We start from the raw sequence: 115,343 nt of genomic DNA, 5'->3' as shown, positions 1-115,343 counted from the left end.
ATGAGTCCCATGGCAATGAAACCGGCTCCGAAGCTGCCGGCGTCTCCGCACATTCCCAGTATGGCCGGAATGATGCCTGTGCCCAGCACTGCGGCCATGGGCATGATCAGGCTCATGGCCGTTGCCTGTTCTGCCGGTGTGAACGCTTCTGCAAGCAGCTTGAATACAGCGGGAAAGACAAACGCTGTGAGTAAGGCCTGCATGATAATGCTGCCCGTCAGCAGCATGCCGGAGGCCAGCCCGACCCCGAACAGCATGACGCCGTGAAATATGAGGTACAGCCTGACGGCCGTTTTTGTGCCCAGCCGGTCAGCCACAATTCCGGCGGCCAGTACCACAAAGGGACAGGCCAGGCGCGAAGCGCTTAAAATGGAGTTGGTGGTGTCAAAGGGGATGCCTTTTTCATTGACAAGATAAAGCGGCAGAACGCTGAAGGGGGCGTACTCGCCGCCTATGCTTAACCCGATAAGCACAACAAAAAGCCACAGTCTGGGGCGGACAAGCAGGCTGCGGCAGGAGACAGGCAGATTGCCTTCGCGCTGTTTTTCGCCGCCCCTGCCGAAAAACAGAAACATAAGACCCAGCACGAAAGACACCGCACCTGTCAAGCACAGAACTTCGCGCCATGACATGAAGGCAAGCGCCAGCGAGGCGATTAGCGGAGCGGCAATGAAGCTGACATTGGGGGCAAGTTCATGCACCGCGATGGCTTTGCCCCAGTCTTTGTGCCGCACCAGACCGGCCAGCGTGGCCATGCCGGAAGGAAAGTAAAGCCCCGCCGAAAGGCCGAAACAGAGTATGGCCGCTCCTGCCTGCACACGTGTTTCCACAAAAGCGAAAGTGCCCAGCGCCAGGCCTCCTGCCACTGCTGAAAGGGCAGCCACAGTGCGGTGCGCGAGCACCCTGCTGAGCACGCTGGAAAGAGCCATGCTGACGGAAAAGCCTGCCGATAACAGCAAGAGCAGGCCGGTGGCCTGCGAATGGCTCATGTTGAGCTCTGCTTCCATGGGTACCAGCAGCGGAGAAACAAGACTGCGCGGCAGGTAGTTGATGAAAAAAATCAGCGTGACGAACAGCACCCAGGGAAACGCTTTTGAAAAAGAGGGGGAGGATGAAGTGTGCAATGGAATTCCCGAAAAACGGCTTGAATATGTTGCGGATGCCACTGGCACCGTTGTGCATGAAAGTTGCTAGCACTCCTGTCAGAAACTGCGGCAGGCAAAAAATGCCTGATGCACAGCCTGACTTCAGGAGGAACCGTGTTCAGAGTAATGACTGCCATGGGCCGGCTGCTTCTGCAGGCGGCGCTGACCTGGGGGTGCGTAAGTGCCGGGCAGAGTTATTCCAACAGGATAGCACAGGTTGCCAAAGGTGAGCCTGTGTATGAAGCCCGAGGACGTGTAAATCTGTATCCTGTGTCGGCAGAAAGATTCTGACTGGCTGCCGGTGCAGCAAAAAAGGGGCCTGACGGCCCCTTTTCCCGTTCAGGCAGACTGTCGCTGCGTCATATGCCCATTACTTCCTTAAGATACGCAAAATCCAGCGAAGAGCTGACAAGCTGGGCGCCCTGTCTGATTTTAATGACATCACGCAGCTTGTGGCGCGAAAGAATGACTTCCATTTTTTTAGCCACGGTGTAGGTGTCATCACGTACCACGACTATCGGAATATTGAGCACTTCCGAGCGGGTAAGAATGATATCGTTAGGATACAGGTTGCCCGTAAGCACCAGACACGGGCAGTTGCCTTCAAGGGCGACAAGCTGCACGTCGGACCTGTCTCCGCCCACAATGACGGCGGAGTTTTTGTTTTTGCGGAAGTGGGTCATGAAGTTTTCCACCTGCATGGTGCCGATAAGAAAATTTTCCACAACTTTGTCCGCTTTATTCTGAGCGGAAATGACTTTACCCCCGAGCCTTTCTGCCAGATCACCCACCTTGATTGCGCCCATAAGGGGGTCTTTGGGAATGACGCCGAGTACCTTGACACCGTTTGATTCAAGAAACGGTTTGATAAGGCCGTCGACTTCATTGATGTAGTTTGCGGGTATGTCGTTCAGAATCACACCGGCAAGACTGTCGCCGAGAGTGTCTTTCAGTACTACAAGGTAGTCGTAATTCAGCTCTTTGTGCAGTCTGTCGATAATCACAGCCTTGAGCCCGAGTTCCTTGACAACACGTATACCGTCCACGTTGCAGTATCTGCCGGAATACATGCTGCCGGATCCGGCCACCAGCATGACATCACGTTTCTGCTGCAGGGTGTCGTATGCCTCAGCGATGGAAGGCATAAGGTTGCCGCACTGACCGCTGAAAGCTCTGACGCGGAAGTCCTGCGTGACAACCACGGGCGTGACAAGCTCGGCGGGCTCTTCCAGCCCGAGTACACTTTGCACGAAAAAAGCGTCTTCATCGCCCATGACTCCGTCCATTTCCTGAGGAACGGCGCCCACCGGTTTCATATAACCTACATTGTAGCCGTCTTTCTGAAGCCGCATGCCGAGCCCCATGACGACCATGTTTTTTCCGGAGTAACCGGATGTGGAACCGATGTATATTCCGGCAGCCATAGCGACCTCCTGTGCGGGTTATAACCGTATGATATTTCGGGGGCGGATGTTTGTTACCCGCATGCGGCGGTCTTCCGGCCGGTCAGACTCCTGCCGGCTGTCCGCCGTGTGCATTTCCCCTTAAGGAACAATATATATTTTGCCGCTATTTATGGCGGAAAATCAAGTGCAAGCTTCAGTGCAGGCAAAGCACCGTTTATTTTGTGCCGGCAGCCGAAGTGCAGATTGCCCGTTCACCTTATCTTCAGGCTGCCGCGGCGACAAGGGCTTTGCTTTTGTTTTCCGCAGGGCTGGCCGGCAGCGTACAGCCTGCTGCAGGGCACCGGAGGTACCTTGAGTACAGCGGTTCGCCATATTTTTGACATAGGAGAAAGACAATACACGGCGTATATCTTGTCTGCCGCAGCTGTTTTGCAGGGTGGTGCTTTTTTGCAATACATCTTATGCTGCAAGGTCTGCCGGAACCGGTGTGTGCCAGTCACTTGACCGGACTTATTTTTCCCGAGTATTCCGTGCGTGGCAGCAACTGCCGTGTACTGCACCGGCATCCGGCTTTTCTGGCGACGGATGTTTTTTCAAGGTTGCGCTATCGCAATGGGCCGGTAAACGAAGACGTTCCGGCTTTTTTATATGGAGAATTCTGAAAATGTTTGAAAAATTGCAGGATGTGCTGTGTTATCGTTTTGCAGATGTACGTCTGCTGGAAACGGCGCTGACGCATAGTTCCTACGCTAACGAGCGCGGTACGGAGATAGAGCATAACGAACGGCTGGAATATCTGGGCGATGCAGTTCTGGAACTGACAGTTTCCGAGCAGCTGTTCACACGCTTTCCCGAAGCCAGAGAAGGGCAGCTGACCCGCATGCGGGCACGGCTGGTGAGCAAGCCTTCGCTGGCCGAACTGGCACGTGAGCTGAAGCTGGATACCTATCTGCTGTTGGGCAAAGGTGAAGAAAGTCAGGGGGGCAGAACCCGCAGCTCTGTACTCAGTGATGCCTTTGAGGCGATCCTCGGAGCGATTTTTCTGGACGGCGGCTATGCCGCGGCCGGCAAGACGGTGCTGCATGTTTTCAGCTCGCGCTGGCCGCAGGGGGCCGAGGCAGCCCGCACCAAAGATGCCAAAAGCACATTGCAGGAGCTTACCCAGCGTCTGTTTAAGGAACGGCCGGTGTATACGCTGCTTGGCAGCAGCGGGCCGGAGCATGAAAAAATTTTTAAGGTCAGGCTGCTGCTGCCGGACGGCAGAGCGCTGGAAACAGAAGGGCAAAGCGTCAAAAGAGCCGAGCAGAAGGCTGCCGGACTTGCTCTTGAACTGCTGGAAGGCGAAAGCGCCTGATTGCGGATGAACATCGGTAAAATGACCGGGGAGGGGGAGCTCCCCGGTCATTCTGTCTTTGGTCACCCGAAAACCGATGTGGGGCGGTGCTAGTGTTGCTAGCCGCCGATAAGCTGCATGGCCATCTGAGGCAGTGAGTTAGCCTGCGTCAGCATGGCGACAGCCGACTGCGTAAGAATCTGGTTACGCGTGAATTCCGTCATTTCAGTGGCCACATCGACGTCCGAAATACGCGATTCGGAAGCCTGAAGGTTTTCGGACTGGATGCTCAGGTTGGTGATGGTGTTTTCCAGCCTGTTTTGCAGCGCGCCCAGAGACGCTCTGATTTTGTCCTTGGAAATAATCGCCTGATCGATGGCGGTCAGTGCACCCTGCGCGGCGGACTGGGTGGAAATGGTGTAACCGCCTGCCACTCTGGGGTCGGCCTGATTGCCTATGCCCAGCATGGATGCTGTGGACCCGGCAATTTTGATGTAATAGTAGTCTTCGCTGGAGTCGTTGCCGGTGCCGAAGTGGATCTTCATGGCGCCGGTCTGCTGCAGGCCGGTACCGTCGTGGGTGCCGGAAAGCGTGCCGTTGAGCAGGTGTATGCCGTTGAAGTCCGTGGCCATGGCAATACGGGTGATTTCAGATGCCATTGCCTGATATTCCGATTCGATCATCAGACGCTGGTCAGAGTTGTAAGTACCCGTTGCGGCCTGTTCGGCAAGCTCTTTCATGCGGATGAGCTTTTCGTCGATGACCTGCAGCGCACCATCAGCTGTCTGGATCATCGAGATGGCATCGTTGGCGTTTCTGATGCCCTGTTGCATGGTGGAAATATCTGCGCGCATCAATTCGCGGATGGCAAGACCTGCAGCGTCATCCGCCGCAGTGCCGACTCTGAGCCCCGAAGAAAGCCTGCGGGTTGAAGTGGCAAGGCGCCCGTAACTTTCAGAGAGGTTACGGGTGGCGTTCATAGCCATCATGTTGTGATTTATGACCAAAGACATTTGGTGACCTCCTTATGGATTGCTGCAGTGTTTTCAGCAAAGGTGGTGCCAAAAGCTTTTTATTTATTAATTACAGCACATTAAAATGTGCGATAAAATAGCCTGCGTCGGTTTTTTGCTAGGAAGGACATTTTTTCCCTTCGGGAAGTGACGAAACTACGGCCTGTTGGAACTGATTGTGGAATTTTTTTCACCCTTGCCTAAAGTGATACGCTGCGCTGTCGATAGGAATAATGAAGGGGAGCAATCGTTCCGACTTTGTCGGGCACAGCCCGGAGGTCCGGTCATGAAAATTGAAGAACTGAGCGCCAGCAAGCTGATGCGTGCGGAGGACCCGTTCTCCCGCGTGGTAAAAGAAATGGCAGCAGAGCCGAAACAGCGGGCGGCGGCGCCTGCAATGAATGAGGCAGCAGCCGGACGTGAAGCGGCAGATACTGCCCCTGATGTGGCTCAGGTACAGCAGGCCGTAAAGCGCATTCAGGAGCGCCTTGCCGAAAAAGGGGCAGGATTTACGTTTACCGTGGATACCACGGGTCATTCGGTCAATGTGACGGTGACAGATAAAGATTCTGACAGGGTGCTTATGCGCATTCCTGCGGAAGGCGTTTTGCGTCTGGCACAGGAAGGGGATTCCCGCATCGGGACGCTCCTTAACAAATCATACTGAAGTATTACCGCGTTCTGCATCGTATACGATACGGCTCCTTTTTACTGCCGATACAGCAAAAGGCTCCGCCCGTTTCCGGGGGAGCCTTTTGCTGTATGCATCTGCAAAAAGTTTCGGGGCTTTTTGCAGCGGGTCTCAGGAGGTTTGCAGCCTTCTGCTAACGCTTCATCTGAATAACAACTTCGAGCATGGTGTCTGTTGTGGTGATCACCTTGCTGTTGGACTGGAAGCCACGCTGCGTGGTAATCATGTTCACGAACTCCTTGGCAAGGTCAACGTTGGACTGCTCAAGCGAGTTGGAGTTGACCGTGCCGTAGCCGTTGGCATTGGCAGGGCCGGGGGCCGCCAGTCCCGATGCATTGCTTTCGCTGAACAGGTTGCCGCCCTCACGCCGGAGGTTGTCCTTGCTCTGGAAGTCGTAGAGCGTGATCTGGTAGAGATCGAGAACTGCACCGTTTGAATAGCGTCCCTGAAGAATGCCGTCGCGTGTGACGGTGACATTCTGCAGAAAGCCGAAGGTATACCCGTCCTGATAGCGCGTCGGAGTCGACGAAGAGCCCGAAAAACTGGTGGTTGCAGACGACTGACGTTCTGCCTGGTTGCCCAGCGACGGCAGGTTGGCGACGTTGGTTCCCACAAGCGAAGCGTTGGACACCCCGGCACTGGCCCATGTGGACGGGTCGGAGTTTTTAAGCCCCAGATTCAGTTCCATGATATACGGCTGCGCGGCCGGATCAGGGTTCGGGGTGACATAGCTTGCATTGGAAATGCCGGAAAAGTTGGCCACAAACATGGGGTAGCCGTTGGTAGAGAACGTGGTGGGGTTCCAGTTGCTCAGATCTTTCATCGAACCTGTGGCGCTGCTGCCCGGCGTAAAGGCGCTCTGGTCGATAAGCTGGCCTGAGCTGTCAAACGTCAGGGTGCCGGCCATAAGCATGCCTGCTGCGGGGGTTCCCTTGAAATCGATACCGTTGATGCTGCGCTGTTCATCTGCGGGATCCATGGTGACGATATATTCCCAGTGCTTCTGGCCGCTGCCTTCACCGGAAATGGTGTCACTTGCCACCTGATCGTAGTAGATGGTCAGGTTGTGGGCGGTGCCGCCTTCATCGTACACCTTGATGGTGGTCTGATAGGCAAAGCTGTTTTCACTGAGCGGAGGCTCGGCAGTGCCGTCCCAGCTGTTGAAAAGGGCAAACATGGGGTTGGCCGCGTTGGTGCTGTTGTCACCGCCGGAGGCATCATCAAGGTTACTGATGATGGTCACATTGGATGTGTGCTTGGGTTCCGCGGTGAAACCGGGCAGCTGGATATCTTTGGGGACACCGGCGCCCTTGATTTTGGATGTCGAGCTGACACTGCCAGCTGTGCTGGTGGCCAGAGAAGGTCTGGGAGTTTCAATCTGCCAGCCCTGCAGCACATAGCCGTGGGGATCTACCAGATACCCTTCCTTGTCGAAGCGGAAGTTGCCGGCGCGGGTGTAGTATGCGGTCTCTTCACCTTTGGGCGATACGGCAAAGAAGCCGCGTCCGCCTATGGCAAGGTCAGTCGCTTCCGTGGTGGTTTCAAACGAACCCTGACTGAAGTCGCCGTAAATGGTGCCTATGCCTACCCCGCGGCCCACCTGACGCGTGCCCGATGCGGTATTGACGTCCTGACTGATGAAGTCCTCAAAGTCCATTCTGGCGCCTTTGAAGCCCACGGTATTCACGTTGGCAATGTTGTTGCCAAGGACGTTCATCCTTTCTCCATGGGCCAGCAAGCCCGAAATCCCTGTCCACATGGAAGCTGTAAGACTCATTTTGACCTCCTGATATATTCGCGTATGGCGAAAAGCCCGGGCCGCTGGCCTGAGCCGCTATCCCTTTCTTTTTTGCATTATCCGTTCTGGGCGTCCGTACCTGCGTCGCCTTCACCGTCGCCGGAACCTGTGTCGGTGCCGTCACCGCCTGTGCCGTCGTCACCGTCATTTGCGTTGCCGTTGTCCACTGTGCTTGTGTTAACAACCTCACGGACTTCGGTGAATTTGACAAAACGGCCGTCATCAAGGCGGAGCCACGAATCGTTGCCGTCGCGCTGTACGCCGGCCACCTTGCCGCTCACTTCGGTGTAGACCATTACCGGTGTGCCGTCGGCCGCGGCAGCTGCCATGGTAATGTAGTAAGGACCGTCGGCCATGCCTTTGCCGCTGTAGTCCTCGCCGTCCCAGACATATTCGTATTCACCGGCCTGCTTTGCACCCAGTGCTTCGGTACGCACAAGGTTCATTTCAGAATCATAAATATTCACATAGCCTTCGACGATGGGCGCATTAAGCGCAAAGTACACAGAGCTGGCCTTGCCGTCTTCCAGCGAAAGACTGTTACCCGCAGCGCGGACTTCCTTGCCTATAAAGCCCACGGCGCTGATCATCTGCCCCTGATTGGAGGCATCGTTCAGATTGTCTATGCCGCCGCTGATGTTTGTCAGCTGTTCAAGGCTGGAGAACTGGGCCAGCTGGGCTACAAATTCCTTGTCGTCCATGGGGTTCAGCGGATCCTGATGCGAAAGCTGGGTCACCAGAAGGGTAAGAAAGTCTTCCTTGCCCAGATCCGCCCCTTTACGCTTGGCGTAAGGATCATTAGTGAAAAATTCCTGTTCGGCGCGACCTATGAGACCACTGCTAGCCATGACTGAACCCTTTATTATGCTATGATATCCACAGACGAGGTGGTAATTCTTGCCTTATGGGCAGGACTTTGCATTTCCTGGGCCAAAGCTGAGCCTTCGCGCCGTATGGCTGCCAGACGCTGTTCGCGCTGCTGCCACTGGTGCTTCTGGCGGGTTTCGTTGTGCTGCTCGGCCCCCTGCCACGAAGGTGAAGAAAACGTATCCTGCATCTGCTGCTGTACTTCCAGCCGTTCCACTTTCAGGCCCTGCCTTTCAAGGCTGGCCCGCAGGTGATGCAGCTGGTCATTAACGGCTTTCACGGCTTCGGGCGATTCCGGCCTGATGACTGCTGTGACCTCTTTGTTAACAACGCTCAGCGTCACGGCTATGCGCCCCAGTTCAGGCGGATCAAGGCGCAGGGTCATTCTGTTCTGGCCGTTGCGCATGGTCTGGATGAGGCCTTTTTCCACCTGCTCAAGTATTTTTTCGGACCGGGCTTTGTCCGCGGCCTGCTGCTGCAGTTCCTGCGGCGTTACCCGCTGCTGCTGCGCGCCGGGCAGCAGAGGTTCGGCTGAACGCACTTCGGCGTGGCGGATAAGCTGTTCGGCGGCGTTTCTGAAGTGCAGCGACTCTTTGTCTCTGCTGCCTTCGTGCCCGTGCTGCTGCTCGCGCCCGTTGTCGGACAAACTGCTGCCTTCCACAGCTTTTGCCGTGCGCTGCAGCCCGTCTCCGGACACAGCATCCGTGCTCGCGGCATCAGCTGTGCCGTTTTCTGCGGTTTTGATGTCGCGTAAACCCTGTCGGTTTTTTTCAGCCGCTGCGGCAGCTTCCGCAGCCCCGCGGGATGGATGGGCTTCTGCCTGCAGTCTTTCGGTTATTTTGCTTTGCGTGGTATCGCGCATTATGATCAGGCTGTTGCCTGTTTCTTTTGTCTGCCGATTGTCGGCCTGCGCGGCTTTTGTCGTGTCCTCCAGAGCCTTGTTCATAGCAGGGCGTATGATGTCTCTGAGCTGGTCGACTTTATTGTCAATGGAATCCTGCACCTGAGAAATTGTTCCGGAGATTTCCGACAGAGCCTGCTTCAGGCCGTCACGGGTGATGGTCATGCTTTCTGCATTGCCCATTGCAGACTGCAGGCGTTTGAGAGCATCGGAGGGGAGCCGCATGGCAATGCCGAGGGCCTGCAGCTCCGAACGGTCCAGAGAAAAGACCGCAGAATCCGGTGCGGCATCGAGCTTGCGGGTAATCGCCTGCCATGAACCGAAAACATTACCAGCCTGCACTTCTTCGGTCAGCTGCCCCACTTCCTTGTCGGTAAAGCCGAGTTTCTGAAGCAGAGACTGAAATGCGTTCCGGGTGGGAGCATCAAATTCCGCTGCGGGGAAAGCCGTTCTGGATGTAATGTCCTGCTGCAGCATCTGCATGAGCTGGTTCCAGCTGATGCCGCCGGATGCAGAGGCCTGCGTCATCATTTTATCGAGGGTCTCTTCGGAAACCCCTAAATCGGCAAGCGCATCGCGCAGGTCTTTCAGTGTATCGGGAGATGCAGGCACGGAAGAGAAAAGATCGTTGGCTCTTGCAGCAGCTTTTTCAGGCACAAAAGGGGTGTCCAGAGAGTCAGGCACCACCGAGTCGCCGTTTATAACAGCACTGAGAGAACGGAAAGCCGAATTAAACCCTCCTTGAGCGGAGGATGCGGGAGCTTCGACGGCAGCATGCAACGCAGCTGCGAAAGCGGTATAGTCACCGCGCGCAGACGCTCCCGTTCCGGACGGGGCTTTGGGGTCTGCGGCAAAAGCGGGAAAAACTTGCATACTGAAACTCCTTTGGCAGCATAGAATACAAAAGGCGTTCCAGATTTTTTTATTTATATAAAACGGCGTATTGCGTTTTATGGCAAGACATCCCGCGGAAGAAGTTTCCTATCGCGGCAATGCCGCGAAGAGGGTTTCCACCAGCTTGAGAGCATGCGCGTAGGCCGGGCGGCTGTAGTCTTCATTACTAAGAGCTTGCTGCAGATAGCCTGTGAGCGGACGCAGAAAAGGAGGAAACTGCAGCCAGAAACTGTCGCCCAAGGCATGATGCCCTTTGCGCAGCCCCAGTGAAAGGATACGGCTGAGTTGCAGGGATGCGGCGGGCAGCCGCTCTGCAATTGCCGGCATGGCGGTTGCCAGTGCGCTGAAGGCGGTATGCAGACTTTCGCTTTTGCCGTCAGCAAGGGTATGAAAAAAATAAGCCTGCCAGAACCGGCGCAGAAAGTCCCTGCCATATGCCGGTTGCAGTTTTTTTCCCGAAATATCAAGAGGAACAAGCCGGAAAAGCCCCGCGGTACTGCGTGAGCTTTGCAGAAGACGCTGGCCCGGCAGATGCAGGGTGGAAAGAGCGGTTGGGGTGCGGCTCAGAATCATGCGTACCAGCGATGCAATGCGTGCCGGACTGAACTGGTCGTGACAGTAGGGGCGGGGGTGTTTACAGCGCCAGCAGCCTACACAGCTGAGAGTGCTTTGCAGAACAAAATGCCCCGGAGGAAAGGGGGCGGTTTCCCAGGCAGAGACAGGTCCCAGAGAAAGGTTGAGCGTGGGTGTGCCTGTCCATGCCGCCACATGCATGGGACCGGTGTCCGGTGTGACAAGAAGCCGCAGCGAGCGCAGAACTTCCACAAATTCAGGCAGCGAAAAACGGCCGGCCATGTTCAGGGCGGGGGCTTTAAGGATGGCTGCCGTGCGTGCCGCCAGCGGCATTTCTGCTTTTCCGCCTAGGAGTACAGGCTTGAATCCTGCTGCGAGCAGTTTTTCCGCAAAGGCCGCCCAGAAAACAGCATCGGGATGTTTATCTTGTTCGCTGGCGCCAAGAAAAAGGCCTATGCGGCCTTCCGAGCCGCTGGCGTACCGCATGGGGGGCCAGGCTGTTTTTTGCAGCATGGATGTCCCGATGCAGTCAAGTGCATTAAGGTCGGCCCAGTGGAATGCATTATGCCTGTTGTTGTGAGTCAGACCGGCACGGTACAGATGCCAGTCCCCCTTTATGCGTGTGGCGCCGTTCGACTGGTACAGGCCGTAAAGCTCTTCAGTCCGTGCCGCGCCGGCCAGTTTTGCCGCTTCGGGCCGGTGGCTCAGGTTGATAACGGCCGTATAAGACTCTTTTGCCAGTGCAGGGGCGGCTTCCGGAGGGAAGTACGTTACTTCCGGAGACAGTGTCATCAGACCTTTGAAAAAAACAGGCTCGGCCACAACCCAGATCGGGGTGTCCGGATAACGCATTTTCAGCCAGCCCAGCAAAGGAAAACTGAGCACAAGATCGCCCAGCCGCTGCATCTGGATAACCAGCACGGGAGGATTTTTCATGGCCTGCCGAATGCTGTCCGCATGTCGTTCATCAGCTGCCGGAGCCTGTGTTCGTATGTGTGGGCGGCAAGTATGCGGCTGCGGGCTGCTGCGACCACTTTTGCTCTGGCGGCGGAGTTTTTCAGGTAAAAACGTATCAGTTCCGGGGCTTCATCCGGTTCGGAATAAAAAATGACTTCCTTGCCGGGCTCAAACAGTTCGTCCATCTGTTTCCGTTTGTCGGTCAGCAAAAAAGCGCCGCATGCCGGAACATCAAAAACTCTCTGGTTGACAGCTCCTTTCATCTGTTTGCTGGTGCAGTTGAAGTTGATGGTGCAAAGCGGATAAAACCAGGGCAGGTCGGTGTAATAGCTCAGTTCACTGTGGGCGCGCCAGGTAGCGGGTTCGTGCCGCAGGGCCGTGCGCCAGCCCTTGTCACCGACAATGAGCGGATGGAACGCCAGCGTCTGCCTGACGCAGCTGTTACGGTACTGTCTTGTTGCTTCCCAGGTAATCATGGTTTCATATGCAAGGCGCTGCTCAGAGGCGGGAAGCTGCAGATATGCGGCAAAAATGTCCGGTCTGGCCTGCTCCAGATAGGTACGCACACAGCGCTCATCACTGTTGGAAAAGCCTGCTGCCACCGTCTTGTAGCTGCGCAGCATGACAGCGGGGAAGCGCCCGGCTTTCATGCGTTGGGCCACCTTGTACACCATGGAGTTGCCGACAAAGGAAACATCGGCACGCAGAGGGTGGGAGGCAACGGGATTCTGCAGCGGGACAAAGCGCGTGACATCGGTACCCAGCGGAAGATGAAACACATGCGCAAAGCCAAGGCGGCGCAATGACTCCAGATTGTCGGCGTCCCATGTAAAAAGTGCCGTCCACGGGGAAACCAACCTTTTGTACATGTACAGGATAAGGTGCGGGTTATCCACAAACCAAGATGCCAGCGGCAGCTGGAGACGGGCCAGCAGGTCGGTCAGCACACCTTCTCTGTCGACCCCCAGATGGTTGATGGTAAGCGCGAAATCAGGTCGGAAGCTGACAACGGCCTTCAACAGGCGCTCGACAAACTCGTTTTGTCCCAGACTGTCATCATCAAGTGCCAGCAACTCATACGGCACCTGCATCCTGTTCAGTGCGGCCACCACTTCGCCCATCAGAAAATATTGACTGGTGATCAGCAGAATGCGAGGTGTGGTGCTCTGGAAACGAGGGTAGGCCACCTTGCCCCAGAAATCAGCTTTCTCACTCGCAGTCACGGCCTCGTGCACTGCCGCATAATATGATCTGTCCAGCCTGAGCCATGCGGGGTTGAGCATGGCCCGCAGCGGAGCCGCGCCGTTCGCCGTCTGCCAGAGTGTCAGCCGGCGCAGTGCATCGTCGGCCGAGTCAGAGTCAATCCACACACTGCCGGCCCGTGCGAGCACATGCTGCCTGATTCCCGTATGGTCTGCAATGTCCGGTTCTTTGTCGACAACAGCAAGCGGACCGTCATAGCTTTCCATGAATTTTCTGATGGCAATTCCGGTCCCGCTGCCGATAAAGACAGGGAGCAGAGCCGCAGCGTCACGGGCAGGTGAAGATACCAGTATGGACAACTCCCGCGGCGCGCCGGCAGCACCCAGCATTTTCCACCGCCGGGTGCCGACGCTTATTTCAATATCACACAGCGTTCCGTCGGCTGAATACAGCGGCGTGGCGGAATAAGAGGTACGTTGCTGCATCGGGCTACCAGCTTTTCACGCTCGGAGCGTGAAAGTAAAACTCCATCCGGCTGTTGATGGCTCTGTTTTCGTCGGTGTTGTTGGGCAAAAGAGGTTGTGAATCGGCATACCCCACGGCTTTCATACGCGACGGGGGTATGTCTCCCTCTTTTATCAGCAGACGCAGTACGGCGGCCGCCCGCGCTGAAGACAGCTCCCAGTTGCTGGGATACAGCGATTCTTCCTCTGCTTTTTCATCGCTTGTGTGACAACGGACAACAAGGTCCAGATTGCGTTCACGCAGTATTCTGACAACTGTGGCGGTTTTTGACGCGGCATCGGGCAGCGGCTTTGCCGATCCGGGAGCAAATAACGCGTAAGAGGGTATTCTGATGACAACGCCGGCGTCTTCAGTGGTTATCTTTGCGGTCTTTTTAAGCTCGGGATCCTGAATGACAAAGTTTTTTACTTCCAGAACCATCCCCAGCAGCTCTTTGTTCTCTTTGTCCAGCTCCACGTCCTTGCGTTCGAACTCGGAAGGTGAGAATGCCGCAAAACTGGCTTCCTTACGCTTTATCTGTACCCCGAAAGCTTCTTTTATCGAACCCATAAGTGTTTTGAATTTATTTGCATCCTGCTGAGCGAACGACAAAAGAAGCACAAAAAAACAGAGCAGCAGCGACATCATGTCGGCAAAGGTGGCCATCCACGGCGGCAGCCCCTCTTCACAGGGGGTATCGTCCTGCCGCTTCGGTGGTGGTGGAGCTTTTTTATCTTCTGCAGCCATCGTTTCCTACTTCTTGGCCGAGCGCTGGCTCGGGGGAAGGAATGATTCCAGCTTTTCCCGCACAATGCTCGGGTGATCGCCGTTCAGTATGGAAAGCACGCCTTCCATGGTCAGCTCCATATTATGTGCTTCTTCATTGGAGCGTTCTTCAAGACGTTTGGCCATGGGTAAAAAAAACACGTTGGCCAGTACCGCACCGTAAAACGTAGTCAGCAGAGCAACGGCCATGGCAGGGCCGATGGATGCGGGGTCGCTGAGGTTTTGCAGCATCTGTACCAGTCCGACAAGCGTACCTATCATGCCGAAGGCCGGTGCGTAGGTTCCGAGCCCTTTAAATACTTCCTGCCCGCGTCTGTGACGCTGTTTCATAATGCTGATGTCTATCTCCATGACAGACCTGACCAGCGATTCTTCCGTTCCGTCGGCCACCAGTTGTACGCCGCGTTTAAGATACGGATCGTCCACAGAAACTTTTTCCAGAGCGACCAGACTTTCTTTGCGGGCTTTTTCGGCCAGACTGATGATCTGCTGAATGGATTCGACAGGATCAGGCGCCTTGGCAAAAAAGCACTTCATGGCCACTTTGATGGAACTGAGCACCGTTTTGATAGGGAACATGACGAATGCAACGGCGATAGTTCCCCCCACAACAACGGCAACCGAAGGTATGTCTATAAATCCGCCGAGGCCGCTGCCCATCACGATGGCACCGATGATGAGCCCGATAGCACCGACAATGCCGATAATTGTTCCTATATCCATAATCTTCGCACTAATTCCGTGTTAAGTTACTTATCCACAGCAGGTGAGTGAATTACAATTTCTTCATTTTCAAGGCAGAAACGAACATCTTCCAGATAGTCATTTACCTTCAGAAATGCTCTGCCGATGCTGATTTCAACGCCGGGGCGCACTTTTCCCGGAACCAGTATTCTGCAGCCGGGTGGCACGTCCTGTGCGTCAAATTTTTCCCAAATTTCCGTGCGGATGCGGTGCATGGCCTGCAATTTTCTGCTGGCTTCATTCTTAAGCGGCGAAAATTCTGTCCGGTGTTCCGGGCTTTTGGCGCACAGCGTTTCCAGTGAATCGACTTTACTTTTCAGGTTCTTGATGCTTGCTTCCACATCTCGCAGTTTGCTGAACAGGAACGGGTCGTAGCCCATAACAAACTGTGTAGGCGTTCCCTGACCGCCGCCCAGCTGCTCCATAACATAGACGAGGCCGGAGGTGTATACGGTGCCGCCCTGAAGACGCTCTTTTACCACAAGACTGCCCGACACATACACATCAGTGTGCAGGCATGATGTATCAATCATGACATTGCCGTGCGTGCGCAGCTGGGCATTTTCACAAAAAGGAAGCCGGATGGCTTTGGCAGCATACAACTGCGCGCTTTTCTGCCCTTTGACGCCGGTTTCGCTGGCAAGAGCGCCGCGGGCATGTATTCTGGCACCTTCGATAACCCCTTTGACCAGTACATTGTTGCCATGCACTTCAAATCCGGTGCGCACGCTGCCATGTACTGCGATATCGTTGACAAAAACGACATTTCCGGTGTGAAAGTCCACATCGCGGCGGACATTAAGCATCTTTTTTACGGTTATCAGCCCTTCGTTATAAAAAACGTATCCGTTGGCGGCGGCGACGATGGCATGGCTGTTGGCAGGGTCAATTGCACAGTTTGGACCGCAGGGCAGTACCGGCTTTTCATAGACATATCTGCTGTCCAGTCCGGCGGTCTCTTCCTGCGAAACCTCTTTCAGTTCTGCCAGCAGCTGTCCATGCACCACATTCTGGGCGTACCCCAGATTGTAGTGGTCCACCTTACCCGACTCCGTTTCCTGGGGTTTCAAATGCATGTGGTCGAAATCAGGATCAAAATGATGCTCTAAGTACCACGGCATGGGCACTCCTTCCGGCCTGAGATGTTCATTGCCGGCCGTCAGTCCGGCGGCATGTCGTCTGTCCTATGAGCCCACCACCGTCAGCAGTTCGTCTTCGGTATGTATGATGGTGAAAAAATCAAGCAGCTGCACAAGATCAAGAGTCTTTACCGCCTGATCGGACGGACGGTACAAAAGCATATGTTTGCCGCCGCCTTTTAGCCGGCTGTTTATGGAAACAAGCAGGCCGATGCCGGAACTGTCAATAAAAGGGACTCCTGACAGATCTACGACAAGGTGCGTGAATACGCCGATTTCAAGCAGCTTGTCACACTGTTTTCTGATGGCTGGCACCACCTGCTGCGTCAGTTCCCCGTCAACACCGAGATGCAGAATATCTCCCTGTTGCTCTACGCTGAGGCCGCCCATGCTTCACTCCCTAAGTTGATTGTTACCCGCAGGGTATTTTTGTTGTCTTTCTGCAGAATAGCAAATTTATCCACCAGATTGGAAATAATATAAAGTCCTCTGCCGCTTTCGGCTTCAGGTGGGCAGAGCGGAATGGGTTTCTGCAGGTCCAGAGGACATTGCCTGAAACCTTCGCCCCAGTCTGATATGGAGCAGACCACAGCCTTGCCCGGCAGCAGTTTGACGGCAATTTCAACGCAGCCGGGGCTGTCCGGCGGATAAGCATGGCGCACAGCATTGGCGCAGGCTTCAGTCAGCAGCAGATCAAGGTCGTCTAGCAGCTGTTGTCTGACTATCCACTGCGAGACAACCTGCACTATGCCTTTTACAAGTGCGCGGCATGCCTGCGCCTCGGCGCGGGTGCAAAAAGTAAATTTAACTGGCTGTTGTTTCATTAAAAATCCACAATGCCGTAAGATCATCTCTGTAAGCCGGCATTCCGCCGCCGGCTTCTTCCAGTGTGGTGGTGATTTTTTTCAGCACATGCTCGTCGCGTCCCAGACAGCCGGTAGCCGCGGCTATGAAATCTTCCAGAGAAAAAAGCGTACCGTCCTGCTTTTTCCAGTCATAGAAACCGTCCGTGAAAAGCAGCAGCCCGCTTCCTTTTGTAAAAGGAATGCTGCGCATTTTTACCGGTGCCTTGAGAAAGCCCAGCAGGGGCATTGATCCTGTGAGCAGCTGAGGCTCTTGCGAAGGCTGGCGGAGGATGCCGGGGCAATGACCGGCGTTGATGTAGTCAAGCCGTTCATCCGTGAAATCCACATCGGCAGTGAATACAGTGACAAAGTCCTCTTCGTCCCCTATGGCATCCATCAGATGATTTTCCAGCAGGGCCACGGTTTCATCAAGCGGCATATAGCGCGACTGTGTGATGCGGAATACCGTGCGTACTATGCTCATGATAAATGCTGCGCGGGCGCCGTGGCCGGACACATCGGCCACCACCGTCCGGATTTTTCTGCCTTCCTGCACCGGAAAAAAGTCATAGTAGTCACCGCTGGCTTCACCGGATGGCTCGTACAGACTTTCAATATGAATTCCCTGCAGGTAGGGCGTTGCAGTGGGCAGGAGTTTACTTTGCAGAGAAGCCACAAGGTCTATCTCATTCTGAATGCGACGGGCGTAATCAACGAGCTGGCGGGTAAGCTTTCGCTGGCGCTCGGCCACGCCCACCCTTGCCCTCAGTTCTGCGATATCGAATGGTTTGGAAAGAAAGTCGTTGGCACCCAGGCTGAGGCCGCGGGTTTTGGTGCCCGAACTGTCGTCGGCAGTGAGAATGAGAATGTATGTTTCATCATCGCCGAAGCCTTCGCGGATGGTGCGCAGCACTTCCAGACCGTTCATGCCGGGCATGTTCAGATCCAGCAGGATGATATCGGGGCGGTTGCGCGCATAGGACGCAAGCGCCTGTTCCCCGTTTTCCGCCTGTTCTATGGCATGGCTCTTTCTGAGCAGCGAAGCCAGCGCATTGCGGACAGAACGCGAATCATCGACGATCAGGATGGAGCTGCTGTCGGGCATGGCTGTTCTGTCCCCCGGGGGCGTTTCCGCAAAGTTCGATGGTTACCGGCCCCCAGTTGGTAAGCTGCACATACATTTCCGCACCAAACCGACCGGTGCTTACTTTTTTTTGCAGCAGGGCCTGCGCATCGCACACCAGCCGGTCAAAAAGTTTTTGTGCCACCTCAGGGGGCGCTGCATCGGTAAAGGACGGCCTTTTGCCTTTGCGGCAATCGGCATATAGCGTGAATTGCGGCACCAGAAGCAACTCGCCGCCATAGTCACGCAGACCGAGGTTCATTTTGCCTTGCCCGTCAGGGAAGATGCGCAAGTCAAGCATCTTACGGATCAGTGCACTCCACATGTCCGTTTCGGGCAGGGCGGGGTGATCCTGTACTCCGAAGCCCGCAAGAACCAGCAGGCCGCACTGGATTTCGCCGATCACCTCGTTATCAACAGTAACACTGGCCTGATTTACACGTTGAAGAAGCAGTTTCATTGATCATCACTTTTTGTGTTTTTCTTTTTCCGAAGCTTTTCTTCTTCCTCGGCGCGCAAAGCGCGTCGCAGCACCTTGCCCACAATCGTCTTGGGCAATTCCTCTCTGAATTCGACCTGCCGCGGCACTTTGTAGTTGGCCAGTTTAGCCCTGCAGTGGCTTATTACTTCGTTCTTTGTCAGGGTTTCTCCTGACTTGGGTACCACGTAGGCTTTGATTATTTCACCGCGGGTGGCGTGGGGCACACCCACACTGACGGCTTCCTTGACCTTGGGATGCTCGTAAAGCACCTCGTCGATCTCTCTGGGATAAACATTGTAGCCTCCCACAATAAACATATCTTTTTTGCGGTCTACAATAAAGAAATAGCCGTCTTCGTCCATGGTGGCAATGTCACCGGTGTACAGCCAGCCGTTGCGGAGCGTACCTGCTGTCTCGTCCGGACGGTTCCAGTAGCCTTGCATGACCTGCGGTCCTTTGATGATCAGCTCCCCGATTTTACCGGGGGGCAGCGGCACTGAACCGACTTCCATATCCACAATGCGGGCTTCGGTATCCGGAAAAGGAACGCCGATGGAGCCCGGCTTATTGAGACCGCGTATGGGGTTGAGATGTGTAATGGGCGATGCCTCTGTAAGTCCGAAGCCTTCGATGATGGCCGCACCGGTAAGTTTTTTAAACCGCTTCATCTGTTCCACAGGCATGGGAGCGGAACCGGCAATGCAGTAATCAATGGAGGTCAGATCATATTTTGCAACATCTTTCTGCTGCATAAGTGAAATGTAGACAGAAGGAGCACCCGGAAAAATGGTGGGTTTGTGCTTGGCTATGCCATCAAGAACATCTTTGGGGACATATCGGGGGAAGGGAATGATAGTGGCCGCCAGAGAAGTGGGAAAAATGAGGCAGGTTGTGAGCCCGTATACATGAAAATACGGCAGCAGCCCCATGAAAGTATGTTTCTGGTGTACCAGCTCCTGCAGCATGGCACAGCACTGCTGCACGTTGACGCTGATATTGTGGTGTGTGAGCATGACCCCTTTGGCGATGCCGGTTGTTCCGCCCGTGTATTGCAGAAGGGCCAGACGTTCGGCAGGGTCATCGATCCGGGTGCAGAAGCGTTCTTTGCCTTTCAGAAGAACTTTCCACGGCAGCAGGGTTTCGTTGTCAAACGGAACCTGTTTTGCTGTGCCCTCGCGACGTGATTTGAAATCGTAAAGAATATTAAGCGGGAAGCGGAGTGCTTCGGAAATTTTAGTGACAAAAATTTTCTCAATGCCCAGTTTGTCGCGAAGCTCACTGATTTTCGGCCAGACCAGATCCAGTGTGATCATGAAACGGGCGCCGGAATCATGTATCTGGTGCACCAGTTCTTTTTCCATATACAACGGATTGGTCATCACCACCACGCCGCCTGCTTTGAGTACAGCCCAGAAGGCAATAACCGTCTGAGGCAGGTTGGGCAGCATTATGGAAACACGGTCTCCGTCTCTCAGACCTTGCGCGCGCAGATTTGCGGCAACAATCTCCACAAGCTCATTGAGTTTTCTGTAGTTAAGCCTGTAATTGCGGAATATGATGGCCGTACGGCGCGGGTGTTCCGCGGCTGCTTCATCCAGAAAAGCGAAGAGAGCGTGTTTTTTATACTCAATGCTCGGCTGCACCCCTTCGTCGTAATGGGTAAGCCACGGGAAGCCGGTGGAATTTTCAGATGTCATCATAGCCGTCTGCTGCTGTTCAGGTTGGTTGGGCATTTCCGTATTTTCTGAGTTGTCTTTGTATGTTATATTGTTGAACCGCAGGGTGCAAGAGGCGGAAAACTAAAAGCCGGTCAGGAAGAGACCCGGCGCAGGGCGGTCACGGCCGCAACTGCCTTTATCCCTTTCTTTTCCCCGGTGAAGCCCAGTTTTTCTTCTGTTGTCGCCTTCAGGTTGACAGAAGATGCGTCCAGGCGGGTGATTCTGCAGATATTTTTATGTATCTGGTCGCGCCATGGTGTGATTCTGGGAATCTGCGTTATTATCGTCAGATCAACGTGCGTAATCAGCAGGCCTGCATTTCTGGCTTTTTCAAGCACCTCGTTCAGCATGACGGCACTATCAGCATTATCGTACGCCGCATCTGTGTCGGGAAACAGCATGCCGATGTCTCCCAGCCCCATGCAGCCGAGCACGGCATCTGTAAGGGCATGCAGCAGCACGTCACCGTCTGAATGCGCTATAACGCCCGGGCCGCCTGCTATGGGCACACCGCCAAGTTTCATGGGACGGCCGTCAGAACCGAACCGGTGCACGTCGTATCCCCATCCGACACAGGGGACTTGCATATTCTTTTTTTCTGAAGAATGCAGCATGGTCAGATCCTCCGGATGCGTCACTTTTATGTTGGATGCCTCACCTTCCACTGTTATGACAGTATGTTGTCCGAGCAGTTCGAGCATGGATGCATCATCGGTGACGGCCAGTGCTTTTTCTGCGCAATGACGGTGCGCACCGAGCAGCGCCTGAAGGCTGAAACCCTGTGGAGTCTGAACGGCCACGAGTTTTGTCCTGTCCGGAGTTGAAAGCACCGCGCCGTCTTCTACCACCTTTATAGTGTCGGTAACGGCCAGTGCCGGCACCACTCCTTCAGCTCCGGCCTCCAACGCATCCAGAATGCTGTTGGTAAGTGACGCGCTGGCAAAAGGTCTTGCTGCATCATGCACAAGCACCGTATCGCACTCTGCCGGAAGCTGCCCGAGACCGCTGGCGACGGAATCCTGCCGACGGGCACCGCCTGATACGGCTTTCCACGGTATGCCCAGTGCCCGGCCTGCATCCAGTTCCCTGACCATGGCGGTTGCCTCTTCCAGCATGTCTTCAGGAAAAACAAAAATTATGCCCCGCATGCGACTGACGCGGGAAAGCATGACTGCGGAATGCCAGAAAAGAGGGGCGTTCTGCCAAAGCAGAAACTGCTTACGGACGCCCGGACACGCTGCCGCTATTCTGGAGCTCTGGCCTGCCGCCAGAAGAAGTGCCCATGTGTGCATGGTTATGTCTCTCTGTGAAAAAAACAGGGGCGCAATGAGCGCCCCTGTGTGTTGGTACAGACGGGAGCCGGACTATAAGCCGGGTTCTGTTCTTCCATAAAGGGAAGCAGCTGCCATTCCTCTAGGGCTGCAGTTACCTGCAGCCTCAAGCAACCTACCCGAAGGCATCGGCCGGGCCGGCCTTGGCGCCTTCCTATTTGGTCTTGCTCCAGACGGGGTTTACCTAGCAGGTGCCGTCACCGTCACCTCTGGTGGGCTCTTACCCCACCGTTTCACCCTTACCTGCATGGCAGGCGGTTTGTTTTCTGTGGCACTGTCCGTGAATCACTTCACCTGGGGGTTACCCAGCGTCTTGCCCTGCGGAGCCCGGACTTTCCTCTCCGTGTACAAATGACACGCAGCGGCAGCTCGTCCTGCTCCCGAATACATTTTATTCTGCTGAAGTATCATCGCAGAAATGTTCGCACCAGTATATCAGCCGCTGGCAGTTGGTGCAGCTGAGAATCTGGGTACCTTTCTGCAAATCGATAAAGCTCTGGGGCGGAATGGCAATATGGCAGCCGGAACATATACCATCCACCACGGGAACAATGACAGGATGGTCGAGGCGTTCACGGATAAATTCATAGCGGGCCAGCACCGGAGCCGGAACTACACTTCCGGCGGCAGCGCGCTTTTTATCAAGCTTGGCCAGCTCTTTTTCAGCCTCTTCAAGCCGCGCCTGCAGAGTTGCCTGCTTGGCTTCAAGGTCTTTTTTTACTTCCGTGTATGTTTCTTCCAGCTGTGTTATGGCTTCATTCTGACGCTGCAGCTCTTCAATCAGTGTAATCTTTTCTTCTTCACGCAGACGGTTTACCTTTTCAAGGTTGTCCATCTCGCGCATCATTGCATGATACTCTTTGGTGTTACCCACAAGCATCAGCTTGCTTTTACTTTTCTTTACCCGCAGAGAGTCATCTTCAATTTCAGTAACGATACGGCGTTCCTGTTCTCGCAGGTGCTCTATCTTGTCCAGCAGATGATTGCGCTGGGTTTCAAGCGCGTTGAAGCGACCCATAAGGGCTTCAACTTCTTTAGGTGCCTGTTCAAGGTCTTTGCGGATGGCCAGAATTTCATTATCGACCTTCTGCAATGCTACAAGCTGTTCAATCTGCTTAAGGTACAGGCTCAATGTCGTGTCCTCCTGATGGCTTCAAAATATCCGGCGGAGCCGGGGCTTTTGCGGCTCAGCCGTGAACCGGATGAAGCCGTATGGGATCCTGCGAAGGCAGGAACGTTATATCCAGATCGGGTGCTCCGGCGGCCAGCAGGGCGGCAAACCGGCGCATCATTTCTTCTTCCAGTGAAAAATGACCTACATCAATGATGCAGCCTGTCGTGTCCAGTGCTGTGTGGTACTTCACGTCACCGGTAATAAAAACATCGGCGCCACGGGCAAAGGCAGTCTCGGCAAGAGAGCTGCCGGACCCCGTGCAGTACGCCACTGTTTCCACAGTTTCAGGAACAGGTCCGCATGTTGTCCAGAATGTTCTTTCTACACTTTTTTCCAGCAGCTGTACAAACTCGTGCCAGCTCAGCCGGCAGGGGAGGGAGCCAGATATGCCCAGCCCCAGTTCGCGTCTGCCAGCGCGTTCCTCTGCTTTCAGAAGAGACGTTCCGGCGGGCAGAACCTGCCTGATATGATCTGCTGCTGTCTCGTAAACGATGTCTTCAGTGTCAAACTCGAATTCGTGCCCGATACCCTGTATGTGCCGGCAACGGATGGAGCCGGCGATCACTGCAGGTATGGAGCCGCTGTCCGCAGAGGGGGCGATGATTCTGTGCTGCATGCTCGCGGCGGTAGGCTCAAGCGTTTTGCAGTTCTGCAATTTCAGGGATTCTGCCAGCCAGCCGACGGGGCCAGCGGGGTTGGCATCCAGCGAGGTATGCGCCGAATACAGACAGATATCATTTGTGATAAGCTGTGAAACCGACCTGAAATAACTGTCATTGCCTGAGAGCGGCTGAGGCTTGAACGCAAGCGGGTGGTGTGTCAGAAAAAAATCGGCACCCTGAGATACTGCTTTTTCGATATTGGCTTCCGAAGGGTCAAGCGCAACTGCAACGCTGTGTATTTCCGTGCACCTCGAAGCCACCTGCACACCGCTGTTATCCCATTCCGCAGCACCGCAAACGGGGGCTATGCGTTCAATCATATGAATAAAGTCAGTCAGGTGCATGTGAACCTTCTCCGTCGAAAAAAAGAAGGCGCTTCGACGTTTGTATACGTGAAAGCACCGCGCAACACGTTGGTATTCCAGCAGCCGGACTCCCAGTGCTTGGCAGGAGTCAATAAAATCTGCCCGGTGGGCGCATCAAAAAAAGCTGTGCGCCGATCCCAAAAATACGACATAAATAGATATACTATCGTGCTCGATAGGTCAAGAATTGCATGAAGCGCAGGTGTCTGAAATAACTCCTGCTCCGAAAAAATCATTTTTTCGCTTGCATGGTGTTTGGAAATAAATTAAATATGCCGCCTCTTGAACGTCACAAGCGTTCTTACGCGGAGAGGTAGCGAAGTCCGGCCGTAACGCGCTCGACTCGAAATCGAGTTACGGGTTAATAGCCCGTACGTGGGTTCGAATCCCACCCTCTCCGCCAAGCATTTGAAAACATTGGACATTCTTCCGAATCAAGCTCGTCAGAGCGGTGGGTACACAAAACGGGTACACACAAGGAGGATTGTCCAATGTCTTTTTTTGCCCCATCCTACCTCACCAGCCATCGAAATGGCCTCTATTTTCGACTTCGAATTCCAAGCGATTTGCGCCCGGTCATGGGTATGCAAGAATTCAAGAAGTCGCTCAAAACCAGATACTTGAGAGAAGCGCGGCCTAAGGTTATAAGACTGGTCACTACCTCGCATGCGATATTTGATGAATTTCGTAAAAGGAGGGATGAGGTCATGTCTGGTAGATTAAGTCGTGAAACAATACGCCGCATCGCTCAGCAATGGCTCGATGAGGCGCTCGAAGAAGAACGTGAATACCGCCTCTCCCGTTCATGGGAGCTAGACGAGTTGGACAAGCGCAATGAACAGCTCACAATCCTTGCCACAGACGCCCAAGAAGCTCTTGAATGCAGCAACCTCAAGAAGGTTGAAGGTAGAGCCTCAGAGCTACTGGATCGTGAAGAAATAGATATTGAAAAGGACTCCAAAGAATACCGTGAGTTCTGCGCTGCCCTGCTTGAAGTCGAAGCAAGATTCCTGAATGCAGCTCGTAAAACAGGCTTTGTAGGAATCCTCCAAGGCCAAGAGCAGTCTCAAGTAGTGCAACCGACTGTTCCAACGCCTCCCCCATCTCCATCAATCCTCGAAGCAATCGATAAGTACATCGAGTTCAAGACGGAAGGTCCTAATCCGTGGGGTGCTGCAAGTCGCAAGGATATACCGCCACAATTGAAGCAATTCGCTGAGCTGGTCAAAATGGGTAATGCCAAATTGACCATGAGTGAATTGTCACGCGACCACATGAAAGGCTACTGGAAAAAGGTCCAGAAACTGCCAGGAGCGAGGACGAAGCGTTACAAGGACAAAACACTTCATCAATTGCTTCGGATGAGTATCCCAGAAAAGGATCTCTACAAGCCGAAGTCTCTCGAAACACGCTTCACTGCCATACGCTCGTTCCTGAACTGGTGTGAGCTTGAAGGATACATCGACAAGGCCAAACCACTGAACAAGGTTCTCGAAGTCCCCGGAGGCAAAGCGGCATCAAAATCACAACGCAGGGCTTTCACTGAGGACGAGCTGAAACGACTTTTCAGCCCCGACACATACAAACGCCGTAACTTGCGCAAGGACTGGCAATACTGGCTTCCGCTTCTGGGCTTATTTACAGGAGCTCGCTTAGAAGAGCTCTGTCAGCTCTCAATAAGAGATATTCGTGAGGAGTCCGGCGTCTGGATATTGGACATAAACGACCAAGGCGGCGACAAGCATGTTAAGACTGAAGCAGGTAAACGCCTGGTTCCGATTCATCCATATCTTGCCAATGAGCTTGGCTTCATAGCTTTTGTCGACTCAAAGCGCAGAAGAACAACCAAGCGTCTTTTCAGTGATCTACCGCCAGATGTGAAAGGCAAGTATTCCCATGCGGCGTCAAAATGGTTCACTCGATTCAGGCGCAAGCAGAATGTAGGCGCTCAGGAAGGCGTAAGCGATGTTACCTTCCACTCATTCCGCCACACCTTTATTACCAGGGCAAAGCTACTGGATCTGGCAAGGTACAAAGTCAAAGAGGTCGTCGGGCATGAGCAAGGCGAGTTTGACGATGTGACGGCAGGATATGAAGGGAACTATCCCGTTGAAACGCTGTTAAATGATGTTGTTGCTAAGATCGATTTCCATGAAATGCTTGATTTGGGTCACCTCGAAGGAAGCTACTAAGCCTCACAGAAGTTCGTGGATCCGCAACTAAAAATTCAAACGTCCACTTTATAACCTGATTTTATTGATAGTATTTAAAAATATCCTAAAATTGATACTTCGAGGATTTACGCCTCAATATGAAAGTGTTACCAACAGAGTGAAAACTCTAAAAACCTTTCACTCAAGTATTTAATAGGATTTTTGTGGAATCATCAGCTTACAATGGGGAAATTGTCGCAGGCTCGCTTCTGATCCCTGAAAGCAGAGTCATAGCTAACCTTCTTAGAGAAGGTGCCAACGATCACCTATTTCACCAGAAAGTAATAATTGAAAACATTCTCCAGAAAAGAAGCCCAGCCAGCGCGAAGCGTCAAGCTAAGTTGATCCGCAATCGGCTGGGTTCTTTTGATGGGGAGCTGTTGCAACTCATACAGAATGGCTCCCACGAGCAGGCTGTACAACTACTCTTGGCTTCGGCCATTATGCACAGTCATTTGCTGGGGGATTTCATCAAACAGGCTATCACAACACAGATCAAGACCTACCAGAAAGAAATCTCATATCGCGACTGGGATTACTTCTTTGAGGAATGTAAGCATCGCGACCCCTCTCTTGAAAAATGGGCTGAATCGACCACCAAGAAAGTGCGTCAGGTCATTTTTCGAATTCTTGCCGAAGCAGGCATCATTGATTCGACTCGAACAATGAATCTACTTCCATTTTCGCTACTCCCCGAAGTCAAGGAATTGCTAGAAAAGCATGGCCATGTATATCCATTAGATTGCCTGGAGATTTTTCGATGAAAGCATCATTGGACCAACGCTTAAACAGAGTCATAGACCGGATCTTGTCTGAAGAACTGCTTTCAAACGCAGGCCTTGGCAACGAGATTGGTTTTTATATTTTTGATTATGATCCAGCCGAAGAAATTAAAGTCCGAGGCTTCCTCGGAATTGTTGAAGATCAACTGCCAAAAAGAAAACCTGGTATTCGATTTGTTCACATAAATTTATTCAGCTTGATTGTTGAGTACCTGCAAGATCGAAAATTGCTTGACCGAGCCTTTGAATTGCAAAAAGCCAAAGGGAGTGAAGAGCTCCTCAAAGCACTGAAAGGGCCACTCCACGAATTAAAAATAGCCAAATATCTCGTTGAAAAGACTAAGCCTGAACAACAGGATGTCATTCTCATGTCTGGCGTTGGGAGTGCTTGGCCTATTTTGAGGAGTCATACTCTACTAAACAGCCTTCATCCCCTTATGGAAGATACTCCCTTGGTGGTCTTTTACCCTGGCAAATATGATGGACAAGGGCTCAGACTTTTCGGAAAGCTGAAAGAAAGCAACTATTACCGAGCATTCCAACTCGTTCCAGACCCGACCGCTGCTTAGGAGATACATGATGCAAATACGAAATATTTTTTCCAAGGATCTATTCCGTCCCATCAATGGCGTTGTCAAAGCTGACCAGCAGGATGATGCTGTCGTTTGGCAAGAGCTTGAAGAATATGTTGTGACTAAGGAACTGGATCAACACTTCCGCAAGTTCTTCGAAACATATCTTTACTCAATTTCAAACAGCCATGATCCCAATGTCGCTAGCCGTATTGGTGTTTGGGTCTCTGGATTTTTTGGATCAGGTAAATCTCATTTCATCAAGATTCTTTCATATCTGCTGAACAACCGTGCAGCCACCTCACCCTTGTCTGAAGACACACGCCGCTCAGTCGAGTTCTTTGACACCAAGATCAAGGATCCGATGCTGCTGGCTGACATCAAAAAATGTACTACCAGCGATACTGATGTCATCCTCTTCAACATCGATAGCAGAGCGGACTCCAGAGACGGCTGGGGAGCCATCCTTTCCGTTTTCTGGCGAGTTTTCAACGAAATGCAGGGATACTCTGGCGACGATCCCCACATCGCTGAAATGGAGCGCTATCTGACGGAAAAGGGAAAATACGAGGAGTTCTGCAGTCAGTACAAAACGCTCACTGGTGATAACTGGGTTGAGGAGCGTGATGCATATTACTTCCGCAAAGACGAACTTGTCGAAGCACTTTCTAACACACTCGGGCAAAGTAAAGAATCAGCTTCAGATTGGTTCGATAACGCCGAAAAGACGCTGAGCGTGACTATTGAGAACTTTGCCAAACGGGTGAAGGAATACCTTGATAGGAAAGGGAAAGACCATCGTATTATTTTTCTCGTCGATGAAGTCGGCCAGTTTATAGGCAACAATGGCAACCTCATGCTCAACCTGCAGACCATCACCGAGGATCTTGGACGTGTTTGCCAAGGTCGGGCCTGGGTTGTGGTTACCTCCCAAGAAGACATTGATGCCGTCCTCGGAGATCTCAAGGCTACAAAAGCTAATGACTTCTCCAAAATTCAAGGCCGCTTCAACACCCGCCTTGCTCTGTCCAGCTCCAACACAGATGAAGTCATCCAGGCTCGTCTGCTTGAAAAAACATCAGATGCCTCCAGTGAGCTGGAAACGCTGTTTGATGCTAAGGGAGACATCATTAAAAGCCAGCTTGACTTTACGCACGACAGCGCGGCTTTGCGCACGTACAAAGACAAGCAAGACTTTGTTGGCAACTACCCCTTCGCACCATACCATTTCCAATTGATCCAGAAGATCTTTGAGTCAATCCGCAAGGCAGGAGCTACCGGGATGCATCTCAGCCGTGGTGAGCGTTCCATGCTCGATGCCTTCCAGTCTGCGGCAAAGAACATCTCAACCAAAGGCATTGGCGCTCTGGTGCCCTTGTATGAGTTTTATCCGGCTATCGAGAGCTTCCTAGATACAGCGGTCAGCAGGACCATCGACCAAGCAGCAGAGAACGACGAGCTTCAAAAGCCGTTTGACGTCCACCTGCTGCAAACGCTCTTCCTTATCCGCTACGTGGACATTATCAAGCCCAACGTAGACAACCTCGTTACTCTATTCATCGACGAAGTGGATGCTGACCGCCTAGCGTTGAAGCGGAAAATTGAAGAGGGACTGCAGCGTCTGGAAAAGCAAACTCTCATCAGTCGTAATGGAGATCTTTATTTCTTCCTCACAAACGAGGAACGGGATGTCAGCAGAGAGATCAAGGGCGTAGACATTACCCCCAGCGATGAAACCAAATTGCTGGCGGAAATCGTTTATACTGACATCATCAAAGGACCAGACAAACACCGATATAAGCCGAACAAGCGAGACTATGCATACAGCCGCCTGCTTGACGGTCACCCATTCAGCTCGAAGCTGGATCAGGAGATTGGCGTCGAGATCATCACGCCTCTGTTCTTTGAGCACGATGCTTTCAATTCCCTCAAATGCACCATGTACACGTCTGAACATTACGGCCGTGTTCTGATCCGACTGCAGGACAGCAAAGAACTTGGACGAGAAATCCGGTCATACCTGCAAACGGATAAATACATCAGACAGAAAAGTGATGCATCTCAGTCCAATAGCTTCAAGAAAATCCTCCGCGATAAGCAGGATGAAAACAGGGAACGCCGTATTCGGATAACCGGACTGCTGGAAAAACTGATGCCCGGTGCCGACGTGTACGCCATGGGACAGACGCTCACGCTCAAGGCCTCGACCCCGCGTGTTCTGGTTGAAGAGGCGCTCAATTATATTGTCGAGAATCTCTACAACAAATTCAGCTACCTCAAGAAGCTGGAAGATGATCCTGTTCGTGAGATCCGGTCTGTTTTGCTGTCGAATGACGTGAGTCAGATGGAACTGGAGAAAGGTCTCACCAACGTCAACGCAGACGCCATTCGCGAAGTACGGGAGTTTATTGACCTACAAGTGGCTCGCAATCACCCCGTGCTCTTGAATGAGCTCGTCGACCGTTTTGGAAGTAAACCTTACGGCTGGCCCGAATTCGAAATCGTACTTCTGGTGGCTCGCTTGCTTATAGCCGGAGAGATCAATCTGCTGTCTGATGGTTCCAGCTTGGAGCCTCGGGATGCCGTGGATCCGATGACCAAAGTGAATAAATGGAAGACCATCAAGATCATGAAACGCAAAGTGCCTTCCAAGGATCAGATCGAGAAGGCTCGCAAGCTTTGTCAGACGCTATTCGGGAAAAATGGTCCTGAAGCGCTGGATGATCTTGAGCGAACTATCCGAAATGAACTCGGTGGTTGGCAGGAAAGCCTGAAACAATACCAGCCTCTTGCTCAGACCGGGAAATTCCCTGGAGACAGCGAGATTGCTGACGGCCTTGCCACAATACGGTCGGTCTTGAATATCCGCGACACCTTCGAGTTCATTAATCGTTTCAACGAGAAAAAGGAAGATCTTCAGGATGCCAGTGACGATCTTCACGACCTGAAGGACTTTTACACGAACCAGCGCCTAACCTGGGAAAAACTACTGAGCGCCCTGGATGAGTTCGAAAAAAACGAAACCGCTCTCAATAAGGACGCTGACGCAAAAACGGCATTGAAGCAGCTTCGAACCATTGCCGAAGCTCCCGCCCCGTATGGCATGCTCAAGGATGTCGACACCCATGTTTCCAAGGTGACCGCCATCAATGATGCTCTGATAGCTGATAAGCGCCGGAAGGCCATGCTGGAGCTAGATGCCAAGATAGGTCTCATCACCAAAGAACTCGAAGCGATGAAAGCGGACGGCGAGTTTCGTAATCAGGTCCTTTACCCGCTGCAGCAGACCAAGCTGGCCATCGAAGAAGATACTTCCATCCCGAACATCTCATATCGACTGGAAGACTTTCAGGAGGCCGTAGACGAGGCTCTGGATGCCATTGAGCGCAAGAAGCAGCCTAAGCCAGATAAGCCAGGTAGAGAGCCTGCTCCGGTCAAACAGACCAAGATCGTCAAAGCGACCTCCGTCGCTTCCAAAGCATACATCGAATCACCCGAGGATGTTGATGCATATGTAAAGGCGCTCAAGGAAGCACTGCTTGCAGAACTGAAAAATGACGTTCGGATTCGACTCCAATAATCTCACATAGAACGAACATACGAGAAATACATGACCATCAATCGAAATATACTCAAATCCTATGCGCCAAAGGCTCGCCGCGAATTCATTCAGGCAGTGACTGACAGGGCCAGCGTCCTCGGCCTATCTGCAAAGAAAATCGAGCCCGTGGAAGTCAAAGGCGACGTCGCAATCATTGCAGGACGTCCATTTCCCAAGGATGTGGCAAAACGCCGCAAGAAACTCGAAGAACGCATCAAGATCAAAGGCTTTCATCAGGTCATGGAAACGGTGGCCTACACATGGTTCAACCGTTTCTGCGCATTACGCTACATGGAACTGCATGACTACCTTGGGCATGGATACCGTGTGCTCAGCAATCCGAGCGGATCTGACATTCCGGAAATCCTTGAAAAAGCCACGAGCGTAGATCTGCCTGGTTTGGACAAGAACAAAGTAGCGGAATTGCGTCTGGCTGGTGACAAGGACGCCGAGTTGTATCGCCTGCTGCTGGTCAAACAATGCAATGCCCTGCATCGCGCTATGCCCATGATGTTCGAGGCTGTTCATGGAGCATCGGAGTTGTTGCTACCTGAGAACCTACTCCAGACCAATTCGCCCATCCGCAAGCTGGTGAACGACATCCCGGAGGAGAATTGGGACGAGATCGAGATCGTGGGTTGGCTGTACCAGTTCTATATCTCGGAGAAGAAGGACCAGGTCATCGGCAAGGTGGTCAAAAGCGAAGACATCCCGGCGGCGACGCAGCTCTTCACGCCCAACTGGATCGTCAAGTACATGGTTCAGAACACAGTCGGTCGCAAATGGCTGATGACCTACCCGGCGTCAGGCATCAAGGGCAAGATGGAGTTCTACATCGAACCCGCCGAGCAGGAGCCCGAGGTCCAGGCGAGGCTTACCGCCATCACCCCCAAGGAACTGAACCCGGAAGAACTGACCTTCATGGATCCCGCTTGCGGCTCCGGGCACATTTTGGCCGAAGCCTATGACCTGTTCAAGGAAATCTATCTGGAGCGCGGCTACCGCACCCGCGACATCCCCCGGCTCATCCTGGAGAAGAACCTCTACGGCTTGGACATTGACGACCGTGCCGCGCAGCTTGCTCGCTTCACCGTGCTGATGAAGGCGCGAGCCGATGATCGGCGTATTCTTGATCCTGAAAATCCAGCCAAGCTGAACGTCATGGCAATTCAAGAAAGCAAGGGGCTGGATGTGGACGAGGTGGCAGGGGTGCTGCTCCGGGAACGAGTAAAAGAGATCGGAGGCAAAGGAGAAGCCAAGCAGCTTTCCTTGATGCAACCGACTACGGTTCAAGCCAGCCTCAGTGAGACTGAAAAACCGGACGTGACCAAGCAGGAACTGTATTCGCTGCTGCACCTGTTCGAGGACGGCAAGACCTTTGGTTCATTGCTCACGGTGCATAACAGGCTCAAGGACGCTCTGCCCAGGCTGGAGAAGCTGGTTGCCAAGGCGTTGACTGCTTCGGACATGGAGTCTCGAAGGTGGGCGGAGGCGCTGCTGCCGTTGGTCACCCAAGCAAAACTCATCGCAAGGCAGTATGGCTATGTAGTTACCAACCCACCATATATGGGCGGTAAGGGGTTGAACCCAAACCTGAAATCATTCCTCAAGGACAACTATGCGGATGTGAAATCCGACCTCTTCTCAGCCTTTGTGGTGCGGAACTTCGAGATGTCGGAGGCTCACGCCCAGCTTGGCTTCATGTCGCCATTCGTGTGGATGTTCATCTCCTCCTACGAAAAACTGCGGGACTACCTGATCGACGAGAAGACCATCACATCCTTGATTCAGCTCGAATACTCGGGCTTTGACGGGGCAACAGTCCCTATCTGTACGTACACCCTCGCCAACAGCCACCTGCCGAACCTCAAGGGCAGCTACATCCGCCTGTCCGACTTCCGTGGAGCCGACAACCAAGCTCCGAAGACACTGGAAGCGATCCGAGACAAGGATTGCGGCTGGTACTACACAGCCTCCGCCTCCGACTTCAAGAAGATTCCTGGGAGTCCGATTGCGTATTGGGTGAGTGATGAGATGCGCGATGTGTTTTCTCGAAGCTTCCCGCTAAAAACTATAGGGGATACTCGCCAAGGAATGGCTACCAGTGATAACAATCGTTTTTTAAGACTTTGGCCCGAAGTTAGCTTCACTAAGGTTTGTTTTGATGCAAAAAGCAGGAATGAGGCAGCAAGAGTTAATAGGAAATGGTTTCCCTATAACAAGGGGGGAGACTTTAGAAAATGGTTTGGAAATTCTTTTTTCGTTGTCAACTGGGAAAATGATGGAGAAGAAATATTAGGTCACGCTGCCTCCCTTTATGGGAGCCCTACGAGGACAATAAAAAGTATTTCAGAGTACTTCAAGCAAAGCATTAGCTGGTCTAAAATATCCAGCTCTCATCTTGCAATGAGATATTACCCAAATGGGTATATATTTGACGTCGCTGGTTGTAGCATTTTTTCGGAAAAATCTGATGATCTGAAGTTCCTTCTAGGGCTATCAAATACGTTAATCACTAGAGCGTTGCTAGCCAGCATATCTCCAACTCTTAATTTCGAGGCAGGAACTATAGCAAGCCTTCCCATAATTGATTTTGAAAAAGAATTCGTTGTGGACACAGTCGATCAGCTCATTGATATTTCAAAAGAAGATTGGGATCGTCATGAATATTCATGGAACTTCAAGACAATTGACTTGCTTAGCACTAAGACAAAGGGAAATCTTGTTAAGGATTCATATAGTAAATGCAAAGAACAATGGAATAACATCACCAATAAATGCTTGCAGTTGGAAGAGAGCCTCAATGGGGTATTTGCTGACAAGTATGGCCTGTCAGAGGAGGTGCAAATTGGTATTCCAAACAATGAGATAACCTTAGCATGTAATCCCTCTTACCAATATGGTTCTGGAAAAGCTGAAGATGAATATGAATCACTTCTTAGAACCGACACGATAAAAGAACTCATCTCCTACGCCATCGGTTGCATGATGGGGCGCTTTTCCCTTGACGAGCCAGGGCTGATCTATGCCCACAGCGGCAATGAAGGCTTTGATTCATCTCGCTACGCCACCTTCCCGGCGGATGAGGACGGCATCGTGCCGGTCATGGACGACGATTGGTTTGAGGATGACGCAACCAATCGTTTCGAGGAGTTTCTCAAGGTCGCCTGGTCGCCAGAGACGCTGGACGAGAACCTGAAGTTCGTCGCCGACAGCCTGGATCCCAAACGCGGCGAAGCGCCCATCGATACCATCCGGCGTTTCATCAGCCAGAAGTTCTTCAAGGACCACCACCTCAAGGTCTACAAAAAGCGCCCCATCTACTGGCTCTTCTCCAGCGGCAAGCACAAGGCCTTCGAGTGCCTCGTCTACCTGCACCGATACAACGAGAACACCCTGGCTCGGATGCGTGCCATGTACGTCACTCCCCTGCAGGGTAAGTACAACGCCCGTATCGACTACCTGGATAAGGAAAAGGACAACGCAGGTTCAGCCACTGCAGCCAGAAAGCTGCAAAAGGAGCTGGATACCATGCGTAAGAAGCAACAGGAACTGCGCGAATTCGACGAACTCCTGCGCCACTACGCAGACCAACGCATCTCCCTCGACCTCGACGACGGCGTGAAGGTCAACTACGGCAAGTTCGGCAAGCTGCTGGCTGAAGTGAAAGCTGTGACCGGAAGCAATCCACAATAGGAGTTAGTCATGGGTTTATACGATAGATTTCATCGGGACTTTGCACTTAGGACAAAGGCAAACCTTGAGCATATCCAAGCAGCATGGGATGCACGAGAAGAGAACGTCTACAACGTAACTCAACTCATCAATTCCTGTTTGGGCATGATAGTTTTCATCAAGGAAGCGGAATACCTTCCTCAAGGCTCAATCGAAGACTTTTGTAAAGACATTCATATTGTCACACTGCTTGATGAAGAAAACTCAAATAATTCATTTAGACAATTTGTTCGTCGTTTTAGGAATGCAATCTCTCATTGCCGCATAGAGGCCTATGGAACTCGTGAGGATATTGAAGGATTTGAGCTGCATGATGGACCTAATAGCCGCAACACAAATTGGCGAATTCAAATGGACACAGCGAGTATAAAGGCTCTCGCGCTTTCCCTCGTCGATTACGTCGTAAACAATGCACCACCAGAACGGAATAGATAAATGGACGCCTCAAAAATCACCGAATCCCTTTCCAAGCTTTTCCACGCTGAAGGCTGTCGCATTGTTTTTTGGAATGATCCAGATCAAGAGTTCCTTGAAACTGTTGCTGAGCTAGATCTCGATGGAGTCACGCTGGTCAATACCGAAAATGAAAGCCTGCTGGAACTGAAAGTAAAGCTTGAGCTGGAAGATGCTACCGGGAAGTACCTGATCTACTCCCCAGCAATGGAACCTGCACCAGAGGATGACTGGCTACTCGACATTCGCTTGTATAGCCGCTCTTTCCATGCGGATCGTGCATCCATACTCTTGGGAGAACTTGGACTTACCAGCCAGAGCATGCGAGCTCATTTAAGTGATCGGAAGAAATTCCTTAACAGCAAAGAACGAGTTAACCGTCTGAAAAAGCTTATAGCATCTGAGGATCGGGAGCGAGACATCGATATGAAGATCCTCGCTGTGCTCAGCCGTGCAGAGCAGGCAGGCATTTTTGATATCCTCATGAAACTGTTTGGTGAGATGTGCTCCGATGATACTTGCGACTTCAAGTCTCCGACTAAGGCATGGCAAGACATTGAGAAGTTCGATCTCGCACCATTCTTCTGGGATCAAATGGCCAAGACCTTCGGCTATGATGTCGAAAACCCTAGTCTATCCGACCTGCTGATACGGCTGTTGGTGAACGACTTTGCAAACACATTGCACGGAGATGTCCCTGGATCTCTGGCTCATTTCATCCTCACTCAGAAAGCACTGGCAACCAATGCCTCTGTTTTCGTCTCGCAATGGCGCAGCAATCTGAGCCACTATCGCCAATACGTGACCATTGCTCGTGAAATAGCAAAAGAGCTACGTCTCGACGAACATATCGTTGGGTACGACGAACAGGCTCTCATCGACGTCATGACCTTTGAGGAAGCCGAACGGCAGATCATCCGTTCATTGCGCACCAGAATCACACAAGGACGCCTTGAAAAGCCTGAGGAACTCGGACCTGTTATCCTGCGCAGAAAAGATGGTCATTGGGCCACCATCAAGCTTGATGAGTATGGCGATAATGGAAACATCTACGCCACAACCTACGACGCTCTGGATGCCGTTCTGGAGCTACTCACGTTGCGCAAACAGTACGACCTTGGTCTGAGCTATGCCACGGCTCAAGCCATGTATCAGGCGTACACGTCCGAATTGTATCGCTTCGACCAGCTTTACCGCTTGTTCCACGAGAAAGCGGATACAGTCGAGCTTGCAGGATGGGACGTTCTCAAGGACGTTCAGAAGGTTGTGGAAAGCTGCTATGGCGGCTGGTATCTCGACCAACTGTCTGTCACATGGGGCGGCTTCATTGAAAACGCATCTGGCCAGGAAGACGGATTGCTGCAACGTTGGGCGATTTCCGACGTGCGCAATCAGCAGGACTTTTTCACAACGCAGGTCAAACCCATTCTACAATCGCATCCTCGAAGCAAGGTTTTTGTCATTATCAGCGACGCACTGCGATACGAGGTGGCCGAAGAGCTGACTCGGGATGTCAACTCCAAGTTCCGTTTCAAGGCTCAGCTTTCATCCCAGCTTGGGGTTCTTCCCAGTTATACAGCTCTCGGCATGGCCTCCCTTTTGCCGCGCCGTGAGTACGGTTACAAAGAAGGAACTGACCAGATTCAAATAGATGGTCAGTCCTGCGCTTCTCTGGAGCAACGAGGAGCGATTCTCGCTGATGTGGATGGCATCGCTATTAAAGCTGATGCTCTACTTGCCATGAACAAAGAGGAAGGCCGAGAATTGGTCCGTCCCTGGCGAGTGATATACCTTTATCATGATGAGATTGATGACACAGGTGATACAAGAAGCTCGGAAGGACGAGCTTTCCTCGCAGCCCGAAACACAATCAACAAAATCAGTAGATTGATAAGTTTTATCGTAAACAGCCTGAACGGCTCCAATGTCTTCGTAACTGCGGATCACGGTTTCATTTATCAAGACACGCCTCCCACATCTCTGGAACGAAGCGATCTGGGCATCAAACCCGAGGGCGTCATCAAAGCCAAAAAACGGTATGTCATTGGCAAGGATCTGGGAGTCTCTGAAAAGGTATGGCATGGTTCCACACGAACCACGGCTGGCACTTCTGATGACATGGAGTTCTGGATCCCCAAAGGCATCAATCGCTTTCACTTTGCCGGAGGAGCCCGTTTTATCCATGGAGGAGCGCTTCCTCAAGAAATCGTTGTGCCCATAGTTCAGGTTAAAGAGCTGGAAGGTAAAGCGGCAGAGAAAGAAGCTGCAAAACAGGTTGAAGTTTCCCTGCTTGGATCAACCCGCAAGATCGTCAACTACATCCAAAAGTTCGAGCTGATCCAAACGGAAAAAGTTGCTGGGAAAACTATACCGAGAACTCTCGTCATTTCCCTTCGTGACGGGGATACTCCAATCAGTAATGAAGAAACAGTCACCTTCGACAGCGCTTCTGATTCCATGGAAGAACGCAAGCGTACAGTAAAGCTCATGCTCAAAAAAGGTGATTACAATAACCGCAAAGAGTATTCTCTGGTGCTCCGAGATCCCGCAACACAGATTGAATATGAACGAGTGCCTATGACCATCGACTTGGCATTCATCAATGATTTCTAAGGATATTGAAATGGAAAATGAAGCCATCAGTCTCGATACACTTCTCAATGAACACTTCCAGGGCAAGGTAGTCCGCAAGGATCTCACCAAGCTTCTCAAAGAAGGAGCAAATGTCCCTGTTTACGTTCTGGAATATCTTCTGGGTATTTATTGCGCTTCGGACGATGAAGAGGTCATCCAAGACGGCATCAAGAGCGTTAAGGACATCCTCTCACAAAACTACGTGCGTCCAGATGAAGCGGAAAAGGTCAAGTCGACAATCCGTGAACGTGGAAGCTTCAAGGTCATTGATAAGGTTACGGTCAAACTAAACGAGAGGCGCGATTGCTATGAGGCCTTCCTTTCGAATTTAGGAACCAAGGGGGTTGAAGTATCGAGCAACACGGTTAAACAGTTCGAAAAGCTGTTGGTCGGAGGCATATGGTGCATCATTTCCATCAACTACTTCTTCGAGGAAGGGCAGAAAGGATCGCCGTTCTCGATTAGCGAACTCAAGCCTATCCAGATGCCCAACATGGATATGCAGACTGTGTATGAAGGCCGTAGAAAGCTGACCGAAGAACAGTGGCTTGATGTGCTGATGCGTTCAACAGGCATTGAACCTACCGCTATTGAAGAGCGCGTGAAGTGGCATCTTTTATCCAGGCTTATTCCTCTGGTCGAGAACAATTACAACATCTGCGAGCTTGGTCCTCGTGGAACGGGCAAGAGCCACGTTTATAAAGAGATCAGTCCGAGCAGCATCCTTGTGTCCGGTGGCCAAACAACCGTTGCCAACTTGTTCTACAACATGAGCAGTCACAAGGTCGGCTTGGTAGGCGTATGGGATGTTGTCGCTTTCGACGAGGTTGCCGGGATCAGCTTCAAGGACAAGGACGGCGTGCAGATCATGAAGGACTACATGGCATCAGGCTCCTTCTCCCGAGGCCGTGACGCCATCAGTGCTAATGCCTCTATGGTTTTTGTCGGTAATATCAACCAGAGCGTCGACACACTGGTAAAGACAAGCCATCTGTTTGCACCGTTCCCGGAGGCCATGATCGACACAGCGTTCTTTGACCGCATGCACTGCTATACTCCCGGATGGGAGATCCCCAAGATGCGTCCAGAATTCTTCACAAACCAATATGGGCTCATCGTGGACTATATGGCGGAATACTTCCGTGAGATGCGCAAGACCACCTTTGCCGACGCAATCGATAAGTATTTTAGACTGGGTAATAACCTCAACCAACGAGACACAATTGCTGTCCGTAAGACGGTCTCAGGCCTGCTCAAACTGCTATACCCTCATGGGGAGTTTACCAAAGAGGCAGTCGAGAAGTGCATCCGTTACGCCTTGGAATGCCGCAGACGCGTCAAGGAGCAACTCAAAAAGCTCGGTGGAATGGAATTCTATGATGTCCATTTCAGCTATATCGACAGCGAAACCATGGAAGAAAAATTCGTCAGTTTGCCGGAGCAAGGAGGCGGATCTCTGATCCCTGAAGGGCCGCTTAATCCGGGTACGCTTCATACCGTTGGATCTGGCGGGTCTGCCCATCTTGGTCTGTATCGTATTGAACTGCAGGTGACAGCCGGAAACGGCAAGTTCTCTATCTCTGGAGTTGGATCCGGTATGCAGGCCAAGGAGCCACTCCGCATCGCATTCGATTATTTCAAGGCCAATGCCAATCGAGTCAGTGCATCATCCAAACCTGGAGATCGTGACTATCACTTGCATATTGTTGATTTACACAACGCAGGTCCTAATAGCACAATGACTCTCTCCAGTTTCATTTCGCTATGCTCTGGTCTGCTGGGTAAGCCTGTCCAGGGAAGCTTAGTTGTTCTGGGAGATATGAGTCTTGGAGGCAGTATCATACCTGCCAGCGATTTGGCGGCAACACTTCAGCTTGCCTTTGATGCAGGGGCCAAACGAGTGCTGATTCCCATGAGCAGCGTTGGGGAAATCCCCACGGTTCCAGGTGAACTTTTTGCCAAGTTCCAAACCAGTTTCTATTCAGATCCTATCGACGCTGTATACAAGGCTTTAGGCGTTGAATGATATTAAATGAAATCAGCATGTTGAAAATTAAGACCCACTAGTAAGTAGAATAAAAATTCAATACAACAAGAATTAACCCTCACTAGTAAGCAGGAGGAACTCAACCGAGCCCGTGATAGCTGTCAAATATCGAGGTTAAAAATTAAGGCCCACTAGTAAGCAATGAGAGCTCTAGCACGACAGGCTGATAATTATCCCCCACTATGTAAGCAGCCAACACGTAGCTGAGGTAGACCTGTCAGACGCAACTTGAAAGCGCAAAGAATTAACCCACACTAGTAAGCAAAAGAACAAAGCTAATTTGAAAGGGCATGCCATTTATTTGGTTTGCCCTTTTCTCGTGCCCTCAAACAAACCAAATCAAAAAAATCAAGGAGGTTCCGTCGTAAGCTTCCCCTGAAAAGGTAATCCCCCCGAAAAATGATGCTTCTGAAAAGTAGAATTTTCTCATAAACTCTATTGAGTCGTTCAACTTCCGCTGCCCTCTGGACGGCGAATACAAGATAGGAAGTAACTGGGCGGAAACACACTAGATTCAATTAGGTTCCACCACAGATAAACCAATGTCTTAGAATTAAGACGCACTGAATAAGCCCCACGGCTGTGCCATATGGGTGAGGTGAAGAGTTCTAAGCATGAACACCTCATTCAACACAACAAGCGAGAAGGACAGGTCATTAGGTCGGCCTGTCCTTTTCTCGTTTCTGAAACCCAAAGTGAAAAGGAGATTCAGAATGAAACAGATCAACATGAAGGATTACACTGGCAAGAATTATCTCGTCGATGGTTGCGTCGTCCGTGCTTTGGACAACCTCTATGTTTCCACCGACATCAATGAACTCTTCGGCGGCGTCGATGTCGCCACTCATTGTGCCGAGACCTACAATGGCAAGAACTTCAACCTCATCTACTTCTACGACGACAAGGCTGTCCGTAAGATCGCCAAGAAGTCCGGCATGGAACACCTCCTGCCTGACCTGGACATCACCGATGCCCTCGTCCCGGTGCGCCACGAGGAAGTCGACGTGTGCGGCGAACGTGTCCTTGCCGCAGTCACCGAGGATGGCAAGGCGTACTTCTCGCCGCGCCATGTGTGTGATGCGCTTGGCATCGACTGGCCTACCCAGTTCAGGAAAATCAAGGCAGACCCGGTACTCGTTTCAGTCGTTGGTGAAATGCCAACAACTGCCGCAGACGGAAAGAAATACAGAAACACCATGCTCCCCATCGAGTTCGCCAATGGCTGGCTGTTCACGATCAAGAAGGTCCGCCCTGAACTCCAGGCCAAGCTGAACCTGTTCCGCGCTGAAGGTTACGCCGCGCTCGACGCATGGTTCCGTCAGGGTCTCCGTAACGACCCTGAACTCCAGGCCAAGTTCAAGGTGCCTCAGTCTCTGGCCGAAGCTCTTGAGTTCGCCGCAGAGCAAGTGCGTAAGAGCGAGCGGCTGGCAGCCGAGAACAAGGTACTGGCTCCGAAGGCTGAGTACCACGTCGGTGCCACCAAGGACGGTGAAGAATACTACCTTCGTGAGGTGGCGCGTTCCTTCGGGACTACCCACATACAACTGTCGCGCTTCCTTGTCTCCAAGGGTGATCCTGCCCATCTTGAAGGAGTTTCTGGTGGAAACCTTCGATACCTTCCGGCGTCCGACGCTTGAGGGTGACGACGTGCAGGGAATCCTGGCGACCTCCAAGGTGATCGTGAAGGCGAAGGAGAAGATCATCGCTTCGCTGGATAAGGACATGAAGAATTTCTTAATAAACAAAAAAACAGCAGGATGAGATTAGGGCCCACTTAATAAGTAGTAGGACATCATATCGCTTATGTGGTCACTTATTTGGAACAAGACTCTAATCAGATCTCTTTTTGCAATTTTAAAATATTTCATAGTGTTAGAATTAACCCTCACCTAAAAGAGAAGAACACCTCCAGGTGAAATCTGAGCTTAACTGTCTGCACACCAGTCAGATCCATGCTCAGTTCACATACAATCCTTTTGGTCAGGCGGGATAGCCATAGCGCGTCTCGCCTTTTTCTATGAACGGCCAAATTCGGCCATAAACAAATGGAGGACTCATATGCGAGTTCATACAAAGACATCATTCAGGTTCGGCAAGTGGCTGAAAGCCTGCTCAAACGGGCTTTCCATGAAGAAACGACCCAAGACACTACAAAGATGGCTTCAGCAGTTTAGGAGCCTTTGTAGCGACTTTCATGAAGAAACCAAGACAACACTCCACGACTGGAAGCAGGATCTTGGACAGAAAGGCAGGAAAGCGCTTCGGGTCTCCTGGGCATTCCTCATCCCCAAAAGGATAGCTTGGAGGGCAGCATGAATAGTAAGCTGAGAGCCCCTTCGCTGGACACGTTGTTGAAGACTGAATTCCCGCCACGAGAACACTTGCTCAAGCCGTGGCTTCGAGACGGAGAAAGCGCCATGATCTACGCCCCTCCTGGTGTCGGCAAGTCCATGCTGACACTGACGTTGGCTTTGGTCATCGCTGGCGGTGGAGAGTTCATGGGCTGGAAAGCCATCAAGCCACGCCGGGTATTATTCGTAGACGGAGAAATGCACATTCAGGACATCATCGAACGAGCCAAGATCCTTCTTCCAGGTTTGAATCTCGATGAAGAACTGACTGGCCAAAACATTACCGTTCTTGCTCGACAGTATCAACGACCAGACGCTGACTTCCCAGACCTTGCGCTGGAGGAAGGGCGTGAGTTGATGCTGGATCTTGCAACGATGGATGAGAAGACAAACCCATATCACATCGGGAACTACGACCTTGTAATCCTCGACAATCTCTCGACCTTGGCATCCATCAAGGATGAGAACGACGCAGGCGACTTCAACGAGGTTCTCCAGTTCCTGATGAAGCTCAAGCAAGCAAAGGTAGCTTGTATTCTCGTTCATCATTCAAATAAGAACGCAAACAACTATCGTGGTTCTTCGAAGCTTGCCACGACCTTTGAGGTTATCCTCGGTCTCAAAGCGGTTGAGTCGATCCAATCGAATGGGACGTCTTTCAGACTGTGCTGGGACAAATTCCGGTGTCCGAGAGATGAGACCATTCAAGAACGGGAAGTGTGGCTGGAACCCAACGAAGACCTGGGCGCTCTTTGGAACTCACGACAATCAAAGGACGACCAGATTCAGACCATCATCAATATGCTTAAGACATTGGAGTATCCGACACAGGATGCACTCTGTGAAGCATTACCTTTCGAATGCAGCAAGTCGAAGATGTCCAAGCTGAAGAGCCAGGCCATTGCCAATGGTTTCATCAGCAAGAAAGAATGGAATGAATTGCTGTCTATGGCTGCGGAGAGTCAGAAGCAGGTAGACGAGGAAGAAGACTATTAGTTGCGACTCAGCGAGTAAGAGTAACTCGCTGACCGCACCTATCTTCCTACCTTCTTTCAGTTTCCAGTTTCTTTACCCTTATAGGTCGGAAACTGGAAACTACTCATTCCTTGTCCCTTACCCATCCCATCAACGCCTGGTTGGCAGGCACAAACTACAAGGAGGTCGCATGTCGACACCCTCATGGCTGCGTCTTGCTCAATGCAAATCTGCAAGGCGCACTTGCGACGTCCCCGGCTGTTTCAGAACTGTACAGAAATGGGGACGCTATTGTGATGCACACGATGACCGTTGTCAGCGTACAGGAGATCCCAGAGGCCACACAGTGACCAAAGGTGAACTCGCTCCATGCCTGTCGTCGGTTTACCGTTTCCTTGATGAGAACGGAGACCACCCGGCTATAAAAGGAGCGTATGACGTACTGGATCGTCTGCTTCAATCTGCTCAGCCTCGACGTGTCTGGTCTGGTAGTAAGTCAGCCTGGGAACGAACGAACAACTGGCTAGTTCACCTTCGGGAAAGCCATGTCGAGCCGAAGGACATGATGGCAACCCTCGTCGCCATTTTCCTTTACCAGGAGCTGTCTCCAGAGGCATTCAGGAGCGACAAGCATTTCAGGCATCAAATGGTGGTCAGACTGTTACGTCTGGCACCAACACGACGAGATCCATTCACACACCGCAGAAAGGATCGCATCACGGTAGGCGTTCGGGATTTTCTTTCCGAGCGCCTTTGTCATTCTAAGCTCGGCGCACTGGCGCTGAGGATCGCTAAACATATCGCGGAGGATGAAAACCAGAAAAACGACTTCCTGCGCTGCGACATCGACGGATACCACGTCCCCTTTAACAATAACTAAAAAATATAAGGAGCTAAAAGATGAACAACAATATCACCTTTACCAACGACTGCGAACTGACCGACATCCTGATTGCTACTCTGGAAAATGAGTATGAAGACTATGACCGCAAGATGAAAATCCTCTTGGACTGGTGCGAGCAAGAAACCGGACTCCAGCTTGAGTGTATTACTGAATACGCAGAAGTTATCGTCAAATCGACTATGGAGTCTCGCCGTGGATTGTGCGAACGGATGAATGAGTTCATGCCGATGATTCAGTTGCAGGACGACCTTCGTACAGCCTACAAGAAGGAAGTGGAACGCCTGAAAGGTGAACTGAACTTCTCCGACTTTGATGAGGTCGTTTCAGTCTTAACAGCGCTGGAATATGTCAAACAGACTGATTCTGAATTGGCCGCTGAGGCTTTTGGCGCATTCTGCTCAACGGCACCTGGAGAAGTCAAAGAAATGATCGACGACAAATTCGCAGAGCTGTTCCCTGGAATTCAGCCTACCCATCACAATTCCAAAGGCAATGTCTTCTACTCACTTGGTAATGTAGCCAATGAGCTGAACATCTCTGTCGAAGAGGTCGATACGTTGATTAACAAAGGCGAGATCGCGCTGATCGATGGCAGCAAGCTGTCTACTATCTCAACCAACAACTAAACCCAAAGAGGGGCGAGGGCCGTTGTGTCCTCCCCCTCGTTTTCCATCCCCAGCATATTTTGCCACAAAAATCTGAGCGCCTTTACGATATATCAATCAGCGCGTTTCCCCCCATACCCCGCCTTCGCTTCTATACGTTCCCAAGCCATCTCAACCTGCTGCTTTTCTGAATGCCCCCTCTTATCAATCTCACTTCGAAACTCTTGACATGTGGCATTATTTTTTGCTTATCAAATTGCCAAACGAACGTTATGCAAATTGAAAAGGAGTGAGTTGTGGAAGGCAAGTTCGTATCGTACCTGCGTGTCAGCACAGAGAGACAAGGAAGAAGTGGTCTTGGCATTGAAGCCCAGCGCAAGGCTGTTGAAGACTATTTGAATGGAGGACAGTGGGAACTTCTTGAAGAGTACGTCGAAGTTGAAAGCGGAAAGAATGATGACCGTCCTGAACTGAAGCAAGCTCTGGAGCATTGTGATTTGACTGGAGCAACCCTCCTCATCGCAAAGCTCGACCGCCTGTCTCGTGACGCATACTTTTTGCTCGGTCTTCAACGTTCTGGCGTCCGCTTCGTATGTGCCGATATGCCTGAAGCAAATGAACTCACCGTGGGCATTATGGCCTTAATGGCACAGGAAGAACGTAAACGTATTTCAGAGCGAACAAAGGCCGCTCTGGAGGCTGCAAAGGCACGTGGCGTAAAGCTAGGCAATCCGAAGGGAGCTAAACATCTACGAGGGCTTGGAAATGATCAAGCTGTCAAAAGGATCAAGGACAATGCTAATCATCGCGCGGAACGGCTTCGTGGTCACATTACCAAATTGCTTGAACAAGGGATAAACAGTGCCAATGGGATTGCGACTGAGCTGAATAGAAACAGCATCAGAACACCTCGTGGAGGCCAATGGTATGCGGCTAGTGTTCAACGCTTGATGAGGCGCCTCGAACTCGGCTAACAATCGCATATCTTATAGCAATAAACAGCAACCTATGATAACGGGAAATACAAATACACTCGGGCTATTTGCAACAGGGAGAGTCAAATGCCTAGAATCCCGTCTTTAAAAAAGAAATACTATTGTCATTGTCCGCTTTGTGAATCCAAAATTATTGCGAGCATTGAATCGGTCACTCAGCATTACAAACTCGAACACAACACAAGTATTAGAGAAAGCTACGCTCGCCAAATTATGAATTCAAATCCACATGCTCATTATCCTGAGAACAACGAAACCTGGGTAACCTGTGGAGCTCCGGGCTTAGGGAGGCGCAGCTAACTTTTCGCTTTTTTCACGCGTCTATCCAAGGACGACCCGTGCTTGACTTAAGCGTCACCAAGCGGGTACACAGAAAGAGAGTATACGCCCACGACTTACACGAAGAATGCCACATAGAATCAAGTGGTTAGGTGAGACGTAAAAACAAACTCCCACCCTCTCCGCCAGCGCATGCAAGCAGCTGTAATAGCTGAATTTTTAGCAGGCTTATATCCTAAAACACCGTCTGGTACACAGCGGTGGTACACAAGGGGTATAAGCCTGTGTCGTTTTGTTCTCCTGCCATTGGTTCAAATTCGGCTTTAAACGCAGCCGCACCTGCCTACTTGCTTCCTCGTCCAAGCGGATTATATTTCCGCATACGTATTCCAGCCGACCTTCAGCCGACGCTGGGAAGGACTGAGTATCGTCTTTCCCTTGGCACTTCGCACCTGAAGGAAGCCCGTCCAAAGGCTATGCGGCTGGCATCCAAGGCGCATGACATCTTTTCGGAAATCCGACGACTGAAAACGAAATCGACCACTCTTGAAAACAGAAACCGAAAGGCCATGACTGAAGCGAATGAAACACTCCAAAACCATCTTACCGACGAAAAGATTCGGGAACTTGTAGACAGGGAAATGAAGGAGACGCTCAACTATGAATTTGAGTTGCGCGTCAATCGGGAAAGACCTTGGCAGGATAATGAGCTTGAAAAGCACTTAGCTTCCCGCCAGCGCATTGCCTCGGACATTCGCGAACAGGCGGCACATGCCGATTATCGCGGCGTGAAGAATCTTGTCAGCGGGATTCTGGAGCAGGAAGGTATCAAGGTCTCGGAGAAGTCCACGGACTACAAGAAGCTGTGCGACGCCCTTATGAAAGGCATTGCCAAGGCGTATGACGAAGCTGGCTCCATTGACTTTTCACCGCTTGCCAGCAAGCTCTCGGAAGCTGAAACTGGCAAAACGGTTGTCGTCACGCAGCAACCTGCCGCACCTTCCCGCAAATCGCCCACCATCACCGAAGCCGTTGAGAAGTACATCAAGACCAAGACGGAAAGCGGTGAATGGAAAGTCACCAGCGTGAAGGACTTGGCTCCGCAGCTTCGGCAGTTCGCGGAAATGGTTTCCAATGGCAAGAAACTGCCGACTCACGAAATCACCCGCGACCACATGCGGAAATACCGCGAGGAGCTGGTCAAGCTGCCCTCGCTTCGCTACCGCTGTCATTACAAGGGCAAGAGCAAGGCGCAGCTCCTGAAAATGGATATTCCTGAGAACCACCGCCTCAAGCCAAAATCCATCAAGACGCGCTTTGACAATGTGCGCTCATTCATCAACTGGGCAGAGCTTGAGGGCTACGTGGACAAGGCCAAGCCTCTCAACGTGGCGTTGGCCTTCAAGAAGAACACCCTCAAGGCGAAGCAGGCCAAACGCCGCGCCTTCACCAGTGATGAACTGAAAGCCCTGTTCCACAGCGCGCCTTACCAAGGCACGACCACGGGTAAGCAGAAGTTCACAAAAGCATGGCAGTTCTGGGCACCGCTTATCGCCCTGTTTACAGGCGCACGTGTTGAAGAAATATGCCAGCTCCATCTGGACGACATCCGCGAAATCGACGGAGTTCCCTGTATCGACATCAACAACGAAGGCGACAAGGAACTCAAGACAGCCGCAGGCAAACGCATTGTCCCGGTCCATCCGTTCCTTATCAGGCTCGGCCTCCTTGAGCGCGTGAAAACACTTAGGTCAAAAGGCGAACTACACCTGTTCTCCCGCAAGACCTTGAGCAAGCGTGAAGGAAACGTCTCCGCCAACGTGACGCAGTGGTTCACGCGCTTCCGTCGTGATTGCGGCGTTGGCGCGGGTGAAGGCGAAGTCAGCAACGTTACCTTCCATTCCTTCCGGCATACGTTCATCACATGGGCAAAGCTCCACGACATTGACCGCCGCAAATTGAAGGAAGTCGTAGGCCACGAAAAAGGCGAGTTCGACGACATCACGTCAATCTATGAAGGCAGCTACCCAGCATCCACGCTCTTCCGTGATGTCATCCAGCCTGTGGACTGGGACAGGGAAATCACGCTTGACGCCCTTGTGCCGCATGGAAAGCAATGGATTAAAAGCCTTTAGAGCGTCTTTTTGAGATTGTCATGATGGATTTCATATGGGCGAGGCAAAACGCGCCTTAGAAGCGAAATATGAAAGCTAACTTGCGGCTTTCTGCGTCGAATCTTCAGCGGGATTGGCAGGATTAAGGGGAAGGAGAAACGGGAAGACAGGAATGGTGAAGCCCATCGCGAGGAAGGTGAAGCCGTCGCGGGTCATGAGATACATGGGATAGGGACGGCGGTTATTGGGAACGGAATAGGAAGAGAGTCCAAAATTGGGCTTTCTAAAATCTGCCGAACATTCAAGGGCTTCGATGTACTTGATCTTGAACTCGGCGGCTCTCGCTCCGTTGAATCCCATCGCCAAGAAGGTGAACCCATCACGGGTCATGAGGTACATCGGAGCCTTCTTTATTCCGAAGCCAACTTTGACATCGTACTCATTGAGCCGAAAGTTCGACTCAATGAAGGATGTAGGGCAGTCGAGGTTCCTGATGGCCTCCATCACATGCTTGTGGTTTTTTCCCGAACACCTCAGCCACCTTGAGGCTGGTGGTCATGGGCTTGTTGTTCTCAAGGACGGTCACAAGGTTGCCACTTCTTGAACCTCTTGGCTTCCGGCTTGCGGGAGCGGAGAATCAGAGAGTAGAGGCCGGATTCGTTGATGATGACGTAACTGTGCGGAATACCTCTCCGTGGATTACCATCAGGATTACTGAAGTTGTTCCGCTCATCTTCATCCAACAGGCCAACGCTTTATCTGGCGTCCGGATTATCCTGCTTATTGTGCAGGGTATGTTTCTCATCATCCAGAAACTCAGAGCCTGACGACTGTTTCCACCATTAGAAGGGACGCCCTGAATTGAGGCCCCCTTGCAGTGGGTGGAAATGGCATTTCGGGTTTTGCGTACTCCAGCGAACAGTTCGCGGGAGTCAGCGCGAGTCACAACCAACTTCTCATCATCCAGATACTTCACCGTCGCACCGTAGCGACAACAAGGATGACAAGGAAAACGTCCACATTTCGCTTCTAAAGGCTTAAAAAAGAAAACACGACGAATGACAAGCAAAAACGACAAAAAATGCCTCAGAATCAAAATATGAAGCAAATACCCCCACTCTTAGCCACTTGAGGGCATTAAGAGAATGAAGGAAGACAAAACACTGATAAAGACAAAAACACACGGATAATTGTAATTGAAATTCATTTTCAATAAAAAGACTGACAAGCTAGGGAGAACGACAAGGCTACCTCTTATGTGTCCATTGTGTCAGTCTTCACACTTCATTCATGCCTTCGTACCTTTATCCTCTCCTGCTTGCCAGTCCCGTTGCTGTCATATCATTTCCCTGTCAGCGAATAGCGGCCTGTGAATTTGCCGTTCTGGTCGTATATCGGTTGCTTGTACTGGTCATAGTAACCAAGCCCCTTGCTTCCAATCGACAAAGCCGCACCGACCATTGAACCGACATTAGGGAAGTTGACAGGCTTGGGGATGTATCGACCTGAAGCCGTTCCACGGTTCTTTGCGGTATCCCTGAAGCCTTTCACGGATATGCCGTATGCGTCCTTGTCCATATCAAGCTGGTGCTTCAGTGAATCCCTGTAGAGGGCTTCTTGCCTGTGATAGTCGTCCATGAGGAACTGGAGCGACTGACCAGCCGCCTCACTTGAAGCTAAAGCCGTCCCTTGCTTTTCAAGGCGTTCCCTTTGAATCCGTTGCACCTCTTGAGATGCCGCCTCTTGCTTCTGCATGAGCGCAATGCTTTCAGCGGCTGTCTGTTCGATGTAATCCTTGTTGGCGAGTTCGGCGTTCTTGACCGCTGTCTTGTTGTAATTGTCTGCCATTTCGCTTTGATATGAGTTCATGGCATTCGCCTGTTCACTTTGAGCGACCATGTTGGCGGCTGTAGAAGCGGCGGCAATGGCTAGGGAGTACATGAACATTTGAGACGCTGTAATCGTAGACGCTGCGGCAGTAGTGCCTGCTGTGGTTCCACCTACTGCGGCTGTTGTTCCCGCTGTAGCTGAAGCTGGTTCACACATAGACCTGTCTCCTACTCAATCTTGATACACTGTTAAAGGGTTGCTATGAGGTAGGTAGCTGTGAAGACGTACACAAAAAATTCACAACGACAATATTTTATCTTGACAAATTTCTTTATTTTTGATACCTGACCACTCCCCTATATATACTATAGTTGTCTTAAGTTTGACTTAAGTCTGCACCCTTTCTTCTTCTCCCTATCCTACTACTTCCTTCAATCCTGTCTGTACACTTAGGTTGCTCCCTAAGTTATACTTAGGATGTCTTACTTGTGGGAGTGGGTAGGGCCATTGGGTAGGTTGAAACCTAGGTTACACTGTCATTACTTCAGTTCACGTTATGTTCACTGCTGTATGACTTAGGTATCTTCTTTCCTCTTCTTCCTTGTCTGCTTACTTCCCCTTGCTCCTTAGCTGTCACTATAGTTGATCTTAAGTTCAGCTCTTTCTTCTTGTCGTTGTCACAAGTCGTCACAACATGAAAAGCCGAAGAACACTGCTGTGTCGGGCTAGTGTCCTCCGGCCTTACCAAGAAAGAAAGTGTAGGAGAGAGGTCGTCTATTTGGGATAGGCGTAACCTTGAAGATGATCTGACAGAGTGAGACGCGGAGCGTTCTCTCCCCTCATTAGTGCAACCTAATTGATTATTGAAATATTTCAGCATGTTAATTGGATTCAGCGATGACGCGGTACAAGGTCTGCCTGCTTATGCCATATTCAGCCGCTAACGCCTTTTTTTCTTCACCCATGACTGTTGCCCTATGTCGAAGCTCTTCGGCCTGTTCTGGCGTCAGTTTGGCCTTTCTGCCGCAGTGTTTTCCCTTGGCTTGTGCCTTGGCAATACCTTCCCTTTGTCGCTCCTTGATGATGGAGCGTTCAAACTGGGCGACGGCTCCGATAATTTGAAGCTGGAGCGTTTGGAATGGGTTGTCTTCGCCTGTGAAGGTTAACCCCTCTTTGTGGAACTGAACGGCGACGCCCTTGCCTATGAACTTCTTTAGGAGCGTGAGCAGGTCGTCAAGGTTACGGGCAAGGCGGTCTATTGAATGAACGTGGAGCGTATCGCCCTTGCGGACAAACCTCATGCACTCTTCCAGCTTAGGCCGCTTAGACGTAGCGGCACTTGCCTTCTCTTCAAATACTTCCACCAAGTTGCAGTCAAGGTCAGCAAGCTGGCGGTCAGTGTTCTGGTCGATTGAGCTAACACGGATGTATCCAACATGAGCCATATTCCTGTTTCCTCCTTCTGTGCTCATTGTGTAACAGAAGGACTAGACTTTTCGAGAAGGTGTGTCAAGAAATGAGATTGCGAGGTTTTGAGACACGGAACAAAGCGGCTTTTCGGGCAATGGCATGTGTGCTCCACAAGGTATACCTTTTGAGATGGAACAAGGATGTACCGGGATGATTTCCATAACGCTTCGTTACCGAATTGGTAACGGTGGTCGAGAGTACCGGATCAGCCATGATCTTCACACGTTGACTGGAGCCGGGAAGCTGCGTTGCCATTTCGGTAACGCATCTCGAAAGTACCCATCAGCCGCCAGTGGTAACCATGGTCATTTCGGCCACAGTTGGCGAACTCGATGGGGAGCATGGACATCTTGCTGGTCTTGCCGTCACGTCCAGTTGTTTCCGAAATGGCAACAACTCCCTCAAGCACATGATCTTCCATGATCTTTCTGAACTGACGAGGCCAGCTAACACCGAGCACCTCACACACATGGCGTGGCGAGAAGTACGCCTTGCAGTCTTCAGCGGTTGAAACGCCTCGCCCATTCAGCACACACAAAGGGCATGGGGGGGATTTTCGCTTTTCATAACGTTGTAAACCAGCTCAGATTTTTGCACCAAAATCGGCTGGTATATCTTGAGCTAGTTATTTGAAAGGGGGCGTTTTGCCCCCTTCGTGATGCTCCTCGTCTCAGTACATTCAAAGAAACTCTTGTCTGCTTGCAGTCTAAGGAACGAGGGCTTTGGCCTGTGCTTCGCAAATCATCTTCTGTTCGACCTGATCAGCCCACGCACGAGCAGCTTCAACAAGATTGGTAAAGTCGGGCAGGACATTCACCTGTCGCTTCATCAGTTCGGCTTCCATGCGGTTGAAGGCTTCGATGTACTTGAGCTTCCAAGCCAGTGCCTTGTTTCCGGTGAAGCCCATGACGAGCAGGGAGAAGCCGTCACGGTCCATGAGGAACATGCGGTACTCCTGACCGTTCTGCGGATGGACGTATGAGGTCTGCTCAAAATTGGGCACACCCCTTTCGATCAGGCGTTCGATGTCCCGAAGGATATGACGATGCGCCTTGCCGAACATCTCCGCCACCTTGAGGCTCGTAGTCATGGCTTTGTCGTCCAGAAGCATCACAAGGGAGTTGGTCACAGTCGCAGTATTCATCAGTTTTCTCCTTCACGTTCTTGATTTTCAAAAAAGAAAGGCTGGCGAGGATCATCGTCCTCAACCAGCCTTCGGGGTTGTATCGTCTATGTGACTATGGAATCAAAAGTGCTCTTGTTTCTTTAAGATACTCTTGTCAGTTTAGTCCTCTTTTGAACTTTCAATCGCAATCTTGCGGGATTCTGTTTCAATGGCCTTGTTTCGCGGCATGGTGATTCGCAACACGCCCTTGTTCAACTTGGCGTTTATGCCTTCCTTGTCCGCATCATCAGGGACATTGAGCACCCGGCGGAAGGAACCGTAAGAGCGTTCAACGCGGTAGTAGCCCTTTTCTTCTGTTTTTTCTTCATGCTTCTTTTCCGCAGAGATAATCAGCACGTCGTCTTTCAGATCAACAGACAGGTCTTTCTCTTCGATGCCGGGAAGATCCACTTCAACAACATACTCTTTGTCAGTGCCGTAAATATCCACTTTCGGCTTGATGACAGACTTGCCAAGCATCGGGCTGGCAGCGTCGAACAAGCGGCGAGGCGAAGGCATTCCAAAGCCAGAGAACATCGAATCAACCATACGGTCGAATTCTGCGTGGAAGTGGTCAAGCGGAGAAGCGTATTCCCTTGCTCCCCGTTCCGTCTGCTTAACCGGAAGGGTCTTTTCCTGTTCGCTTTCCTTCTTAAACCAGTTCCATGGATTCAGCTTAGAAACCATCATAGCGTCCTCCTTGAAGAGTTTAAAATTATGGTCAGCACAGCATGAATAAATCTAAAGAACGACGTGTCAAGATAGAGTTGCAAAAATTGCGCAACATGCGAGTAATGCCCTGTAAAACAGAATAGATAGCGTCTGTTTATGCCAAATGGGATTCAGGCTCGCTGTGAAATATAAAGGCTGGCCAAGGGGAACTTTCGACCAGCCTTTTCAATTCGTTACCTGCTTCTTCGCTTATATGACTGGCAAGCTCGTTACCTCCTCATGGCTGCCTGCTTACAATTCCGCAGAGTACAAATCGCCACATTCTTTTTGTTTCATTATATCCGCTAATTCCCGTAGGCATGAAGGCGTTATGACTTTCTTCTGAACGTATTCGTCATTCCTAATTCCCTGACGGAACCAAGCATCAAGAGCGAGGAATGCCTCTTTCCTGTAGCGGGTGAGTTGTGGTTGGACTTCGGGACGAACCCGTTTGATGTTCACGAGCCAGCCAGATAACATTTCAACTGGGAGCATCGTGTATTTTCTCCGCTGTCTTGAGCCGGGAAGCTGCGTTGCCATTTCCACTACGCTACTTGAAAGCAATGGGTCTGCTTTGATTTTTCTGAATTGGCGAGGCCAGCTTATTCCAAGGGATTCGCAAAAGTGCCTTGGCGAGAAGTAACGCCGTTCATCCTCGGCGACTGCTGCAAGAATGGGACTGCCACAAATGGTTACAGTTTCGAATCGTACAATCTGATTGGCAATGGCTTTGGTGTTGGTCATGGTCTCTCTCCTATGATTTTACTTGCTGGAATTTGCGTGAATTAAGCCTGCTGAGGGCGAAAAAAGAGCCGGACAAGGCAAAGGCTTTATCCGGCTCTTTTCATTCGTTATACGGCAAATTTGAGCGATTTCTCTAGAAGTCCAGTTCATCAAAGAATCGCTCGTGAGCATGCTCGAAACCTCTTCGCATGGTCAGCTTGCCATCGAGATACAGCTCCACCATCTTCTCTTTGCCACCGTCGAGGGCAATGATGGTCACAAAGCCTCTGAATGGGCTGATGCGCTCTGCGAAGAACTTGTCTCTGAACTTGCCGCGCACCCTATACACGCCACCGGAACGCCGCAGGTATCCCGCTCTCATCAGGTCTTCCTTGACCTTCATGCTGTTCACGCCGTGTAGCGTCCTCGCGAACTGGACAACGCTCATCTGGCGATCGGCGAAGCAGGCTTCATAGACCTTGGCCTTGGGTCTCAGTGTGGCATTTTCCGCTTCCAGTTCTATGCGCTGTTCACGTTCTTCTGCCCACGCTCTTGCAGCTTCAGCAGGGCTTTCGAAATCAGGCAATCCAAGGGCTTCGAGTACATCTTCTTCATACCGAAGTCCCTTTCTGAACCACAGGTCCAGAACATGGTAGGCTTCAGCGCGGAACAGGTTCAGCTTGGCTTGGAGTTCAGGGCGAACCTTCTTGATTGTGAACAGCCAGCCATTGGCGAACTCGATGGGGAGCATGGAGGTCTTCTGATCGCCACCTCGGGAAGGTGTGGGCATAATGACCATAGCTTTTGCCAGGACAGGATCAGACTGGACTTTCCGGTACTGGGTTTTCCAGTCGATACCGAGCGCATCACACACATGGCGCGGCGAGAAGTACGCCTTGCCATCCTCGGTGACAGCGGCAAGGATGTATTCGCCGCAGACAGCGACTTCTTCATGACGGACAGGAATGAGGGTTTCTTTAGCCATTATAAGTTCTCCTTTAGAATGGAATGGTTGAAATAAGAAAAGGCTGGCGAGATTTCTCTCAACCAGCCTTCATGTTTGGGGTTCTCCTAAGTGTTTCCGCAGTACCTTTTGCCTTAGGGCATCATGCGGCGGTGATAGTCCGTTTTTAAAACACTTAGCTTTGATGCATAATTGACTGCGTGTCATAGCTTTTTCCTTTGGGTTAGACGTCAATAATTGGGCCTAAGTCGCTGGTGTCATTCGAATAAGCCTTGCAAGTGCTAGTCGTGAATGTCGGCATGAATTGACCTTGCAGGGCGGCTTCAAGCTTGTCTGCCAATTCTCGCAAGATGTCGGGGCATTCAATGCCGTCATCTTCACGCGCCAGTTCAATGACCTGCATTGCCTTTTGGATTATGCTTTCATCCGTGTCCGTGGGCTTCATCATGAAGTACGCACCGTGCTTTCTGATTGAAGGCAGGACGTCCTCACAAACCCAATCCTGAAACGCGATGGCTTCAGGCTTTCGGCTTTGGAATATGAGCGTATACAGACCTGGTTCGTTAATAATCAGCAGCGGCTTTCCGGGCTTCATTCCGAGGGCGGTTCTTGGAAGATGCTTTTTCATGTCGTCGTCCAAGTAGCGCACTGAATCCCTCGGCTTGAGACCTAGGTGCTTGCAAACATCCATTGCGACGAACCAAAGTCTACCGTCTTCATCCACGATGGTTCGGGCATCGGCCATCCCGTTGAGTGTGAGTGTGCTGATTTCACCCATGATTATGTCCTCCTTGAGTTTGGGGTTTCCTTCGCTCAAAGGTGCAACCTAATTGCATCCATCTGAAATTATGTGCTTTTTGATTACCATCCTTGAAGAGAGCGTTTGTTGAGCAGTTTCTTCTGCTCATTAGTGCAACCTAAATGATAACTTTCTGATTTTTATTGAGATTTAACCCCAGCAGTTTGCACCTCTGTAAACGCAAAAAGGCTGGCTAAGGAATATTCCTCAACCAGCCTTGGGCTATGTGTTTTGTAGGTCGTATAAACTAATCGTATGACAGCATGTCTTCTACCGTTTTAGCTTTGATGAACCGCGCGGGATTATCGGCGTGTTCGGTGAGAACGGCGAAGTGTTCTTTGCCGCACTTGATCTTTGCCCCCTCATGATGACGAAGATCATCCCACCAGAGGCTACCCTTTGTTTCTACGACCAGATAGAGCTTCTCATGTCCGTCTTCCTCGACAAGGACGGCCCAGTCCGGGTTGTAGGTGCCAAGCGGGGTAGGAACTTTGAACCAGCCGGGGAGCTTGGCGTACACTTTGACTGATTCGTTCTTTTCCAGTGCTTGGGCAAATTGCTGTTCAACTCCGGCAGAATCATACACGACGCGTTCATAAACGGATTTTTGGACCTCAACGGTATTCTTGAGGTATCCGGTCAGCTCTTCTTTCTCAAAGAGTTCCTGAGCGTAGTAGTATTCGTCGCCGATTCTGCGGTACTTGATGCCTTCCACAAGAGCCAAACGCTTTGTCCGGTTGATAGCCTCTGCCGCCAGCTGAATAAATTCTTGAGGGTTACGTTTGAAATCGTTCAGTCTTCGGCAAGACGTGAGAATGCGGACGATGCTTTTTCGCGTCAACTGCGTCTTATCCTGCAAATCGGTGAGGATGTCCGGCAATTCGATGTCAGACTCATTTATCGTCGTGTACTGGCTAACAGCTTTTTCATCTGCCTCAATGCCGCCCTCACCAATCGCCAGATTCGCATTTCTGAACCGCGCTCTTGTCTTGGTTATGGGCGGTCCTTCAAGGATGGATTTTGCACAATCCTGAATCAGTTTCTCATTGTCGAAATCGACACGATAGGTCGTCTTGTGCTTGATGCGCTCCCAAAGCTCTTGGAACTCAGGACTTAGCAGCCGCTCTTTGTTTGGCTTTACCGTGATACGTTCATCGGCGTTTTTAATATCGAGCCTGCCAGCCAGCTTTCGAAGAACAGAAGATATAGCATCAAGTTCAGGCTTGAATTCTTCAGGAAGTTCGAGCGTCTTCTCTTTCAGGGCAGTCCTAAGAGTGTCCTGCACCTTGCCATTTTTATCGATGAACTCTCTCTCTTTGAGAATACGCCAAAGCTCTTCCGACTTCTTGAAACCGAGGGGATGAAGTTCGCCATCAGCTCCTTGAACAGGAATGTTTGCGAACTGGTGCTTTTCAACAACACCAAAGCGGATTCCGGCGTCCTCTTCGATTTCCTTTTGGAGCGTTTCCGCAAACTGTTCATAGCTTTCGTTAGCAATGACCGTCAGCGTGTTTACGTCAAAGCCCCTAAGTCGTTGGCCGTCCTGATTGACGCAAAGGCGAAGCCCTCGCCCAATGGACTGCCTTCTTGCCAGTTCAGTTCCCATGTCTCTCAACACACAAATCTGAAAGACGTTGGGGTTATCCCAGCCTTCACGGAGCGCAGAGTGCGAGAAAATGAATTTGAGCTTTGAGGTGAAACTCAAAAGCTTTTCCTTGTCTCGCATGATCAGGTTGTACGCCCTTTCTGCATTGTCGCGGTTGGTCTGGTTGTTTTCGGCTGTGTCGGTCAGCTTGCCTTTCTTGTCGATGGAAAAGTAGCCGTTGTGGACTTCCGAAGCATCGGATTCAAGATCGATCCCCTCAAAGAGCGTGCGGTAATCGTCGCTATGTGCCAGCTTGCGATACTCTTCTTCAAATATCTTGGCATACTTGCCTTGAATCTCGTTCCCGTCTTCATCGTATTGGCGGTAAAATTCAACCTTGTCGATGAAGAACAGGCTGAGCACTTTCACTCTGTGACCGAGCGCGGCAAAGCGAAGTTCCTTATCAAGGTGCTCTTTAATTGTGCGGCGGATCATGAGGCGTTTGATGTCGTCTTGATTGACTCCACCAATTTCATCGTCGGGATACAGGACATATTCGCCGTTAGGCACGCTCAGCTCAATGGACTGATTTCCCTTGCCGCAGTTGATCGTGCCGATACGAAAGTTTTCATAAATGGCGCGACCGGTTTCTTGCTCCAAGTCGTCGCCGTCCTGAACAGTGATGATCTGAGGACGGACAGATTTGCCACTTTGGATATGGACTTCAATCTTTGCGGATATGACACCGCGCTTGTTCTGTGTAGAAATAAGCTTGACGTAAGGCTTATTGTAACCGCCATCAATTTCAAGCGAAGCGACTTCAATCTGTTTAACAAGCTGCTTTTCGTAAGCATCAACAGCATCGAGACGATACACCATGTGATGTTTGTCCACGTGGGTGGCAGAATAACGCAACGTGCAGAGCGGATTCATTGATTCAAGGGCTTTCTTGCCTTGGCCCTTCAAGCCACCATCAACGCTTTGCGGTTCATCAACGATGATGACAGGGTGTGTCGCCTTCACAAGGTCGATGGGCTTATCTCCGCCTGTCTTCTCGCTTTCCTTGTAAAGATTGTTGACGTCCTTTTTATGGATGGCACCGACAGTCACAACCATGATCTGAACGTTTGGACTTGTCGCAAAGTTGCGAACTTGTCCCATCTTCGATGAATCATAAGAAAAATAGTCATATCCCTTCGATTCGGGATAGAGGTTCTCGAAGTGATCTCTCGTAATCTGAAGCGTTTTGTAGACGCCTTCCTTGATGGCCACTGAAGGCACAACAATGACGAATTTTGTGAATCCGTAGCGCTTATTCAGCTCGAAAATCGTGCGGAGATAGACGTAGGTCTTGCCTGTTCCGGTCTCCATTTCGACAGTGAAGTCGCCGCTGGTCAGAGAATGCGTTGGGCGTAGACCGTTCCTCAGCTGAATAGCGTTGAGGTTCTCCTGAAGCTCGTCGTCGAGAAGTTCGAGCCTGTTACCAATACCCTTGTCAGATTCAATCATGCCCTTGGCATACGTCTTGGAAACGGAGAACAGAGAGGCGTTGCGCTCCTGCCCTTTAAATATGTCAGTAACAGCACGTATAGCATCAAGCTGATAGTCAAGGTTATCTTCGAAGTGAAGTTTCATACTGGTCTCCACTACAGACTACGGACGTGCTTGATACCACTTTGTTCCAAAATGGCCGTCATGTTCGCCTTGGTGACATCGTTTTCAAAGGCACTATCGCGGAATACAACCTGCGTGTCGCTGATGGGGTCAAGCTCCTTGTGCCAATCAATGATGCCGTGTGCCAATTCTTCAATCTGATCGCGCTGAATTTTTTTATCGAGGCAGGCGAATAGAACTCCGAAGCCGATGCTATACACCTTTTTGCCTGCGATTTCCTTTTCCTCAATAGGGGCTGTCAGCTCAGAAGTGGGTTCACTTCTTTGGACCAGTCAGCGGCAAAACTAAGGTGGACAGTTTCGTTGGCTATGCCGCCTTTCTGGGGCAAGCCAGAGGGGGTACCCCCTCTGGCTTGAACTGTTGATATATCTCCATCGGCTTCCTGCCGTCAAAGGTCTTGTGCGGACGGCGATTGTTGTAGAACTCAAACCACCAGGCCAGGGTGCGACGAAGCTCGCTTCCTGTCTCAATTTCCCGCAAATACACGCATTCATACTTCAACGAACGCCAGAGGCGTTCGATCATAACGTTGTCCATCCAGCGGCCTCGACCATCCATTGAGATCTTGGCTCCTGCCTGTCTGAGCGTCCGTGTGAACTCGTAGCTCGTGAATTGCGAGCCTTGGTCGGTGTTGAAGATATCCGGCACGCCGTATCGGTTCATGGCCTCTTCCAGGGCTGCCACGCAGAAGTCAGCGTCCATCGTGTTCGACAAGCGCCATGACAGCACGGCTCGACTATGCCAATCCATGATCGCCACGAGGTACAGGAAGCCACGCCGCATCGGAATGTACGTGATGTCGGCGCACCACACCTGATTCGGCTTCGTGATCGCCTTGCCCCGCAACAGATACGGATACGTCTTGTGCTGCGGGTGTGGCTGGCTGGTTCGCGGCTTTTGGTAGACCGCCATCAGCCCCATCTTGCGCATGAGCCGACGCACACGATTACGCCCGACGAAATGTCCCTCATCTCGCAGGATGTTGCGCATTTGCCGGGAGCCGAAGAACGGCAACTCCATGAACAACTCGTCGATGCGCTGCATCAACGTCAGATTGTACTCGGACTCGCCGATCGGCTGATAGTAATACGTTGAGCGGTGCAGCTTCAGGGCTTCGCACTGCCGCCGAACACTGAGCGCAGGATGGCCCTTGTCGACGATCTCCCGCCTTCGCTCATGGCTCAGATTTTGGCGAAGGCTTGTTGTAAAAAATCCTTCTCCACAGTGAGTTGGCCGATCTTGGCGTGCAGTTCCTTGATCCGGGCCTCATCGCTTTGCTGGACTTTCTGGGCCTTGCCTGAAAAGGAAGCAGCAATGCCTTCTTTGGCCTGCTTTTTCCACTGGGAAACCTGATTGGGATGAACGCCATACTTGCTGGCGATCTCGGAAAGGGTGTGCTCGCCGGACAAAGCGTTCAGGGCGACGCGGGTCTTGAACTCGGCGGTAAACTTTCTTCTCTTCTTGGACATCAAGGGCCTCCTTCGGCTCTTATATGTCCACCTTAGCTACTGGTCCAGTTTTCCGAACCCACTTCTCTCAACGCCACGTTTTAGAAGGAGTTCATAAAGCACATCCTGTTCGCTTCTGCCGGGGACAAGATGCTCAGAATGAGCCATAAGGGTATTCTCAAGGTCAGATTTGTCTGGGTTCCAAGCAACAATGTTGCTGCTTTCGAGTTTGAAGACTTTAAAACCGAGATCACCTGAATAGCTAAGATTATCTTCGCTGAGCTGAGAAATCACTCTTCGAATACGTTCTTTCCCTAGTTCAGCGATAGTAGAAAAGCCAGACTTAAAAGCTGATGAGTTTTTGTCGCACGGTTCAGGGAGTTGGACCATAATGAATTTCCGCTTAGTTTTTTCATACACATTGCCTTTCATCACAGCATGCGCTGTAGCACATGACCCAGAGAAAAAATCAAGAATTATATCTTCTTCTTTTGACACAAGGGCAATCAGCCTTTGTAACAAGGCTGTAGGTTTTGGTGTATCAAAAACATTATCGCCAAAGATGTTTAAAACCTCTTTCTTTCCCTCTTTGTTGGTTGGTGAATTGTCCCAGTAATTTGTTGTAGGTTGTCCATTGCTTTCATGCGCATATATTACGCGCTGTGGTACACCATTTTTATTAGCTCCAAAATAAACCCGTCCAGACTTTAATAGCCGCTCATATCCTTCTTTTGGGTAAGCCCACAATCGATCATGAGTAGTACCTCCTGGCGTAGTTATAGAATACCTATACCCACCACCTGTAAGTCCTTTAGATACAGTGATTGGAACGGGTCTCCATTTCCCCTCAGGAAATTCGCGCGTAGGCTCTTTATATGTTTTTGCGATGTATTTTTCAGAAAGAGGTTCTGACATAAAGCTAACTTCGTTTGACTTGGCATATGCTAAAACATATTCACCTTGAATAGATACATTTTTTGAGTCGCTAGAAATTTCCTTTTTTCTTTTGCGCATGATGCAAGAGATGAAGTTCTCTTCACCAAAAATTTCATCACAAATTTTACGTAAATTAGGCTGCTCGCCATCATCAATGCTGATAAAGATAACGCCGTCATGGGTAAGAAGTGAACGTGCAATCTTAAGCCGCGGATACATCATACTCAACCAGTTAGTATGAAAACGGCCAGAACTTTCATTGTTGGAGCTTACAACGAGCCCATCTTCTCCTTTCTGACCTGTATATCTTAAGTATGTATCCAAATTATCATGAAATTTATCAGGGTAAATAAATTCTTTACCTGTATTATATGGTGGATCTATATATATAACTTTTATCTTACCCGCATAGCTTTTTTGCAATATTTTCAAAACTTCGAGATTATCTCCCTCAATAAACAAATTTTGCGTTGTATCCCAATCGACACTCTCTTCAGGGCAAGGTCGCAACGTTCCCATTGACGGAGACAAGGCTATTTGGCGAGCTTTTTTCTTCCCAAACCAGTTGAGGCCATATTTCTCTTCACCTTCGGCGACATTGTCACCCAGAAGCTGCCGCAACACTTCAAAGTCAATTCCGTCTTCGGTAAAGGCTTCAGGGAATGCTTTTTTCAATACCTCGATATTTTCATCGACAACGTTCATGCTTTGTCCATCACTTGGCGTCATTTTCTGCATTCGAGTACCCTCTAAAGCTGTGAAGTAATTACTTTAATTTTATTCTTAATTTCATTGCACCGCGTGTTCAACTGAACCTGAGTGCCCATATTCTTTTCTTTTTTCAGCTGATTGCGCACACCTGCCAGCTCCTTTTCAAGCTCCTCAAGCCTTTGCAACGAAGAGGCTCGATCAGGGGCTTTGGTGCCTTCCTGTGCCAACAGGGTATATTCACCTGTGTGTGAGGCGCACTTGAAGGCAATGATGCGATTTACCGCATCCGTGTAAAAATCGTACAGATTCTGGAAGGAGAAGGTCGCTGCATGAAGCTGTTTGAGGAAGTCTTGCTGCCACTCTTCTGGTGAGGCTAAGGAAAACCAGCCTGTTTCGTGCGCTTCTTCAATGACCAGCTTTGATTGATCTGCCTTATTAATTCTTTTGAACGCGGCATTGATGCAAATATCATCATTGCACGACGCCACTATAACTACAGGATAGGGTATTGCCTTCTGTATGACATCTGCTATGCGCGAGACACGCTTGCCAGACGAAAGTGCTACATGGAGAATTTGAATCTCCTCATATTCGTTTTCGTCATCCCGGTAGGCTTGAATGTTCGAACTCGAAGGGGAAAGGCTGTTTCTGATTTCTATAAAATCAATATCTTCCTGAAACGCCTTCTTATCCGTCGCATTCAACTGGCCGTTCTCGTAAAACAGCTTTTTGAAAATCCGTTTTCCAACCTCGCTGGAGCGGGGAAGAGCAAGGTGCTCGAAAAACTCCGCAATAGACTTGGGGTAACTCATTTGGCCTCCACGATCATGTAGCTGACCACTTCGAAGTCTTCCATGCCTTTGAAGCTCTGTTTGGAGAAGTTCGTTCCGCCCCTGCTGAACAAGCTTTCAACGCCTTTTTCTTCTGCCTTACCGACGATGCTTGTAACTGCGCTCTCAAGCAGATTGCAGTAATGTCGCATGTCCTTACCAGACTGCGTTCGGCGGTTGAAATCTTCGAGCAACGCGCTGTCTGGCTTTTTGTGCGTCACGCCCTGCTTTTTGAGGATGTCGAGCACCTTCTTGGCCTGTGTGAACCCCAATGTGACGTCACCGTCGTCAGACACATAGGTCACATAAAACGGCGCAAGGGCGTACCCATCGTCACTTGGTTCGTCCTTTTTGCTTTTCAGGCAGAAAATAACGCCGGGTTCGAGACCATCCGCAGCGAGGTCTGATTCCAGCCTTGAAATGGCAAAAAGGCCATGAGGAGCACTTTCCAGCTGGCTGGCGTTGTCTTTCAAATATGCGGACAAATCCATTTTGAAGTCGTTGAGCGTCATGTCCGTAATAGTCACACCGCTTGACAGGTCTTCCAAATCAACGACTGTTTCTTGCAGCTTCTGGAGCTGCTTCCTTCGGTACTCCAAGTCGTTCATATGCGATGCGCTATCCTGCTCGATGACGTTTTCCTCGCCTGTAGCGGATATGTCCAGCAACACCATTCGGCCACTTACACGCGCTTCAAGGTTGATGTATTCATCAAGCTCCATGTTGGGCCAGTAGTTGACAAGCTGGATGCGCTTGTTCTTGGAGCCAAGGCGATCAATTCGACCAAATCGCTGGATGATGCGGACCGGGTTCCAGTGAATGTCATAGTTCACAAGAAAGTCGCAGTCTTGCAGGTTCTGGCCTTCTGATATGCAGTCCGTTGCTATGAGAATGTCAATTTCATCACTTACGGTATCATCAATCTTGCTTCGTTCTTTTGACACAGGGGAAAACGCTGCAAGCAAGGCGTCAAAATCAGAACGAACCGATTGCAAGGTGGACTTGTTTGCTCCACCGCCAGTGATGAGGGCGGTATGAATCCCCAAGCTGGTCTTTGCCCATGAAGCTATGTGTTCGAACAGGTAGGAAGCAGTGTCAGCAAATGCAGTGAATATGATGACCTTCTTGTTCCTGGCGTTGATAGGCTCCTGACATTTGGCCGTGATCTGGCTTTTCAGGTTGTCCAGCTTGGCGTCTCGATTAGACGTTACAGCACGGGAAACGGCGAGCAACCGCTCAAGCTTTTCCTTGTCGTCTTCAAGGTCTTGCTTCCAGCGAATCTGGTCCAAATCCTTAATAAGAACCTTGACCTTGCGGCCAATCAGGAAGTCATCAAATTCAGGAGAATCAACTTCAATATCCTCAATGCTCAACTCCTCAATCTCGCTGCCGTTGTGGTCGTCCAGCTTCTGAAGAAGGTTCGTGACCTCCCTGAGGAGCTTTTCCAGCGTGAGGCTAAAGGAATTGATGGAGCTTTCCATGCGTTTGAGCAGGTTCACCCGCATCAAATGAACAAGGCTTTGTTCACGGTCAACCTGCCTGAAAACGGATTTACCGTCCTTCATGAGGGTATCGTACTTGCGGTCGTACTCATTCCGCTTTTCCATGCGGACGTACTTCAGCGGCGAGTATGCGCTCAAATTGAGCCGTCTGATTGTGCGGTTTATGTCGCGCAGTGCCGGAAATTCGTTGTTCAGGTCTATGTCGGCTTTGATATTGATCGGGGTTAACCGCTCCGGGAATTCGCCGATTTCCGCAACATCATAATATTTTTCAATGTGCTTGCGGGAACGGGCAATGGTCAGCATGTCCAAAAGCTTGAAATAGTCAAAGTTGAGGCTATCAAGCAGCTTTTCGGCGGTGCGCTCTTCCTCGGCCAGCTTTTGCCATTGGTTGAATTTGGTCTGAGCCTTACGGAGCGTATCTTCAATGCTCGTAATGCCGTTATCAGCAAAGGCCGCATCAAAACCTTCCGTGATGAACGCAACCTGATTCTTCAGGTCATTCATCCGATTGTTGACTGGGGTGGCTGACAGCATCAGCACCTTGGTCTTCACACCGGAGCGAATGATGTCTGTCATGAGGCGGGAGTAGCGGGTCAGGCCGTTGTCTGACTTGGTGTTGTTCCTGAAGTTGTGGGATTCATCAATGACAACAAGGTCATAATTGCCCCAGTTGATCGTTTCAAGATTGATCTCGCCGGATTTGCCCGTCCTTCGAGTTAAATCGGTGTGGTTGAGCACATCGTAATTGAAACGGTCTTTCGCCAAGAGATTGCGTTTGTCGTTGATCGTGTAAATGCTCCAGTTATCACGGAGCTTCTTGGGGCAAAGGACAAGAACCCTGTCATTACGGAGTTCGTAGTATTTGATCACCGCAAGGGCTTCAAACGTCTTACCAAGGCCGACGCTATCGGCTATGATGCAGCCGTTATACTTCTCAAGCTTATCAATAGCTCCCAGCACACCGTCTCGCTGAAACTTGTACAGCTTATTCCAGACGATTGTGTCGTGGAATCCAGTTTTTGTTTTCACGATGTTTTCTTCGTCAATATCATCCAGCAAGTCATTGAAAATATTGTAGAGCGTGAGGAAATATATAAATTCTGGCGAGTTATCTTTGTGGAGCGTTTCAAGGCCGTTCACGATGGTGCTTGTTGCATCTTCCGTAAGGCCAGTGTCGCGCCAAAGCGTTTCAAACCAGCTCAAAAGTGGGCTGACATTGGGCGCATCGGACACGCACATATTCATGTGGTGGCGGTCTGACTCTGCAAAGCCTAGCCCTTCACACGTAAAAGCGGAGCTGCCCTGAATTGCCAACGGGGAAGGCTTGCCATCCACAACAAACAGGTTCTGCCCAAGTGCCGCAGGATTCTTTACCAAGCGGATTTGGGCTTTTTTCTTAATCCATTCAGCACACTCACGAGCTATATAGCTTTGGTTCAGCTGGTTACGGAAACGAGTTTCGAATTCGTCACCTGCTAAAAGCTGGGACAAGGAGCCGTCCTTCCTGTTGCAGGAGAGAAGAAGGCGGGCTTTGGATACCTTGCTGATACTTTTTTTAAGGGCATCAAAACCAAATATTGAAAATGCGTTGGAAATGACGGCCAGCTCTGACTGCTTATCAATGCTTTGCAGGAGCGTTTCGCCAACTTTTCCATGCTTCTTGTTATCTAAAAACATGCGTGCTTGCCTTTGTGCTGAATGGACTCAACGGTTATCTAATAACCAGACCGGGTAGTTACCAAAATGCTTGGCTTTCAGCAACGATCAGGCAAGGGCTTTGGCGGGAATCGGATAGCTTGTAGCGCGGGCTAAGGAATGAGCTAAACGCATTCTGACAACTGCTATGTGTTTACACGTCATCAAAACGCGAACGCTAAGTGAAATGGCGCGCGGTTCCGCTATAAGCAGGGCCATCATCCTGAACGGACAAGAGCAGTTAAACAAACGCCAGATTGCGACTCTAAGGAACGATTTGTTGTGGACATGGGGCGTCGATCAGTCAGCCATAATTCAAAGGCTGGAATCCACTCGTTCTTCTGAAGCGATTTCTCTGATGCAAAATCTTGACCAAACGCAATTCATTAGCTACAAAGGGAGGGTACACACTCTTTCACTGAAAACGGGATATAACCCTGTATTTTCAGCATGTTGGAGATTTTGGGATTCCCACCAGTGAAATCCCACCCTCTCCGCCAGCGCATACAAGCAGCTGTAATAGCTGAATTTTTAGCAGGCTTATATCCCAAAACACCGGCTGGTACACAGCGGTGGTACACAAGGGGTATAAGCCTGTGTCGTTTTGTTCTCCTGCCATAAAACATAACTGAAGATCGACACTTGGCTGCTAGACGTAACGAGTCTCCACGGACAGTGAAGGCAAATGCAGCTGAGAGGGTATCCACAAAAAGGCTGGCTGAGGTTCATTTCTCAGCCAGCCTTTTCATTTACGGACGGATCGTGATTGCCGTGGTGCTGGCAGTCCTGCTCGTTGGGTCGTAGCGCTTTTTTTAAATCCAGCCTGAAGAGGTCAGTAATAAATTACGATAAAAAATCATTACAGTTGAGCTCATACACATTTTATATTGAAGAATGTTTTTAGGTTGGCGGGGAATGATAGATAGCTCTGCAGTGTCCTGACAGAGCATTGCCGAATAAAACTGACGGAGATGATTATGCGGTTTCTTGATTCCAAGTCCATTGAGCTTAAGCTGACTCTGTCCAGTGTGGTTTTTCTGCTGCCTATCGCCGTGCTTTTGTATGCGTTCGTCGCAGGCATCCGGTACGATATCAGATTCAGTGAGCTTGAAATTTACGGAAACAGATATCAACGCCCGCTGCAGCATGCACTGGCAGCTTTTCCTGATGTGACGGGGGGGCTTGTTACGGAAGATACCGCAAAGGTCAAAGCTGCGCTGGCTGTGATTGACAGCAATCTCAGATCCCTTGCACCTGTACACGCCGAAGTGGGAGATGACCTGCAGTTTACCCCGCAAGGTCTTGCTCTGCGGGATAGAGAGGACCTTTTGTATTCGGCTGTCATGAACAGGTGGAAGAAGCTGGCAGGCGGCGTGGAGCAGAGCATGCTGCCCGACGTCAGACGGATGATCACTGACATCGGCAGGATGGTGACCCACGGGGGAGACACTTCAAACCTCATTCTCGATCCCGATCTGGACAGTTATTATCTGATGGACATAACGCTGCTAGCAGTGCCCGCAGCCCATATCAGGCTGGCAACCATAGCGGAAACAGGCAGCCGCTTGTTGCGCAGTCAAAGCGTCAGCAGGCAGGAAGCCACGGAGCTTTCTATTTTCGCAGCGCAGCTGAAAAACGATCAGGAACGCATTCAGGCTTCGTTTGATACGGCAATGAACGAAGATCAGAATTTTTACGGCGAATCTCCTTCCCTGCACAAAAACATTCCGCCGGCCTTCAAACAATACGCCAAAGCCAATACCGCATTAGCCGCCCAGCTTGAAAGTATGGCTGCGGGCAATGTTCCGGATGGTTTTATGAACTCTGTTTCCGCTCTTTCCGGCAGCTTGGCTGTTCTGTGGGATGCTGCAGACGCCGAAATGACTATCTTGCTGGAAAAACGCATTTCACACTACCGGAACGAACTATACAGCTCGCTGGCGCTGACATTGGTAGCTTTAATAATGGCCTGTTTTATTGTCTGGGCATCTGGTTCATCCATTGTAAAATCTCTTTCTGTTCTTGTTGATTATGCTGAAAGAATTAATGGGGGTGACCTGACGGCCGAGGTTCACGGCGTATTTTCATCAAGTCTGCTTCCGCTCAAAAATTCAATACAGTCCACCGTAGCGCGTCTTTCTGCAGAAAAACAAAGCGTTCTTGTACAGGTAGAAGAGGCAAGGCAGAAAGCGCAGGAAGCGCAGGTTGCCCTTAACCGTACGGAAGAAGAACAGACCGCTCTTCAAGAACAGAAGGCGGAACTGGCCGGTGTCGGGCTTAACTGACCGTTGAAAAAGTCACTTTTCGCCGCAATCACCAAACAGCAACTGAGACGACCGCAATCGTCGCCCAACTATCGGGTAGATCTTCGCGAACAGCGAAAATGAGCAATATCCAGTCGATTTCCGTCTGGACTCCGACAAAAACGAGATTCCAGGCCTCGGCAGCCCCCTTCGGAGTGCCGAATCCGATCAGATGTCGCATGAGCAGGCCCAGGTTGAAGCTGGCGACGTGTAACAGATAGCGCTTCTCGACGTTATCATTGCCGCGCAGCCATGTTTTACGCATGCCGCCACGATCGAGGACGTGCTGAAAACTCCGTTCCGCAAGCTCGGTTCGGCGTTTGGCTGAGCAAGCTGCCTTGCCGGAGCCAAGCCGCACTCGATTGTTGTACACCGCCCGTCGCGCATCATGATCACCGTGCCACAGGTTGAGCCCCTTGCGTTTGGGTTCCGTGATTCGCGTTTTCCAAGGACTACCGTCCAGCTCCTTGAGGACGGCCCGGGAATGATAGCCCTTGTCGGCGACAAGCTCCGCCGGTTTGTCGCAGGATGGAGCCTTGCCGATGCATTCCAGATTCGCCTTCGTGGTTTCGAGCGTTTTGCCCAGTGTGGTTGTGTCGCCGGAGTCCGCCGGATGCACCACTACTCCCACAACAGCGCCGGTGTCCAAGTCCACGGCATGCTCCGGCTTGTAGGCCAGACGGGTGCGCCCGTCCTTCATCCGCGCGATCCTCGCATGGGAATCGACCGGCGATTCCCAATCCTTGTTGGAAACCTTCTTGCCTTTGCGTTTGCGATCCATACGCGACAGATCCTCCTTCGTGGGAGTATCCATGCCGCTGTCTTCGGCCATACGATGAAGCATCTGCCGATAGCCTTCGCCTGTATCCTTGCGCACGATGGAACGCATGGCAGCGTTGGCTTCCATGGTGGAAGCATCCACGCCGATACGGTCGCCCTGAACAAGGCCTGCTTCGGTAATAGCGCCGAGTACCCAAGTGAAAACATCATGGTGAAGCTCCAAGGGCAGGCGGGAGCGAATTCGGCTCAAGCTTGAATGATCCGGTACGCCCTGACCAGTGTCCAGCAACAGAAACTCACGCAGGGAAAGGGAGTCCGCGCAACGCCACTCGATACCCCGCTCCGAATCAATGCCTTCGAAATAGCCGACCATATGCATGCGGAAATACCGACCGGGCGGAATGGAAGGACGCCCTTTGCGGGAGGCATAGAACGGGGTGCACAGTTCCTCGACGAAGCGGTCGAATCCAGTCTTGAGCAACACCGATTGAAGCCGATCGTAAAATGCATGCCCTGGTGATTTCGGAATCTCGTCCCACGAGATGAACATCTTTCCGCCTCGATCACCTTGCTTGCCCAATGCCATGGAATCCTCCTGTGCTTCAGAGGAGTGTCACGGATTTGCAGGACTTTTTCAACGGTCAGTTAAGGTAAACAAGCTGGCAGAGCAGGTTTCCGCTTCTTCAGAAATCCTGTCATCTTCCGCTGACCATCAGGCGCGCGGAGCCGAAGCGCAGAAAGAAGAGTCTGAAATAGTGGCTGCCGCCATACGCCAGATGATGACTACAGTGAACGAAGTCGCAGGTAACGCGTCCTCGACATCACACACCGCATCAGAAGGAGCGGAGTCCGCCCGTCGAGGGGTAGGTCTGGTAACCGGCGCCATAGAGGCCGTGCGCAGCGTATCTTCTTCTGCAGAGCATCTTGCATCGGTACTGAACAGTCTGGATGGAAAGGCGGAAGAAATTGGACGTATTATCTCTGTAATTAATGATATAGCTGATCAGACAAATCTGCTGGCACTTAACGCAGCCATTGAAGCAGCAAGGGCAGGGGATGCCGGACGGGGATTTGCCGTGGTGGCGGATGAAGTGCGCAAGCTTGCTGAAAAGACCATGAGCGCAACCAAGGAAGTTGAAAACGCCATCGTGCAGATACAGACAGGTTCCACAGCGGCAGTGCGGTCAATGGATGAAACGAAAGTGCATGTGGAAAAATCTTCCAAGCTGTCAGAAGATGCAGGTAAGGCGCTTGAAGATATTATGAATAATATTGAAGAAATGACTGCTCGCATTTCACAGATTGCCACCGCCGCTGAAGAACAGTCTGCGGCTACGGAGGAGATAAGCGGCCGTATTGACAAAATTTATGAAATAGCAGTGGACGCATACGAGTTTTCTCATGAGGCCAACAGGGAGTCCACGGCGCTTGTCAGGTTGTCCACGGAACTGCACACCCTGTCATCAAAGTTTAAAAATGAGCAGACGGATGAAGGCCTGCTGCATGAGTCTTCCGGAAAGATGCGCGGTATTTTGCCTAAAATATTTATGAATTTTATAAAAGAGATCTATGGGGATGACGTGTTTGCTCATGTTTCTAAAACCATGGGCGAGCCTGTCTTCATGCCGGGAAATTCCTACCCAGATCAGGTGTTGCGCCAGATGGCTGAAATAGTATGCCAGCGCACGGGCGAGCAGCCCAAGTTGTTTTTTGAAAAAGCAGGGCGTGCAAGCCTGCAGGCTTTTAACAGAATGTACAGGCAGTACTTTAAAGGGGAAACCCTTAAAGAGTTTCTGCTGGCCATGAATGATATCCACAGGCACCTGACAAAGGACAATCCCGGCGTACGCCCGCCTAAATTTGAGTATGACGATCAGGGCGATACGCTTGTTATGACATATAAGTCGCAGAGGGATTACGGAGAATACTTTGTGGGCATCATCAAGGCAGCTGCGGAGTTTAAAAAGGAAAAAGTGCGTATCAGCTCGGAGCATGCCGGTAAGGGGCGAACAACGGCAAGGGTTACATTTATTAAATGACATCCCCGCCGGAATCCGGCGGGTTATAATGGCAGGCGGCGGAACATCAAGTGTTCCGCCGCCTGATTATCGTCTGGCAATAACCCATACGGCATGAACAATGCCGGGAATGTACCCGAGGATCGTCAGCAGGATATTCAGCCAGAAAGCCCCGCCCAGCCCCACCTGCAGAAATACGCCCAGCGGGGGAAGCAGGATGGCGACCAGAATACGCAAGAAATCCATGTTAACTCCTGTTTGCTTATAAAAAGAGCCGGTGCCGCTCCGTCAGCGACTGTTGCCTACATGAATAGTTTATCATGCGGTATTAAAAAAAGTAAACGCCGTCGGCAGGGCGGCCGCACGCATGCGTGTTACCTGCTTTGCAGCACGGTGGAGCCCGCTTGCCTGCGGGGCATATACCATGACCGGCCTGCAACGGACTTCGGTTTCTTGCCCCGCCCCAACAGGCGTAGCACTTCCTTTTTTCTATAAAAAACAGCCGCTCCGGAAGTCGGAGCGGCTGTCATATTTGCCCGCGCGCAGCAATCTGCACTGCGCCATCGGGAATGTTACCGTTTCCGCGTGTGACGGTGCAAATCCGCAATTACGGTCTGCAGTTTGTTCATCTCTGCCAGCAGATTACCGACAGCAGAGTCTGTGCTCTGTACACTGAGATCGGATTCTCCGATGACACCGTCCATGGCAGCAAGAGCCTGTGTGACGTTTTCCACTTCTCTGTTCTGGCTTTCAGCCGCACGGAAAATGCTTTCCGACCGGACAAAGGCTGTCTCCACACCTGCGGCTATCTGCTTCAGGTCATGGCCGGAATCTTCCGCCTGTCTGGCCGCGGAAGAAACACTCTCTGCCATGGTCAGCATGGATTGGGCATTGGTACGGGCCGATTGCTGAATGCCAGAAATTATCTGGCCCACCTCCTGGGTGGCAGTCATGGTTTTTTCAGCCAGTTTGCGTACTTCGTCCGCCACCACGGCAAAGCCCCGTCCTGCATCTCCGGCGCGGGCCGCCTCGATCGCCGCGTTAAGCGCCAGCAGGTTCGTCTGGTCGGCTATATCTGAAATAACGTGCAGAACTTTGGTGATGGAGCCTGCATGGTCTTCAAGCGCGGCCATCTCCTCGCTCAGCAAACCGGCCTGTGTCTGTATGGCGCGTATGGATTCTACCGAGGCGGTCACTCTGTCCACGCCCTTGGCCGCGGCCGCTTTTTCCGCTTCGCCCTGTGTCATGGTCTCTTCGCTGAGTGATCCTATAAGACGGGACGCTCTGGAAAGGCTTTCCGCAGTCTGTTCTATCTCGGCCATCTGACCCTGCTGTGCGGCGGAATTTTTCCTCAGGCTCTGCATGTTGTTCTGCACAGCGTTCATGGCGTCGGTTGCTGCCGTTACGGTTTCTTCCAGCACTCCGGCGGTGGCCAGAAGCTCTCCATAGGAACGCTCAACCTGCGCTTTGCTTTCTTCGGCTTCACTGCGGGCCGTTCCGGCCTTGCGCGATTCTTCCCGTGCTTCCTCCAGCGCTGTTTCCAGCCGGACATGGGTCTCTGCCAGATTACGGGTCATGGTGTTCAGTGCCCGCATAAGGGCAGCCAGCTCGTCGTTGCCGTCATCTTTCAGCTGCACATCAAGCGAGCCGCCGGCAATCCTGCCGGCACCCTGCACAGCCTCTCTGAGGGGGGTAAGTATGCTGCGGGTGATAATGAAGCATAGCGGAAGAATACCCAGCAGGCCCGCGGCCGCCAGCGCGCCGATGGTGGTAACAAGCAGCGGCCGGATACTGCGAGTCAGGGTCTGCTGCAAGGCGGCCTCGGCTTTTGCGATGTTGGAAAGATATACGCCGGTACCTATCCAGATGTCAGTGCCGGGAATAAAGCGTGCGGTGCCTATTTTATCCTGCATTCCTTCGCCTGGCTTTTCCCACGGAAAAGCCATTACGCCACCCCCGCTTTGTGCCAGTCTGAAAAGTGAACGTATAATATAGGTTCCGTCAGCGGCTTTAAGTCCGCTCAGGTCTTTATTGATCAGGGCAGGGGATGTGGCGTGGGCCACGCAGACGGTGCCTCTGTATGCATAAAAATAACCCGAGCTATCCTGCTCAAACCGTATTTTATCCAGGGCATTTTGTACCACAACTGCCTGCCGCGCTGGATCAGTGACGTCCTGCAGGGCTACAGCAAGCGATTCAGCCAGTACAGAAGTGGCGATCTCTATTTTATGGCGTTCGTCCTGTTCGATAGCATTACGGAATTCAGTTTTGCTGATGTCTGCAAGTTTGCTTGCAGAGTTCCAGTACATGAAAAGAATTACAGAAGGGACAAGAAAAAGCAGCGCACACAAAAACCATATGCGTGAACTGATGGTAACACGACGGATCATTGATTCCCCCAAAAAGTGACATGAATGACGGAAAAGAGAATGGGACCGCAGCAGGCCGCTTTTTATCTCGATTCCGGAGGCGGCAACCCGCGGAAGGCGATATTGTAAACATCACATGTGAGGAAGTAAACAGAGCAGGAATAACGAAGTCTGAAGCTGGGGTGCGTGCCGTGAGCACGCCGTAGGCAGAAACAACAAAAAAAGGGGCCGGAACGATGCCGAATATTGCCAGCGCTTGAGCGCACACTGATATGGCCACGCCCGCATGAGCACGGTGTCCCATAATCATTTGCACGTTGCAGCCAAATGCAGTATTACGCAACACTCCGGAGGGCGGCCGGTTCAAGTTGTGAACCACGGAGCCTGAAGGACAATTTGCAAATAACCTGAGGAACATCTGATATATATGGTTACCAAGAAAGAAAAGAAGTTCTCCCTTGCTGACGGGCATGAAAAAGCCCAGCGCCTTGCCGCGCTGCTCAATGACAAAAAAGCGCGTGACCTGCTTGTATTTGATCTGCGCGGAATCAGCGGCTTTACCGATTTTATGATTGTGGGTACTGCCGGCTCCGTGCGTCAGGGACAGGCTTTGGCCGACTACATGCTTGATTTTTGCAAGCAGAATAATTTCGAGTTCCTGCGTGTGGAAGGCTATCAGGCCGGAAAATGGATTCTGCTCGATATGAACGATGTCGTGGTGAATATCTTTCAGCCCGATTCACGCGAACTGTATAATCTTGAAGGGCTCTGGGCAGACGCTCCGCAGGTGGAGGCCGTCCGGAACCGGACAGGAGAAGAATAATGTCATCTTCCGGCCCGCTGAATCCTGTTCTGCTGCTCATTCTTGACGGGTGGGGAATTGCCCCCGCCGGCAAGGGAAACGCAGTGTCGGCAGCCCGTACTCCCGTGCTGGACAGCCTTATGGCTGCACCGTGCCGCAGCCGCCTGCAATGTTCCGGCAGATCTGTAGGTTTGCCCGACGGATTTATGGGCAATTCCGAAGTGGGGCATATGAATCTTGGTGCCGGAAGAATTGTTTATCAGGACATGACCCGCATTGATATCGCGGTGGAGGAGCGGCAGCTGTCGGCCCGTCCGGCAATTGCAGACATGTTCGACGCGTTGAAAAGCTCCGGCGGAACACTGCACCTGCTCGGGCTTGTATCCGACGGCGGGGTGCACAGTCACGTCCGTCATCTTTATGCGCTTGTGGAAGCCGCCCGCGATGCCTGTGTGCCTGTGTGCATCCACGCATTTATGGATGGAAGGGATACCGCTCCTAAAAGCGGCCTGCAGTTCATCAATGACCTTGAAGAGGTACTCGTCAGACTGGGGCACGGCCGTATTGCCAGTGTCACCGGCCGGTACTATGCCATGGACAGAGACCGTCATTGGGAACGTAATGAAACCGCATGGAATGCTCTTGTCCACGGGCAGGGCGAATTTGCGGACAGTGCTGCCCAAGCTGTTGAAAACGCGTATGCCGCAGGCCAGACCGATGAATTCATAAAACCCGTGATTGTCGGCTCTGCCTCCGGTATTGCCGATGGTGACGGTATATTTTTTTACAATTTCCGGGCAGACCGGGCCAGACAGCTCACCCGCTGCTTTATTGACCCCTCGTTTGATGCTTTTGACAGAGGGCGGGTACCTGTTCTTGCCCGCTTCGCCACCATGACATCCTACGACGCGTCATTTGATGTGCCGGTGGCTTTTGACAAAGACCCCCTTGAGGGCACTCTGGGTGAAATTGTCTCTCTGGCCGGTATCAGCCAGTTCAGAATTGCCGAAACAGAAAAATATGCCCATGTGACGTATTTTTTCAACTGCGGACGCGAAGAGCCTTTTACGGGTGAAGACCGTCTGCTTGTTCCCTCGCCCCGCGATGTTGCCACATACGATCTCAAACCCGAAATGAGCGTCTATGAGGTGACGGATTCGCTGCTTGCCGCTCTGGACAAAGGGTACGGTCTCATTGTGTGCAACCTTGCCAATCTTGACATGGTGGGACACACCGGAGTGTTTTCCGCCGCTGTAAAAGCCTGCGAGGCCGTTGACGCCTGCACCGGCAGAATTATAGACGCGTTTGTAGAGAGGGGCGGCGTGGTTATGGTTACCGCCGACCACGGCAACGCTGAGCAGCTGCTGGATGCACAGGGCAACCCCCATACTGCGCACAGCATGAATCCCGTGCCTGTGGCTCTGCTGGGTGCACCGGCCGCATGGCGCCTTGTGCCGGAAGGCAAACTGGGGGATGTCGCACCGACAATTATTGATATACTGGGGCTGCACCGGCCCGAAGCCATGACCGGACAGAGCCTGCTTGTAAAGGAATCTGTATGAGTACCAGAACACGTAAGCCAGTGGCTCCAGTAAAGCCTGTGGCGCTTGAGCTGCTGCTTTTTTATCCGTGCCCGTTCTGCGAGCATAAAATTCCCATGCTTAATCCGGTGAAACCGACCGTGGCTAAATGCGACAGCTGTCTCAACACGTTCCCCGTTGTTCCTGTGGATGCACGGACGCTAAGCTTTCTAAAAGTCATTCTAGATAACGGAAAAGCGTCCATCGATCCTGATTTTATGTAAAACTGATTTTTTCAGCCGCAGGTGAGACAGGATGCCTTTGCCTGCGGCGGCCGTTCAATCAAAAAAAGCCCCGCGTGCGGGGCTTTTTTTGTATCGGTGTCTTTTCCGGTCAGGCTGAAGCTGATGTGGCAGCCTCTGTAAGCCGTTTTTTGATGTAATCGACGTGTTCGTCATCCCATTCGTCCAGATCAAGGCAGTGCGCGTCTTCGCCCAGCAGGCCGCCGGGCACAAAGTCGCCGCGCTCGTCCGGATCGGTGATCATGTCTTCGTAAAAACATACGGAGAGCCAGCGGGCTGCCGGATCGTCGTCAATGACGTCAACCAGCGTGAACAGTTTACGGTTTTTCTGGCTGGGGTGCGCAGCCCGCAGTGAGTAGCTGATGCCGGGGCGCGCTTTAAAGTCGAAGGTGACCCCTTCAAAGGATTCCAGATGATGCTTGAACAGTTCGAAAGCTTTACGGGTTCCGTTGCTGTCTTCCCATGCCGCAAGCAGGGTTTCCAGCTCTTTGACTGATTCGGGATGCACGTTCAGCTCCTTTATTGAAGTAATGAAAATCGTTCTTTTCTGGTGAGTTCTCTCGCACTGTGGCTGTGGTTTGTCAATGTCGGATGCCTGAACCGGACAGTGAGGCACGGCAGGAACAGTGCCTTGCCCGAATCAGAAGGAAAAGTTTGCAAAAGTGCAAAAAAGTCTTTCTCCCGCAGGAGAGGCGGGTTTGGGATAGACATTTTTGCACACGGAACGTAAAAGTGCTTCTCCGCTCTGAAAAGATGGAGATGTACACGCGTCTTCTGCCGCAGATAACGTGTTGTCATGCGGCATCATAATTCTCCTGACGGGGGAGAATTGTCTGTTCAGGGCCAGTTTCACAGGTTTTATACAAAACAGTGAAGTCAGAGGTTTCACATCAATCAGAATAGCGGATCGACATGCCGTATTCTGCAAACGCTTTAGGAAGAGCAATGAGCAAGCGTGAACAATGGGGCTCGCGGGCCGGTTTTATTCTGGCCGCTGTGGGGTCCGCCATCGGACTGGGTAACATTTGGCGTTTTCCGTATGTAGCATATGATAACGGCGGCGGGGCGTTTCTTATTCCTTATATTTTTGCCCTGCTTACCGCCGGTATTCCGTTTATGATTCTGGAGTTCGGCGTAGGGCAGAAGTACCGCAGCTCAGCCCCGCGGCTTTTTGCCCGCCTGAATCCCAAATGGGAATGGGTCGGCTGGCTGCAGGTGATGGTGGCGGCCATCATTGCAACCTATTACATTGCCGTCATCGGCTGGACGCTGAACTATGTCACCTTTTCGCTCGACCTTTCGTGGGGCGACGATCCCAAGGGGTTCTTTTTCGGTGAATTCCTCGGCCTCACCAGTTCTCCCCTTGAATTCGGCGGCATACGCTGGCCCATCTTTGTTTCCTGCCTTGCCGCTTGGGGCATCACATGGCTTGCCTGTGTTTCCGGCATTAAAAAAGGCATTGAGCGGGCAAACAAGGTGCTTATTCCCGCGCTTTTCCTGCTGGTCCTCCTGCTTATTGTCCGTGTTGTAACGCTGGACGGGGCTCTTGACGGTCTGAACTATCTTTTCAAGCCCGACTTTTCAAAGGTGCTTGATTACAAAGTATGGGCCGCCGCCTACGGGCAGATTTTCTACTCCCTCAGTGTGGGCTTTTCAATCATGGTGGCCTATTCCAGCTACCTGCCGCCCGATGAAGACGTAAACAACAACGCAGCCATGACCGTGTTCATCAACTGCGGTTTCTCGCTGCTTTCAGGCGTTCTTATTTTCAGTGTGCTGGGCAATATGGCTCTTGAAACCGGCGCTTCGATCAAAGACGTTGCCGGAGCGGGCGTCGGGCTGGCTTTTGTTACCATTCCCAAGGCCATCAATTCGCTGCCTGCGCCGGAACTCATAGGCACGCTGTTCTTCCTGTGTCTGGCCATGGCCGGGGTGAGTTCGCACATTTCCATCGTGGAAGCCTGCGTTTCTTCGCTGATTGACAAATTCGGCTGGCGGCGCCGCGACACGGTATCGTTTTTCTGTCTGGGCGGGTTTGCGGTCACCGTGGTGTTCACCACCGGCGCAGGCCTGTTCATTCTTGATATCGTCGACCATTTTGTGAACAGTCAGGCTCTGCTGTTTGGCGCCATCATCGAAATTATTCTGCTTAGCTGGGTGCTGAATCTTGAAGACATACGCACCCATGTGAACTCGCTCTCCGATTTTTCGGTGAACAACCTCTGGAAAAAGTGCCTCAAGTATGTGACCGTTGCCGTGCTCGGATACTCCATCCTTTCCAACCTGCACGGAGACCTGGTGAACGGCTACGGCGGGTATCCTGTCAGAGACCTGATGCTGCTTGGCTGGTCGCTGCTGCCTGTTTCTCTGGTTATCGCCTTCTGGCTGAAAAACCAGCCCGCAACGGAACGCTTTATCAATAAGCCGGCAGGAGGAAACTAATGAGTATTGAAGCAATAATCATGATGATTGTCGGCCTGGGGCTGACCTGGGGCGGGGCTTGCTGGTGCTTTGTCACTGCCATCCGCAATAACAGACATAAATAATCTGAACAGAATCAGACCATAAAAGGGCCGGAACGCACTGCGTTCCGGCCCTTTTTTCTGTAACAGACTAAAAACAGCCTTGTCCCTGCGGTGTCAGCGGGCAAAGGCTGATGTCTCAAAACTTTTGATATAGCGCAGCAGGTAATACCGGACCGCACCTTCCGGCGGAGTGACCTGCAGCGCCATATTTTCAAAAACGGCATGTGCGACGCAGGGCGTGGATTCACTGCCGCCATCAACATAGCGCACCGTCAAAACATAGGGAGTCCGCGACCGGAAAGGAACAGCATGCAGTTGTATCAGCCGGACGACTTCCCCGTGCATCAGCTTTTCCCAGGCAGCAGCGGCCAGCGTTCTGTTTTCCGCCGTGTCATGCCCGGCACATAATGCCACTTTAAGGCTGTCCGGCGAAGGAGAGAGGCCGAGCAGCCAGCCGGTGGAAGCGTCTTTTCCGCAAATAAGGCAAGGTACCATCATCACCTCTGCGGCGCCGTAAAAATTACTGAAAAGCGGAGCATGAATTCATGCTCCGCTCTGAGTGCTATTGTTTTTTCAGGTAGGCAACGGCATTTTCGAACAAAACCGTACCCAGCGGGTCACTCTCGCCACGGGTCCAGCCGGGATGGTTGGTCACGTGGTTGAATGCTTCCGGATGCGGCATCAGGCCCAGCACACGCCCGGTGGGGTCGGTCAGTCCCGCGATGCCGAGAGGGGAACCGTTGGGGTTCCATGGGTATTCCTGAGTTACTTCCATGGTCTCGGGGTGGGCGTACTGAAAGACAACAAGGTTTTCCGCCACCAGTCGTTTCAACGTTTCTTCATTTTCGGGAATCAACTTGCCTTCGCCGTGGCGCACGGGAATATACAGCGAAGTAAGGCCGTGAGTGAATACACAGGGACTGTGCGTATTCACTTTCAGGTGGCACCAGCGGTCTTCGTACCGCGCTGAATCGTTGTGACTGAGCGAAACCTGCCGTTCGAAATACATTGAATCGAGAGCGGGCAGCAGTCCCAGTTTGACAAGCAACTGGAAGCCGTTGCAGATGCCCATGATCAGCCCGCCGCGGTCAAAGAAGTTTTTCAGCTGGTCCAGCAGTGGGGTGCCGTCCTTGGTCTGGGCGTGTCTCCAGCGCTGCGCTGCTGCCTGAGCCGCTCCCAGATCGTCACCATCAAGAAAGCCGCCGGGGAAAATAAGAAAATTAAAATCCTCAAGGCGGATTCTGCCGGTTTCAAGATCGGAAAAATGGGCTATTTCGACGGCATCGGCTCCTGCAATACGCGCAGCGTGCGCGCATTCAACTTCGCAGTTAGTCCCGTAGCCGGTTATAACCAGCGTATTCACCTTGGTCATCATGGCTCCTGAAAATGTTTGCTTGACAGAGGAATGTCCATTCCGTAGCAACACACGTTTGTGCGTGCGGAGATATCCGGGCAGTTGCTGCTCGGAACCGCAGATAATAGTGGCAGCCCCTGTCGGCGTCAATGGCTGACGAGGGGTGTCGTTTTTGATACAATCAGCTGTTACCGTGTGAAACAGGATTTTTTCCCGTTTCCGAATCAAATCATGCTGAGGCAGGAGTTACATGAAAACCAAGTTTATCTTTATCACCGGCGGGGTGCTTTCGTCGCTGGGCAAAGGGCTGGCTGCCGCATCTGTGGGGGCACTGCTGCAGGCCCGGGGACTCAAGGTCACCATTCAGAAACTCGACCCCTACATCAATGTCGACCCCGGCACCATGAACCCGTTTCAGCACGGCGAAGTGTATGTGACCGACGACGGCGCTGAAACCGACCTTGATCTTGGCCATTACGAGCGCTACCTCGGCATTCCCATGAACCAGCGCAACAACTACACGTCCGGTTCCATCTACCACCGCGTGATCACAAAGGAACGCCGCGGCGACTATCTGGGGGGCACCGTTCAGGTTATTCCGCATATCACCGACGAAATCAAAAGCGTGATCATGAATCTGGCCAGCGACGACCTTGATGTGGCGCTGGTGGAAATAGGCGGAACCGTGGGTGACATCGAAGGACAGCCGTTCCTTGAAGCCATCCGGCAGCTTCGTTCCGATCTGGGCCGTGACCGCTGCATGTACATCCACCTGACGCTGGTACCGTATCTGGCCGCCGCCGGCGAACACAAAACCAAGCCTACCCAGCACAGCGTCAAAGAGCTTCGCAGCATAGGCATTCAGCCCGACATTATTCTGTGCCGTTGCGAAAAAGCCGTCACCGATGACCTCAAGCACAAGATTGCTCTGTTCTGCAACGTGGAAAAAGATGCTGTTTTTTCTGCTGTTGACGTGAAAAACATCTATGAAGTGCCGCTCAGCTTCTACGAGGAAGGCTTTGATCAGAAGATCGCCATCATGCTGCAGCTGCCGGCCAAAAATCCTGACCTGAGCAAATGGCAGGAGCTGGTGGACACATGCGCTAACCCGCAGGGCAAGGTGACCATCGGTATCGTGGGCAAGTATGTCGATCTTAAGGAAGCATACAAAAGCCTGCACGAAGCGCTTATTCACGGCGGTGTGGCCAACAAGCTGGCTGTGGAGCTCAAGTACGTCAATTCCGAGCTCATCACCGATGAAAATGTGGCGGAATCTCTGGCCGGTCTCGACGGCATTCTGGTTCCCGGCGGCTTCGGCAGCCGAGGCGTGGAAGGAAAAATCCGGGCCATCCGTTATGCCCGTGTGAACAAGGTGCCTTTCTTCGGCATATGTCTGGGTATGCAATGTGCGGTCATCGAATTTGCCCGCAATGTAGCCGGACTGCCCGCCGCCAACTCCGAAGAGTTTGACGAACAGACTCCCGACAAGGTGATCTACCTGATGACGGAATGGTTTGATTTCCGCAGCAAGCAGGTGGAGCGGCGTGATTCAGGCAGCGAAAAAGGCGGCACCATGCGTCTGGGATCGTACCCCTGCGCCGTGGTCAAGGGTACCAATGCCTTCACTGCCTATCAGGCTGAAAAAGTGGACGAACGCCACCGTCACCGTTTTGAATTCAACAACGCCTATCTTGACAAGCTCAAAGAGGCCGGGCTGGTATTCAGTGGTCTGTCACCCGATGGTGAACTTGTCGAAATGGTTGAAATCAAGGATCATCCCTGGTTCCTCGGCTGTCAGTTCCACCCTGAATTCAAGTCCTACCCCATGACACCGCATCCGCTTTTCCGCGAGTTTATAAAAGCCGCCGGAAAACAGGCTGTAAAAAGCAAGCGGTAACGCTTGAACTCCTGCCATAAACGGGGCGCACACCAGTGCGCCCCGTTTTTTTAGACTTTCAATCCGGCTTTGAATCGGATAGGTTTCCTGTGGTTTTCCGGTTCCGGCATGCTGCCGGACAGCCGCGCCCAAGCCGTGCGCCGCGGCCACCTCACCAAGATTTTACCATGGCGGAGATGCATGACGTTTTCTACGACAGAACTCTATAAAACCCTGTGCGACGGCCCGTTTATCATTGCAGGCCCCTGCGTGCTCGAAAGCTACGAGCTGGCGCTTGAAACTGCCCGCATTGTGCGTGAGGCTGCGGACAGACATGCTGTCACAGCAATTTTTAAAAGCTCTTTTGACAAGGCCAACCGTACATCGGCCTCCAGCTTCCGCGGCCCCGGAATGACTACGGGGCTGGAGTGGCTGGCCCGCATCCGCGAAGAAACGGGCCTGCCTGTCATTACCGATATTCATGAACCTGCTCAGGCCGCACCTGTGGCAGCTGTGGCTGACATTTTGCAAATACCGGCATTTCTGTGCAGGCAGACAGCCCTGCTGCAGGCGGCTGCCGCCACCGGCAGCGTGGTCAATGTAAAGAAAGGCCAGTTTGTGGCGCCTTGGGATATGGGGCCAGTGGTGGAAAAACTGCATGCGGCAGGAAACCGTCACGTGATGCTTACCGAAAGAGGGGCAAGTTTCGGCTATAACAATCTTGTGGTCGATTTCCGCTCTTTTTCCATCATGCGCAGCCTGAATGTTCCTGTAATTTTCGATGCCACCCATTCCGTACAGCTTCCGGGCGGGCAGGGTTCCTGCTCCGGAGGAGACAGAAGGCATGTTCCGGCGCTGGCCCGCGCAGCTGTGGCAGCAGGTGCAAACGGTGTTTTTCTGGAATGTCATCCCGACCCCGACAAGGCGCTGTGCGACGGCCCCAACAGCTGGCCCGCGGGGCGCCTGAGCGATCTTGTAGGAGATCTGAAGAGCATCTGGAGTATTGACTATGCGTGTTAAAGAGCTGGCCGCCAACATCCGCCTGCTTGTTCTGGATGTGGACGGGGTGCTGACAGACGGCGGTCTGTACTATTTTGGTGACGGCAGGGTGGCCAAGCGCTTCAATGTGCAGGACGGGCTGGGAATCAAGATGGCTCAGTCAGCAGGGCTTGTCGTGGCCGTGATTACCGGTCTTGACTCTGAAGCCGTGGCCGAGCGTGTGCGCGGGCTGGGCATAGAGGACTACCATGCGGGCTTCACGCACAAGCTGGACGTCATGCAGGGATTGCTTGAAAAATATGCTCTCAAACCGGAGCAGGCCGCTTTTCTGGGCGATGACTGGGTGGATCTGGCCCCGCTCAATCTTGTGGGGCTGCCCATGGCAGTGGCCAACGCCCAGCCGGAGGTAAAGGCCGTGGCCAAATATGTCACCACCGCCACGGGAGGCCATGGCGCCGTGCGCGAAGCTGTACGTTTTATCCTTGATGCCCAGAACAAACTGGCTCCCATGCTCAGGGAGTGGTCTTCCTAGATGTCCCGCCGCAGAATGTACTGGGTCGCCGGTATGCTGATTCTGCTCGCCGGCCTGCTGTTGTATGCGGCCATGGGGGCACGTCAGGTCAGTGAAGTGCGACGCTCTCTGACCGATGCCCAGCCTGCCGTGGAAGGTAATGTCGATCTGGCGCTGTCGGGTGTGCGCCTGAAGCAGGGCGAAAAAGGACGCGAACTGTGGACGCTGGAAGCTGAAAAAGCGTTTTATGACCAGCAGGGCGACACTGTACGCATCAAGCAGCCCGACATTGTCTATTTTCTTGAAAAACAAAACGACAACCTGAGTGTTAAAGCGCGCTGGGGCGAAATAAAGCAGAGCAGCCAGTCCATGCGTCTGTGGGACGATGTGGTTCTGGTGCAGACAGACAAAATGCTTAAAACATCTCTGCTGACCTACCTTGGCAGCTCCCGTGAACTGACCATGCCCGAAAAGGTATGGTTTGAAACCGGCGCCATGAACGGTACCATGCATGACGTGCTGTGGCTGCTGGACACTAACGTCATTAAAGCCCGCGGAAGCGTTGACATGGTTCTGTACCTTGAAGACGGCTTCAGCGGCTTAGCCCGAGGAGAAAAACGTCATGAACAGAATTAGCATAACAGGCCACATGATTATGGTGCTGCTTGCCTGTCTGGTTTTGCAGGCCGCCCCCGCCACCGCGGCAGAGGATATTCCCACCTCCATCACATCTAAGACCATGACTTATGACGCCAACGCCCAGCTGATCATTTTTGAACAGGATGTGTACGTGCAGCGCGGTGAGTTTGAACTGTGGGCGGACTCCATCTCCGTCTATCTGGACAAGAACGCCAGTGCCGCCGCGAAGCAAAACGACGCCGAAGGCCCTGCCATTGACGCCGGCCAGATCAACAGGCTGGTGGCCGAAGGTAATGTACGCATGAAGCAGCTGACGAAATCGGGAGAATGCCGCAAGGCCACCTACAAGGTTTCGGAAGGACTGCTTGTGATGGAAGGAGACCCCGTACTTCGCGACGAGGGCAACAGTATCGGCGGGCAGGAAATCAGGTTTTATGTGAACGAGAACAGAAGTGAAGTGTTGGGCGCGCCTGGTAAGCCCGTCAATGCGGTTTTTTCCGCCCCCAAAAGGATGAAGAAGTAAATGGCGGTCATTCAGGCTACAGGGTTGCGCAAGCAATACGGTTCGCGCGAAGTGGTCTGCGGCGTTTCCCTGAATGTGAAACAGGGGGAAATTGTCGGCCTGCTGGGCCCCAACGGCGCGGGCAAGACCACGACATTTTATATGCTCATAGGCATTGTAAAGCCCAATGCCGGCGAGGTGCAGCTGGATGACCTGAGCATATCCGACTGGCCGCTGCATGAACGCGCCCGTATCGGTTTGAGCTATCTGCCTCAGGAAAGTTCTGTTTTTAAAAAACTCACTGTCACTCAGAATCTGCAGATGATTCTGGAACATGTGGGATTGAGCAAAAAAGCTCAGCAGGCAAGAGCGCAGGAACTGCTTGAAGAGTTCGGCATCACCCACATCGCCGATTCATACGCCATGCACCTGTCCGGCGGTGAACGGCGGCGGCTGGAAATCGCCCGGGCCCTCATCCGCGCCCCGAAGTTCATCCTGCTTGATGAACCGTTTGCCGGCATTGATCCTCTGGCCGTGGATGATATTCAGGAAATAATCAAAAAACTGCGCGACAAAGGTATCGGGGTGTTGATCTCTGATCATAATGTGCGTGAAACATTGAATATCTGCGACAGGGCTTATCTCGTTTACGAAGGAAGGGTCATTCTGGAAGGCACTCCGGAAGCCATTGTGGCCGATCCCAAGGCCCGCAGTGTCTATCTGGGAGAGGGCTTCTGCCTGTAAGTCCCCCGGCTCCGGTTGCATCACACAGATATATGTGGCAGAAAAGAGTCATGGAATGTATTTTGGAATGATTTTTGGATAACAGAACGGAATATACGTTTCCGCTGTCTCCGGTATCAGGGCTTTGATATTCTCTGAGCAATAAAAACAAAATATATTCAGCTTTTATAATCTTAAGGATTCGGTTGAACAATGGCTTTAGAGTTACGACAGCAGCTTAAACTCGCTCAGCAGCTTGTGATGACGCCCCAGCTTCAGCAGGCGATCAAACTGTTGCAGCTTTCACGCGTCGAGCTCGTTGAAACCGTTCAGCAGGAACTGCTGGAAAACCCGTTTCTTGAAGAAACACAGGAAGAGCGCCCAGTCTCTCAGGCTGAAGAGAGAGCCCCGAGAGCAGAAGAAGCCGACCCTTTCCGTCAGGAATTGGTAAAGAATGCCGACTGGGAAAACTATCTTGGCGATTTTGCCAGTACCGGCAAACAGGCAGGCGGACGCGACGCGGAAGTGCCGGAAGAGATGACCGCCTTTGAGGCTCGTTTTTCATCCAGCCCCACGCTGGAAGGGCATCTCAGCTGGCAGCTGCGCTTGTCTTCCGCCACGGAAAAACAGCTGGACATAGCAGAAGTCATAATCGGCAACCTTTCGCCTGCGGGGTATCTGCAGGCGACGGTGGAAAACGTGGCGGAAATGGCCGGTGCCGGTACGGCAGAGGTGGAAGAAACGCTGCATCTGCTGCAGCGGCTTGATCCCGTGGGCATAGCGGCGCGTACTCCGCAGGAATGCCTTCTGGTTCAGGTCGAAGTGCTTGGATACGACCGCGACCCTGTGCTTGTCGAGCTGATCCGCGATCATCTGGAAGACCTGGAAAAACGACGGTACAAGCCTCTTCTCAGAAAATATCGTCTGGGAATGGACGACCTTAAAGAATATCTTGACCTTATCCAGACTCTTGACCCCATGCCGGGCTCCCGCTTCGGTAACGAACAGCCCGCGTATGTCAGCCCCGATGTCTACGTGTATAAAAGCGAGGATGATTTTATCATCCTGCTGAACGAAGACGGCCTGCCACATCTCCAGCTGAGTGAATTTTATAAAGAAGGCGTCAAGGGCACCACTGATAAAGAAAAGGACTACGTGCAGGAAAAAATGCGCTCCGCCTCGTGGCTTATAAAAAGCCTTTATCAACGGCAGCGAACCCTGTACAAAGTAGTTGAGAGCATTATTAAATATCAGAGGGGTTTTTTCGAGGAAGGCGTATCCCGGCTTCGCCCGCTTATTCTCAAGGATATAGCGGACGACATAGGAATGCACGAATCAACCGTCAGCCGTATTACAACAAACAAGTATGTGGCTACCCCCCATGGTATTGTGGAGCTTAAGTATTTCTTTAACAGTGCACTGGCGTTAAACGACGGAACAGAGGTAGGTTCTGAAAGTGTGAAAGCGCTGATAAAGAACCTGATTTCTGAAGAAAATCCTAAAGAACCGCTCAGTGACGAAAAGATCGGAGAAATTCTTAAAGAAAAGTTGCAAGTCAATATTGCTCGAAGAACCGTGGCGAAGTATCGTACAGCTATGGGAATCCCTTCTTCTTCGAAACGAAAAGCTGTATTTTAGGCCAAAGGATTTCCGGCAGAAATGCCTGATACTGAATCTCTGGAGGTTTTTATGAACATCGCTTTCACTTTCAAGAACTTCGAGCCTTCCGATCACTTGAAAAAGTATGCCAACCGCCGTTTTGAAAAGCTCGGACGCTTTTTGAATAAGTCAGAAAACCTTGAGTTACAGGTTCTGTTGAGCGTTGATAAATTCCGGCACAAGGCGGAAGTACAATGCACGGGCGAGGGGTTGAATCTCTCTGCAGTGGAGCAGAGCGAGGATATGTATGCCACTATTGATCTTGTGCTGGATAAGCTGGAAGCACAGGTCAAGAAACACGCAGAAAAGACTAAGGATCGGCGCCGTTCCAGCAGTGATGACAGCGTGCGTATGGATGTGTTCAATTACAAAGACAATGACGGCGTGCGCGAGCGCACCATCATTGAAACTGATGAGATTGATCCCAAACCCATGCATATTGATGAAGCTGCCATGCAGCTTGAGGCGCTGGATTACGAGTTTCTCGTTTTCAAAAACGCGCAGAACAACCGCGTGAATGTCATCTACCGTCGCAAGGACGGAGACTTCGGGCTGATCGATCCGGGATTCTAAAAAATGAAACTGGGTGAATACCTGGATAAAGACCTCATAATTCATGAGCTTTCCGCCAGCACCAAAACTGAGGTGCTGGCGGAACTTGTGAAACCGGTCATCCAAAAATATCCGGAACTGGATCAGAATACCGTGGTCCGCATTCTGCAGGACCGTGAAAATCTGGGAACAACCGGCATCGGTGACGGCATAGCCATACCGCACGGCAAGGTGGAGGGGCTTGACCACATCGTGCTGGTGGTCGGTCGCAGTTCTGAAGGGCTTGATTTTGAAGCGCTTGATTACAAGCTGTGTAACGTATTCTTTCTTGTTCTTGCTCCAGAACAGGTGGCCGGCATGCATCTGCGCATTCTCGCACAGATTTCGCGTCTGCTGAAAGACAAAGAATTCAGAGCTGAATTTGCTCAGGCAGATTCGGAAGATACCTTGTGGGAGCTTTTGCAGAAGGCGTAACGGAAAGGGGCGGACGCCGGTGGTGCCGCTCTGTCTAAAAGGTAGGAAAAGGGGTTGCGCCGTGAAAAAGAGTGAAAGTCTGCCGGTTCTTATAGTCACAGGACTTTCCGGCGCGGGCAAAAGCACGGTGCTCAATGTATTCGAGGACTTGCGCTTTTTTACCATAGACGGGCTGCCGGTGGGGGTAGTGGCCGACCTGTTGGAACATCTTGCACGTGATGCCATGGGGCGCTACCGCGGCGTGGTGCTGGGCATGGACCTGCGCCAGTTCGATTTTCTGGATGAATTCGAAGGCGCACTTATGCGGCTGGAAAAGATGGGGGTTTCTCCCCGCATCATCTATCTGGAAGCCGACAGTGATACTCTGGTACGGCGTTTTGCCACCACACGCAGACCTCATCCTCTGGAAGGCGGCGACCTGGGGCTAGAGGCCGCCGTTGAACATGAACGGAATCTGCTGGCTCCGGTGCGTGAACGTGCAGACCTTATTCTCGATACCTCAGAATTCTCCATTCACGACCTGCGGCGCATTGTACAAAAAAAATGGAGTTCGCTTGGAGGCAGCTTGAGAAGTCTGCGCGTCAACCTGATTACCTTCGGGTTCAAATACGGTGTCCCTTCCGACGCCGACATGGTTTTCGACCTGCGCTTTCTGCCCAATCCGTACTTCGACGCAAAATTAAAGGCGCTTTCAGGTAAAGACCCTGAAATACAGCAGTTTGTTCTGGGTTGCGAGCAAGGCAAGACTTTCTTTAAACGTTTTTTAGACTTTCTTCTCTTCCTGCTTCCTCAGTATGAGGCGGAAGGCCGCTACCGGATAACGCTGGCCATCGGCTGTACCGGCGGCAGACACCGGTCTGTTTCCACAGCCGAAGCATTGCGGGACGCTTTGAAAAAGTCCGATTATGCAGTATCCTTGGAACACCGGCATATCGATCTGGGCTGATTTTTTTCCACCATAACCAAATGTGCAAAGCAGAAAATATGTCTTCTGAACCAACCGTGGAAGAGCCCGTAGTGGGCATTGTACTTGTCACGCACGCGGACTACGGTGCTGCGTTGCTGCGCGCTGCCGAATTTATTCTCGGTCCGCTGACCGACTGCACGTCGGTGAGTGTTGACGGCACACTGCAGGTGGGAGAAACAATCGACCGACTGAAAGAAGCAGTCCGCAAGCTGGATAAAGGCAAAGGGGTTATCGTGCTCACCGATATGTTCGGCGGCACGCCCACAAACCTCAGCCTTTCTTTGCTCAGCAGTGCGGACATAGAGGTTGTCACCGGAATCAACCTGCCTATGCTGCTTAAAGTTTTTTCCAGCCGTACCATGGAGTTGCAGAATCTGGCACTGGAAGCCAAAGAGTCCGGCGGCAACGGCATCGTTGTGGCCGGCGAGGTTCTGCGCCGTAAAGCGCGAGGCAAGTAGAGTATATGTGGGTGCGGGTTGATAATCGTCTGGTTCATGGTCAGATAATAGAAACGTGGCTGCCCTATACCGGAGCAAGGCATCTGCTGGTTGTCAACGACGAACTGGCGGCGGATGATCTGCAGCAGCAGATTGTCTCTCTGGCAGTACCCGGGCGTGTGTCCATCACGTTTGTGAGAATTGATGAGTTGCAGGAAATCATTATGCGGCGCGGAATAGCACTGCCGGACACGCTGGTACTTTTTGCCAACTGTGGCGACGCGCGTCGCAGTTCTGAAAATGGTTTTGAATTTGACACACTGAATATAGGCAACCTGCATTACAGTCCGGGCAAGCGCCAGTTGTGTCCGCACGTGGCTGTTTCCGATGACGACGAAGCATGTCTGCGCTTTTTCAAGCGCAAAGCCGTCGCGCTGGATTTCCGGTGTGTTCCAAACGCGCCTGTTCAGGTTAAGGGGTGGTCATGATTTTTTCTTTTCACTCCCTCATGTGGGGTCTCCCCATCGCTTTTTTTTTGCCCTCTTTTCGCTCCCGCGCTTCAGCATAAATATCGGATTTCTTGAGCGTCCGCTGTGTGTCGGCTTTCTGTGGGCCGTAATCACCGGCGAATGGGAACTCAGCCTCAGCCTTGCTATCTTCTTCGAACTCCTCTGGCTCGACCTTTTTCCTGCCGGCACATATATTCCCCCCAATGCAGTCGGCTGCCTGCTGCTGACCATCGCGGCAACAGACTACTTCGGATTGCGTACGCCCGAAGAGGTGGCCGTTCCGGCGCTGCTTTCGCTGCCTGCTGCGTTCATAAGCGCCAGGCTGGAATATATGCACCGGACGATGCAGGACAAAGCCTATAACAAAGCATTGGGGTGGGGCAGAGGAGGTGCCAGACGTGTGGCTTCGGGCATTGAGGAAGTGCCTCCGTTCGGTATGCTGGTCTGGAATGCATCTTTGCAGCTTCTGTTATTGCAGGCAGGCTTTTTTCTTGCGGCGCTGCTTGTGCTTATCGGCACTATCTCCGGCCTGAGCTCGCTTCTGGGCCATCTTCCCTACATACAGGGAGCAGAATGGCCGGCTTTATGGTTTGTAAGCGCGGTGGGGGGCGTGCTGGCTGTCCGGATACCCCGCGCGTATGCACTCTTTGTTGCAACAATCTGTTTATTCATGTTTTATGCCCTCGGGTTATAGCCCGGGGGCTTTTTTTTGCGCTTTTTTTTCTGTTTGCACGCCTTGCCCCACTTGGCAGTTGCGCCAGATTGTGCTATTTGGCACAAACTCACTTGGCGCTAAGCGAACCTTCGCTTTCCTAACAAGATTTATGGAGGATTTCACCATGGCTGTACTCGTAATGGGCCACATGAACCCGGATACCGACTCCATCGTTTCCGCACTTGCCGTCGCCGACCTTATGTCCAAGCGCGGCGTGGAAGCCACCGCTGTAGCTCAGGGCGAATGCACCCCTGAGAGCACTTTTGTTCTGGAAAAATTCGGCCTTGCCGCTCCTGAAGTCGTAACTTCCGTTGCCGGTAAAGACCTGATTCTGGTGGACACCACCGACGGCGCCCAGCTGCCCGCCGACATCGCCGATGCAGAAATCAAAGGCGTGGTCGACCACCACAAGCTTGGCAACGTGACTACCTCCAACCCGCTGGAAATGTGGGTATGGCCTGTGGGTTGTTCCTGCACCGTGATCAAGGCCATGTACGATTTTTACGGCATCGAAGTGCCCAAGGGTATTGCAGGCGGCATGCTGTGTGCAATCCTCAGCGACACCGTCATGTTCAAGTCGGTCACCTGCACCGAACAGGACAAGAAAGCTGTGGAAGAACTTGCCAAGATCGCCGGTGTGAACGATGTCATGGCTCTGGGCATGGAAATGTTCAAGGTGAAGTCCGCTGTTGAAGGCGCCACCATGAGCGAACTGGTTTTCCGTGACTACAAAGATTTCGACATGAACGGCAGCAAAGTTGGCATCGGCCAGCTGGAAGTTGTCGACCTGAGCATCCTTGATCCGGTCAAGGACGGCCTGTACGAAGAAATTCAGAAAGTGAAGGCCGACGGCCGTCACTCTGTATTCCTGCTGCTCACGGACATCATGAAGGAAGGCAGCGAAATGCTGATCGTTTCCGATGATACCGTTGTGGTTGAAAAAGCTTTCGGCGTTAAGCCCGAAGGCCGCTCCGTATGGCTGGACGGCGTTATGAGCCGTAAGAAGCAGGTTGTGCCCAACTTTGAAAAGGCCTTCAAATAAGCTTCCGAGCCTGACTGTAAAAGCCCGCCTTACGGCGGGCTTTTTTAATTATCAAGTACACCTGTACCTGACAGGCTCTTACCGGAAACAAAAGCGCGGAGGCATTTGCTGCACGTTTTTATGCGTGCGAATGACAAAAATCGCGAAGCCCGTGCCGCGCACAGGCAGACATCACCGGCAAAAGCGCCTGCGCTGCACCCGCTGTGCAGAACAGCAAACCGGCGGCATAAAACCGGCAGACGGCCTGTCACTGTCTTTTTTCTTTAAAAAACTCTGCAAGAAGCCGCGAGCATTCAGCTTCGCACACACCGCTCATATACCACGGCCTGTGGTTGTGAAAAGGCAGCTCCAACCCGTCCAGGCAGGAATCCACCGCTCCGGCACGCTTGTCCGATGCCCCGTAAACCACTCCTGCAAGTCGGGCGTGAATGATGGCGCCTGTGCACATGTGGCAAGGCTCAAGCGTCACGACCAGTACGGCATCGTCCAGCCGGTAGTTGCCCGTATGGATGCACGCCTGACGTATGGCAAGGATTTCCGCGTGCGCCGTGGGGTCACAGGTGGCAATGGGCCTGTTGCGTCCGGAGCCGAGCAATGCTCCGTCCGGTGCGACCACCACGGCACCCACGGGCACTTCCCCGTGCAGCTGCGCCAGCACAGCCTGTTCCAGAGCCAGCTCCATCAGTGCCTCCCAGCTTTTCCAGCCGGAAGGCACAGGAGGAATGATCTGCATCTTCTGCTTCATGCCGTTGTCAGATAATGACATGTCGCTTGATGTAGGCGAGCACCTCTTCCGGTGTATCCTTGACCGTAATAAGATCAAGCTCTTCTTCTCTTATAAATCCTTCAGACACCATTTTGTCCCGAATCCAGTCCAGCAGGCCGTTCCAGTAACTGCTGTTGTACAGAATGATCGGAAAGGCCTTGATCCGCTTGGTCTGGGTAAGCACAAAAGCCTCTGTCAGTTCGTCAAGCGTACCTATGCCTCCGGGCATGACCACATAGGCCATGGCGTACTTGATGAACATGAGCTTGCGTACAAAAAAGTATTTAAAATCGCAGCGTGTCTTTATGTACTGATTTGAATTTTGTTCAAACGGCAGATGAATGTGCAGCCCCACAGACTTGCCGCCCGCTTCGGTGGCGCCTTTGTTGCCCGCTTCCATCAGACCGGGCCCGCCGCCGGTGATAACGCCGTATCCTTCTTCAACAAGCAGACGTGCCAGTTTTTCCGTTTCCTGATAGAGCGGGCTGGAGGGATCAACCCGCGCAGAACCGAAAATAGAGACGCAGTTATCAAGGTCGTTCAGGGTCTCAAACCCGTCCACCAGTTCGGCCATTATCTTGAACAACCGCCATGATTCCTTGGTAGAAAGAGTGTCTATAACATATTGTTTGGACTGACTCATTATTATCTCCTTATGTTGTGCCGACTATAGTCTGTTATTGCAGCCCGCGCAATCGGCTGAAATTACTTGCGCTCGTTCCGCTCTGTGTTCAATATGTCAGTACGCCATTTTAACCCAGAGGTTCTCGTATGAAAGTTCAATTTCTCGGCGCAGCCCGTACTGTCACTGGTTCATGTTATGTGGTCGAATCCGGTGGTGTCCGCTTTGCAGTTGATTGCGGCATGCATCAGGGAAACCACGAAATAGAAAAAAGAAACTACGAGACAGATGTATACTCGCCTGAAACGATAGATTTTTTTCTGATAACTCACGCTCATATAGACCACACCGGCCTGTTGCCGCGCATGGTGCGCGACGGTTTTACGGGGCCGGTATATTGTACCGAACCTACCAGAGACCTTCTTGAGATCATGCTGCAGGACAGCGCCAATATACAGGAAATGGAAGCGGAATGGCAGACCCGCAAGCAAAAACGTAAAGGGCGCAAACCGGTAGACCCGCTGTACACCTTTGCAGATGCAGCGCGGGTTTCACGATTTTTCGAGAATGTAGAGTATAACCGGCCTTTTTCTCCTGTGGAAGGGGTTACGGTGACATATAAAGACGCAGGCCATATTCTGGGTTCCGCGTTTCTTGAAATTGAAGTTTGTGAACACGGGCGCTGCTCGCGGTTGATTTTTTCCGGCGACCTTGGCAAACCCAACTCGCTCATAGTGCGCGACCCCGAAGCTGCTGCCGCAGCGGATTATCTGTTTGTGGAGTCAACATATGGTGACAGAAACCATAAAGATGAGAGCAACAGCAGGCAGGAGCTGGCAGAAGCCATAGCATACAGCTACCGGCAGGGTGAAAAGGTCATCATACCCGCCTTTGCGGTTGAGAGAACACAGGAAGTCCTGTACACCCTGTTCCTGCTGCAGAAAGAGGGGCGTATGCCGGTGGATATGCCCATTTTCCTTGATAGCCCTCTTGCCATCCGTGCCACTGAGATATTCCGCAAGCATCCGCGCTTCTTTGATGAAGAAATGCAGAAGTTGCTGCTTTCCGGAGAAGACCCGTTTGCCATGCCCAGCCTGCGGCTGACAACAAAAACGCAGGAATCTCAGGCCATCAACAATTACACGGGACCGGCCGTTATCATTTCAGCCAGCGGCATGTGCAACGCCGGTCGCATCAAGCACCACCTCAGGCACAACATCTGGCGTCCCGGTGCAAGCATTGTCTTTGTGGGGTATCAGGCAGTGGGAACCCCCGGCCGCAGAATTGTGGACGGTGCCCGCAGTATCCGTCTCTTCGGCGAAGAGATTGCCATACAGGCAAAAGTCTTTACCATAGGCGGTTTTTCGGGGCATGCGGGGCAAAGCCAGATACTGGACTGGGTGGGAAAATTTACCACCAAAGAGATGAAAGTGTTTCTTGTGCATGGTGAAGAGAAAGCCCAGCAAGCACTTAAGGCCATACTGGAAGAGAAATATGAGTTGTCTGTTCACAGTCCGGGATATCTGGAAGAAATAGAGCTGGAACCGGGGGAGGCTGTTGTCACCACCGGCGACCCGCAGCGCTATCAGCCGCAGCTTAACTGGGATTTTCTGCTTTCGGAAACAGAGGCACGCATGATGCAGCTGCGCGCCCGCAAAGGCGACATCGAACATGCCGACTGGGCGCAGCAGGTTGAAATACGTGACCGTCTGCTTGAATTAAACAACGAAATGCTTGGTATTCTTTCCGAGCTGTAACCAGAAAAATACTATGAAAATAATAAGCGGAGAGTACGGCGGACGTACTCTGAAAACAACAGTCGGCCCCGGTTACCGGCCAGCCATGGCAAAAGTACGCAAGGCCCTTTTCTCCATGCTGGAGGCACGGGGAGTGCACTGGTCAGAATGCCGGGTGCTGGATCTTTTTGCCGGAAGCGGCAGCTGCGGATTTGAAGCCTTAAGTCGCGGGGCGGCTGAAGGGTGGTTTGTGGAAAGCAATCCTGCGGCGGTCAAGGTTATCCGCAGCAATGCGGAGCTGCTGAAAGTGGAAGCCGCCCGCTGGCAGGTATTTCATGAAGATGTGAGCAAGTTCCTGAGGGTTGCCCCTGCGCGCGCCTTTGATGTTGTCTTCATCGACCCGCCTTATGGCAAAAACTTTGTTTCTCCGGCGGCCACCGCTCTGCTGCGCAACCGCTGGCTTGCTCCTGAAGCCATGATCGTGGCGGAAGCTGAGGCCGCAGTATCAGAACTGCCGGAAGTCGACAGCCGTCTTGAACTTCTGGTCAACAGAACTTACGGACAGACAAGGATTCTCATATGGGGTCAACTGACGGAAAAATAGCCATATATCCCGGAACGTTTGATCCGCTGACTAATGGACATGCCAGCCTGATACAACGTGGCTGCCAGATTTTCGATCATATCGTGGTCGCAGTGGCCAATGATACACCCAAAACTCCGCTTTTCACCATTGATGAGCGTGTCCAGATGGCTCAGGAAGCGCTGGAAGGCGTGGGCAGCATTACAGTGGAACCTTTTTCCGGCCTGCTGGTTGACTATGCGGAAAGAAGAGGTGCGGGGGTCATATTGCGCGGTCTCAGGGCTGTCTCCGACTTTGAATATGAGTTTCAGCTGGCTTTAATGAACCGCAAAATGAAACGGCATATCCAGACAGTCTTTCTGATGACCGACTATAAGTGGCTTTACATCAGTTCCACCATTATCAAGGCTGCGGCCAGTCTGGGCGGAGATATCAAAGGACTTGTTCCGGACAATGTCTACCGCAGACTGCGTGAAAAATACGGCTACCCTTATCCGCTTAACGGGTAGTGCGCATGTCAGAGGCTTCCGTGATTCCTGTAGTATGTATTGTCGGCCCTACCGGCGCGGGTAAGACTGCCGCGTCACTGCATCTTGCCGCCGTGTTCGACGGCGCGGTAATTAACTGCGACTCACGGCAGGTGTACAAAGATTTTCCTGTCATCACTGCCCAGCCTACGCTTGAGGAGCAGGCATCCTGTCCGCACCATCTGTATGGATTCATGGGCATACAGGAAAAGATGAGTGCCGGTGTTTTTCTTGATCTGGCCCGCCGGATCATCAAAGAAGAGCACGCACACGGCAGGCTTCCTCTGCTTGTGGGAGGAACAGGCCTGTATCTGCGTGCGCTGCTCGACGGCATAGCCGCCATACCCGACATTCCCGAAACGGTATCGCAGAAATGGCAGGAGAGATGTACAGCCCGCGGGGCGCCGGCACTGCACAGGCTGCTTGAAACGCAGGACCCGCAGACAGCAGAGCGGCTTCACCCCAATGACAGCCAGAGGATAGTGCGTGCGCTGGAAGTACAGGAGGCCACAGGCAGACCACTTTCATGGTGGCATGCCCAGCCTGTTCCTCCGTCGCCGTATCGTGCTGTAAAAATAGGGGTCAGCGCAACGCTGGACGGACTGACACCGCGTCTTGCAAAGCGCATCGAAATGATGCTTGCAGCCGGGGCACTTGATGAAGCCCGGAACGCCATGGGTATATGTGACAATCCCCGCGCTCCCGGTTGGTCGGGAATCGGTTGTGCCGAATTGTATTCTTATATCAAGGGAGCGGTCAGCCTTGATGAATGCAAGCGCCTGTGGTTGCACAACACACGGCAATATGCCAAGCGCCAGCTTACCTGGTTCCGCAGAGAACCGAATCTGCACTGGCTGGACGGTACGGATATGGCGGCCATGGAACGGCTGGTACACTCTGTGGCAGGCAGCACCGGCTGATGGGCATCTGTCTGCGTTTTCTGCTGTCCGGAGTTATTCTGCTTTTTGCCTGCTCCCTTTTGCCGCTCAAAGCTTCGGCAGCAGCCGCTCAGGGAAGTTTTGATCCTGCTCCGCTGCGCGCACAGGCCGTCAATCTGTATCAGCAGGGCAAAATTCTTGAAAGTCTTGAGCTATGGCACGCCATCTACCGTCTGGGTGACTCAGCGGCCGTCAGGTCGGAAGCGCTTGTCATGCTGGGCGATATCAACGCCATGTTTCTGGACCGCAAAGACAGAGCCATCGATCTTTACGAAAAAGGCATCGCCCTTGGCGGTCTGCCTCATGTCATTGCAAGGGCATGGTACAATCTGGCCATGCTCCGGTACGACAGGGGAGAGTACACCGCTGCCCGTCTGGCCTTTGAAGGCTATCTGAAGCGTTTTCCCAACGGTCCCAAGGCCGGAGGAAGCCGCCACATGCTCACCCGCCTGCAAAAGCATTCCTTTGCCGGTAAAGCCGATGTTCCTCCTGCGGAAATCACCCCCCGCCCCATACCGCGCAGAGAGCCCAATATCAGGGTTGCCCTGAAGCATGCCTCTGAAATCATAGTCACTCCTCCTTCCGGCACGGTGGCCGGTTATGAAGGCAGAAGAGCCAGAGTCATGGCCGGAAAGCTGCGCATAACAGTACAGGGAGACGATATATGCCTCAACGGCCGTCCCATGGGGGCTTCCGTCAGCCTGCTGGCACGCGGCGGCACCTTTGCCATGGGCGATGCCCGTTATGCCGGCAGCATGAGCTTTCATGTGCGCGAAGGAAAGGTGCTGGCAGTGAACACATTACCGCTGGAGCGGTATCTGGAAGGCGTTGTTCCGTGCGAAATGCCTGACTCTTTCAGGCCGCAGGCACTCCGTGCTCAGGCAGTGGCAGCGCGAACGCATGCCCTGTACATGCTTTTGCGCAGCAGCGAACGCCCATATGACGTATGGTCAACAACTGCATCACAGGTGTACGGAGGCGTCATTTCCGGCGGGCGGCAGGCTGCGGAAGCTGTCAAAGCCACAAGAGGACGCATCCTTGTATATAACGGGGCAATCGCGCTGGCCTTTTATCATTCTCACAGCGGCGGTGTGCTGGAAGATGATTCTGCCGTCTGGGATGTTGACATGCCGTACTATAGAGTGCAGGCAGACCCTGTAAGCAACAGCATAAAAGATATGCAGTGGAGCTGCAGCCTCCCTCTGAGTGAATTGGCAATGCTGCTGCGCAGCAGAGGGTACCCCGTAAGGCAGGTCAGCGGTGTGGCTGTATCGCAGCGTTCTGCTTCCGGCAGGGTGCTCAGGGTGCGTATGGCCACAGACGGTGGCAATATTGAGATGAATTCCAATCCGTTCAGATTGCTGGTGGGTGCCACAAAGATGAAAAGCACACTATGCAGTATCGGCATAAGCGGTAAGACAATTCTTTTCAGGGGAAGAGGGTACGGACACGGAGTGGGGATGAGCCAGTGGGGTGCGGAAGGCATGGCCCGGAAAGGGGCCGCTTATGAAGCAATTCTCAGGCAATACTATCCGCATACCACCGTGAGAGCTTTGTACTGATGACGCAGCTTCGGCACGACAGGTGAAAATAATGAAAAAAATGGCATTGCCGCTGCTTTGCGCAACGCTGCTTTGCGCATGCACCCCCGGCGAGGCGGTACGCATGGCCCGCGTGGCCGCATCAGGAGACATGGCCGGAGCCGCGGCACTGGCCCGTGACAAGGGTATCCGCTATGCCATGAATCCGGCACAGCTGGAGGCTGACCTCAAACAGCTTGCCCGCCGCCTGCAGGAATTCAGAGACGCCGTGGCAGGCAAATGGGGCAAGGATGAAACCAGAGAGGCCGGTCCCAAAGAATATGTCAAATACACACAGAATTATCTGTCGCGTGCCAGCGTTGATTTTGACAAAGGCGTTGTGACTGTGGAGACTGTTGACGACAAATCACCAGAAAAGAGCCTGCACAGTGCCATTGTAACCACGCTGCTGACCCCCGCCGATCCGCGCGCTGTGGATATGTATTCCGCCGGTGAAGTTCGTCTGGGCGAGGAACCTTTTCTATACAATGAGGTGGTAGACTACCACGGCAAGCCCATACGTTGGGCATGGCGTGCCGAGCGCTACGCCAGCGATCTCATCCGGCGGGCAAGGACCATGCGGCAGGTCACAGTGGACGGAAAACGGGTTACTGTACACAGTGTCTCGTTTGCCATGGTCAAAGACCATCTGCATATCCGGGCGCGCAAGTTTCGTGAGCCTGTCCGGCGGTTTGCCCGTGAGTACGGAATAAGCCCCAATCTGGTATACGCCGTCATGAAAACGGAAAGTGACTTCAACCCCTTTGCGGTCAGCCATGCTCCCGCTTACGGACTTATGCAGGTTGTGCCTTCCACCGCGGGAAGCGACGTGTATACAATGCTTAACGGCAGGAAGGGTTCCCCGACGCCGGAGCAGCTTTTTGATCCCGAGATCAATATCCGCTACGGCACGGCGTATCTTTTCATTCTCAATAACAGGTACCTTTCCGACATCCGCCATCCGGTATCCCGCGAATACTGCATGATTGCCGCTTACAACGGCGGCGCAGGAGCCGTGTTGCGCAGCTTCCACGAAAACAGGCGGACTGCCGCAGAAATCATCAACTCACTTTCGCCCGATGAAGTGTATGACAGGCTGCAAAAGCGGCTTCCGTCCATGGAAACCCGCAGATATCTGTGGAAAGTGGGGCAAGCGCGCAAAGAGTTTGTTGCACTCTGACAGACAAAGCCATTGCCGCACCGGAACGGAAAATGTAGTGTCGCCAATGTCTGTTTTTGTATACCGGCCTGTGCGCGATTGCCGCAGGCATCATAATTATCAACGTTAACTGGAGTTTTTGATGAAAAAACGTGCTGTTTTATTTTTGACGGTTATGAGCATGCTGGTTCTGGCCGGCTGTAACCAGCCTGCTAAAAATACCCCCGTTGTGGGTGTTGTGGACATGACCCGTGTCTACGAAGAATCCACAGCCGCAAAGGCCGGACAGGAATATCTTGAAAATCTGGCAGCCGACGCCAGAAAAGAATTTGAAGGCATGCAGGCAGAAATGCAGAATGCTCAGGGAAATGAAGAAGCCACGCAGAAAATGCATGCCTCCATCACCGACCTGCGCAACAGAATCAATGCCGCCCAGCAGCGCGTCATGGTTGCGCTGGATGAAAATCTTAAAAGCGTGATGCAGAAGTACAGAGCCGAAAAAGGCTACGCCGTGCTCATGCATAAGGAAGGAGTCATTTCCTACGACGATAGCGTAGACGTGACTTCGGACATCATCAGTGAAATGAATAAGCTCAGTGTCACTTTTGAGGAAACCAACTCCACCGGCGACGCACCGGCACCGGATACCAAATAACACGCTGTAAACACGAAGATCTGAAAAGACCGCCGGAATACCGGCGGTCTTTTTTTACGCGGATGATCAGAATATTCTGCAATGAATTGCCGGCGGCATCTGCTTTTTTTCGGGATGGGCAGGGCAGGGCCGCTGATTTTTGTGAAAAGTGAATCAAGGACATAAAAAAACCCCGGAAACCGGGGTTTTGTAAGCTGGCGCGCCCGAAAGGATTCGAACCTCCGACCGCATGGTTCGTAGCCATGTGCTCTATCCAACTGAGCTACGGGCGCAGCAAAAATAAAAAGTATGTCAAAAAATGGCGCGCCCGAAAGGATTCGAACCTCCGACCGCATGGTTCGTAGCCATGTGCTCTATCCAACTGAGCTACGGGCGCAGCAAAAATAAAAATCTGAAGTGGCGCGCCCGAAAGGATTCGAACCTCCGACCGCATGGTTCGTAGCCATGTGCTCTATCCAACTGAGCTACGGGCGCGCAATACGTTTCAGGCACTGTTCATTGTGCTGAACAGAAATTCCCGCAACGTGGAAGTGCCTTATATGTGTGACGCCCGAAGACGTCAAGCGGTTTTTTGGGATAGTTCGATTTTTTCTGTAAAGGCAGTCCGGACATCCGTCAGCAGCGTCATTTCAGACACATCAAGCCGGACGACAGCACATGACGGCGTTTCCAGCAATTGACGCAAGGGAGCATGGCTTGCGGCAAGCAGGCCGGCAGCTTTGCGCCGTTCTGCGCAGGGCAGGTCAATAACAGCCTGTGCAGCCAGAGTAAGTGCATACGGGCCGTTTCCGGCTGTGTCTCTGTTATCCACAAGAATACTGACCACCGGGTTGGCCCGCATGTTTTCATACTTGCGACTGTTCTTGCCTGTGGCAACATATAGCGATACACCCTCACCGGTAACAACATACGACATCAGTGAGCAATGGGGCACCACAGCCCCTGCCGTGGCAGCGGCTGTGGCCAGTACGCACAGCCCGTGACTTCCCAGCATCGACAGCATTGTATTCAGCATAATGCCTCAACTTTTTCGGACAGACGGATGATACAGCTTTCACAAAAAACAGCCTACGCGCGATCACTGCTCGAAACAATCATCAGCAACGGCACTCCGCCGTCATCTGTCGTGGTGGCATGGACAGGCGGAAAAGATTCAACCGTGGTTCTTGACCTGTGGCGCAATGTGCTGCGCGATGCGGGCATAAGTGCTCCGCCGCGGGTGCTCAGCCTTGACACAGGCTGCAAATTTCCCGAGGTGACAACCTTTCGGGACAAACTGGCAGCCAGCTGGCAGCTGGATATGCACATAGTCACCCCGCCAGCTGACAACACCGGCTATCCTGTGGCCGCAAACGTGGTGGACTGCTGCCGCCGCCTGAAAGTCCTCCCCTTGCAGCATGCCGTTGAAAGCCTGAACGTAAGCATTCTGCTGACAGGCATACGCCGAGACGAACACCCCGCAAGAGCTTCATCGGGGCATGCGGAAAAGGTTATTTCACCACCTCATCAGCGCCTGCATCCCATTTTTGATTTCAACGAGATGGATGTGTGGGCATATACTTTCGAGCGTCAGCTGCCGTACTGCCCCTTGTATGATGAGGGCTACCGCTCACTTGGCTGCAAACCCTGCACAAGCCCGCCCACGAATACATCCGGGCATGAGCGGCAGGGCAGAAACGCTGTTAAAGAGCAGAATATGCAGACGTTACGCAGTCTCGGCTACTTTTAACGCAATCATGCAGTCCGCACCACATAAAACAGCCGGGCCGTGATGTATCACGGCCCGGCTGTTTTTCCTGTCACACTCTGTCACAGAAGACATTTTCCATAAAGCTTTCAAGCGCTTCATCCATTTCGTCAATGTGTTCCTGCACCTGTGTGACCTTGTTGCAGGCAGTACACCGCAGATAGACATCATGGCAGGTGCGCTCAGCACGCAACGTGCCGCCGCATTCACGGCAGACAATGGTTGTCTGTGCCTGCCGCGCACGGCTGTAGGATGTTCCCCACATGACCCGGCCCCCTTGATTGAGTTAGCTGTATAGCAACGCTCTCATAGCGTAAGGAATCATCGCTGGCAACTATGAAATCAAGGATAGTCCTTGCAGATTTCCTTCTGTCATGTATGATGGAAGATAGTGCAACATGCCGATTACTTTTATGAACATCAAAGCCGGTATAACATCGGGAGAAAACATGCTTAGTCAGACAATGGAAAAAGCCTTTAATGATCAGGTCAAGTGGGAGCTGTATTCAAGCTATCTGTACCTGTCCATGTCGTCATACTGCAACAACCTCGGACTGGCGGGTTTTGCAAACTGGATGCGGATGCAGGCTCAGGAAGAGTTGTTCCATGCCATGAAGTTTTATGATTACATCATGGAACGGGGCGGAAGAGCCATCATGCAGCCCATTGACGCACCGCCCAGCGAGTGGGGCGGGCCTCTCGACGTATTTGAAAAGGTGCTGGAGCATGAAAAGCATGTCACCGGCCTTATCCATACGCTTGCCGATCTTGCTCTGGACGAACGCGACCATGCCGGTTCGATTTTCCTGCAGTGGTTTATTTCGGAGCAAGTGGAAGAAGAAGCCACAGTGGCAGATCTGGTACATAAGCTGCGGCTTATAGGCGGTGAAGGTCAGGGCCTGCTGATGCTTGATAAAGAGCTTTCGGCCCGAGTCTTCACCCCGCCTGCGCAGGCTTAGCGGCGTTGCCCGGGCGTCTGGAAAAACGCCCCTGTCCACCAACACAAGGAGCTTCACGTGGAAACGAAAGACAAGCATATCGTCATAGGCGGCGAGGCCGGTCAGGGCCTTGTCACCATAGGACAGATGCTGACCAAGGCTCTGGCCCGCAGCGGCTATGAAGTGCTTGTGGCCCAGCATTACATGTCCCGCGTGCGCGGGGGACACAATACATACCGAATCAGAACCGGCAACGGTGAGATTGTTTCACCTGTGGACGGCATTGACATTCTTGTGGCGCTTGATCAGGAAACCGTTTCCCGCCACAAAGCCAACATGACAGAGTCCGGCATTGTCATTCTGGATGAAACGCTTGACCCTGAAGGACTCAAGGCTGTCAGGGTCCCCTTCAAAGAGCTTGCTCCCCGACCCATTTATCAGAACATTGCCGGACTGGCAGTGGTGGCAGAACTGCTGGGCATCGGGCAGGAAGTGCTGCAGAAGCTGATCCGCAACACGTTCCGGCGTAAAGGTGATGAGGTGGTTACACAGAACCTCACTGTGCTGGACGAAGCATGCCGCTGGACAGAAGCACATAAATCAAGCTGCACACCTCTGCCGCCTGCCGAAGGCGATTCCGACAGGATGGTAATTCACGGCAACGAAGCCATTGCGCTCGGGGCATTGGCCGCTGGTGTCAAATGCTGCTTCTTTTATCCCATGACACCGGCCACCTCTGTAGCGCAGAACCTCATTACATATGCTGAACGCATGCAGCTGATCGTGGAGCAGGCCGAGGACGAAATAGCTGCGCTGAACATGGGGCTGGGGTCAGTCTACGCCGGAGCGAAAACCCTTGTGCCCACATCGGGCGGCGGTTTTGCTCTTATGACCGAAGCCGTCAGTCTGGCCGGTGTGATGGAATCGCCCATCGTCATCGTGCTGGCACAGCGCCCCGGCCCTGCCACTGGGCTTCCCACCAGAACAGAACAGGCCGACCTCAATCTGGCACTCTATGCAGGGCATGGCGAATTTCCTCGCGCGATTTACGCTCCTGCAACGGTGGAAGACTGCTTTGAACTGACCTACCGTTCTTTCGATGTGACAGAACGTTTCCAAACTCCTGTATTTGTTCTTACGGATCAGTATCTTGCAGATTCTTACAGAGCCGTGCACAAGTTTGACCTTGCGGCGCTTGCTCCTGTGGCCGAACCCGATACCGGCAGCGAAGGAGACCGCAGCTACAAACGGTATGCGTTCACCGAAGACGGAGTTTCGCCCCGCAAACTGCCCGGGTTCAGCGAAGCGCTTGTGCTTGCCGACTGTCACGAGCATACCGAGGACGGTCACATAACAGAGTCCATGGATGTCCGCGTGGCCATGAATGACAAAAGAATGCGCAAGGAGCAGGGAATGCGGGCTGAAACGCTCGCTCCGCGTTATTTCGGCGATGAGGGAGCCTCCCGCATACTCGTATGCTGGGGCAGTACCGAAGGCCCCGCCCGCGAAGCTGCTGCGCGGATGCGCCGTAAGGGAGCCAGGGTCGGCGTGCTCAGCTTTACACAGGTATGGCCCCTTGCCCCGGAGAGCTTTATGCCGCTTCTTGAAAATGCTGAAGAAGTTATCGGAATAGAAGGGAACGCCACGGCACAGTTCATGAAACTGATCCGGCAGGAAACCGGTTTTAAAGTGCACCGTACTGTGCTGCGCTATGACGGCAGACCGTTTACCCCCCGGTATATCCTGCAGAACCTCGGAGAAGAGGAGGGCTGATCCATGATTGATATAAAGGAATACGGCGAATATACCACCTCGTGGTGCCCCGGATGCGGAAACCACGACGTATTGAAAGCGCTTAAGCAGACTCTTTCGGAACTTGATCTTGCTCCGCGAGATGTTGCTCATGTTTCGGGTATAGGCCAGGCTGCCAAAGCTCCGCATTATATCAGCCTGAACGGGTTCAACGGACTGCACGGGAGAGGGTTGCCCTCGGCACAGGCCGTAAAGCTGGCCAACCCGGCCCTGACTGTCATTGCCGAAAGCGGCGACGGCTGCAACTACGGTGAGGGCGGAAACCATTTTCTTGCCGCGATCAGAAGAAATGTGGACCTGACTCTTCTGGCACATGACAACCAGATTTACGGTCTGACCAAAGGGCAGGCCAGCCCCACCACCATGGAAGGACACGTCACGAAATCACAGCCCGGAGGGGTTTACAACTCCCCCTTCAATCCGGTGGCCGTGGCCATCGGTATGAAATGCAGCTTTGTGGCGCGTGCTTTTTCAGGCAACGTACCTCACCTTGTCTCCGTCATGAAGCAGGCCATCAGACATAAAGGGTTTGCGCTGGTCGATATTTTTTCGCCCTGCATTTCCTTTAACAAAGTAAATACATTCGGATGGTATAAACAACGCTGTTATGAACTGCCGGCAGACTACGACCCCACCGACTGGCATGGGGCAATGGAAAAGGCGCAGGAGTTCGGCGAACGCATCCCCATTGGCGTGCTGTACAAAAATCCGCGTCCCACCCTTGATAGCCGGTACGACTTTCTGCAGAAAGGCCCCCTGTGCAAGCAGCCGGTCGACCACGGAACACTGGACACCATCATGGACGGATACCTGTAAGGAGCGGTCATGAAAAAAGTCGTTCTGTTTCCGTTTAACGGAGAAGAAATGTGTTTCATTCACGTTTTGCTGAATGCCGGAGACATGAAACGCAAAGGGTATGACGTGCGGCTGGTTGTAGAGGGGGCGGCGGTGGCGCTGCTTCCGCGGCTGGCCAATCCGGAACACCCCATGCACCAGCTGTTTGCCCGCGTTGCGGAAAGCGGAATCCTGTATGGAGCCTGCAAGGCCTGTTCTGCCAAGCTGGGAGTAGCCGATGCCGTTATCGCGGCAGGCATCACTCTGGTGGGCGAAATGGGAGGGCATCCGGCCATGTCTGACTGGATTGACGAAGGATTTCAGGTGATAACGTTTTGATTTCCGGACACATGAACTGAAAAAGGGCACCTCGCGGTGCCCTTTTTCAGTTCGGCATAAGTGTTCTGATGAGATCCAGCTCTGCATCGGACACAACAGGCATATCCGGCGGACGGTTGTCGCCGGTTACCTGACTGCCGTGCCTGAGAACCGTGCGCCCTGCAAAGACATGGGTCATGACATAAAAGAAGCGTTCAGGAGCCCACCCCGTGTTCTCGCGCAGATAAGCTTCTGCCTGCGGGCTCCATACAAAAGAAGGCTCACCGGCGTCAGTCACCACCGGAGAGGAGGTGTCCTTGCTATTAACGGCCCATTCTCTGAATGCCGGAAAATCCTTTAAAAACTGCTGCAGTTCCTGCTGTGTGAATTCCGGTTGATCATGGAAATTCTGCTCAGCAGCCGATGCCTGACTGCACATGAATATGAGCAGCAGGGCGGAAAATATGGCGGCGACGCGCGGCATGGCGGCTCCTTGAAGGGAATTAATGAAAAAAAGGCCGGCCCGAAGGCCGGCCACAGACTGCTTAATCGTATTTCACCGAGCTGATTTTCATCAGCTTGTCCCAGTTATTGATGGACTCGATGTAGCGCAGGGTACCTGTACGTCCGCGTATGACCATGGAATGGGTCACGGCACCGGTACCTGTGTACTGCACCCCTTTAAGGAAGGTACCGCCGGATATACCGGTGGCGGAGAAAAAGACTTCGTCACTGCGCACAAGAGTATCCACAGTGTGGATTTCACGCAGGTCAATGCCGGCTTCAAGGATAGCCTCTTTTTCCACATATGACTGAGGATCAAGGCGGGCAAACATTTCACCGCCGATACCTTTGATGGCACAGGCTGCAAGAACTCCTTCGGGAGTGCCGCCGGTACCCATCATGACGTCAACTTCAGAACGGGGGTCCACAGCCATAAGGGCACCCGACACGTCGCCGTCGGTATGCAGCTGTATACGTGCCCCGGCTGCGCGCACCTGCTCAATCAGGCTGGCATGGCGGGGTTTGTCCAGCACAAAGACCACAAGGTCATCAACGTCCTTATCAAGGGCCTTGGCAATCTTGTGCAGGTTTTCAGCCACAGGCGCATCAAGATCAACAACATTTTTCGCGGCACCGGGCACCACAAGCTTCTGCATGTAAAAGCTGGGACCCGGATTATACATGGTGCCTGCAGGAGCCACCCCGATGACGGAAATTGCATTAGGACGGCCATATGCCAGCAGCTTGGTCCCCTCAACCGGATCAACCGCCACGTCCAGAGCAGGACCGTTGCCGGCACCGACTTTTTCTCCGTTGAACAGCATCGGAGCATTATCCTTTTCACCTTCGCCGATGACAACCACGCCGGAAATATTCAGCGAGTTGAAGCAGAGCCGCATGGCGTCCACAGCAGCCTGATCACCTGCATCCTGATTTCCTTTGCCGAGCCAGCGCGCAGAAGCAAGCGCAGCGGCTTCCGTTACGCGTACGAGGTCAAGAGCAAGGTTTTTTTGAGGGGCTTCCATTACCTGTTTCCTCCGTCAGAAAAGAAAGAGTATTGCACTCAGTACAGAATGTTTATGAGATAGTGTCGCAAGCGATATTCCGGAGTCCGGATACGGCTGACAAGCTTAGCGCAGCCATGCCGCAGCTTCAAGCGGAAAAGGAACCTTCCGCGCGGGACGGCGGACGTGCCGGTGCACGCCCGCCGGACATTATCAGACCAGCCCTGCCAGTGACAGAATGCCGCGCAGGTACTTTTCGTTCTGCGGCTGCATGGGCACCAGCGGCAGGCGCAGTTCAAGGGAAAGCCTGCCCATCATGGACAGTGCCGTTTTTACCGGAATGGGGTTTGTTTCACAGAACATGGCCCGGGAAAGCGGTGAAAGCTCATGATGCAGTGTTTTAGCTCTGGCAAGGTCGCCCCCGGCAAACGCTTTGCAGAGGCCTGACATTTTAGCAGGCACAATATTCGATACAACGGAGATAACACCGCATCCCCCCACGGAAAGCAGAGGCAGCACTGTAAAGTCGTCGCCGGACAACACCTGAAAATCAGGGCCGCAGAACTCGATAATCTCGGAAACCTGCTTCAGGTTGGCTGAAGCCTCTTTGATGCCGACAACTTCCGGCACATCGCGTTTAACGCGTGCCACTGTTTCCGACGTCATGTTCACGCCTGTCCTGCCGGGAACATTATACATGATATACGGCATGGAAACTTCGGCGGCGATAGCCTTGAAGTGCTGGTAAAGCCCTTCCTGAGTGGGTTTGTTGTAATACGGCGTGATAAGCAGGGCACCGTCGGCCCCTGCGTCTTTGGCAAACTGGGCCAGCCCGCAGGCTTCTTTGGTGCTGTTGGAGCCGGCACCGGCCAGCACGGGAACACGGCCCTTGACCTGATCAATGCAGATACGGATGACATCACGGTGTTCTTCATGAGACAACGTCGCCGACTCACCGGTTGTGCCGCAGGGGACAAGACCGTTGATGCCCTGTTCTATCTGCCATTCAATGAGGTTGCGGTAAGCCTCCTCGTCAATATGGCCGTTTTTGAGGGGGGTGACGATGGCGGTCAGTGCTCCGGAAAACTGCATACGCTTCTCCTGTGTTTGCAAAAGCAAATGGCCGGAAAAACCGGCCGTTGAAACTAATCTAGTGAAATACCCAGTGACTCGGGCTGCATTTCGCCTGTGTAGACGAGCAGGGCCTTTCCTTCAAGAAACACCGAGCCGTCTTCCAGCGATATGCCCAGCAGTTCGCCGCCGGAACTGCGCACTGTCACCTGCGGGCCGGTAAGCCCCAACGCATGGGTGATAACAGCCCCTGCGGCCGCGCCGGTACCGCATGCATAGGTTTCGTCTTCCACGCCGCGCTCATAGGTGCGCAGCAAAATGTTGTGCTGATCAATCACGGTGACAAAGTTAGCATTGGTGCCGGCAGGTGCGAAACGTTCATGATAGCGCAAAGAGGCTCCCAGCGCCCGTACGTCCAGTGCCGCTGCATCTGCGTCCAGCCAGACGGCATGCGGCACCCCTGTATTGACGAAATGAATTTCGTGTGTCTCATCGCCAAAACGCAGCACATTGTTAAGACTAAGCTCTTTTGGCGGAGTCAGTTCCACTTTAACCATGCCTGCGGCAACATCCACTCTGGCACGTACCGGTCCCGCATCGGTTCCCAGCACATGTTCGGCACCGGCAAAGCCGGTACGGAAAGCAAGAAGCGCGGCACAACGTGAAGCGTTGCCGCACATTTCAGCACGGGATCCATCGGCATTATAAAAATGCCACCGGTAGTCAACACCGGGAATGTCCGGAGCTTCTTCCAGAAAAACAAGGCCGTCCGCACCGACGGAAAAAGAACGCCTGCAGATTTTGCGCGCCCAGTCTTCCATAAGGGCAACAGGCAGCTTCAGCTCTCTGTTGTCAATGAATACGAAATCGTTTCCACATCCCTGCATCTTGTAAAAAGGCACGGATGCACGCGGTGTCCGCGTCATGAGATCATTCTCCTGAGGTTGCCGTTATGTGCCCGCAATCACCAGAGCATTCGGTCTGTCGCGGTACCTCTCCGGCGGCAGACTTCACGCACCACAATGCGTTACATCCCGTATCCAGTCAACTGCCTGCCCCGAAAGGAACCGGCAGAAAAAAAGACGCCCGAAACGGCATTGCCGGTTCGGGCGAACTTCGGATTCAGAACGTTTGCTAATCGTTTAGAAATTCTTTCAGCTCTTTACCCGCCCGGAAAAAGGGCAGCTGTTTAGGCTGAACATTGACGATTTCGCCCGTTTTAGGGTTTCGTCCGGAATACCCTTCGTACTGTTTTACCTTGAAGCTTCCGAAGCCCCGTATTTCAACACGGTCACCTTCGGCAAGGGCGTCTTTCATCGAATCCACAAAGGTGGTCACCACAAGGGTGGCCTCTTCGATGGAGATGTTGTTTTCTTCAGAAAGGACTTTGATCAATTCGCTCTTGTTCATCTATGGAGCCTCCCGAAAAAGAGGTGAGTTACAAAATAACAGAGTGTGTACAACGTGAATATTATGCAAAAAGCCTACGAGTTCAAGCCTTAATATTCTTTTCCCGTCAATTCGCCGAATAAAGGGCTTTGCCCCAGCGTGTGCACAATGGCGGCACGGTGGCGCTGCATCTTAACAGCTATCGAAAAAATATCCTTTGCTGCCGGTGATTTGTGGTTCATACGCATCAACGGAGTCTGCCTGCGAACGGCCTCGGGCAGGGCTTTGTCATAACTTACACCACCCAGCAGAACAGGGCTGATGCCCAGAAACCGGTCACAAACAGCCGCAAGGCGCTGAAAAGCCTGCTTCACTTCACCGGGGTTTTCCGCCTGATTGACTATGACGTGAAAATCGTCAACCCCGTGCTGGGCGTGCATCATCTTGATCAATGCGTAACTGTCCGTCAGCGATGTGGGCTCGGGGGTGATGATGACAACCCGCATATCGGACATGGCTCCCAGTGAAAGCACAGTGGGTGATATACCGGCACCCAGGTCCATAAAAAGATAGTCATATCCGTCGAAAACAGGCAGCAGACGGTGAAACAGCAGTTCACGGGTATCGTTATCCATCTCGATAAGATCTGTCAGCCCCGAAGCCGCAGGCAGAAAGTCAAAGCCTCCCTGCTCAATGGGAACAACGATGGACTGCGGTTCGATGTCGCTTTCCAGAAGGTCGTACATGGTGTGTTCCGGAGCAAGCCCCAACAGAACGTCCAGATTGGCCAGCCCCATGTCGCAGTCCATAAGCAGCAGCGGATGACCGCCCTTATGCAGACAGAAGGCGAGATTCAAAGCCAGATTGGTTTTTCCTACGCCGCCTTTGCCGCTCAAAATCGAAACGCTTAGTGTTTTTCTCATAACCATCTGGCTCTGCTATTCTTTTCCAGAAAAAAGTATCTGCTTTTCCTGAGACTGCACCATGGTGGAGCGGTCGTAGGGAGCACCGGGAGACTTACGGGAAATCATCACACGATTTTTGCCGGCACGTTTGGCCTCGTACAGCGCTTCATCGGCAAAAGCCATCAGCTTTTCCGCGCTGCAGGGAATGCTGCCTTTGCATACCGCCACCCCCGCAGAGAACGTGATATGCAGAGGGCCGGTGCCGGCACAACGCACAGGTGCTGCCCGCAGTGCGGCAAGCAGACGCTCAACCATCAGCCGCGCGGTAACTGCCGATGCCCCGGGTAGAATGAGAGCAAATTCCTCTCCGCCGGTTCTGGCAGCCACATCATACGCCCGTTTGCCCGAAGCAAGATGGTGCGCCACATGGACAAGCACCTCATCACCGCAGGGATGACCGTAGACATCATTCACAGCCTTGAAGTCATCCAGATCCAAAGCGGCCACGCTTACCTGCGAATTCCCGCGTTCCGCACGCTGCAGTTCAAGTTTGAGCATGCGTTCAAAGGCTCTGCGGTTGGGAAGCCCGGTAAGCGGATCGTGTTCCGACTTCCAGCTCAGATCATCCAATGCGTCCTGCACTTTCAGCGATTGATTCCCGCATCGCTGCCAAGGGGATAGGCTATCCAGTTTGTCAGCCCCAACCGCTCGGCTGCCGCCGCCCATTGTTCTTCATCACATCCCGGCAGCAGTCGCGTTACGGCAAGCATCCGCCCCGCGTTGCAGGCATCTGACCGGCACAGGCCTTCCTGCAGTGCCCGCCGCAGGGTCTGAATTTCCTCGGTGGCGGCTTCGACAAGCTCTTCATGCTTATGCTGTTCAGCTCTCCGCGAGCCGGCATCATGCTCTTCATTCTGCATACTATCGTCGCTCATGCTGGTAGAGCAGGTGGTTGCGCATCAGCGCATCAAGCTCGCCGTCAAGCACCGCTTCCACATCGCCCACTTCAAAGTTGGAACGGTGATCCTTCACCAGCCTGTACGGCTGCAGCGTATAGGTGCGTATCTGGCTGCCCCAGCCGATGGCTTCTTTGCTGGCGTAGTCCGCCTGCTTTTCAGCGTCGCGCCGGCGTATTTCAGCCTCATACAACCGCGCCCGCAATATCTGCATGGCAGTCTCTTTATTGTGATGCTGCGATTTTTCGTTCTGGCACTGGGCAGTGATACCGGTGGGGATATGTGTCACACGCACGGCGGAGCTTGTGGTGTTTACGCTCTGTCCTCCCGGTCCGCTGGAGCGGAAAATATCAATGCGCAGGTCAGAATCCTTGATATCGATGGTGATCTCTTCGCCTGCATCTGGAATTACATCTACCGATGCAAAGGATGTATGACGTCTGCCGGAGGCATCATAAGGCGATATACGGATAAGTCTGTGAATACCTTTTTCACCTTTAAGCAGCCCGTAGGCATTGGTGCCGTCAATCTTCAGCGTCACGCTTTTGATGCCGGCTTCGTCTCCGTCAAGATAGTCAAGGTATTCGGCTTTAAATTCATGGCTTTCCGCCCAGCGCACATACATGCGCAGCAACATTTCCGCCCAGTCCTGTGCTTCCGTGCCTCCGGCACCGGGATGAATTTCAAGAATGGCAGCGTGCTTGTCTTCTTCTGCTGAAAGCAGCAGGCCGACTTCGGTCTCTTCCAGCAGAGCTTCCAGAATTCCGGCCTGTTCTTCCAGTTGTTCAAGAACTTCCTGCGTATTTTCTTCTTCAGCCAGCTCAAGCCAGCCCAGCATGTCGTCCTTGGCCTGCCGCAGTGCGTCCAGCCGCGCAACGCTGTTTTCAAGCTGACTTTTTTCCCGCAGCACCGGCGTAAGTTTTTCCGGCGCATTCCACGCGTCTGGACTGGACAGCTGTTTTTCTATCTCTTCCAGCCTGTATTTACTCTGCGCGTGGTCAAAGGCGCCCCCAGAGTGTTTCAAACTGCTGGAGAAGGGCATTGCCTCTGGAACGGAGTTCGGAAAGTTGAAGCATAAAATATCCTGTTATTGTGGCGTTTGCCGCCGTCCTGTCTGCAGCAGACAGAATGCCGTCGTACAGAAGACAACCAGCATGGCGGGCATAATCCACTGGTAAATTAAATGGTATACTGTTTTTTTCGTAATGCTTTTAACCGCTCCGCCGACAACCGCAGGCCTGAACAGAGGTCCAGTTTCCTGCATACGTCCGAAGGGGTCAATGATAGCACTGATTCCGGTATTGGTGCAGCGCGCTATGTACCGGCCCTGTTCCACAGCCCGGACTGCAGTCAGGTGAAGGTGCTGGCGCGGAGCAGAAGTATTGCCGAACCATGCATCATTGCTGATATTGACCAGCAGGGTGGCACCATCGGCCACACGCTGTTGCGCCAGTTCGGGAAAGATGGACTCATAGCAAACCAGTATTCCCAACGCAAGATTTCCTGTTCTGACAGGGGTAGTCTGTTTGCCGGGAGTAAAATCGCCGACACCCTGCATCATGGTCTGCAGAAATTCAAGATTCAGAAAAGAAGGAATGTATTCGCCGAAGGGCACAAGATGCTCTTTGTCATAAAAGCCGATGTCGCGCCCCTGTTTGTCCAGAACGTATGCGCGGTTGTACGTGGTGTAACTGCCGGCCTGCGGCCCCAGTGTATAACCGGGCGTGCCCAGCAGCAGCGGAACCCCCAGCCCGGCCACCGCACGGCGTATGTCCTCGCCAAGGGCATGTTCCTGAAAATAAAAAGGCATGGAAGTTTCCGGCCAGATAATCAGGTCGGGCTTCAGTTTGTCCGCTGCCCCCTGCGACATGGAAATATAGCGGTCAGCGGTGCCTTGCTGGTACTCGGGCAGCCACTTCTGCCCCTGATCAATGTTGCCCTGAATCAAGGCGACGTCATACTCCTCGCCCTGAGGAGAAAAAGAGCCTGTTCTGTAAAAACCGAACAGTGCAATTATCCCGAGGATAGCAACAGAAATTACGGAAAGTCTCCTGCAACGCAGGGTTCCGGCGCACAGATGAACACTGCAACATGCTGCGCAGGCAAAAAAAGCTCCCAGCGCAGTCCCCCCCACCACGGAAGCAGCCTGCAGCATCTGCGGGACGGCCACAAAAGCTGATGCCAGGGTGGCCCACGGGAAACCTGTCAGAAAAATACCGCGGAACCATTCGAGAATACCCCACAAGCTGCCTGCCGCCGTGCAAAGGAGCAGGGCGTTCTGCCAAAAAAGCGGCAGGGTACCGCGCGAGTACGGTCTGACCAGCAAGTGCATGATGCAGGAAAATACTGCACCGAACAAACCTATCCACGCGCCGAGCAGCAGGGCACAGGGCACAGCCAGAGGCCACGGCAGCATGCCGTAGACATGCACAGGATAGGCAACCCAGTACACAGCGGCAGCAGCACCTGCGCCGGAAGCCAGCCAGCCGAGACGAAAGGCAGCGGATGCGGACCGGACGTGCCAGGCGATTGCGTACAGGGCAGCGGGAACAAGCAGAACAAGGAAAGAATTCTGCCAGAAAGGGTTTGGCAGCCCGGCAAACATGCCTGCCGAAACCAGAACAATAAGAACGATTGACCTGTTATTCACTGCAAAGCTCGCACGCATGGTCATAACGGTGTGTCATCATGAAAAAGGCGGCCGGAGCCGCCTTGAATTATTCAGAGGGAGTAACACGGATTGTCTTTATCTGCTTGGCGTCAGCTTCCATTACCGTATAGCTGTGAGCGCCGACAGTAAAAGATTCTCCTGCCTGCGGGACATGCCCTGCTATTTCAGAAAGATAACCGCCGATTGTTTCCACCTGATCGGACTCGAGCAAAACTCCGAGCCGTTCTGACAGATCTTCAAGGAAAGCCCTGCCTGAAACTTCAAGTGTTCCGTCGTCAAGAGCACGTATATCCTCCTGACGGGGCGCATCATGCTCGTCTTCTATGTCGCCCACAATTACTTCCAGCACATCCTCAATGGTCACAAGACCGGAGGTGCCGCCGTATTCATCAAGCGCAATGGCAAGATGATTCTTGCGGGTCCGGAATTCCTGCAGAAGCTCGCTCACCTTTTTCGTTTCCGGAACAAAGATGGGCTGACGCATGGTTTCAGTCACCGGCGCACTGCGCTGACCGGTGTCGGTAAGGACACTGAGCAGGTCTTTGGCATAAACAACGCCGATGATGTTGTCGCGGTTGTCACGATAAACGGGAATGCGTGAATGTCCCGAAGAAACAATCAGATCGATGATGTCCCCGAGAGAGCTTTGGTCGTCCGCACAGTCAATGTCGGTTCTGGGAGTCATGATCTCATAGACCTGCATTTCATCCAGCCGCAGGATGCTGAGAAGCATGGTGCTTTCTTCAGAATCCAGTTCACCGTCATCCTGAGCTTCAATGATGGCCTGTTCAACACTGTCGCCGTTCTTTGCGGAAAAGAATCTTGAAAAAAGCGACCAGAGCCTACTGTCCGAGCCTCCGTCCAATGTTTTCACTCCTGTTAAAATGTCTTCCGATTCTGCTGGGCAGCGGGTCCGGATACCTGTTCCTTTTCGAATAAGCATAACCGCTTTTCAAGGCAAGCGGTTTACCGGCTAAAAAATGACTCTTACTCTTCCGGGCCCCTTTCGCGGTAAAGCTCCAGATGGCGCTTCATGGCCCAGTTGCCGATAACCTCTATGCCTTCTCCGGCTTTCATGGGCTGCCAGACCA

The 115,343-nt window shown here is 52.3% G+C and carries 107 protein-coding genes, 4 tRNA genes and 1 other RNA gene (2 of these 112 running past the window's edge); 51 read left to right on the top strand and 61 right to left on the bottom strand.

The features are described 5' to 3' along the window. Window positions 1–1,124: the 5' portion of an MFS transporter gene (locus ACZ5D1_RS09715; RefSeq protein WP_464554753.1), read on the bottom strand. The gene continues 52 nt to the left of window position 1, outside the view; the window shows 1,124 of its 1,176 coding nt (coding positions 1–1,124); its start codon is at window positions 1,122–1,124; its stop codon lies beyond the left edge, outside the window. A gap of 380 nt (window positions 1,125–1,504) precedes the next feature. After that, window positions 1,505–2,569, bottom strand: coding sequence for a phosphotransacetylase family protein (locus ACZ5D1_RS09710; protein ID WP_011367648.1), 1,065 nt, complete (start codon window positions 2,567–2,569; stop codon window positions 1,505–1,507). 646 nt (window positions 2,570–3,215) lie between these two features. Between ACZ5D1_RS09710 and rnc the strand changes: the two genes are divergently transcribed. After that, complete coding sequence (gene rnc, locus ACZ5D1_RS09705) at window positions 3,216–3,905, top strand: ribonuclease III (protein ID WP_011367649.1); 690 nt, start codon at window positions 3,216–3,218, stop codon at window positions 3,903–3,905. Between the two features lie 98 nt (window positions 3,906–4,003). On the opposite strand, the gene ACZ5D1_RS09700 is transcribed toward rnc, so the two are convergent. Continuing rightward, on the bottom strand, window positions 4,004–4,897 hold the full coding sequence (locus ACZ5D1_RS09700; protein WP_011367650.1) for a flagellin N-terminal helical domain-containing protein: 894 nt from the start codon (window positions 4,895–4,897) through the stop codon (window positions 4,004–4,006). Between the two features lie 286 nt (window positions 4,898–5,183). Between ACZ5D1_RS09700 and ACZ5D1_RS09695 the strand changes: the two genes are divergently transcribed. Further along, window positions 5,184–5,564, top strand: coding sequence for a flagellar protein FlaG (locus ACZ5D1_RS09695; protein ID WP_027181331.1), 381 nt, complete (start codon window positions 5,184–5,186; stop codon window positions 5,562–5,564). Window positions 5,565–5,721: 157 nt separating this feature from the next. Here ACZ5D1_RS09695 and ACZ5D1_RS09690 read toward each other — a convergent pair whose 3' ends face one another. From ACZ5D1_RS09690 to ACZ5D1_RS09610, 17 genes are all read right to left on the bottom strand, one after another. Then, window positions 5,722–7,365 (bottom strand): flagellar hook protein FlgE, encoded by a 1,644-nt coding sequence (locus ACZ5D1_RS09690; protein WP_011367652.1) that lies wholly within the window; start codon window positions 7,363–7,365, stop codon window positions 5,722–5,724. 77 nt (window positions 7,366–7,442) lie between these two features. Continuing rightward, entirely contained in the window at window positions 7,443–8,234 is a 792-nt protein-coding gene (locus ACZ5D1_RS09685) for a flagellar hook assembly protein FlgD (protein ID WP_011367653.1), read from the bottom strand. Between the two features lie 14 nt (window positions 8,235–8,248). Beyond that, window positions 8,249–10,027, bottom strand: a complete 1,779-nt coding sequence (locus ACZ5D1_RS09680) for a flagellar hook-length control protein FliK (protein ID WP_464554751.1) — start codon at window positions 10,025–10,027, stop codon at window positions 8,249–8,251. A 108-nt stretch (window positions 10,028–10,135) separates the two neighbouring features. Then, entirely contained in the window at window positions 10,136–11,557 is a 1,422-nt protein-coding gene (locus tag ACZ5D1_RS09675) for a glycosyltransferase family 9 protein (protein ID WP_011367655.1), read from the bottom strand. Further along, window positions 11,554–13,266: a CgeB family protein gene (locus tag ACZ5D1_RS09670; protein WP_464554749.1), complete on the bottom strand. Its 1,713-nt coding sequence runs from the start codon at window positions 13,264–13,266 to the stop codon at window positions 11,554–11,556. The genes ACZ5D1_RS09675 and ACZ5D1_RS09670 overlap by 4 nt, the downstream gene beginning before the upstream one ends. Before the next feature lie 4 nt (window positions 13,267–13,270). Further along, window positions 13,271–14,032 (bottom strand): OmpA/MotB family protein, encoded by a 762-nt coding sequence (locus ACZ5D1_RS09665; protein ID WP_011367657.1) that lies wholly within the window; start codon window positions 14,030–14,032, stop codon window positions 13,271–13,273. A gap of 6 nt (window positions 14,033–14,038) precedes the next feature. Then, window positions 14,039–14,794 carry a motility protein A gene (locus ACZ5D1_RS09660; RefSeq protein WP_011367658.1) on the bottom strand — a complete coding sequence of 252 codons (756 nt, stop codon included), beginning with the start codon at window positions 14,792–14,794 and terminating at the stop codon, window positions 14,039–14,041. Between the two features lie 26 nt (window positions 14,795–14,820). Continuing rightward, window positions 14,821–15,936 (bottom strand): FapA family protein, encoded by a 1,116-nt coding sequence (locus ACZ5D1_RS09655; RefSeq protein ID WP_464554747.1) that lies wholly within the window; start codon window positions 15,934–15,936, stop codon window positions 14,821–14,823. A gap of 63 nt (window positions 15,937–15,999) precedes the next feature. Continuing rightward, window positions 16,000–16,344, bottom strand: a complete 345-nt coding sequence (locus ACZ5D1_RS09650; RefSeq protein WP_011367660.1) for an STAS domain-containing protein — start codon at window positions 16,342–16,344, stop codon at window positions 16,000–16,002. Continuing rightward, window positions 16,326–16,778, bottom strand: coding sequence for an ATP-binding protein (locus tag ACZ5D1_RS09645; RefSeq protein WP_027181324.1), 453 nt, complete (start codon window positions 16,776–16,778; stop codon window positions 16,326–16,328). Before ACZ5D1_RS09645 ends, ACZ5D1_RS09650 begins: the two co-directional genes overlap by 19 nt. Then, window positions 16,759–17,904 (bottom strand): PP2C family protein-serine/threonine phosphatase, encoded by a 1,146-nt coding sequence (locus ACZ5D1_RS09640; RefSeq protein WP_011367662.1) that lies wholly within the window; start codon window positions 17,902–17,904, stop codon window positions 16,759–16,761. The genes ACZ5D1_RS09645 and ACZ5D1_RS09640 overlap by 20 nt, the downstream gene beginning before the upstream one ends. Then, window positions 17,870–18,382: a D-aminoacyl-tRNA deacylase gene (dtd, locus tag ACZ5D1_RS09635; RefSeq protein ID WP_464554745.1), complete on the bottom strand. Its 513-nt coding sequence runs from the start codon at window positions 18,380–18,382 to the stop codon at window positions 17,870–17,872. The genes ACZ5D1_RS09640 and dtd overlap by 35 nt, the downstream gene beginning before the upstream one ends. Beyond that, window positions 18,379–20,100: a long-chain-fatty-acid--CoA ligase gene (locus ACZ5D1_RS09630; RefSeq protein WP_041277174.1), complete on the bottom strand. Its 1,722-nt coding sequence runs from the start codon at window positions 20,098–20,100 to the stop codon at window positions 18,379–18,381. Before ACZ5D1_RS09630 ends, dtd begins: the two co-directional genes overlap by 4 nt. 113 nt (window positions 20,101–20,213) lie before the next feature. After that, window positions 20,214–21,413 (bottom strand): 2-C-methyl-D-erythritol 4-phosphate cytidylyltransferase, encoded by a 1,200-nt coding sequence (ispD, locus tag ACZ5D1_RS09625; RefSeq protein WP_464554744.1) that lies wholly within the window; start codon window positions 21,411–21,413, stop codon window positions 20,214–20,216. Window positions 21,414–21,472: 59 nt separating this feature from the next. Next, window positions 21,473–21,833, bottom strand: an RNA gene (gene rnpB / locus ACZ5D1_RS09620) — RNase P RNA component class A. A gap of 10 nt (window positions 21,834–21,843) precedes the next feature. After that, a complete protein-coding gene (locus tag ACZ5D1_RS09615) occupies window positions 21,844–22,584 on the bottom strand; it encodes a zinc ribbon domain-containing protein (protein ID WP_027181319.1) in 741 nt (246 codons plus the stop codon). A 55-nt stretch (window positions 22,585–22,639) separates the two neighbouring features. Continuing rightward, entirely contained in the window at window positions 22,640–23,632 is a 993-nt protein-coding gene (locus ACZ5D1_RS09610; RefSeq protein ID WP_027181318.1) for a Nif3-like dinuclear metal center hexameric protein, read from the bottom strand. Window positions 23,633–23,960: 328 nt separating this feature from the next. On the opposite strand from ACZ5D1_RS09610, the gene ACZ5D1_RS09605 reads away from it, so the two are divergent. The 16 genes from ACZ5D1_RS09605 to ACZ5D1_RS09530 all read left to right on the top strand — a co-directional run bounded on the left by ACZ5D1_RS09605 (window position 23,961) and on the right by ACZ5D1_RS09530 (window position 47,934). After that, window positions 23,961–24,056: transfer RNA gene (locus ACZ5D1_RS09605), tRNA-Ser, on the top strand. A gap of 88 nt (window positions 24,057–24,144) precedes the next feature. After that, a complete protein-coding gene (locus ACZ5D1_RS09600; RefSeq protein ID WP_464554742.1) occupies window positions 24,145–25,845 on the top strand; it encodes a DUF6538 domain-containing protein in 1,701 nt (566 codons plus the stop codon). 185 nt (window positions 25,846–26,030) lie between these two features. Beyond that, window positions 26,031–26,630: a DUF1819 family protein gene (locus tag ACZ5D1_RS09595; RefSeq protein ID WP_157917337.1), complete on the top strand. Its 600-nt coding sequence runs from the start codon at window positions 26,031–26,033 to the stop codon at window positions 26,628–26,630. Beyond that, window positions 26,627–27,217, top strand: a complete 591-nt coding sequence (locus tag ACZ5D1_RS09590) for a DUF1788 domain-containing protein (RefSeq protein WP_464554741.1) — start codon at window positions 26,627–26,629, stop codon at window positions 27,215–27,217. Before ACZ5D1_RS09595 ends, ACZ5D1_RS09590 begins: the two co-directional genes overlap by 4 nt. A gap of 7 nt (window positions 27,218–27,224) precedes the next feature. Further along, window positions 27,225–30,800, top strand: a complete 3,576-nt coding sequence (gene brxC, locus ACZ5D1_RS09585; protein WP_464554739.1) for a BREX system P-loop protein BrxC — start codon at window positions 27,225–27,227, stop codon at window positions 30,798–30,800. A gap of 30 nt (window positions 30,801–30,830) precedes the next feature. Next, window positions 30,831–34,517 (top strand): BREX-1 system adenine-specific DNA-methyltransferase PglX, encoded by a 3,687-nt coding sequence (gene pglX / locus ACZ5D1_RS09580; protein ID WP_464554738.1) that lies wholly within the window; start codon window positions 30,831–30,833, stop codon window positions 34,515–34,517. Window positions 34,518–34,526: 9 nt separating this feature from the next. After that, window positions 34,527–34,991: a HEPN family nuclease gene (locus tag ACZ5D1_RS09575; RefSeq protein ID WP_464554737.1), complete on the top strand. Its 465-nt coding sequence runs from the start codon at window positions 34,527–34,529 to the stop codon at window positions 34,989–34,991. Beyond that, on the top strand, window positions 34,992–37,622 hold the full coding sequence (gene pglZ / locus ACZ5D1_RS09570; RefSeq protein ID WP_464554735.1) for a BREX-1 system phosphatase PglZ type A: 2,631 nt from the start codon (window positions 34,992–34,994) through the stop codon (window positions 37,620–37,622). 10 nt (window positions 37,623–37,632) lie between these two features. Next, complete coding sequence (brxL, locus tag ACZ5D1_RS09565) at window positions 37,633–39,669, top strand: protease Lon-related BREX system protein BrxL (RefSeq protein WP_097010495.1); 2,037 nt, start codon at window positions 37,633–37,635, stop codon at window positions 39,667–39,669. 734 nt (window positions 39,670–40,403) lie between these two features. Beyond that, complete coding sequence (locus ACZ5D1_RS09560; RefSeq protein ID WP_464554734.1) at window positions 40,404–41,327, top strand: phage antirepressor N-terminal domain-containing protein; 924 nt, start codon at window positions 40,404–40,406, stop codon at window positions 41,325–41,327. Then, complete coding sequence (locus ACZ5D1_RS09555; RefSeq protein WP_464554732.1) at window positions 41,290–41,451, top strand: hypothetical protein; 162 nt, start codon at window positions 41,290–41,292, stop codon at window positions 41,449–41,451. Before ACZ5D1_RS09560 ends, ACZ5D1_RS09555 begins: the two co-directional genes overlap by 38 nt. 551 nt (window positions 41,452–42,002) lie before the next feature. Beyond that, entirely contained in the window at window positions 42,003–43,037 is a 1,035-nt protein-coding gene (locus ACZ5D1_RS09550; RefSeq protein ID WP_464554731.1) for an AAA family ATPase, read from the top strand. 325 nt (window positions 43,038–43,362) lie between these two features. Further along, complete coding sequence (locus tag ACZ5D1_RS09545; protein ID WP_464554730.1) at window positions 43,363–43,896, top strand: hypothetical protein; 534 nt, start codon at window positions 43,363–43,365, stop codon at window positions 43,894–43,896. A gap of 20 nt (window positions 43,897–43,916) precedes the next feature. Then, complete coding sequence (locus tag ACZ5D1_RS09540) at window positions 43,917–44,546, top strand: hypothetical protein (protein ID WP_464554728.1); 630 nt, start codon at window positions 43,917–43,919, stop codon at window positions 44,544–44,546. Window positions 44,547–44,821: 275 nt separating this feature from the next. Beyond that, window positions 44,822–45,499, top strand: a complete 678-nt coding sequence (locus ACZ5D1_RS09535) for a recombinase family protein (protein WP_464554727.1) — start codon at window positions 44,822–44,824, stop codon at window positions 45,497–45,499. A gap of 560 nt (window positions 45,500–46,059) precedes the next feature. Beyond that, window positions 46,060–47,934 carry a DUF6538 domain-containing protein gene (locus ACZ5D1_RS09530; RefSeq protein WP_464554725.1) on the top strand — a complete coding sequence of 625 codons (1,875 nt, stop codon included), beginning with the start codon at window positions 46,060–46,062 and terminating at the stop codon, window positions 47,932–47,934. 75 nt (window positions 47,935–48,009) lie between these two features. On the opposite strand, the gene ACZ5D1_RS09525 is transcribed toward ACZ5D1_RS09530, so the two are convergent. The 16 genes from ACZ5D1_RS09525 to ACZ5D1_RS09450 form a co-directional block, all read right to left on the bottom strand. Continuing rightward, window positions 48,010–48,417, bottom strand: a complete 408-nt coding sequence (locus ACZ5D1_RS09525; RefSeq protein WP_464556542.1) for a Rha family transcriptional regulator — start codon at window positions 48,415–48,417, stop codon at window positions 48,010–48,012. Window positions 48,418–48,485: 68 nt separating this feature from the next. After that, window positions 48,486–48,656: a BRO-N domain-containing protein gene (locus ACZ5D1_RS09520; RefSeq protein ID WP_464554723.1), complete on the bottom strand. Its 171-nt coding sequence runs from the start codon at window positions 48,654–48,656 to the stop codon at window positions 48,486–48,488. A 598-nt stretch (window positions 48,657–49,254) separates the two neighbouring features. After that, window positions 49,255–49,959, bottom strand: coding sequence for a virion core protein, T7 gp14 family (locus tag ACZ5D1_RS09515; protein WP_464554721.1), 705 nt, complete (start codon window positions 49,957–49,959; stop codon window positions 49,255–49,257). Window positions 49,960–50,624: 665 nt separating this feature from the next. Beyond that, window positions 50,625–51,188 carry a recombinase family protein gene (locus tag ACZ5D1_RS09510; protein ID WP_464554719.1) on the bottom strand — a complete coding sequence of 188 codons (564 nt, stop codon included), beginning with the start codon at window positions 51,186–51,188 and terminating at the stop codon, window positions 50,625–50,627. 230 nt (window positions 51,189–51,418) lie between these two features. Next, the gene (locus tag ACZ5D1_RS09505; RefSeq protein WP_464554717.1) at window positions 51,419–51,673 is read right to left on the bottom strand and encodes a phage antirepressor N-terminal domain-containing protein; all 255 of its coding nucleotides are present in this window, start codon (window positions 51,671–51,673) and stop codon (window positions 51,419–51,421) included. A gap of 246 nt (window positions 51,674–51,919) precedes the next feature. Beyond that, entirely contained in the window at window positions 51,920–52,357 is a 438-nt protein-coding gene (locus ACZ5D1_RS09500; protein ID WP_464554715.1) for a Rha family transcriptional regulator, read from the bottom strand. Between the two features lie 141 nt (window positions 52,358–52,498). Beyond that, the gene (locus ACZ5D1_RS09495; RefSeq protein ID WP_464554713.1) at window positions 52,499–53,068 is read right to left on the bottom strand and encodes an Hsp20/alpha crystallin family protein; all 570 of its coding nucleotides are present in this window, start codon (window positions 53,066–53,068) and stop codon (window positions 52,499–52,501) included. Window positions 53,069–53,341: 273 nt separating this feature from the next. Next, on the bottom strand, window positions 53,342–53,833 hold the full coding sequence (locus ACZ5D1_RS09490) for a phage antirepressor N-terminal domain-containing protein (RefSeq protein ID WP_464554711.1): 492 nt from the start codon (window positions 53,831–53,833) through the stop codon (window positions 53,342–53,344). A 133-nt stretch (window positions 53,834–53,966) separates the two neighbouring features. Continuing rightward, window positions 53,967–54,797, bottom strand: coding sequence for a phage antirepressor N-terminal domain-containing protein (locus ACZ5D1_RS09485; RefSeq protein WP_464554710.1), 831 nt, complete (start codon window positions 54,795–54,797; stop codon window positions 53,967–53,969). A 202-nt stretch (window positions 54,798–54,999) separates the two neighbouring features. Next, a complete protein-coding gene (locus tag ACZ5D1_RS09480; RefSeq protein WP_464554709.1) occupies window positions 55,000–55,554 on the bottom strand; it encodes a BRO-N domain-containing protein in 555 nt (184 codons plus the stop codon). A 268-nt stretch (window positions 55,555–55,822) separates the two neighbouring features. Further along, entirely contained in the window at window positions 55,823–58,795 is a 2,973-nt protein-coding gene (locus ACZ5D1_RS09475) for a type III restriction-modification system endonuclease (protein WP_464554707.1), read from the bottom strand. Between the two features lie 11 nt (window positions 58,796–58,806). Beyond that, on the bottom strand, window positions 58,807–59,034 hold the full coding sequence (locus tag ACZ5D1_RS09470; protein ID WP_464554706.1) for a hypothetical protein: 228 nt from the start codon (window positions 59,032–59,034) through the stop codon (window positions 58,807–58,809). A gap of 106 nt (window positions 59,035–59,140) precedes the next feature. Then, window positions 59,141–60,303 (bottom strand): IS3 family transposase gene (locus ACZ5D1_RS09465; protein ID WP_455697365.1). Its coding sequence is split into 2 segments (ribosomal slippage): window positions 59,141–60,025 and window positions 60,028–60,303, totalling 1,161 coding nucleotides; the frame shifts between segments, so codons are not numbered across the junction. A 36-nt stretch (window positions 60,304–60,339) separates the two neighbouring features. After that, window positions 60,340–61,956, bottom strand: a complete 1,617-nt coding sequence (locus ACZ5D1_RS09460) for a site-specific DNA-methyltransferase (protein ID WP_464554704.1) — start codon at window positions 61,954–61,956, stop codon at window positions 60,340–60,342. 11 nt (window positions 61,957–61,967) lie between these two features. Further along, window positions 61,968–62,741 (bottom strand): DUF4391 domain-containing protein, encoded by a 774-nt coding sequence (locus ACZ5D1_RS09455; protein WP_011367679.1) that lies wholly within the window; start codon window positions 62,739–62,741, stop codon window positions 61,968–61,970. Further along, on the bottom strand, window positions 62,738–65,941 hold the full coding sequence (locus tag ACZ5D1_RS09450) for a helicase-related protein (RefSeq protein WP_011367680.1): 3,204 nt from the start codon (window positions 65,939–65,941) through the stop codon (window positions 62,738–62,740). The genes ACZ5D1_RS09455 and ACZ5D1_RS09450 overlap by 4 nt, the downstream gene beginning before the upstream one ends. Window positions 65,942–66,936: 995 nt before the next feature. On the opposite strand from ACZ5D1_RS09450, the gene ACZ5D1_RS09445 reads away from it, so the two are divergent. Then, on the top strand, window positions 66,937–68,244 hold the full coding sequence (locus ACZ5D1_RS09445; protein ID WP_464554702.1) for a methyl-accepting chemotaxis protein: 1,308 nt from the start codon (window positions 66,937–66,939) through the stop codon (window positions 68,242–68,244). Window positions 68,245–68,272: 28 nt separating this feature from the next. On the opposite strand, the gene ACZ5D1_RS09440 is transcribed toward ACZ5D1_RS09445, so the two are convergent. Further along, a complete protein-coding gene (locus ACZ5D1_RS09440; protein WP_464554701.1) occupies window positions 68,273–69,628 on the bottom strand; it encodes a transposase in 1,356 nt (451 codons plus the stop codon). On the opposite strand from ACZ5D1_RS09440, the gene ACZ5D1_RS09435 reads away from it, so the two are divergent. Next, a complete protein-coding gene (locus tag ACZ5D1_RS09435) occupies window positions 69,627–71,081 on the top strand; it encodes a methyl-accepting chemotaxis protein (RefSeq protein WP_464554699.1) in 1,455 nt (484 codons plus the stop codon). The two genes, ACZ5D1_RS09440 and ACZ5D1_RS09435, sit on opposite strands and share 2 nt — an antisense overlap. A 66-nt stretch (window positions 71,082–71,147) precedes the next feature. On the opposite strand, the gene ACZ5D1_RS09430 is transcribed toward ACZ5D1_RS09435, so the two are convergent. Next, window positions 71,148–71,306, bottom strand: coding sequence for a YqaE/Pmp3 family membrane protein (locus ACZ5D1_RS09430; protein ID WP_011367682.1), 159 nt, complete (start codon window positions 71,304–71,306; stop codon window positions 71,148–71,150). 326 nt (window positions 71,307–71,632) lie between these two features. Further along, on the bottom strand, window positions 71,633–73,450 hold the full coding sequence (locus tag ACZ5D1_RS09425) for a methyl-accepting chemotaxis protein (RefSeq protein WP_464554698.1): 1,818 nt from the start codon (window positions 73,448–73,450) through the stop codon (window positions 71,633–71,635). 406 nt (window positions 73,451–73,856) lie between these two features. Here ACZ5D1_RS09425 and rsfS point away from each other — a divergent pair, with 406 nt between their 5' ends. Genes rsfS through ACZ5D1_RS09410 form a run of 3 tightly spaced genes read left to right on the top strand, consistent with a single transcriptional unit; the run spans window position 73,857 to window position 76,035 of the window. Beyond that, entirely contained in the window at window positions 73,857–74,252 is a 396-nt protein-coding gene (rsfS, locus tag ACZ5D1_RS09420) for a ribosome silencing factor (RefSeq protein ID WP_011367684.1), read from the top strand. Continuing rightward, window positions 74,252–75,793 carry a 2,3-bisphosphoglycerate-independent phosphoglycerate mutase gene (gene gpmI / locus ACZ5D1_RS09415; protein ID WP_464554696.1) on the top strand — a complete coding sequence of 514 codons (1,542 nt, stop codon included), beginning with the start codon at window positions 74,252–74,254 and terminating at the stop codon, window positions 75,791–75,793. Before rsfS ends, gpmI begins: the two co-directional genes overlap by 1 nt. Continuing rightward, a complete protein-coding gene (locus tag ACZ5D1_RS09410; protein ID WP_011367686.1) occupies window positions 75,790–76,035 on the top strand; it encodes a hypothetical protein in 246 nt (81 codons plus the stop codon). Before gpmI ends, ACZ5D1_RS09410 begins: the two co-directional genes overlap by 4 nt. A 109-nt stretch (window positions 76,036–76,144) precedes the next feature. Here the strand turns inward: ACZ5D1_RS09410 and ACZ5D1_RS09405 are convergent, their stop codons facing one another. Further along, complete coding sequence (locus ACZ5D1_RS09405) at window positions 76,145–76,561, bottom strand: hypothetical protein (protein ID WP_011367687.1); 417 nt, start codon at window positions 76,559–76,561, stop codon at window positions 76,145–76,147. A gap of 437 nt (window positions 76,562–76,998) precedes the next feature. On the opposite strand from ACZ5D1_RS09405, the gene ACZ5D1_RS09400 reads away from it, so the two are divergent. Further along, entirely contained in the window at window positions 76,999–78,495 is a 1,497-nt protein-coding gene (locus tag ACZ5D1_RS09400) for a sodium-dependent transporter (RefSeq protein WP_011367688.1), read from the top strand. Further along, window positions 78,495–78,599: a MetS family NSS transporter small subunit gene (locus ACZ5D1_RS09395; RefSeq protein ID WP_011367689.1), complete on the top strand. Its 105-nt coding sequence runs from the start codon at window positions 78,495–78,497 to the stop codon at window positions 78,597–78,599. The genes ACZ5D1_RS09400 and ACZ5D1_RS09395 overlap by 1 nt, the downstream gene beginning before the upstream one ends. 93 nt (window positions 78,600–78,692) lie before the next feature. Here the strand turns inward: ACZ5D1_RS09395 and ACZ5D1_RS09390 are convergent, their stop codons facing one another. Together ACZ5D1_RS09390 and ACZ5D1_RS09385 are read right to left on the bottom strand one after the other, a co-directional pair. Then, window positions 78,693–79,076, bottom strand: a complete 384-nt coding sequence (locus ACZ5D1_RS09390) for a hypothetical protein (RefSeq protein ID WP_464554694.1) — start codon at window positions 79,074–79,076, stop codon at window positions 78,693–78,695. A gap of 64 nt (window positions 79,077–79,140) precedes the next feature. Beyond that, complete coding sequence (locus tag ACZ5D1_RS09385; RefSeq protein ID WP_011367691.1) at window positions 79,141–79,950, bottom strand: phosphoribosylformylglycinamidine synthase subunit PurQ; 810 nt, start codon at window positions 79,948–79,950, stop codon at window positions 79,141–79,143. A gap of 232 nt (window positions 79,951–80,182) precedes the next feature. Between ACZ5D1_RS09385 and ACZ5D1_RS09380 the strand changes: the two genes are divergently transcribed. From ACZ5D1_RS09380 to ACZ5D1_RS09315, 14 genes are all read left to right on the top strand, one after another. Further along, the gene (locus tag ACZ5D1_RS09380) at window positions 80,183–81,829 is read left to right on the top strand and encodes a CTP synthase (protein ID WP_464554693.1); all 1,647 of its coding nucleotides are present in this window, start codon (window positions 80,183–80,185) and stop codon (window positions 81,827–81,829) included. A 180-nt stretch (window positions 81,830–82,009) separates the two neighbouring features. Then, a complete protein-coding gene (gene kdsA, locus ACZ5D1_RS09375; RefSeq protein ID WP_011367693.1) occupies window positions 82,010–82,828 on the top strand; it encodes a 3-deoxy-8-phosphooctulonate synthase in 819 nt (272 codons plus the stop codon). After that, a complete protein-coding gene (locus ACZ5D1_RS09370; protein ID WP_011367694.1) occupies window positions 82,818–83,339 on the top strand; it encodes a KdsC family phosphatase in 522 nt (173 codons plus the stop codon). Before kdsA ends, ACZ5D1_RS09370 begins: the two co-directional genes overlap by 11 nt. Next, a complete protein-coding gene (lptC, locus tag ACZ5D1_RS09365; protein ID WP_455697209.1) occupies window positions 83,340–83,954 on the top strand; it encodes an LPS export ABC transporter periplasmic protein LptC in 615 nt (204 codons plus the stop codon). It begins immediately after the preceding gene. Next, window positions 83,941–84,480: an LptA/OstA family protein gene (locus ACZ5D1_RS09360; protein ID WP_011367696.1), complete on the top strand. Its 540-nt coding sequence runs from the start codon at window positions 83,941–83,943 to the stop codon at window positions 84,478–84,480. The genes lptC and ACZ5D1_RS09360 overlap by 14 nt, the downstream gene beginning before the upstream one ends. Then, window positions 84,481–85,203, top strand: a complete 723-nt coding sequence (gene lptB / locus ACZ5D1_RS09355) for an LPS export ABC transporter ATP-binding protein (RefSeq protein WP_011367697.1) — start codon at window positions 84,481–84,483, stop codon at window positions 85,201–85,203. A 192-nt stretch (window positions 85,204–85,395) separates the two neighbouring features. Continuing rightward, entirely contained in the window at window positions 85,396–86,820 is a 1,425-nt protein-coding gene (gene rpoN / locus ACZ5D1_RS09350; protein ID WP_011367698.1) for an RNA polymerase factor sigma-54, read from the top strand. A 51-nt stretch (window positions 86,821–86,871) separates the two neighbouring features. Next, complete coding sequence (gene hpf, locus ACZ5D1_RS09345) at window positions 86,872–87,414, top strand: ribosome hibernation-promoting factor, HPF/YfiA family (protein WP_027181988.1); 543 nt, start codon at window positions 86,872–86,874, stop codon at window positions 87,412–87,414. A 3-nt stretch (window positions 87,415–87,417) separates the two neighbouring features. Next, window positions 87,418–87,867: a PTS sugar transporter subunit IIA gene (locus tag ACZ5D1_RS09340; protein ID WP_011367700.1), complete on the top strand. Its 450-nt coding sequence runs from the start codon at window positions 87,418–87,420 to the stop codon at window positions 87,865–87,867. A gap of 61 nt (window positions 87,868–87,928) precedes the next feature. Then, window positions 87,929–88,813, top strand: coding sequence for an RNase adapter RapZ (rapZ, locus tag ACZ5D1_RS09335; RefSeq protein WP_011367701.1), 885 nt, complete (start codon window positions 87,929–87,931; stop codon window positions 88,811–88,813). Window positions 88,814–88,851: 38 nt separating this feature from the next. After that, entirely contained in the window at window positions 88,852–89,292 is a 441-nt protein-coding gene (locus tag ACZ5D1_RS09330; RefSeq protein WP_011367702.1) for a PTS sugar transporter subunit IIA, read from the top strand. Between the two features lie 5 nt (window positions 89,293–89,297). Then, a complete protein-coding gene (locus ACZ5D1_RS09325; protein ID WP_464554690.1) occupies window positions 89,298–89,759 on the top strand; it encodes a PTS sugar transporter subunit IIB in 462 nt (153 codons plus the stop codon). Beyond that, complete coding sequence (locus ACZ5D1_RS09320) at window positions 89,719–90,474, top strand: PTS sugar transporter subunit IIC (protein ID WP_464554689.1); 756 nt, start codon at window positions 89,719–89,721, stop codon at window positions 90,472–90,474. The genes ACZ5D1_RS09325 and ACZ5D1_RS09320 overlap by 41 nt, the downstream gene beginning before the upstream one ends. A 145-nt stretch (window positions 90,475–90,619) precedes the next feature. Then, on the top strand, window positions 90,620–91,537 hold the full coding sequence (locus tag ACZ5D1_RS09315) for a manganese-dependent inorganic pyrophosphatase (protein ID WP_464554688.1): 918 nt from the start codon (window positions 90,620–90,622) through the stop codon (window positions 91,535–91,537). Window positions 91,538–91,784: 247 nt separating this feature from the next. Here the strand turns inward: ACZ5D1_RS09315 and tadA are convergent, their stop codons facing one another. Then, window positions 91,785–92,282, bottom strand: coding sequence for a tRNA adenosine(34) deaminase TadA (tadA, locus tag ACZ5D1_RS09310; protein ID WP_464554686.1), 498 nt, complete (start codon window positions 92,280–92,282; stop codon window positions 91,785–91,787). A 7-nt stretch (window positions 92,283–92,289) separates the two neighbouring features. Beyond that, on the bottom strand, window positions 92,290–92,946 hold the full coding sequence (locus ACZ5D1_RS09305) for an LOG family protein (RefSeq protein ID WP_011367707.1): 657 nt from the start codon (window positions 92,944–92,946) through the stop codon (window positions 92,290–92,292). Between the two features lie 128 nt (window positions 92,947–93,074). Between ACZ5D1_RS09305 and ACZ5D1_RS09300 the strand changes: the two genes are divergently transcribed. The 7 genes from ACZ5D1_RS09300 (at window position 93,075) to ACZ5D1_RS09270 (ending at window position 100,103) form a co-directional block, all read left to right on the top strand. Continuing rightward, the gene (locus tag ACZ5D1_RS09300; RefSeq protein WP_464554685.1) at window positions 93,075–94,682 is read left to right on the top strand and encodes an MBL fold metallo-hydrolase RNA specificity domain-containing protein; all 1,608 of its coding nucleotides are present in this window, start codon (window positions 93,075–93,077) and stop codon (window positions 94,680–94,682) included. Between the two features lie 13 nt (window positions 94,683–94,695). Beyond that, window positions 94,696–95,265 carry a 16S rRNA (guanine(966)-N(2))-methyltransferase RsmD gene (gene rsmD, locus ACZ5D1_RS09295; RefSeq protein ID WP_011367709.1) on the top strand — a complete coding sequence of 190 codons (570 nt, stop codon included), beginning with the start codon at window positions 94,696–94,698 and terminating at the stop codon, window positions 95,263–95,265. Then, window positions 95,241–95,753, top strand: a complete 513-nt coding sequence (gene coaD, locus ACZ5D1_RS09290; RefSeq protein ID WP_011367710.1) for a pantetheine-phosphate adenylyltransferase — start codon at window positions 95,241–95,243, stop codon at window positions 95,751–95,753. Before rsmD ends, coaD begins: the two co-directional genes overlap by 25 nt. Before the next feature lie 5 nt (window positions 95,754–95,758). Continuing rightward, window positions 95,759–96,691, top strand: a complete 933-nt coding sequence (miaA, locus tag ACZ5D1_RS09285) for a tRNA (adenosine(37)-N6)-dimethylallyltransferase MiaA (protein WP_464554684.1) — start codon at window positions 95,759–95,761, stop codon at window positions 96,689–96,691. Further along, window positions 96,691–98,271 carry a SpoIID/LytB domain-containing protein gene (locus ACZ5D1_RS09280; protein WP_464554682.1) on the top strand — a complete coding sequence of 527 codons (1,581 nt, stop codon included), beginning with the start codon at window positions 96,691–96,693 and terminating at the stop codon, window positions 98,269–98,271. Before miaA ends, ACZ5D1_RS09280 begins: the two co-directional genes overlap by 1 nt. Before the next feature lie 31 nt (window positions 98,272–98,302). Beyond that, complete coding sequence (locus ACZ5D1_RS09275; RefSeq protein WP_273192583.1) at window positions 98,303–99,469, top strand: murein transglycosylase domain-containing protein; 1,167 nt, start codon at window positions 98,303–98,305, stop codon at window positions 99,467–99,469. A gap of 121 nt (window positions 99,470–99,590) precedes the next feature. After that, window positions 99,591–100,103 (top strand): OmpH family outer membrane protein, encoded by a 513-nt coding sequence (locus tag ACZ5D1_RS09270; RefSeq protein ID WP_011367714.1) that lies wholly within the window; start codon window positions 99,591–99,593, stop codon window positions 100,101–100,103. Between the two features lie 195 nt (window positions 100,104–100,298). Here ACZ5D1_RS09270 and ACZ5D1_RS09265 read toward each other — a convergent pair. The 4 genes from ACZ5D1_RS09265 to ACZ5D1_RS09250 all read right to left on the bottom strand — a co-directional run bounded on the left by ACZ5D1_RS09265 (window position 100,299) and on the right by ACZ5D1_RS09250 (window position 101,118). Then, window positions 100,299–100,375 (bottom strand) — tRNA-Arg (locus ACZ5D1_RS09265). A gap of 27 nt (window positions 100,376–100,402) precedes the next feature. Next, window positions 100,403–100,479 (bottom strand) — tRNA-Arg (locus ACZ5D1_RS09260). 21 nt (window positions 100,480–100,500) lie between these two features. Further along, window positions 100,501–100,577 (bottom strand) — tRNA-Arg (locus ACZ5D1_RS09255). 85 nt (window positions 100,578–100,662) lie between these two features. Continuing rightward, on the bottom strand, window positions 100,663–101,118 hold the full coding sequence (locus tag ACZ5D1_RS09250; RefSeq protein ID WP_011367715.1) for a pyridoxamine 5'-phosphate oxidase family protein: 456 nt from the start codon (window positions 101,116–101,118) through the stop codon (window positions 100,663–100,665). 27 nt (window positions 101,119–101,145) lie between these two features. Between ACZ5D1_RS09250 and ACZ5D1_RS09245 the strand changes: the two genes are divergently transcribed. After that, on the top strand, window positions 101,146–101,832 hold the full coding sequence (locus ACZ5D1_RS09245; RefSeq protein ID WP_273192588.1) for a phosphoadenosine phosphosulfate reductase family protein: 687 nt from the start codon (window positions 101,146–101,148) through the stop codon (window positions 101,830–101,832). A gap of 70 nt (window positions 101,833–101,902) precedes the next feature. Here the strand turns inward: ACZ5D1_RS09245 and ACZ5D1_RS09240 are convergent, their stop codons facing one another. Further along, window positions 101,903–102,115, bottom strand: a complete 213-nt coding sequence (locus ACZ5D1_RS09240) for a dual CXXC motif small (seleno)protein (RefSeq protein ID WP_011367717.1) — start codon at window positions 102,113–102,115, stop codon at window positions 101,903–101,905. A 184-nt stretch (window positions 102,116–102,299) separates the two neighbouring features. On the opposite strand from ACZ5D1_RS09240, the gene ACZ5D1_RS09235 reads away from it, so the two are divergent. The 4 genes from ACZ5D1_RS09235 to ACZ5D1_RS09220 are packed head-to-tail and all read left to right on the top strand — an operon-like array spanning window position 102,300 to window position 105,773. Next, the gene (locus tag ACZ5D1_RS09235) at window positions 102,300–102,809 is read left to right on the top strand and encodes a ferritin (protein WP_011367718.1); all 510 of its coding nucleotides are present in this window, start codon (window positions 102,300–102,302) and stop codon (window positions 102,807–102,809) included. Window positions 102,810–102,866: 57 nt separating this feature from the next. Continuing rightward, the gene (locus ACZ5D1_RS09230) at window positions 102,867–104,561 is read left to right on the top strand and encodes a 2-oxoacid:acceptor oxidoreductase subunit alpha (RefSeq protein WP_011367719.1); all 1,695 of its coding nucleotides are present in this window, start codon (window positions 102,867–102,869) and stop codon (window positions 104,559–104,561) included. A gap of 3 nt (window positions 104,562–104,564) precedes the next feature. Next, complete coding sequence (locus ACZ5D1_RS09225; RefSeq protein ID WP_011367720.1) at window positions 104,565–105,416, top strand: 2-oxoacid:ferredoxin oxidoreductase subunit beta; 852 nt, start codon at window positions 104,565–104,567, stop codon at window positions 105,414–105,416. A 9-nt stretch (window positions 105,417–105,425) separates the two neighbouring features. Then, on the top strand, window positions 105,426–105,773 hold the full coding sequence (locus ACZ5D1_RS09220) for a DsrE family protein (protein WP_011367721.1): 348 nt from the start codon (window positions 105,426–105,428) through the stop codon (window positions 105,771–105,773). A gap of 46 nt (window positions 105,774–105,819) precedes the next feature. Here ACZ5D1_RS09220 and ACZ5D1_RS09215 read toward each other — a convergent pair whose 3' ends face one another. The 12 genes from ACZ5D1_RS09215 to ACZ5D1_RS09160 form a co-directional block, all read right to left on the bottom strand. Further along, the gene (locus ACZ5D1_RS09215; protein ID WP_464554680.1) at window positions 105,820–106,236 is read right to left on the bottom strand and encodes a hypothetical protein; all 417 of its coding nucleotides are present in this window, start codon (window positions 106,234–106,236) and stop codon (window positions 105,820–105,822) included. 61 nt (window positions 106,237–106,297) lie between these two features. Beyond that, entirely contained in the window at window positions 106,298–107,281 is a 984-nt protein-coding gene (gene glpX / locus ACZ5D1_RS09210) for a class II fructose-bisphosphatase (protein WP_011367723.1), read from the bottom strand. Window positions 107,282–107,473: 192 nt separating this feature from the next. Continuing rightward, window positions 107,474–108,352, bottom strand: coding sequence for a 4-hydroxy-tetrahydrodipicolinate synthase (gene dapA / locus ACZ5D1_RS09205; protein WP_011367724.1), 879 nt, complete (start codon window positions 108,350–108,352; stop codon window positions 107,474–107,476). A gap of 53 nt (window positions 108,353–108,405) precedes the next feature. Continuing rightward, window positions 108,406–109,257: a diaminopimelate epimerase gene (gene dapF, locus ACZ5D1_RS09200; protein WP_011367725.1), complete on the bottom strand. Its 852-nt coding sequence runs from the start codon at window positions 109,255–109,257 to the stop codon at window positions 108,406–108,408. 208 nt (window positions 109,258–109,465) lie between these two features. After that, on the bottom strand, window positions 109,466–109,741 hold the full coding sequence (locus ACZ5D1_RS09195) for an HU family DNA-binding protein (protein WP_011367726.1): 276 nt from the start codon (window positions 109,739–109,741) through the stop codon (window positions 109,466–109,468). A gap of 89 nt (window positions 109,742–109,830) precedes the next feature. Next, entirely contained in the window at window positions 109,831–110,649 is an 819-nt protein-coding gene (locus ACZ5D1_RS09190) for a MinD/ParA family protein (RefSeq protein ID WP_027181978.1), read from the bottom strand. A gap of 9 nt (window positions 110,650–110,658) precedes the next feature. Continuing rightward, a complete protein-coding gene (locus ACZ5D1_RS09185; RefSeq protein ID WP_464554678.1) occupies window positions 110,659–111,255 on the bottom strand; it encodes a GGDEF domain-containing protein in 597 nt (198 codons plus the stop codon). A gap of 14 nt (window positions 111,256–111,269) precedes the next feature. After that, a complete protein-coding gene (locus ACZ5D1_RS09180) occupies window positions 111,270–111,560 on the bottom strand; it encodes a hypothetical protein (protein WP_464554676.1) in 291 nt (96 codons plus the stop codon). Continuing rightward, a protein-coding gene (gene prfB / locus ACZ5D1_RS09175) for a peptide chain release factor 2 (RefSeq protein WP_211232563.1) occupies window positions 111,547–112,657 on the bottom strand; the annotation gives its coding sequence in 2 pieces (ribosomal slippage) (window positions 111,547–112,581 and window positions 112,583–112,657; 1,110 coding nt in all). Before prfB ends, ACZ5D1_RS09180 begins: the two co-directional genes overlap by 14 nt. A gap of 11 nt (window positions 112,658–112,668) precedes the next feature. Next, window positions 112,669–114,231, bottom strand: a complete 1,563-nt coding sequence (lnt, locus tag ACZ5D1_RS09170) for an apolipoprotein N-acyltransferase (RefSeq protein ID WP_162147968.1) — start codon at window positions 114,229–114,231, stop codon at window positions 112,669–112,671. A 67-nt stretch (window positions 114,232–114,298) separates the two neighbouring features. Beyond that, window positions 114,299–115,117 (bottom strand): hemolysin family protein, encoded by an 819-nt coding sequence (locus ACZ5D1_RS09165; protein ID WP_011367732.1) that lies wholly within the window; start codon window positions 115,115–115,117, stop codon window positions 114,299–114,301. 122 nt (window positions 115,118–115,239) lie between these two features. Then, window positions 115,240–115,343, bottom strand: partial view of a PilZ domain-containing protein gene (locus ACZ5D1_RS09160; protein WP_027181976.1) — the 3' portion only. 991 nt of this gene lie beyond the right edge of the window; the window shows 104 of its 1,095 coding nt (coding positions 992–1,095); its start codon lies beyond the right edge, outside the window — the gene reads right to left on this strand; its stop codon occupies window positions 115,240–115,242.

The organism is Oleidesulfovibrio vietnamensis (genome assembly GCF_055388115.1).
The sequence above is the reverse complement of the archived record's forward strand: the minus strand, read 5'-3'. Positions and strand labels throughout refer to the sequence as shown.

What these genes read in the sequence shown, in the direction of transcription:
- ACZ5D1_RS09450 (WP_011367680.1), bottom strand. Translation starts at nt 65,941, where the DNA reads ATGTTTTTAGATAACAAGAAGCATGGAAAAGTTGGCGAAACGCTCCTG.
- ACZ5D1_RS09575 (WP_464554737.1), top strand. Translation starts at nt 34,527, where the DNA reads ATGGGTTTATACGATAGATTTCATCGGGACTTTGCACTTAGGACAAAG.
- ACZ5D1_RS09245 (WP_273192588.1), top strand. Translation starts at nt 101,146, where the DNA reads ATGATACAGCTTTCACAAAAAACAGCCTACGCGCGATCACTGCTCGAA.
- ACZ5D1_RS09710 (WP_011367648.1), bottom strand. Translation starts at nt 2,569, where the DNA reads ATGGCTGCCGGAATATACATCGGTTCCACATCCGGTTACTCCGGAAAA.
- brxL (WP_097010495.1), top strand. Translation starts at nt 37,633, where the DNA reads ATGGAAAATGAAGCCATCAGTCTCGATACACTTCTCAATGAACACTTC.
- ACZ5D1_RS09300 (WP_464554685.1), top strand. Translation starts at nt 93,075, where the DNA reads ATGAAAGTTCAATTTCTCGGCGCAGCCCGTACTGTCACTGGTTCATGT.
- ACZ5D1_RS09380 (WP_464554693.1), top strand. Translation starts at nt 80,183, where the DNA reads ATGAAAACCAAGTTTATCTTTATCACCGGCGGGGTGCTTTCGTCGCTG.
- ACZ5D1_RS09195 (WP_011367726.1), bottom strand. Translation starts at nt 109,741, where the DNA reads ATGAACAAGAGCGAATTGATCAAAGTCCTTTCTGAAGAAAACAACATC.
- ACZ5D1_RS09500 (WP_464554715.1), bottom strand. Translation starts at nt 52,357, where the DNA reads ATGAATACTGCGACTGTGACCAACTCCCTTGTGATGCTTCTGGACGAC.
- ACZ5D1_RS09180 (WP_464554676.1), bottom strand. Translation starts at nt 111,560, where the DNA reads ATGAGCGACGATAGTATGCAGAATGAAGAGCATGATGCCGGCTCGCGG.
- ACZ5D1_RS09440 (WP_464554701.1), bottom strand. Translation starts at nt 69,628, where the DNA reads ATGGCATTGGGCAAGCAAGGTGATCGAGGCGGAAAGATGTTCATCTCG.
- rpoN (WP_011367698.1), top strand. Translation starts at nt 85,396, where the DNA reads ATGGCTTTAGAGTTACGACAGCAGCTTAAACTCGCTCAGCAGCTTGTG.
- rnc (WP_011367649.1), top strand. Translation starts at nt 3,216, where the DNA reads ATGTTTGAAAAATTGCAGGATGTGCTGTGTTATCGTTTTGCAGATGTA.
- ispD (WP_464554744.1), bottom strand. Translation starts at nt 21,413, where the DNA reads ATGCACACATGGGCACTTCTTCTGGCGGCAGGCCAGAGCTCCAGAATA.
- ACZ5D1_RS09645 (WP_027181324.1), bottom strand. Translation starts at nt 16,778, where the DNA reads ATGAAACAACAGCCAGTTAAATTTACTTTTTGCACCCGCGCCGAGGCG.
- dtd (WP_464554745.1), bottom strand. Translation starts at nt 18,382, where the DNA reads ATGAAACTGCTTCTTCAACGTGTAAATCAGGCCAGTGTTACTGTTGAT.
- pglX (WP_464554738.1), top strand. Translation starts at nt 30,831, where the DNA reads ATGACCATCAATCGAAATATACTCAAATCCTATGCGCCAAAGGCTCGC.
- ACZ5D1_RS09395 (WP_011367689.1), top strand. Translation starts at nt 78,495, where the DNA reads ATGAGTATTGAAGCAATAATCATGATGATTGTCGGCCTGGGGCTGACC.
- ACZ5D1_RS09670 (WP_464554749.1), bottom strand. Translation starts at nt 13,266, where the DNA reads ATGCAGCAACGTACCTCTTATTCCGCCACGCCGCTGTATTCAGCCGAC.
- ACZ5D1_RS09525 (WP_464556542.1), bottom strand. Translation starts at nt 48,417, where the DNA reads ATGGAGGCCATCAGGAACCTCGACTGCCCTACATCCTTCATTGAGTCG.
- coaD (WP_011367710.1), top strand. Translation starts at nt 95,241, where the DNA reads ATGGGGTCAACTGACGGAAAAATAGCCATATATCCCGGAACGTTTGAT.
- ACZ5D1_RS09665 (WP_011367657.1), bottom strand. Translation starts at nt 14,032, where the DNA reads ATGGCTGCAGAAGATAAAAAAGCTCCACCACCACCGAAGCGGCAGGAC.
- ACZ5D1_RS09640 (WP_011367662.1), bottom strand. Translation starts at nt 17,904, where the DNA reads ATGCCCGACAGCAGCTCCATCCTGATCGTCGATGATTCGCGTTCTGTC.
- brxC (WP_464554739.1), top strand. Translation starts at nt 27,225, where the DNA reads ATGATGCAAATACGAAATATTTTTTCCAAGGATCTATTCCGTCCCATC.
- ACZ5D1_RS09435 (WP_464554699.1), top strand. Translation starts at nt 69,627, where the DNA reads ATGGAATCCTCCTGTGCTTCAGAGGAGTGTCACGGATTTGCAGGACTT.
- ACZ5D1_RS09475 (WP_464554707.1), bottom strand. Translation starts at nt 58,795, where the DNA reads ATGAAACTTCACTTCGAAGATAACCTTGACTATCAGCTTGATGCTATA.
- ACZ5D1_RS09330 (WP_011367702.1), top strand. Translation starts at nt 88,852, where the DNA reads ATGTCTTCTGAACCAACCGTGGAAGAGCCCGTAGTGGGCATTGTACTT.
- ACZ5D1_RS09540 (WP_464554728.1), top strand. Translation starts at nt 43,917, where the DNA reads ATGAACAACAATATCACCTTTACCAACGACTGCGAACTGACCGACATC.
- ACZ5D1_RS09425 (WP_464554698.1), bottom strand. Translation starts at nt 73,450, where the DNA reads ATGATCCGTCGTGTTACCATCAGTTCACGCATATGGTTTTTGTGTGCG.
- ACZ5D1_RS09325 (WP_464554690.1), top strand. Translation starts at nt 89,298, where the DNA reads ATGTGGGTGCGGGTTGATAATCGTCTGGTTCATGGTCAGATAATAGAA.
- glpX (WP_011367723.1), bottom strand. Translation starts at nt 107,281, where the DNA reads ATGGAAGCCCCTCAAAAAAACCTTGCTCTTGACCTCGTACGCGTAACG.
- ACZ5D1_RS09560 (WP_464554734.1), top strand. Translation starts at nt 40,404, where the DNA reads ATGAAACAGATCAACATGAAGGATTACACTGGCAAGAATTATCTCGTC.
- ACZ5D1_RS09510 (WP_464554719.1), bottom strand. Translation starts at nt 51,188, where the DNA reads ATGGCTCATGTTGGATACATCCGTGTTAGCTCAATCGACCAGAACACT.
- ACZ5D1_RS09385 (WP_011367691.1), bottom strand. Translation starts at nt 79,950, where the DNA reads ATGACCAAGGTGAATACGCTGGTTATAACCGGCTACGGGACTAACTGC.
- ACZ5D1_RS09655 (WP_464554747.1), bottom strand. Translation starts at nt 15,936, where the DNA reads ATGCCGTGGTACTTAGAGCATCATTTTGATCCTGATTTCGACCACATG.
- ACZ5D1_RS09610 (WP_027181318.1), bottom strand. Translation starts at nt 23,632, where the DNA reads ATGCACCTGACTGACTTTATTCATATGATTGAACGCATAGCCCCCGTT.
- ACZ5D1_RS09460 (WP_464554704.1), bottom strand. Translation starts at nt 61,956, where the DNA reads ATGCAGAAAATGACGCCAAGTGATGGACAAAGCATGAACGTTGTCGAT.
- ACZ5D1_RS09495 (WP_464554713.1), bottom strand. Translation starts at nt 53,068, where the DNA reads ATGATGGTTTCTAAGCTGAATCCATGGAACTGGTTTAAGAAGGAAAGC.
- ACZ5D1_RS09695 (WP_027181331.1), top strand. Translation starts at nt 5,184, where the DNA reads ATGAAAATTGAAGAACTGAGCGCCAGCAAGCTGATGCGTGCGGAGGAC.
- ACZ5D1_RS09340 (WP_011367700.1), top strand. Translation starts at nt 87,418, where the DNA reads ATGAAACTGGGTGAATACCTGGATAAAGACCTCATAATTCATGAGCTT.
- ACZ5D1_RS09480 (WP_464554709.1), bottom strand. Translation starts at nt 55,554, where the DNA reads ATGGGTGAAATCAGCACACTCACACTCAACGGGATGGCCGATGCCCGA.
- ACZ5D1_RS09270 (WP_011367714.1), top strand. Translation starts at nt 99,591, where the DNA reads ATGAAAAAACGTGCTGTTTTATTTTTGACGGTTATGAGCATGCTGGTT.
- ACZ5D1_RS09690 (WP_011367652.1), bottom strand. Translation starts at nt 7,365, where the DNA reads ATGAGTCTTACAGCTTCCATGTGGACAGGGATTTCGGGCTTGCTGGCC.
- ACZ5D1_RS09490 (WP_464554711.1), bottom strand. Translation starts at nt 53,833, where the DNA reads ATGACCAACACCAAAGCCATTGCCAATCAGATTGTACGATTCGAAACT.
- rsmD (WP_011367709.1), top strand. Translation starts at nt 94,696, where the DNA reads ATGAAAATAATAAGCGGAGAGTACGGCGGACGTACTCTGAAAACAACA.
- lptB (WP_011367697.1), top strand. Translation starts at nt 84,481, where the DNA reads ATGGCGGTCATTCAGGCTACAGGGTTGCGCAAGCAATACGGTTCGCGC.
- ACZ5D1_RS09550 (WP_464554731.1), top strand. Translation starts at nt 42,003, where the DNA reads ATGAATAGTAAGCTGAGAGCCCCTTCGCTGGACACGTTGTTGAAGACT.
- ACZ5D1_RS09390 (WP_464554694.1), bottom strand. Translation starts at nt 79,076, where the DNA reads ATGATGGTACCTTGCCTTATTTGCGGAAAAGACGCTTCCACCGGCTGG.
- ACZ5D1_RS09235 (WP_011367718.1), top strand. Translation starts at nt 102,300, where the DNA reads ATGCTTAGTCAGACAATGGAAAAAGCCTTTAATGATCAGGTCAAGTGG.
- ACZ5D1_RS09275 (WP_273192583.1), top strand. Translation starts at nt 98,303, where the DNA reads ATGAAAAAAATGGCATTGCCGCTGCTTTGCGCAACGCTGCTTTGCGCA.
- pglZ (WP_464554735.1), top strand. Translation starts at nt 34,992, where the DNA reads ATGGACGCCTCAAAAATCACCGAATCCCTTTCCAAGCTTTTCCACGCT.
- ACZ5D1_RS09250 (WP_011367715.1), bottom strand. Translation starts at nt 101,118, where the DNA reads ATGCTGAATACAATGCTGTCGATGCTGGGAAGTCACGGGCTGTGCGTA.
- hpf (WP_027181988.1), top strand. Translation starts at nt 86,872, where the DNA reads ATGAACATCGCTTTCACTTTCAAGAACTTCGAGCCTTCCGATCACTTG.
- ACZ5D1_RS09685 (WP_011367653.1), bottom strand. Translation starts at nt 8,234, where the DNA reads ATGGCTAGCAGTGGTCTCATAGGTCGCGCCGAACAGGAATTTTTCACT.
- ACZ5D1_RS09700 (WP_011367650.1), bottom strand. Translation starts at nt 4,897, where the DNA reads ATGTCTTTGGTCATAAATCACAACATGATGGCTATGAACGCCACCCGT.
- ACZ5D1_RS09485 (WP_464554710.1), bottom strand. Translation starts at nt 54,797, where the DNA reads ATGGCTAAAGAAACCCTCATTCCTGTCCGTCATGAAGAAGTCGCTGTC.
- ACZ5D1_RS09305 (WP_011367707.1), bottom strand. Translation starts at nt 92,946, where the DNA reads ATGAGTCAGTCCAAACAATATGTTATAGACACTCTTTCTACCAAGGAA.
- gpmI (WP_464554696.1), top strand. Translation starts at nt 74,252, where the DNA reads ATGTCATCTTCCGGCCCGCTGAATCCTGTTCTGCTGCTCATTCTTGAC.
- ACZ5D1_RS09445 (WP_464554702.1), top strand. Translation starts at nt 66,937, where the DNA reads ATGCGGTTTCTTGATTCCAAGTCCATTGAGCTTAAGCTGACTCTGTCC.
- ACZ5D1_RS09400 (WP_011367688.1), top strand. Translation starts at nt 76,999, where the DNA reads ATGAGCAAGCGTGAACAATGGGGCTCGCGGGCCGGTTTTATTCTGGCC.
- ACZ5D1_RS09220 (WP_011367721.1), top strand. Translation starts at nt 105,426, where the DNA reads ATGAAAAAAGTCGTTCTGTTTCCGTTTAACGGAGAAGAAATGTGTTTC.
- ACZ5D1_RS09280 (WP_464554682.1), top strand. Translation starts at nt 96,691, where the DNA reads ATGGGCATCTGTCTGCGTTTTCTGCTGTCCGGAGTTATTCTGCTTTTT.
- ACZ5D1_RS09515 (WP_464554721.1), bottom strand. Translation starts at nt 49,959, where the DNA reads ATGTGTGAACCAGCTTCAGCTACAGCGGGAACAACAGCCGCAGTAGGT.
- miaA (WP_464554684.1), top strand. Translation starts at nt 95,759, where the DNA reads ATGTCAGAGGCTTCCGTGATTCCTGTAGTATGTATTGTCGGCCCTACC.
- ACZ5D1_RS09680 (WP_464554751.1), bottom strand. Translation starts at nt 10,027, where the DNA reads ATGCAAGTTTTTCCCGCTTTTGCCGCAGACCCCAAAGCCCCGTCCGGA.
- ACZ5D1_RS09370 (WP_011367694.1), top strand. Translation starts at nt 82,818, where the DNA reads ATGCGTGTTAAAGAGCTGGCCGCCAACATCCGCCTGCTTGTTCTGGAT.
- ACZ5D1_RS09240 (WP_011367717.1), bottom strand. Translation starts at nt 102,115, where the DNA reads ATGTGGGGAACATCCTACAGCCGTGCGCGGCAGGCACAGACAACCATT.
- dapA (WP_011367724.1), bottom strand. Translation starts at nt 108,352, where the DNA reads ATGCAGTTTTCCGGAGCACTGACCGCCATCGTCACCCCCCTCAAAAAC.
- lptC (WP_455697209.1), top strand. Translation starts at nt 83,340, where the DNA reads ATGTCCCGCCGCAGAATGTACTGGGTCGCCGGTATGCTGATTCTGCTC.
- ACZ5D1_RS09360 (WP_011367696.1), top strand. Translation starts at nt 83,941, where the DNA reads ATGAACAGAATTAGCATAACAGGCCACATGATTATGGTGCTGCTTGCC.
- ACZ5D1_RS09660 (WP_011367658.1), bottom strand. Translation starts at nt 14,794, where the DNA reads ATGGATATAGGAACAATTATCGGCATTGTCGGTGCTATCGGGCTCATC.
- ACZ5D1_RS09600 (WP_464554742.1), top strand. Translation starts at nt 24,145, where the DNA reads ATGTCTTTTTTTGCCCCATCCTACCTCACCAGCCATCGAAATGGCCTC.
- ACZ5D1_RS09225 (WP_011367720.1), top strand. Translation starts at nt 104,565, where the DNA reads ATGATTGATATAAAGGAATACGGCGAATATACCACCTCGTGGTGCCCC.
- ACZ5D1_RS09430 (WP_011367682.1), bottom strand. Translation starts at nt 71,306, where the DNA reads ATGGATTTCTTGCGTATTCTGGTCGCCATCCTGCTTCCCCCGCTGGGC.
- tadA (WP_464554686.1), bottom strand. Translation starts at nt 92,282, where the DNA reads ATGAAGCAGAAGATGCAGATCATTCCTCCTGTGCCTTCCGGCTGGAAA.
- ACZ5D1_RS09675 (WP_011367655.1), bottom strand. Translation starts at nt 11,557, where the DNA reads ATGAAAAATCCTCCCGTGCTGGTTATCCAGATGCAGCGGCTGGGCGAT.
- ACZ5D1_RS09650 (WP_011367660.1), bottom strand. Translation starts at nt 16,344, where the DNA reads ATGGGCGGCCTCAGCGTAGAGCAACAGGGAGATATTCTGCATCTCGGT.
- ACZ5D1_RS09215 (WP_464554680.1), bottom strand. Translation starts at nt 106,236, where the DNA reads ATGCCGCGCGTCGCCGCCATATTTTCCGCCCTGCTGCTCATATTCATG.
- ACZ5D1_RS09190 (WP_027181978.1), bottom strand. Translation starts at nt 110,649, where the DNA reads ATGGTTATGAGAAAAACACTAAGCGTTTCGATTTTGAGCGGCAAAGGC.
- ACZ5D1_RS09410 (WP_011367686.1), top strand. Translation starts at nt 75,790, where the DNA reads ATGAGTACCAGAACACGTAAGCCAGTGGCTCCAGTAAAGCCTGTGGCG.
- kdsA (WP_011367693.1), top strand. Translation starts at nt 82,010, where the DNA reads ATGACGTTTTCTACGACAGAACTCTATAAAACCCTGTGCGACGGCCCG.
- ACZ5D1_RS09455 (WP_011367679.1), bottom strand. Translation starts at nt 62,741, where the DNA reads ATGAGTTACCCCAAGTCTATTGCGGAGTTTTTCGAGCACCTTGCTCTT.
- rsfS (WP_011367684.1), top strand. Translation starts at nt 73,857, where the DNA reads ATGGTTACCAAGAAAGAAAAGAAGTTCTCCCTTGCTGACGGGCATGAA.
- dapF (WP_011367725.1), bottom strand. Translation starts at nt 109,257, where the DNA reads ATGACGCGGACACCGCGTGCATCCGTGCCTTTTTACAAGATGCAGGGA.
- ACZ5D1_RS09590 (WP_464554741.1), top strand. Translation starts at nt 26,627, where the DNA reads ATGAAAGCATCATTGGACCAACGCTTAAACAGAGTCATAGACCGGATC.
- ACZ5D1_RS09315 (WP_464554688.1), top strand. Translation starts at nt 90,620, where the DNA reads ATGGCTGTACTCGTAATGGGCCACATGAACCCGGATACCGACTCCATC.
- ACZ5D1_RS09630 (WP_041277174.1), bottom strand. Translation starts at nt 20,100, where the DNA reads ATGACATCTGAAAATTCCACCGGCTTCCCGTGGCTTACCCATTACGAC.